The sequence below is a fragment of the Pseudomonas sp. SA195 genome (genome assembly GCF_054131565.1).
Genome location: NZ_CP096392.1, coordinates 4,191,779 through 4,305,732, shown reverse-complemented (window position 1 = coordinate 4,305,732; position 113,954 = coordinate 4,191,779). Strand labels below are relative to the sequence as shown.

Below are 113,954 nucleotides of genomic sequence, written 5' to 3'. Positions count from 1 at the left end.
AGGCGGTAGCGCATGGTCTTGCGGCAGGTAAGGGTGAACTCGACCGGCCATAGGTGATCGCCTAACGCCAGCAAGGTACGTACCACGTAGCGGGTCTGTGACTGGCCGTTTGAACTTTTGATGATCTTGCGGGCCACCAAGGGTGCCTCGCAGCGATGGCGGCGCTGCACCAGCGTGCCCAGGTGTGCCGTGAAACGAACCCAGCGTTCGCCATTGCGCTTGAATTCGCTGATATCGGTGGCATGGAGGGCAGAAGTGCTAGCGCCGGTGTCGATCTTTGCGCGCAGGCCGACCACGCCGAGTTCGGGTAGGGCGATCCATTCGCGCAAGCCGATGATGGTCTGTGGGTCGGGGCTATTCAAAGGGCGTATCCGGTAGAGTTGCGCGCATTCTAGTCGCGGTGCATGACAACCGCATCCACCTGTACCACCCTATGACAACGGGACGTCTGGCAGAGTTGAACAATGAGTGAGAGCGACGACGGCAAGGTTCGTCTGGACAAGTGGCTGTGGGCGGCGCGCTTTTACAAGACGCGCGCATTGGCCAAGGCGGCGATCGAAGGTGGCAAGGTGCATTGCCGGGGCGAGCGCTGCAAACCGAGCAAGGAGCCCAAGCTGGGTGAGGAATTGGTCATCCGCACGGGCTTCGACGAGCGCACCGTGACCGTGCGCGCCCTTTCTGCGGTACGTAAGGGGGCGCCGGAAGCGCAGCAGCTGTACCAGGAAACTGCTGAAAGCCAGGCCCGTCGGGAGCAGGCTGCCGCGCTGCGCAAGGCTGGCGCCCTGGGCGTCGAGACCGATGGCCGGCCGAGCAAGAAGCAGCGCCGCGCCTTGCAGCGATTCCGCTCGGACGCTGGCTGAGCGCCGTCGGTTGGACGGTCGCCACTTTCCACCTAGAATGCGGTCCCTCTTCTATCTGGGGTAGTGGCAAGCCGCCGAAGCCTGGCGGTGATAGCCGGCCGAGCCACACCTCTCTGTTTTGGTCATGCCCATGCTCGATTTCGATTACACCCAGCGTTTCCTCTTCGACGACTCCGACGTACGTGGCGAATGGGTCGAGCTCGAGCGTAGCTATGCCGAGGTGCTGGCCAAGCACGACTATCCGGAACCAGTCGCACAGCTGCTCGGCGAGTTGCTGGCCGCTGCGGGGTTGTTGATCGGGACGCTGAAGTTCGACGGCTTGATGGTGTTGCAGGCCCGCTCGTCGGGTGCGGTACCGCTGCTAATGGTCGAATGCTCCAGCAACCGCGAGGTGCGAGGTATCGCCCGTTTCGATGAAGCGCAGCTGACGGCCGGCGCAACCTTCACCGAGCTGATGCCCGATGGCGTACTGGCGATGACCCTCGAGCCGTCCAATGGGCAGCGCTACCAAGGCATTGTGTCGCTCGACGGGGTGAGCCTGGCTGAAAGCCTGTCCAGTTACTTCGCCTCGTCCGAACAACTGCCTACCCGGTTCTGGCTTGCCGCCGATGGCCGCCGCGCGTGCGGCATGCTGCTGCAGCAACTGCCCGCCGACCGTATCCGCGAGCCCGAGGAGCGCGAGGCCAGCTGGCAGCACGTGCGCACGCTGGCCGATACCTTGTCGGCAGAAGAGCTTCTGGGGCTCGACGCGCAAACCGTATTGCACCGCCTCTATCACGAGGACCCGGTGCGGTTGTTCGAGCCATTGCCGATCGTGTTCCGCTGCAGCTGTTCGCGCGAGCGCTCAGCCACCGCGGTGATCAGTCTGGGCCAGCAGGACGCTGAGCAGCTCGTTCAGGAGCAGGGCGGCGAGATCACCATCGATTGCCAGTTCTGCAACCAGCGCTACCGCTTCGATGCCGCCGACGTGGCTCAGCTGTTTGCCGGTGCGGGTACCGAAGGCCCCTCCGACACCCGCCACTAATGCATCGAGAGGGTTAGGAACCTTTTCGCCATCACGCCCTCATACCCAGCGCCGCGCCTTTTCTGTCATAATCGCGCGCACTTTTTTCGGTGTAGTCCACCCCCTTTGTGGGCTACAACAGCATGGAGGAATCGGCCGAGGGCCGACGGGAAACTCATGACGCAAGCTAACGCCGTGTACACCGATATCAGCACCGCTCAACTGATCGAAGAAGCCATCAAGCGCGGTGAGGGCGAATTGGCCGCCAACGGCGCACTTGTCGTGAAAACCGGCCACCGGACTGGTCGTTCGCCTGCTGATCGCTTTATTGTCGAAGAGCCCAGCACCCAGGATTCCATCGCCTGGGGTCCGATCAATCGTCCGTTTCCAGCCGACAAGTTCGATGCCCTCTGGGATCGCGTGGTGACCTTCAACCAGGCCCAGGAGCATTTCGTTTCTCATGTTCATGTAGGCTCGTCGGAAGGTCACTACCTGCCGGTCAAGATGACCACCGCCACCGCCTGGCAGAACCTGTTCGGCCGCCAACTGTTCATTAATCCTGAGCAGTACAACCCGGTCGGCAAGGACGAGTGGCAAGTCCTGAATGTTGCCAATTTCGAATGCTCTCCCGAGCGTGATGGCACCAACTCAGACGGCTGCGTGATCATCAACTTCGCGCAGAAGAAGGTCCTGATCGCCGGCATGCGCTACGCCGGTGAGATGAAAAAGGCGATGTTCTCGGTACAGAACTACCTGCTGCCCGAGGCCGACGTGCTGCCGATGCACTGCGCGGCTAACATCGGCGAGGACGGCGACGTCACCCTGTTCTTCGGCCTGTCCGGCACCGGCAAGACCACGCTGTCGGCTGACGAGTCGCGCTACCTGATCGGCGACGATGAGCACGGCTGGGGCACTGGCGTCGTGTTCAACATCGAAGGTGGCTGCTACGCCAAGTGCATCGACCTGTCCGAGAAGAACGAGCCGGTGATCTGGAAGGCCATCCAGTTCGGCACCGTACTGGAAAACGTCGTGCTCGATGATGCCCGTGTCGCCGACTACGCCGACGACAGCCTGACTCAGAACAGCCGTGCAGCCTACCCACTGGAGTTTGTCGAAAAGCGTTCCGAGAAGAACCTTGGCGGCGAGCCGAACGCAGTGATCTTCCTGACCTGCGACCTGACTGGCGTTCTGCCTCCCGTGTCGATCCTCAATGAAGAGCAGGCTGCCTATCACTTCCTCTCCGGCTACACCGCGCTGGTCGGCTCCACCGAAATGGGCTCGGGCAGCGGCATCAAGTCGACCTTCTCCACCTGCTTCGGCGCGCCGTTCTTCCCGCGCCCGGCCGGTGTCTATGCAGAGTTGCTGATCAAGCGCATTCAGGCATTCGGCTCGAAGGTCTATCTGGTCAACACCGGCTGGACCGGCGGTGGGTACGGCGTCGGCAAGCGCTTCAACATCCCGACCACCCGCGCCGTGATTGCCGCGATCCAGAGCGGGGCGTTGATCGGTGCCGAGACCGAGCACCTGCCGATCATCAACCTCGACGTGCCGAAGGCCGTTTCGGGTGTCGATGCCCAGCTGCTCAACCCGCGCAACACCTGGGCCGACGCCAACGCCTATGACGAGGCGGCCAAGGAGCTGGCGAGCAAGTTCATCGAAAACTTCAAGAAGTTCGATGTTTCCGACGCGATCAAGGCCGCCGGCCCGCAGCTCTAACCTGCGCTAGGCGTTGCCGAGCTGCCCCGTGCGGTTCGGGATCACGACAAGGCCTCGCCAATTGGCGGGGCCTTGCTGTTTCCGGCGGCTGGAATTCGACCGGTATCGTCCAGGCTTGCCAGCGATGCCGCTCTGGCGACGCATCGAGCGAACCGATCACTCTGATCAGGCTAACCGCGTGGATTCGATAGTTCGGCGGGACTAGCATAGCGCCACATTAACCAACCCTCGGAGTTCCGCCATGCAGATCGAAGAAGCCATCCAGACCCGCCGTGCCGTGAAGGGCTACGATGCTCAATTCAGCCTGAGCCGTGAAGAAAAGGATGAGCTACTCAAGCTCGCAATGTTCGCGCCGTCCGCTTTCAACCTTCAGCATGTACGGCTGGTCGAAGTTAGTGACCCGGCGCTGCGTGCCCAGATCCGCGAGGTGGGCTGGAATCAGGCGCAGATGACCGACGCGTCCATGCTGGTCGTCGTCTGTGCGCAGGTCGACAGCTGGGAAAAGAACGTACGTCGCGTCTGGGAAGGCGCACCCGCAGAGGTGCAGGACTACATGGCCGGCGCCATCGACAACTACTACCGCGGCAAACCGCACGTGCAGCGTGACGAAGCCATGCGCAGCTGCGGCCTGATGGCCCAGACCCTGATGCTTGCGGCGCGCGGCAAGGGCCTGGACTCGTGCCCGATGGATGGCTTCGATTTCGATGCAGTGGCCAAGCTGATCAATCTGCCGGACAACCACGTCATCGCGCTCATGGTGGCGATCGGCAAGCGGGCCGTGGAGCCCAAGCCGCGTGTCGGCAAGCTGCCGTTCGATGAAGTCGTGATCCGCGATCGCTTCTGATCGCGCCACGCTATGGGGCGCAGGCAGGCCGCTCCGGTCGAAGCGGCCTGCTGTGGCTGGCTCAGTTCTGGTTCTTGCAGCTGTCGGACAGCGTCCGGTACGCCAGCTTGCGTTCCTGCCCGGCCGAATCCAGATAGGTCATCACCGCGTCGGTTACTTCGCAGTTGGGTGTCGGCTTGAGTTTGATGGACAGCACCGAGGCGACATCCAGCGTCGTGTCGTAGGTGTAGACCTCGGGGCGCGCTGCGTCATCGGCGTGGGCCAGGGAAGTGAGCAGCAGGGCAGTGGCAAATAGGGTGGCACGCATGGCAGGGAATCCTGTTCTGGTCGTTCGATCCGTCCTGTTCGCGCGCCAGGTCACCTGACCCGGTCGCGCTTGTGCTTGTTTTCAGGAGCGTGCAGATCGTAAAAGTAGATAGCCTGCTAACGGTAATTGCTGATCCCAATGCTTCCGATAGACCGAAATGGGTTGCCGTTTCGCTTGTTTGGCGCCCCTCACCTGGCTGCCGTTGCGGGCGGAGGGGCGCTCCACGCTCGGTTTGGTGATGTTTGCGCTCGGTACCGCTGCCAGGCGCGGCGTGCGGGTTACTAAGCGACCAGTGACACTCCAGCCCGTGGGCGGCGTGGCCGATAGCCATGTACGTCCCGTAGGAGTGCGCCCATGTTCCGTCTCGTCAATGACCTTGGTTTTCGCTGGAAAATAACCCTGCCCATGGCGGCGCTTGCGATGTTGCTGGTGTTGATGGGCGCTTTCGGCATGCGTGGCATCGACCAGGTCGCAGGCACCAGCGAGCAACTGGCATCGCGGCACCTGCCGGCGATCAACCTGTTGCTCAACGCTGACCGCGACCTGTACCAGGCCATGCTTGCCGAGCGCAGCCTGCTCGATAGCGACGCGGGCGAGCACGCCAAGGCGCTGCGTGAAAGCCATGCGGAAAATCTCAAGCAGGCCTACGACCGCGTCCAGAAATACGCAGCCATGGAGCCGGGCACCGACGCGATGGCGTTGGTTGAGGCCTTCAACCGCGGTTTTACGCAGTGGAGCGAGCTGTCTCAGCGGGTGATCGATCAGGTCGACCTTGACCCGCAAGGCGCCAGTACCCTGAGCTTCGGCGACAGCGAGTCCCGATTCGAGGCCATGCGTGATGCCATCGACAAGCTGGGCGAGCTTGAGGACCAGACTGCGCAGGCCCAGGGCGAGGCGGCGGCGACCATTGGCGTGGCCACACTTGCTCAGCAGGGCGTGGTGCTGGTGCTTGGTCTGTTGGGCTGCGCGGTGCTGGTGTTTGGGCTCCCGCTGCTGGTCTTGCGCCCGATGCGGCGCCTGCTCGACCGGGTTCAGCAGATCGCCGAGGGTGACGGCGACCTGCGGGCCCGTGTCGAGGTGCGTTCGGCAGACGAGCTGGGCCAGCTCGGTGATGCTTTCAACCGCTTTCTAGACAAGCTGCAGCCGCTGATCGCCGAGGTCGGACGGGTGACGGGCGAAGTCGATGCTGCCGCCCGCAGCATGGCCGCAATGGCGGCAACCAACGATCAGCTGATCAGCAGCGAACACGCCGCGGTGGACCAAGTCAGCACGGCCGCGACCGAGATGAGCGCTGCGGTGCATGAGGTCGCGCTGAATGCCCAGAATGCTTCGGATGCCGCGCGCGATGCCGAACGGCAGTCGAGCCAGGGTGCGGCCGTGGTGAGCGGCACCATCGCGTCGATCCGGCAATTGGCTGACGAGGTCGAGGGTGCCTCGCAAACCATTGGCGCGCTGGCCGAGGAAACTGCCAGTATCGGCGCCGTGCTCGAGGTTATTCGCGGCATCGCCGAGCAGACTAACCTGCTGGCACTCAACGCGGCCATCGAGGCGGCGCGGGCGGGTGAACAGGGCAGGGGGTTTGCCGTGGTGGCCGACGAGGTGCGTGCCCTGGCGGCGCGCACCCAGGATTCGACCCGAGACATCCAAGCCCGTATCGAGCGCCTGCAATCGGGCGTCGGGCGTGCCGTGCAGGCCATGCACGCCGGCAGTAGCCGCGCGCAGGACAGCGTGGAGCGGGCCTCCGGCGTCGACCAGGTATTGGCTGACACCACCGCATCCGTGCAGCGGATCAATGACATGGCCGCGCAGATCGCCACCGCCTGCGAAGAGCAGAGCAGCGTTACCGAGGAGATCGCTCGCAACATTACCGACATTCGTGACCTGTCCAACGATGCGGCGGCAAACGCGGCGCAGAGCCTGCAGGCCAGCCAACGGTTGTCGACGCTGGCCGGAACGCTGTCCGGCCTGGTTGGGCGTTTCCGCGTCTGACCCGGCTAGAGCATGCTCCACAGCAGCTTGCCCACGCCGCTGTCGGCAGGCAGTAACAGCAAGCTGAGGGCAAAAACCAGCAGCAGGCCGCCGGCATAGCCGAGCAGGGCGAGCCGGCGCCGCAGAGGCGTGGGAGGGGACGCGGGCCCGTGGTGTGGGGGCCGCGGCTGTTGGCTGGGCATGGCAAGGTCTCGTGGTATGCGAGCCAGCTCGGTGCGTCCCGGGCATGCCGAGGCTCGTCAGGGTGTGCAGTAGACCTGAAGCGGAATCATATTGCCATCACCGTGTCGCACGGTTTTCATGTGAGCGGTAGCGGTAAGGCTGTGCTCAGGGGATAGACGGGCTGAAACATCAGGAAAAGCACCCGCGCGTCGGCCCGGCTGTACGGGCTGCGTCCTAGACCATACTCAGACCTCAACGTCTCGCCGCCCCTCCTCGAGCCCGGAGCCCTGCATGCCGACACGTCGCCAGCTTCTCCACCGTTCAGCCCTGCTTGCCAGCCTGGCCGCCTTGGGTCCCTTGCTTCCTTCACTCGTGCGTGCTGCCGACGGCCTGCGCACCCGCGTGATTCCGTCGTCCGGCGAAAAGTTGCCAGTGGTCGGGCTGGGGACATCGATCACACATAACGTCAGCCTCGATGATCCAGTCATGGATCGCCTTCAGGAGGTGTTGCGCGTGCTCGTGCAAGGCGGCGGCGCGCTGATCGATACCGCCCCCAGCTACGGCAATGCCGAGCGGGTCGTCGGGGAGCTGGTCGTGCGGGGCGATGCGCGCCAGCCAGTCTTTCTGGCCAGCAAGGTATCCACCACCGGGCGCGACCGCGGCATGGCGCAGATCGAGGCGACCTTCAAGGCATTGCAGACCGACACCATCGACCTGATGCAAGTGCACAACCTGCAGGACACCGGCACCCAGCTCGCTCTATTGCGCGAGTTAAAGGAGGCGGGGCGAGTGCGCTACATAGGCGTGACCCACTACCTCGAATCAGCCCACGATCGACTGCTCGATACGCTGAAGCGGGAAAAAGTCGATTTCGTGCAGTTCAACTATTCGGTCAGCGAGCGCAACGCCGAAAAGCAATTGCTACCGTATTGCGCCGACAACGGCATCGCGACGCTGATCAACCGGCCATTTACCCGTGGCAACCTGCTCGCGCGCGTAAAGGACAAGCCTCTGCCAGCCTGGGCCGCCGAACTCGACGCGAGCTCCTGGGCGCAGTTACTGCTCAAGTTCATCCTCGCCGAGCCGGCCGTTACCGCCGTGATCCCGGCAACCTCGAATCCCCGCTATATGGCCGATAACCTGCTCGCCGGCCACGGTCGCCTGCCCGATGCGCGTCAACGACAGATGATTGTCGACGCCTTCCGCTAGTGCCGATCGCCCCGAGTGGGAGGGCTAATGCCGAACATGAACGCCGGCCGCCTGGCCCGCTTGATCAATGCCCGCCCCGGTGAATTGCGCGCCGCGCTGGCGGGCTTCGGCCTGTTCTTTTGTCTGTTCGCCGGCTATTTCATGCTACGTCCGATTCGCGAATCGATGGGCATCCAGGGCGGCGTCGACAACCTGCACTGGCTGTTCACCGCAACCTTCGTCGCCATGCTGGTCGCGGTGCCTCTGTTCGCCTGGCTCAATTCGCGCGTGCCTCGCATTCACTACATCGACTGGGTCTACGGGTTCTTCGTCGTCAACCTGTTGCTGCTCGCCGGGCTTTTCTTCCTGCTACGCGATAGCGTCTGGCTGGCGCGAGTCTTCTACGTGTGGATCTCCGTCTACAACCTGTTCGTGGTGTCGGTGGCCTGGAGCCTGATGGCGGACGTGTTCGACGCCCCGCAGGCGCGGCGTCTGTTTGCCTTCATCGCCGCCGGGGCCAGCGTAGGCGGTTTGGTTGGCCCGGCGGCTAGCGCGCTGTTGATCGGCGCGCTCGGTTCGTTCGGCCTGATCTTGCTCGCTGCGCTGTTGCTGGCAGCGGCGGTGGCGATCAAGCACTACCTGATGGCCTGGCGCGAGGTGCTGGGCGCCGGCCGGCCCGGCGCTGAACGGGCGGAGAACCCCAGGCGTCCCGTCGCTGGCAATCCATTCAGTGGGCTGACCCGTGTGTTGGGGTCGGGCTACCTGATGGGCATTGCGGCATTCGTTCTGCTGTTGACGACCGCGAGCACCTTTCTCTACTTCGAACAGGCGCGGCTGGTGTCGGTGCTGTTTCCCGACAAGGCCGAGCAGGTGCGCGTGTTCGGCACGATCGATTTCGTCGTGCAGGCCGGTGCGCTGCTGTCGCAACTGTTCGTGACCGGCCGAGTGGCGCAGCGGCTGGGCGTGCGGGTACTGCTGACGGCTGTCCCGGTGCTGGTCTGCCTGGGCTTCGTTGGCCTGGCGCTGGCTCCGACCTTCGCCGTCCTAGCAGCGGTGATGATCCTGCGCAGGGTCGGCGAATACGCCTTCGTGCGGCCGGGGCGCGAGATGCTCTTCGCGCCGCTGGATGCCGAGAGCAAGTACAAGGCGAAAAACTTCATCGATACCGTCGTCTACCGTGGCGGCGACGCCCTCAGTGGATGGGCCAAAAGCCTGCTCGACAGCCTGGGCCACGGCGCGTGGCTGATCGCCCTGGTCGGCGCGGCTTGCGCTGCGGTCTGGGCCGTGATCGGCTGGCGCCTTGGCGTGCGTGCCGACGCGGCCGGTCCGCGCCAGCGATCGTCGATTTGACGAATCTGCTGAACCTCGGTGGCGTGGGCGCCTCGAAATGAGCAGGTACGCCATCAATCAGGAGTAACCGTATGCATGTTCAGGTCAATAGCAACCATGTTCCCGGCAGCGTCGAGCTGCACGAGTGGGTCGGTACGACCGTCGAGGAGCGGCTGGAACGGTTCGATGATTTCCTGACGCGGATCGAGGTCCATGTCGGCGACGAGAATGCTCAGAAGGCCGGGGCCGACGACAAACGCTGTCAGATCGAGGCACGCCCGCGCGGGCATCAGGCGGTGTCCGTCACGCACAAGGCCGAGTCCCTGCAGCTCGCCGTCGAAGGGGCCGCCGAGAAGATGCAACACGCGCTCGACCATCTGATGGGCAAGCTCGACGCGAAGGTGATGTCCAGCGGTGAGCTTAACGACCCGCTGCGTGACGAGCCTCCGCAAGCGGTAAAAGACGCGATGCTCGAGGAAGAGTTTCTGGACAAGCAACGCCAGCTGGATAGCTGATCTCCCTCCGCCCCGGTCTTTCGTCGACGGGGCACCTATCCCGTCGCTGGGCCGCCTGAAACCTGAAGGCGCCCAGCGTTTCGAACCCTAATTCTCGGTCACGGCGGCAGGCCATGCAGATCATCCTCGTGCGTCACGGAAGGCCCGATCATGGTGCGGCACGCTGGAGCACGCCGGCCGGCATGAAGCGCTGGGTCGAGCGCTACAACGCGGCGGCGGTCGTTGGCGGCGAACGCCCGGACGCACTGGTGCGTCTCGCTGACTCGGTGGGCGTGGTGGTCTGCAGCTCGTTGCAGCGCTGCGTGGAGTCCCGATCGCACCTGCGCTGCGATTGCGAGCAGACCCCCGATCCCTTGTTTGCCGAAGCGCACCTGCCGTATCCCGACTGGGGCGTGCCGCTATTGCCGTCGCGCTTCTGGCGCATCGCTTTTCGTTCAGCATGGTTTCTCGGCTATTCCAACCACACCGAGCCCGTGGACGAATCCACCCGACGCGCCAGCGCTGCGGCCGACCGGCTGATCGAGCTGGCCAGGTCGCACGGTAGCGTCCTGCTGATGGGCCACAAGATCATGAACGCCTTGATCGCCCATCAGCTTCGCCGTCGTGGCTGGGACGGGCCGGTGTTTCCGCTGTTGTCCGGGTACTGGCATCCCAACCGCTACACCTACGGAGGCTCATCCGAGAATCCCGCCCCTAAGGCTTAATGGCAGAAGGCTTACAAGCGGAAGTGGCGATCGCTACTTCTGCACCCCGGGCGCGAGGCTTAATCTATGCCCATCTCTGAAGCGCAGGACGCGCTCAGGATCAAGGAAGATCGACCATCGCCAGGACGGCACCCGGAAGGAATCGGATGGTCAGGAAAAACCCGCTCAGGCGGGTTTTTTGCTGTTTGGGCTTCGGCGAGACAGCGAAACGGGGGTGAAGTTGCTGCTATAGCGAAAGGCTTACAGAGACAGCAGACATCAGCGCTTTTCTAGTCACCACCCGGTGCTTAATCTATGCCCATCTCTGAAGCGCAGGACGCGCTCAGGATCATGGATGATCGACCATCGCCAGGACGGCACCCGGAAGGATTCGGATGGTCAGGAAAAGCCCGCTCAGGCGGGTTTTTTGCTGTCTGGGCTCCGGCGAGACAGCGAAACGGCGATGAAGTTGCCGCTATAGCAAAAGGCTTACAGAGATAGCAGACATCAGCGCTTCTCTAGTCACTGCCCGGTGCTTAATCTATGCCCATCTCTGAAGCGCAGGACGCGCTCAGGATCAAGGAAGATCGACCATCGCCAGGACGGCACCCGGAAGGAATCGGATGGTCAGGAAAAACCCGCTTCGGCGGGTTTTTTGTTGCTCGGCGAAAACCGGCGAGACTGCCATGCCGTTCCGGCAGGCTCCACGGATGGTGTCACGTCATACCCATTCGCCTTACCGCGGCAAGCTGCTATTCCCACCTACCGCGACAATCTGCTCGATCAACCATTGCAGGGCCGCATCGCGCTCGCGTTGAGCGACGCTGACGATATCCAATCGGAAGCTCCCGAGATCGAAAGGAAGGTCGAACAGTTGCAGTGGCAGCAGTTCGGCAAAGTAGCGCGCCAGCTGAGTCGGCAGCACAGCGGCCAGGTCACTGCGCGCGACGATATGAGCGGCTTGAAGGTAGTTCGGCGTGGTGTAGACGACGTCGCGACTGAGCCCTTGCTCCTCCAACCACTGATCGACCATGCCACGCGTCTGGCCGCCGTGGACCCATAGGTGACGCAAGCGCAGAAACCCATCGAGATCCATTGTGTTGTCAACCAACGGGTGCCCCTTGCGGACCGCGACATGCAGCGTCTCGCTGGCCCATCGCCGAGTGTGAAAACGCGTCGGTACATCCACGAAGCGGCCCAGCACCAAGTCCAGCTCACCGTCGTCCAGCGCCTCGGCAGGCAGGCTCGGAGTCAGGTGCTCAATGGCCAGCTGAATGCCCGGCGCCACGCCCGCGAGATGGGCCATCAAGGCGGGCATGCAGACCAGCTCGACGTAATCGGTCACGGCAATGACGAAGCGCTGGCGGCTGGTGGCGGGGTCGAAGAAATCGCCAGCGTTCAGCGTATGTTCGATCTGCTGCAACGCGTCGCGAATGGGCGCTTCCAGACTCAGCGCGCGTGGCGTCGGCTGCATGGCGCGCCCGACGCGAACCAGCAGCGGATCATCAAGCAGTTCGCGAAGACGGTTCAGTGCGTTACTGACAGCCGGTTGGCTGAGTGAAAGCCGCTCGGCGGCGCGGGAGACGTTGCGTTCACGTAGAAGCGCGTCCAGAACGCGAAGAAGATTGAGATCGAAGTTGTAGATATTCATCTGATGAATCTGAAGCATCACAAGACTAAATTTCAAAAATAGTAGCGTCTTCGTCTATGGTTGGTCTCCAGTTTTTTCCGCCTTGCGACGAGGACAGCTGCAATGAGCCAAACCCGCTTCGATATCCAGACCGCCGCCGTGATCGGCGTGGGCACCATGGGCCGCGGTATCGTCATGAGCCTGGCCAATGCCGGTGTGCAGGTGCTGTGGCTGGACAACAATCCCGAGATGCTCGAGCAAGCGTTGGGCGTGGTCGCCGACACCTACGCCCATAACGTCCGTCAGGGTCGCATCGACGAAGCCCAGGCCCAGGCGCGTCGCGCCTGCATCAACAAGGCGGCCGACTATCAGGCGCTGGCGGATGTGGATCTGGTGATCGAGGCGGTCTACGAAAACCTTGAGCTGAAGCAGTCCATATTCCGCGAGCTGGACGGCATCGTGAAGCCGACCGGCATACTGGCCAGCAACACCTCGGCGCTGGATATCGACGCCATTGCCGCTGTCACGAGCCGCCCGGAGCAGGTTGTGGGGCTGCACTTCTTCAGCCCGGCACACATCATGAAGCTGCTGGAGATCGTCCGCGGCGCGAAGACCTCCAAAGCCGTGCTTGAAGCATCCACTGAACTCGGCAAGCGCATGGGCAAGGTCAGCGTGATCGCCGGCAACTGCCAGGGCTTCATTGGCAACCGCATGCTGGCGACCTATGTGCGTGAGGCGCGGATGATGCTGCTCGAAGGCGCCTACCCGCATCAGGTGGACGCCGCGCTGCAGGGCTTCGGTTTCGCCATGGGGCCGTTCCGCATGTACGACGTGGTCGGCATCGACCTGGAATGGCGCGCCCGCGAGCTGGCCGGCAAAGGTCAGGACGAGCCCGAGGTGCAGATCGACAATCGCCTCTGCGAGCTGGGCCGCTTCGGTCAGAAGTCGCGCATGGGCTACTACCGCTATGCCGAGGGCAGCCGCCAGGCCGAACACGACCCGGAAGTGGACGCGCTGGTGCAGCGCGAATCCGAGCGTCTCGGCTATCAGCGCCGCGACATCGGCACGGAGGAGATCCTCGAGCGCTGCCTGCTGGCGCTGGTCAATGAGGGTGCAAAGATCCTCGAGGAAGGCATGGCCGAGTCCAGCTCCGATATCGACACCGTCTATCTCAATGGCTACGGCTTCCCGGCGAACGTCGGCGGACCGATGACCTGGGCCGATCGCCAGGGCCTGCCGGCAATCCGCGACCGCTTGAATGCACTGGCTGAGCGTCACGGCCAGCATTGGAAACCAGCCGAGCTGATCGACAGCCTGGCCACCCTCGGCGGTCGCTTCGTCGACTACAAGCAGGGGGCCTGAGCATGGAATACAAGGCACCGCTGCGCGACATGCGTTTCGTGTTGCATGAGCTGTTCGACGCCTCCGCTCATTGCGAGCTGCTCGGCAACGGCCTGGACCGCGAGCTGATCGATGGCGTGCTGGAAGAAGCCGCGCGCTACACCGGCGGGGAAATCGCGCCGCTCAATCGCAACAGCGATGAAGAAGGCGTGACCCTCGAAAACGGCGAAGTGCGCACGCCGCAGGGCTTCGTCGAGGCCTACAAACAGTACGTCGATAACGGCTGGGCCAGCATGACCGGGCCGACCGAATACGGTGGCCAGGGCTTCCCGCAGTTGGTCGCCTGCAACTTTCACGAGATGTTGATGGGCGCTTCGCTGTCCTTCCGCATCTACTCGGGCCTGACCGAGGGCGCGGTGCTGGCGCTGTACAAGCACGGCAGCGACGAGCTGAAGAAGGCCTATCTGGAGAAGCTGGTCAGCGGCAGCTGGAGCGGCACCATGTGCCTGACCGAGCCGCAGGCCGGCACCGACCTCGCCCTGCTGCGCACCAAGGCCGAACCGCAGGCGGACGGTAGCTACACCGTCAGCGGCAGCAAGATCTTCATCTCCGGTGGCGAGCACGACATGAGCGAGAACATCGTGCATCTGGTGCTGGCGCGGCTGCCGGATGCACCGGCGGGCGTGAAGGGCATCAGCCTGCTGCTGGTGCCCAAGTTCATCGCTAACGCCGATGGCACGCCGGGCGAGCGCAACGCGCTGTCCTGCGGCGCCATCGAGCACAAGATGGGCATCAAGGGCGCCGCCACCTGCGTGATGAATTTCGACGGCGCCACCGGCTGGATCGTCGGCGAGCCCAACCAGGGCCTGGCGTGCATGTTCACCATGATGAACGACGCGCGCTTTCAGGTCGGCTTGCAGGGGCTGGGCATCGCCGAGCAGGCCTATCAGGGCTCGTTGGCCTATGCCCGTGAGCGGCTGCAGTCGCGCGGTCTGGCTGGCGTGCAGCACCCGGACAAACCGGCCGACCCAATCATCGTCCACCCGGACGTGCGGCGCATGCTGTTGACCCAGAAGACGCTGGTCGAAGGCAGCCGCATGCTCGCCGCCTATTGCGCCCGGCAGCTGGACCTCGAACACGGCCATCCGGACGCCGCGGCGCGCAAGGCGGCGGGCAAGCGCGCGGCGCTGTTGATCCCCATCGTCAAAGCCTTCTTCACCGACATCGGTCAGGAAGTCGCAAGCCTCGGTGTGCAGGTCTACGGCGGCCACGGTTATATCCGCGAGTGGGGTATGGAGCAGTTGATGCGCGACAGCCGCATCACCCAGCTGTACGAGGGCACCAATGGCATTCAGGCGCTCGACTACATCCGCCGCAAGCTGCTCGGCGACCGCGGTGCGGAGCTATCGGCGTTGCAGGCGGAGTTCAGCGAGGTCTGTGATCGGCAGATCGACCGGCCGGCACTGCACGACATGGCCAGCAAGGTGCAGGCACGTATCGGCGAATGGCGCGAGCTGAGTGCCGAGATCATTGCGGCGACCGGACGCGATCCGCAGGAGATCGGTGCGGTGTCGGTGGATTTCCTGCAGTACTCAGCCTATGTGTTGTTGGCCGGGCTCTGGTTGCAGGCGGCCGCCCGCGCACAGGATGCGCTGGAGCAGGGCACCGGCGAGCAGGCGTTCTACCAGGCCAAGCTAGCCAGCGCGGACTTCTATCTGCGCCGTGTATTGCCTCGAGCCAGTGCACATCGGGAAGCGATTCAGGGGGGCGCTGAATGTTTGATGGCGCTGCCGGAGGCGGATTTCGCGTTTTGATTTATGCGGGTGGGGCGTAAAGAGCCTTTCCGGTATGGCGAGTTCGTCGCGCTGTTCGCCAGCAAGCTAGCTCCTACAAAAGCGAGGGCTTAGTTCGTCAGTAGGAGCGAGCTTGCTCGCGGAGAATCCGGCTACAAGCCTTAAGCACTGCGTGCTCGACCGCAGCTGAGCTATTTGAAAGAGGATCCACCATGCATCCGTTCAGCTTTGCCACAACCGCCCAATTGATTTGCGAGCCCGGCTCGTCGCGCCGGCTGGCCAGCCTCTGTAAAGAGCGCGGGGCGCGTTCCGTCTTGGTGGTGACCGACCCGGGCATTACCCGCTTCGGCCTGCTCAACGAGGTGCTACCCGGCTTCGAGACGGAAGGGGTGCAGGTCGCCGTTTACGATCAGGTCGTCGCCGATCCGCCGGAAGCCATCGTGCTGGCCGCGGTCGAGCAGGCGAAAGCAAACAACGCCGATCTGATCATCGGCTTCGGTGGTGGCAGTTCGATGGACGTCGCCAAGCTGGTCGCGCTGCTGGCCCATCCTGATTGTGCGCAATCGCTTCAGGACATCTACGGCGTCGGCAATGCCAAGGGGCAGCGCCTGCCGCTGATCCAGGTCCCGACCACTGCCGGCACCGGCTCTGAGGTCACTCAAATCGCGATCATCACTACCGGCGAAACCACCAAGATGGGTGTGGTCTCGCCCCTGCTGCTGCCGGACCTGGCGTTGCTCGACGCCGATCTCACCCTCGGCCTGCCACCGGCAGTGACCGCAGCCACCGGCATCGACGCCATGGTGCACGCCATCGAGGCCTACACCAGCGCGCTGAAGAAGAACCCCATGTCCGACCTGTTGGCCCGCGAGGCGCTGCGCCTCTTGGCGGCCAATCTGGACGAGGCGGTGCACAACGGCAGCAACCGCGAGGCACGCCAGGCCATGCTGCTGGGCGCCTGCCTGGCCGGACAGGCGTTCGCCAATGCGCCGGTCGCCGCCGTGCACGCGCTGGCCTATCCGCTGGGAGGCAATTTCCACATTCCCCACGGCCTGTCCAACGCCCTGGTGCTGCCGCAGGTGCTGCGTTTCAACGTCAGCGCGGCGACCACGCACTACGGCGAGCTGGCGCCCATCGTCCTGGGCGATCGGCTGCGCAGCGATGACCCATCGACCTATGCCGAGCAGCTGATTCAGGAATTCGAGCAGATGAGTGCACGTGTCGGCCTGCCGACCCGCTTGCGCGACGCGGGAGTACCGGAGGACATGCTGCCGCAACTGGCCAAGGAGGCGATGCTGCAGCAGCGCCTGCTGGTCAACAACCCACGGGAAGTGACCGAGGCCGATGCCTTGGCCATCTACCGCGCCGCGTACTGACTCCGTTGCTGCACCGCGCCGCCCGCGGTGCGCCGGTTTGAACAAGGACTTCTCGTATGGCCGAACAACCGCAGCACCTGCGCGCCGATTACCGTCACTTCCAGCCCATCACCACGCGCTGGCATGACAACGACATCTACGGACACGTGAACAACGTCGTCTATTACAGCTACTTCGACAGCGCAGTGAATACCTATCTGATCGCGCACGGCGGGTTGGATATTCACGAAGGCGAGGTGGTGGGGTTCGTCGTCAGTTCGTCGTGCGACTACTTTGCTTCCATCGCCTTTCCCGACGTGCTGGAAGTCGGTCTGCGGGTCGGCAAGCTCGGCAATAGCTCGGTGCAGTACGAGCTCGGAATCTTCAAGGCAGGCGAAGCGCAGGCCTGTGCGGCGGGGCGCTTCGTGCATGTGTTCGTAGACCGCGCCAGCAATCGGCCGACGCCGATTCCGGCTGGCTTGCGCCGAGCGCTGGAGGCGTTGGCCGTCTAGGCGGAGAAAACTGATGGGTGGTTACAGTCCGTGACTGCAGGACATTGACCGCAGGGCCGGCGGCATAGAGGCGGCTCCTGCGGTTCGGCTGACGCTGACTCCAGCGCCGGCTCAGTGGCGATGCTTGTGCTTGTGCTTCCAGTGCCCCTTGGCTTTGCCGGGGTGCCCGTAATAGCGGCGATCGTCACGGTAGCGCCGGTCGCCGCGGTAGTCGTCGTCATCATCGCCGTAGGCATTGCCGATCGCGCCACCGGCGCCGCCGCCCACGGCCGCGCCAATCAGGCCACCGGTGCTGCCACCGACGCGCTGGCCGATCACGTTACCGCCTGCGGCACCCAGGCCACCACCAATGGCCGCTTCGGTACGGCTGCGCTTGTCCGCGCCGACCATGCCGCCCGCCGCACCGCCGACGCCCGCGCCGATGGTGGCGCCCGTTGAGCCTCCCAGGTGTTCGCCGACCACCGACCCGAGCGCACCGCCCAGCGCGCCGCCAACCGCGGCTTCGGTGTTGCTTCCAGCAAAGGCGGCACTGCTGAGCAGGCTCGCGGACAAGAGCAGAATCGAGGAATACTTCATGGTGAACCTCTCCAGTAGATGGCGCCGCGATCCTCACGTCCCCGGGCCATGCTCCGCAAGCGTTCACCGATGAAAGGTGTGATGCGTTTCGCTTTTCATAAGTCTTTGAATTAGCGAAGGAACTTGGCGAAAGCGAAACGGTCGTAAATGGCTTGAGCAGGCGCCCGGTAAGGCGCCTTTTTTATGTCAGGAGCATCGATCCGGTCGGCTGATGACGGGGCCCTGCCGGGCTGGGTGCAGCCGTATCGCAATCGCTTTCGATGTTGGCGTATGGCTGCCGAAGCCGACGCTGGTCAGCGGCACCAGCGGATTGGTTTCGGGATAGTAGGCGGCAGCCTGCCCCGGCGGGATGTCGAAGGCGAGCAGGGTAAAACCGGTGACGCGACGCTCGATGCCATCGTGCCAGAGCGACTCCAGATCGACCGTCTGCCCCGGTTCGAATCCCAGCCTGCCTATGTCGTCAGGGTGCACGAAGAGGACCCGGCGATCGCCTTTCACGCCGCGGTAGCGGTCATCGAGCCCATAGATGGTGGTGTTGTATTGGTCATGCGAGCGCAGCGTCTGCAGGATCAGGTCCGGCTGCCTATCGAGGCCTGCCAGTGCGCCGCCGAACAGGTCGGCCGGCAGCGCATTGGCGATGAAATGCGCCCGGCCACTGGCGGTGTTCCAACGTCGCTGCGCCGCCGGGTTGTCGAGATGGAAGCCGCCGGGGTTGTGGATGCGTTCGTCGAAATCCTCGAAACCGGGAAGGGTCTCGGCGATCAGAGCGCGGATGCGGCTGTAGTCGGCGACCAAGGCCAACCAATCGACCGGACGAGCGCCGAGCGTGGCCTGGGCGATGCCTGCGACGATGGCCGGCTCGGCGCGCATCAGCGGCGAAAGCGGTTCGAGCTGCCCGTACGAGGCGTGGATCATGCTGAACGAGTCCTCGACGGTCACCGCCTGCGGCCCGCTCGCCTGGCGGTCAATGTCGGTGCGCCCGAGGCACGGTAGGATCAGGGCGTCACGGCCGACAGTCAGGTGGCTGCGGTTGAGCTTGGTGCTGATCTGTACGGTGAGCGAGCAATTTCGCAGCGCCTGGTGAGTACGGAGGCTGTCCGGCGTGGCCTGGGCGAAGTTGCCGCCGAGGCCAATGAACACTTTCGACCGGCCGGCGAGCATGGCCTCGATCGCCTCGACCACGTTGTGGCCTGGCTGGCGTGGCACCCTGAAGCCGAACCGCCGCTCCAGGGCATCCAACAGGCGTTCCGGCGGGCGCTCGTTGATGCCCATCGTGCGGTCGCCCTGCACGTTACTGTGCCCACGCACCGGGCAGAGGCCGGCGCCGGGCTTGCCGAGGTTGCCGCGTAACAGCTGCAGGTTGGTGATTTCCTGGATGGTCGCGACCGAATGCCGGTGCTGGGTGATCCCCATCGCCCAGCAGACGATTACCCGGTCGGCGTGACGGTAGAGGCGCGCGGCCGCTTCGATCTCGGTCAGGTGCAGGCCGGATTGGGTTTCGAGGGCTTCCCAGCGGGTCGCGTCCAGCAGGGCGAGGTAGCTATCCAGCCCCGTAGTGTGCTCAGCAATGAAGGCGTGGTCGAACACCGCCGGTGCGCCCGTGGCCTGCGCCTCGCGTTCCCACTGCAGGAGAAATTTGGCGATGCCGCGCAGCGCCGCCATGTCACCTCCCTGCTTGGGCCGGAAGAAGGCGGTGTTCAGCGGGGCGGACCCGTTGGCGAGCATCTCCAGGGCATGCTGTGGGTGTTGAAAGCGTTCCAGCCCGCGCTCCCTCAGTGGATTGAAGCAGACCACCTGCGCTCCACGCGCCACCGCCTCGCGCAGGGGTTCGAGCATGCGTGGGTGGTTGGTGCCGGGGTTCTGGCCAAGCACGAAGAGCGCGTCGGCCTTGGCGAAATCGTCGAACGTCACGCTGCCCTTGCCGACGCCGATACTTTCGCCAAGCGCCACGCCGCTGGCCTCGTGGCACATGTTCGAGCAGTCGGGGAAGTTGTTGGTGCCAAAGGCGCGGACGAACAGCTGATACAGGTACGCGGCCTCGTTACTGGTCCGGCCCGAGGTGTAGAACTCCGCCTCGTCAGGGCTTTGTAGCGCTTTGAGATGCCTGGCAATCAGCGCAAAGGCCTCATCCCAGCCGATGGGCCGGTAATGGTCGCTGGCGGCGTCGTAGCGCATGGGCTCGGTCAGGCGGCCCTGGTATTCAAGCCAGTAGTCGCTCTGTTCGCGCAGCTGACTGACGCTGTAGCGGGCGAAGAAGGCCGCATCGACTCGGCGCTTCGTCGCTTCCCAGTTCACCGCCTTGGCGCCGTTCTCGCAGAATTTCACCGGGCCGTTTTCCGGCGAGTCGCCCCAGGCGCAACCGGGGCAGTCGAAGCCGCCGTTCTGGTTGGTCTTTAGTAGGGCGCGGATGTTCTTCAGCGGCTGTTTGCTGTCCAGCCATGCGCTGGCCACGCTGCGCAGCGCGCCCCAGCCGGCGGCCGCGCCAGCATAGGGGCGATATCGCAGGCGTTCGGGTTGCAGGCTCATCGGCGAGGTGTCTCGGTGGCCGGCGCAGCCGGGCTGAACACGCGCGGCGGGCTGCGGTGAGGGATGTGAATCAGGTTGAGGTTGTGCCGCTGCGCCCATTGCGCCGCCAGGCCGGTCGGTGAAGAAAAGCTGACCAGCGTGGGGATGCCGGCGCGCTGGACCTTGTGGATCAGCTCCAGGCTGCAGCGGCTGGTGACTACCGCGACGCCACCGCTCAGGTCCTGTCCGGCACGACACAGCGCACCGATCAGCTTGTCCAGCGCGTTGTGCCGGCCGATATCTTCCCGGCCGAGCACGATCTGCCCCTGTGAATCGATGAACAGCGCCGCATGCACCGCGCCGCAACGCTGCGCCAGGGGCTGGAACTCGGCGATGCGCTGGCGCAGGTCATCCAGCCAGTGAGGCGGCGGCAACGGCGCGACGGGCATCGGTGGCAGTTGCGGCAGCGCCTGCTCGAGCGCCTCGACGCCGCATAATCCGCAGCTGGCATTGCCCGGCAACTGGCGGCGCTGCTCCTTGAGCTTCCAGAAGGCGCGGCTGGCAATCTCGACCTCAGCGTGGCGACCATTGCCTTCGCCACTGATGCGGATGTCATAGATGTCGGCAGGGCTGTCGACGATGCCGGCCCCGAGGCTGAAACCGACTACGAAGTCTTCCAGGTCCGCCGGGGTGACCATCATTACCGCCTGGTTGAGGCCGTTGTAGACGATCGCCAGGGCGCATTCCTCGGCCAGATCGACCGGCTCGGGGTCGGCCTCGCCGAACGCCTGAAAGCGATAGCGGCCACTGGCATCGGTGGGCGCGGCGGACGGTTCGGGGCGTGGTGCAGTCATGGCAGGCGTTGGCTCGGGCAGTCGCGATCACGGGACTGTGCGCGGCTGCGGCGAGATTTTCAACGCCCGGTACGACACGCGACCACCTGCCTATCAGCCAGGCGAGCGGCTGGCGAGCATGTCACGCACCCGTGTCGTCAGATGATCGATGGCGAAGGGCTTGCTGATCATGTCCATGCCCTCGTCGAGAAATCCGCTGCTGGCGGCCTGCTCGGCATAGCCGGTCATGAACAGTACCGGCAGGGCAGGGCGATGCTGGCGGGCGATATCGGCCAATTGCCGGCCATTCATCCCCGGAAGGCCAACGTCCGAGACGAGCAGGTCAATGTGCGCGCTGCTCTCCAGAATCTTCACCGCGGCGTTGGCTTCCGCCGCTTCGAGCGCGGCGTAGCCAAGCATGCCGAGCACGTCGACGACCAGCATGCGCACCGCTGGGTCATCCTCGACGACCAGGATCGTCTCGCCCTCGGCGGCGCGCGGGGCGTCCACTGTCGGGCTCGCGCCAGTCAGGACATCCGACACCTTATGGTGCGCCGGCAGGTAGAGGGTAACTTCGGTGCCCTTGCCCGGTTCGCTGCTGATATGAACGTGCCCGCCAGCCTGGCGCACGAAGCCATAGATCATTGACAGCCCGAGGCCAGTGCCCTGCCCGATGGGTTTGGTGGTGAAGAAGGGTTCGAAGGCTGAGGCCAATACCTTGGGCGACATGCCGCAGCCACTGTCGAGCACGCTGAGGGTGACATAGCGCCCGGCCGGCAGCTCGCCAACCTCGGCTTGCCGCGAGAGCAACGCATTGGCGGTGGCGATGTAAAGGCTGCCGCCGTTGGGCATGGCGTCGCGGGCATTGATGACCAGGTTGAGTAGCGCGCTTTCCAGTTGGTTCTCGTCGCTGCTGGCTGGCCAGAGATCGGATTGCAGTTGCGCGTCGACCAGGATGTGGCTGCCCAAGGTGCGCACCAGCAGATCGCGCATCGAGTCGACCAGCGCATTGAGGTCGACGCGCTTGAGGTTCAAGGGTTGCCGCCGAGCAAAGGCCAGCAGCCGGTGCGTCAGCGCGGCGGCGCGGTTCGCGGACGTGACCGCGGCTTCGATGAATCGCCCGGTTTCGGCGTGGCGGCCGGTCTGGTTGTAGCGCTGGATCAGGTCCAGCCCGCCGATGATGCCGGTGAGCATGTTGTTGAAATCGTGCGCGATGCCGCCGGTGAGCTGGCCGACCGCTTCCATCTTCTGCGCCTGACGCAGCGCCTCCTGGGCCTGCTCGCGGCTGGCCATCTCCTTGAGCAGCCGCTCGTAGACCTCGGCCAGCGCGTTGGTGCGCTCCTGGATGCGGCTTTCGAGCGTCTCGTTGAGCTCGCGCAGCGCCTGTTCGGCCTGCCACCGCTCGGTAACGTCTTGTGCCAGCACGTAGAAGCCCAGGACCCGGCCATTGCCATCGCGCCGTGGCAGGTAATGCATCAGCGACTGCCGACGGGTGCCGTCGCGGTGCGGCATGTAGGCCTCGAAGGTCACTGGCTGGCCGCCCAGCGCAGCCTTGATCTGCTCGCTGCGAGCGTTGTAGGCGTGCTCGCCGACCACGTCGACCAGATGCTTGCCGTACAGCCACTCGGGCGTATGGCCAAACCAGCTTTCGTAGTGGCGGTTGGTGAAACGGTAGCGCTCGTCCTGGTCGACATAGCCGATAAGCACCGGCAGGGCATCGGTGATCATCTTCAGTTCGGTTTCCCGCCGGCGCAGCGCGTCCTCCTCGCTTGGTCTTAGGCAGAGCAGGCGACCCGTCACGTCATCGCCGTCGCGCAGGGGGCTGAGTGCAAGGTCGAAACGGGTTTCGCACGGCCCGCAATCGCGCGGTGGCGGCTGGTCGCGCAGCAGGCAGCGCTGCGCCGCGTCATGTCCGTTGTATAGCTCGGTCAGCGCAGGCCAGGCGTCAGCCCAGGTCCGTTGTAGCGGTGCGCCGAGCGCCTCGGGATGACGATCGCCAATCAGCTCGGCGTGGGCGTCGTTGTAGAGTTGCAGCCCGGCATCGCCCCAAAGGATGCACATCGGCAGGGGCGCCTCGAGCAGGGTGTCGAGCAGGATGCGCAGGCTGGCCGGCCAGTGCGGCCGTGGGCCAAGCGGCGTGGCGCTCCAGTCGTGATGCGCAATGTGTCGGCCCATTTCGCCGCCCGAGCGTCCTGAATCTGCTGCCATAAATCGTCCATCGTTGCGTGGCGGAGCGCATGTCGGAGGCGCCGCCCGGGGCGTGCGCCGGCTCGTATCGCCTTAGGGTGTCCGGGTTGCAGTTAAGCACGTCAGGCCGTCTGCGTTCAGCCTCGGATGCCTTGCAGGCTGCGAATCAGATCAAGGTAATCGTCAACCGCCGCGAATTCCTCGGTGTCCTTGGGCCCACGGCGGCTGTCCGGCTCGCGGATGGCGAGCAGGTGAGCGACGCCGAACGCGCGGGCGCTGCGCAGCACGGGCAGGCTGTCGTCAATGAACAGCGCAGTGTTGGGGTCGAACCCGAGATCGGCCTTCAGGGCAAACCAGAACTGCTCGTGCTCCTTGGGATAACCGTAGTCGTGCGAGCTGATCAGCCGGTCGAACCAGGGCGCCAGCTCGACGCGCTCGAGCTTGAGCGACAAGGAGTCGCGGTGCGCATTGGTGATCAGGACTACGCGCTTGCCGGCCTGGCGCAAGGCCGCGAGAAAGTCCTCGGCTGCCGGGCGCAAGGCGATGAGGTCGGCGATCTCGCGCTTCATCTCGCGGATAGGCAGGTTCAGCTCGCGCGTCCAGAAGTCCAGGCAATACCAGTTCAGCTGGCCTTGGTGCGAATTGAACAGCGGCGCCAGTTCCAGTTCGGCCATGGCCGGACTGATGCCATGCCGCTCGGCGTAGCGCCGCGGTAGCAGGTCGAGCCAGAAGTGGTTGTCGAAATGCAGGTCCAGCAGCGTGCCGTCCATGTCCAGCAGCACGGTGTCGATTTCGGGCCAGGGCAGGGTGGCGATCATGGTCTTCTCTTGCAGACGGGCAGGCCGTGAATGGTGCGGCAGCGGTCGGTCGGTTGCAAAGCGCTGGTCGTCGGCGGCACGCCATTCACGCCCTGCAACCGTTGCGGTTCGTGGCCTACCCGAGCGGCGCAGTAGTTTCCATTCAGCCTGTTATGATTGCGGCTCGCGTTTCAAGGACCCTTCCATGCGCCAGAAACCTACCGTACTTGCCCGTGAAATCGTCGCCACCAGCCGGCTGTTCCGTGTCGAGGAGCTGCAATTGCGGTTCTCGAATGGTGTGGAGCGCACCTACGAACGGCTCGTGGGCAAGGGCAGCGGCTACGGTGCCGTGATGATCGTGGCGCTGGAGGCCGACGGGCGAGCGCTGTTGGTCGAGGAGTATTGCGGTGGCACCGATAGCTATGAGCTGTCGCTGCCCAAGGGGCTGATCGAGCCCGGCGAGGACGTACTCGACGCCGCCAACCGTGAGCTCAAGGAAGAAGCCGGCTTCGGCGCGCGGCGTCTGGAGCTGCTGACCGAGCTGTCGCTGTCGCCCGGCTACATGAGCCAGAAGATCCAGGTCGTGCTGGCGCGTGACCTCTATCCCGAGCAGCTGCCTGGCGATGAGCCCGAGCCGATGCGTGTCGACCGGGTCGACCTGCGCGAGCTGTCGAGCCTGGTGCAAAACCCACAGTTCAGCGAGGGCCGTGCCCTGGCCGCCCTGTATCTGGCGCGCGACCTGCTGACCCAACGAGGGGAATTCAACCTGTGAGCCATCCCTACCTGGCGCCGGTCATCGAGCTGGTTCGCCGTGCTGGCGAGGCGATCCTGCCGCACTGGCGCAACGAGATCACCGTGCACGAAAAGGCTGATGCCTCGCCTGTCACTGCCGCGGACATGGCGGCGCACCACCTGTTGGCCGACGGATTGCGCGCGCTCGACCAGGCGATCCCGGTACTGTCCGAGGAGGATTGCGAACTGGGGTTGGACGAGCGCGAGGCCTGGACGCGCTGGTGGCTGGTCGACCCACTGGACGGGACCAAGGAGTTCATCAACGGCAGCGAGGAGTTCACCGTCAACGTGGCGCTGATCGAGCAGGGCCGTGTGGTGTTCGGCGTGGTCGGCATTCCGGCCAATGGCCGCTGCTATTACGGTGGCGCCGGCTTCGGTGCCTGGCGGGCCGAAGCCAATGGCGCTGCACAGCCGCTCGGTGTGCGCCATGCCGCGCCGGGCCGTTTCACCGTAGTGGCCAGCCGACGCCATTCCAGCCCAGCGCAAGAGCGCCTGCTCGCCGGGCTCGGTCAACGCTTTGGTGACATTGAATTTGCCAGTGTCGGCAGCTCGCTCAAGCTCTGCCTGGTAGCTGAAGGCAGCGCCGATTGCTACCCGCGTCTGGCGCCGACCTCGCAATGGGACACCGCTGCCGCCCAGGGCGTGCTCGAGGGCGCTGGTGGCGAGGTTCTGGACATCGACGGCCAGCCGCTCAGCTACGAGGCACGCGAAAGCTATCTCAACCCCTCGTTCCTTGCATTGCCGCAGGACGTCGACTGGCGCGCCGAACTGATCGACCTCGCCCGAGGCTGAACCGCCGCTGCTACAGAGCCGGCTTGTCAGCGATCAGGTCGTGCCCGCCGATGCGGTGCTAAGCTTTGGAGCCCTGGCCCAGCAGGGCGCGTGAGTCGGTTGCCGGAGCTGCGTCGTGTCGAAAACTCCAATCGGGATACATCAATGGATCTGGCGCGCCTTCGTCCAGACAGCCTTGATCCCGCTTGTGCTGGTCGAAGGCGTGCTGATCGCCGCCTATCTCATCTCCAACAGCACGGTGCGCGACGCGCAGATCGAGCATCTGCGCGCGACGGCGCTGTCCGAGCTGCAGGCGGCAGTGGGCCTGGAGACGCGGATCATCGATCAGCAGCTGCAGCAGGTCGCCAGCGCCACCGAGCTGTTTCGCCAGTTCACCGCGCGGGCCCTGACCGAGGACGGCCCGCTGCCTGAGCCCCAACTGAGCCTGAGCCCTGCTGGCGTGCGCTATAGCCCGCGCGACGACGGAGGCGCAGCAAGTTTCTATTCCGCGGTCACCCCGCCAGAACGGCAAGACCTCGAAAAGGTCGCCCGGCTGCATCGGCTCGACCCCTTGATGAAGGCGCTGCACGCTGGCAATTCGCTGATCGCCAGCCTTTATTTCAACAGTTGGGACAGCTACAACCACATCTATCCCTGGTTCGCGACGCACGAGCAGTACCCGCCGGACATGGATATCCCCAGCTACAACTTCTACTACATGGCCAACGCCTGGCAGAACCCGTCGCGCCGGGTGGTCTGGACCGATGTCTATCTCGATCCGGCCGGGCACGGTTGGATGATGTCGGCAATCGCACCGGTCTACCGCGGCGACTTCCTGGAGGGAGTAAGCGGTATCGACGTCACCGTCGGCGGCATGCTCGGGCGGATCGGCGATCTGCATGTGCCCTGGAACGGCTACGCCGTGCTGGTCAGCCGCGACCTGAACATCATGGCGCTGCCCGAAGCCGGCGAGCAGGAGTTTGGCCTCGACGAACTCACCGAGCACTCTTACGACGAGGCCATCCGCCAGGAGCAATTCAAGCCCGATGAATTCCGCCTCGACCGCCACGAGGACACCCGCGCCCTCGCGCATGCCGTCATCACCCAGCCCAGCGGTGTGCTGCGCCTGGAGCTCGCCGGCAAGCAGCGGCTGGTGGCCTGGTCGACCGTACAGCAGACGGGCTGGCACCTCTTGGCGGTGGTGGACGAGGAGCAGGTGTTCAGCACGACCAACGCGCTGGCCAGCCGTTTCCAGCACATCGGTTACCTGCTGATTGCCGGGCTGGTGGTGTTCTACCTGATGTTCTTCGGCTACATGTGGCTGCGCGCGCGCCAGCTCAGCCGTGCGCTGCTCAAGCCGATCGCGGGCATCTCGACGATGATGGGCGATATCGGCCAGGGCAAGTGGCGCCCGACCCGCGTGGCCTCAGACATCGGCGAGCTGGATGCGCTGGCCCGGCACACCCAGGCCATCGGCGAGCAGCTGGAGACCAGTGAGGTGCAACGCTCGCAGGCTCAGGAACGCCTGGAGCTCGTGCTCGAAAGCGCCACCGAGAGCCTTTGGGAGATCGACTCGCGCAACGGCATGATGCAATTACGCGGGCGCCTGCCCGGGCGCTTCGGACTGCCCTCGGCAACACTCAGCGAGGCGCAGTTCCTGCAACGTATTCATCCACAGGATGTCGGCCAGGTGCGCGCCGAAATCGAGCGCATGCACCGCGGCCACACCTTCCGCTACGAGAGCGAATACCGCTTCGCCGATGCCCTGGGCGACTACCACTGGCTGCTCAGCCGTGGACGTGTACTGGAGCGCGATCCGCTGACTGGCCAGGCGACGTTGGTGGCCGGTACGCACGTGGACATCGATGCGATCAAGCGGGGCGAGGACGATCTGCGCCGCGCCATCCAGCAGGCGCAGGCGGCCAACGAGGCCAAGACGCACCTGATCTCCAGCATCAGCCACGAGCTGCGCACGCCGCTCAACGCCATCCTCGGCTTCGCCCAGCTGATGCGCATGGACTGCCCGCCTTCGGCGGACCCGGAAGCCGCGAATTACCTCGACGAGATTCTTCTGGCCAGCCGGCACCTGAACCAGCTGCTCGGCGACATCCTCGACTGGTCGAGCCTGCAGGCCGAGCGGCCGCGGCTGGAACTGCGGCAGGTCGAGGCGACAGCACTGATGCGCGAGTGCGCCGAACTCGTCGCGTTGGACGTGCAGCGTCACGGTTTGCGTCTGGAAGTCGAGCTGACCGATGCGTCGGTCGAGGTGATGGCCGAGCCTCGACGGCTGCGCCAGGTGCTGCTCAATCTGCTGTCCAATGCGATTAAGTACAACAACCCGAACGGGCACATCCTGTTAAGGATCGAGCACGTCGCCGAGCAGGTGCGGCTGGTCGTCGAGGATAGCGGGCCGGGCATCGACGAGGCGTTGCAGGCGCAGATGTTCGAGCCCTTCCGGCGGCTGGGCCGGGAGAGCTCCAGCATCCAGGGCGCGGGCATCGGCCTGTCGCTGTGCCTGGAATACGCCAAGCTGATGGGTGGCAGCATTGGGGTGAAAAGCGCGCCGGGCATGGGCAGCCGTTTCTGGATCGCACTGCCGCTTGCCGAGCCTGACATCGGGCCCGATGCGCAGGAGCGGCCGCCGATCGTCTACGTCGAGAGCGACCCGCTTAGCCAGGTCTTGGTGCGCCGGGCGCTGGCCGATCTCGGTGATGTTCGGGTGTTTGACGATGGCCGCACGGCGCTTGCGCATGTGCTGGCCGATCCGCCGGCCCTGCTGTTGCTCGACCTGAATCTGCCGGCGCTCGATGGGGAACACGTGCTGCAACTGCTGCGCCAGGCCCCCGCCACCCGGCGATTGCCGGTGCTGGTGCTCAGCGCGGCTGACGAGGATCGCGAGCGTCTGGATTGCCAAGGCTGGCTGAGCAAGCCGGTTGACCTGGATGAACTGCGACGCCAGGTCCGCGCCCTGATGCAGGCGGCGGACCCGGGCTCGGGCTGATCAGTCGGCGCGCTCGCCGCACAGGTCCAGGGCGAACCAGTGCTCTGTCTCCTGTTGGGACAGGCCGGCGCCGAGTAGCGCGAACAGCTTGCCGAGCGCCGCCTCGCGGGTCATCCCGCCGCCGGAAATCAGGCCGCAGGCCGCGAGCTTGCCCCCAGCGGCGTAGATGCCGAAGTCCACGTGCCCTTGCGGGCATTGGCTGATCGTCACCAGCACCACGCCGCGGGCATGCGCGTCTTGAAGGGCGACGAGCAGCGCGGCGTCGTCGGCCGGGCCCGTGCCGCTGCCGTAGCATTCGAGCACCAGCCCGCGGGCGCCACTCTCCAGCACGCCGCGCAACTGTTCCGCGCGGATGCCGGGGTACAGCGGCATGACGGCCAGCGCGACCGGCTGGCGCGGTTGGCGGTAGTCAAGATGCGCCGGGAGCGCGTCGGCGCGCGGGCTTTGACGCAGGCGCGGCAGTTCGCCGAAGGCGTCCAGGCTGGCGGTGCCGAGCTTGCCTGTGCGCGCGCCATGCATGAGCTTGCCGGCGAAATAAAGGTGCACACCTGGCGTTACTCCGGCGTGCAGCGCCTGCATGGCGCCGAACAAGTTGCCCCAGGCGTCGCTGCCCGGTGCGCCGGCGGGCAGCATCGAACCGGTCAGGACCACTGGGATCGGCAGCGCCAGCAGGAGGAAGCTAAGCGTCGCCGCACTGTACGCCAGGGTGTCGGTACCGTGCAGCACCAGCACACCGGTGCACGCCTCTTGTGCAGCCGCGTCGCGAATGGCGTCGGCCATGGCGAGCCAGTTCGCCTGATTCATGTTGGCGCTGTCGATGGGGGGTAGCAGTTCCTGGAATTGCCACTCGGGCAGCGCCAGTGTGGGCTCTTCAGCCTGGCGAGCACGCAGTCGATCAGCAAAGCCGGAGGCAGGCATCAGGCCTTCGGCACTCTGCTGCATGCCAATGGTGCCGCCGGTGTACAGCACCAGGACGTATCTGGAAGCCGGCATAGGGACTCCTTATATGAAAGAGGGGGCCCTGCGGCCCCCTGCTTCTTATTACGCAAATGGCGCGAAGCCGATCAGTGCTGCTGTGCCTGCGTGCCTACGCGCGGGTTCGCAGCGGTCTGCGCTGGCGCCTGGCTGGTCCAGACGTTCGGATCGAGGTCCAGGTCGGCGAACTCTTTCGGATCGAACACGGGCGACTCGATGCCGGCCTCGCGCTGACGATCGTAGTCGCGCATCAGACGCAGGCCGACCTTGAACAGCAGCGCCAGGGCGATCAGGTTGCAGATGGCGAGCAGCCCCATGGTCACGTCGGCGAAAGCGAAAACCGTGCCCAGGTCCTGCACCGAACCCCACATCACCAGTGCGATAACCATGACGCGGTACACCATCACTGGCGCACGCTTACCGGTGAAGAAGCCCAGCGCGTTCTCGCCCAAGTAGTAGTTGTAGATCAACGTGGTGAACACGAACAGCAGCAGCGCCAGGCTGATGAAGACGCGGCCCCACTCACCCACTACGGCGGCAACTGCGGTTTGCGTCAGCACGACGCCGGCCATGTCGCTGCCCGGCTCGAACACGCCGGAGAGAATGATGATCAGCGCAGTGCAGCTGCACAGGATGAGGGTGTCGATGAACACGCTCAACGACTGCACGATGCCCTGAGCGGCGGGGTGCTGCACCTCAGCGACCGCGGCCACGTTCGGCGCGCTGCCCAGGCCGGCTTCGTTGGAGAACAGGCCACGCTTGACGCCCATGATGATGGCCGCGCCCAGGCCCCCTGCGAACGCCGGCTCAAGGCCGAAGGCGCTGCGGAAGATGGTGGCGAACGCCTCCGGAATGTCGCCGGCGTTGCTGCCGATGACGTACAGCGCCATCGCGATGTAGGAGAACGCCATGACCGGAACCAGCACATCCGCGAACTTGGCGATGCGCTTGATGCCGCCGAAGATGATCAGGCCGATCACGACCATCAGTGCGATGCCGCTGACGTAGGTCGGCACGCCGAAGGTGTCGTTCAGTGAGCTGGCCACGGTGTAGGACTGCACCGCGTTGAAGCCGAAACCGAAGGTCACCAGCAACAGCAGCGAAACTACGATGCCGAGCCAGCGCTGGCCCAGGCCGTGCTGGATATAGAAGGCTGGGCCGCCACGGTAGCCGCCGTCGGCTTCACGACGCTTGTAGAGCTGGGCGAGGGAGCACTCGAAGTAGCTGGTGGCCATGCCGACCAGGGCAACGACCCACATCCAGAATACGGCGCCCGGGCCGCCGAGCATGATCGCGACCGATACACCCGCAATATTGCCCGCACCGACGCGGCCGGCGACGCTGAGCATCAGCGCCTGGAAGGAACTCAGCTGGCCCGGCTGGCGCTTGAAGGCTTCACCGAAGATACGAAACATGCTGCCGAAATAGCGGAACTGGACGAAGCGGGACGCGATGGTGAAGTACAGGCCCAGGCCTATCAGCATCACGATGAGCAGCTTGCTCCAGATGAGATCGTTGAGTAGATCGAGCATGGTGGAAATGTCTCTCTTGTTGTTTTGAAGAATGTTGGAACGCAGCCGCGAAATGGTTGGCGAGACGCCCCGGTCATTCAATAGCGCGGGTCGCGGCGATCTGGCGCGACTTGATGCTAGAATCGCGCCGCTCGCGCCACTGGAACCCGCTCATGCATGCCCACCTCGGCACCAATCTCAAGCTCTTGTGCAGCCACTACCGGTCGATTGCCGAGGTGTGCCGCAAGCTGGCGATCAACCGTGCCCAGTTCAATAAATACCTCAGCGGCGCGAGCCGACCGACGCCGCACAACCTCAAGCGCATCTGCGACTTCTTTGGGGTCGAGCCTTACGAACTGGAGCTGCCCAGCGATCAGTTCACCCAGCTCATTGGCTTGCGCCGTCACGACCAGGAGCGGGTCGCGGCGAGCGATCCATTGCTTGAGCTGTTCCAGCCGATGCGCGACAACGCCAGCAGCCTTTCTCGCTATTGCGGCTACTACTTCGAATACGCCAACTGTATGTCCGTGCCGGGGCAGATCCTGCTCTCGCTGGTGCACTTGCGCGAAGACCGCGGCAGTTATGTCTTCGAGCGACAGGAGCGGCAGGAGCAATCGCGTGCCGACAACCCCAAGGCCGAAGATGGCGTGGTGCGCTGCCGCTACCTGGGCGCCGCCTTCTACCTGCAAGATCGTCTGTTCCTCATCGATTACGAGTCGCTGACCGGCAATGAGATGAGCCAGACCATCCTTATCCCCAGTTTCAAGAGCCGGATCAGCCGCCTGAACGGCCTGAAAACGGGCGTTTCCAGCGGCGACCGGCGAACGCCGGCTTGCACGCGCGTGGTCTGGGAGTATCTGGGCAGCGAAATCAACCGGGTCAACGCCTACCGGCAGGTGATGCTCTACGGGCTGGACGATCCGCGCATCGACCCGGAAATTCGTGAGCGCCTGGCATCGGCGTCGATGCGTGACGGCTTGTTCGAGATCGAGTAGGGAGGTGCTCGGGCGGGAGGGGGCGGGCCGGCGGCGCCTGTCGCGCGCCGGCCCGGAGGGTCAGCAGAGCTCGGGGTGCTTGACGCAGGTGCCGTAGCCCTCGGTCTTCATCTCGTCGAGGGCCTTTTGCAGCCGGGTGACGACTTCGTCTGGGGTGTCCTTGTTCAGCGCCAGGTAGAGCGGCGCGGAGTTGAACACCAGCACGGTGTTCAGGCCGCCTACGCCTTCCTGCTTGGCGTAGTAGCGCCAGACCGGATCGGATGTGGCCCAAAGGTCAATCTTGCCGCTGATCAGCTTCTGCAGGTTTTCCTGATCACGTAGCGAGTTGACTGGCTGCAATCCCTGCGCCTCGACGCGCTGGCTTACTGCGCTGCTCTTGTAGGCACCGATGGTGTAGCCCTTGGCCTGCTCCAGGCTGGTCATCTTGAGGTTGGTGCCGGGTGCCGAGAGCAGCACGCTCTCGTACTGAGCGATCGGCCCGACCCACTTGAACAAGGGGCGGCGCGCATCGGTCATGGACGTGGAGAACAGGCCGTGGTTGGGCGTGTCGAGAGTTGCCTGGTAGATGCGATCCCAAGGGAAGCGCAGCGTCATTGAATAGGCAATCCCAGCGCGCTTGAACATTTCACGCACGGTGTCGGCGCTAATGCCATGGATGTGCTGTTCGCGGGCGAAGTTCTTGCCGTCTTCGGCCAGGTTGAAGGGCGGGAAGTTTTCGGTCTGCAGGACGACTTCATAGCCTTGCGGAAGCTCCGCCTGCGCGATGGGCGCGCCGAGGATCGAACTGAAGAGTAGGGTAATGGCGAGTAGTGAGCGCATGGGGGGACCTCCGAAGAAGCGGCGGATTCTACGCACGCCCCCGCACGCTGGCCTTGTGCCGCATCACGTTTTTAAATGTGGACTCGCGCACGTTTTTGCGCCGGGCTGACGGCCCGCACCGGCCGATTAGAATCGGCTCGGCGCGCGCCGGGGGTCAGTTGTCCGTCGAGCCAGCGGGGAGGTAGTCGCTGCGGCTGAGGCCGTGGCGCTGCATCTTCTCGTTGAGGGTGCGGCGGGGCAGCTGCAGTTGCGCCATGACCTCACTGATGTTGCCCTTGTGCTGCTGCAGCGCGCTGTGCAGGCATTGGGCTTCGAAGGCTTCCATCTGATCGGCGAGGGATGTGCCCGGGGTGGCGGCCGCGCCTTGGGCTGCCGGTGGCGGGGTCAGGCCGAGGGCATGGCGCTCGGCCGCATTGATCAATTCGCGGACATTGCCCGGCCAGTCGTGGCTGAGCAGCTGCGCCAGTTCCGACGGGCTGGCCGGGACCGGCTCGCGGCCGTGCCGTTGCGCGGCCTGGGTGGTGAAGTGGTCGAACAGCAGGGGAATGTCCTCACGGCGGTCGCGCAGCGGTGGGATATGCAGTTCCGCGACGTTCAGGCGGTACAGCAAGTCTTCGCGGAACCGCCCGGCGCGCACTTCTTCGAGCAGGTCGGGCTTGGCCGCGCTGATCACGCGCAGGTCCACCTCGATGCTGCGGTTCGACCCCAGCCGCTCGAGTGTTCTCTCCTGCAGCACGCGCAACAGCTTGACCTGCTGCGCCAGCGGCATGCTTTCGATCTCGTCGAGAAACAGGGTGCCGCCGTCGGCATGCTCGATACGGCCGATGCGCTTGGCCTGGGCGCCGGTGAAGGCGCCGCTTTCATGGCCGAAGAGTTCGCTTTCGAAGATGGTTTCCGGGATGGCCGCGCAGTTGAGCGCGACGAATGGATGGCGCGCGCGAGGGCTGAACTCGTGCAGGCAGCGGGCGACCTGTTCCTTGCCGCTGCCGGTGTCGCCGCGAATCAGCACATTGACGTTGGTGCCGGCCAGCTCGAGCACCTGGCGGCGCAGGTTGTCCATCGCGCGGGAGACGCCCAACAGCATGGATTCGATGCGCCCCTTGAGCGTGACCTGTTCACGCAGCTGACGGTTCTCGCAGACCAGCCGGCGCTTGTCCTGTGCGCGGCGCACGCTGTCGAGCAGACGCTCGGGCGTGAAGGGTTTTTCGATGAAATCATAGGCACCCTGGCGCAGTGCCTGAACCGCCATCGGCACGTCGCCGTGGCCGGTCACCATGATCACCGGCAATTCCGAGTCCAGCGCGACCAACCGTTCCAGCAGGCCGAGGCCGTCGAGGTCGGGCATGCGCACATCGCTGATCAGCACGCCGGGGAAGCTGCGGTCGACGATGCCGAGTGCCTCCTTTGCGCTGGCGCAAGTCCGCACGCGGTAGCCAGACAGCTCCAGCCACTGCTGCACTGCCTGGCGGATAGCCGCCTCGTCGTCAATGAAGATCACCTGGCCCGTCATGTCTTGGTCCTCCTGCTGGCGGCCAGTCTACTCGCCTGAGTCCGGTCCGGCCGCAGGCAGATGCAGCCTGAACACCGCGCCGTCGCCCTCGTTGCTCGCTTCGAGTGTGCCGTCCAGATCCCGCACGATGCCGTAGGACACCGCCAGGCCCAGGCCCAGCCCCTGGCCGACCGGTTTGGTGGTGAAAAAGGGCTCGAACACCTGCTCCAGGTGCTCGGCCGCGATGCCGCCGCCACTGTCGGCCACGCGCAGCGTCCAGCCGCCGCGTTCGGCCAGGCAATCGATGCGCAGCTGGCGTGGGGTCGCGCCAAGCATGGCATCGAGCGCATTGGTCAGCAGGTTGATCAGCACCTGTTCCAGGCGGATAGCGTCGCCGCTGACCTGCGCCTCGCCAGGCACAGCGCAGTGCACCTCGACGCCTTCGCTGCGGATGCGCGGCGCCAGCAAGTGCAGCGCTTGGTCCAAGACCTCGGCCAGGCTCAGGCGCTGACGCAGCCCCGCGGGGCTCTTGCGAGCGAAGGTCTTGAGATGGCTGGTCAGCGCGGCCATCCGCTCGAGCAGGCCTTCGACCTGGCCGATGCCTTCGCGCACGGCCTCGGTGCGGCCGCTGTCGAGCAGCAGGCGTTGGCTGGCGAGCTGCATACGCAGGGCGGTCAGCGGTTGGTTGATCTCGTGGGCGAGGGCCGCGGACATCTGCCCCAGGGCCGCCATGCGTGCGGCATGCACGAGTTCGTCCTGGGCGGTGTGCAGCTCGCGGGTCCGCGCTTCGACCAGTCGTTCGAGCTCGCTGCGGTTGCGCTGCTCGATGCGCCGTGTCTTGCGCCGTTGTGCAAGGAACAGCAGCAGGAACGCCAGCGTCATCCAGACGCCGGCTGCGGCCAGGCGGTAGCTGCGCACGCTGGCCGCGATCTGCTGCGGTTCCTGCAACAGGTGCAGCGTCCAGTCTTCCTCGGGAAGGGACAGCCGCTGCCAGAGGTAGAGCCGGCGCCCGTCCGGCCCGTCAACCAGGCGCCGCTCGCTGTCCTCGGCTATTTGCACCTGCCGCTCGCTCGGCAGCGGTTGCAGGTTCTGCTCGGCATAACGGCGCACCGCGACCAGGCGCTCGCGCACCTCGTCGGTCAGCGGGCGCAGATAACGAAAGCGCCATGCCGGCCGGTTAGTGAGGATGACGATGTCCAGCGAGTCGGAGATCAGCAGGATGCCGGACTGGCCGACCCATTCGCGCTGCATTTCCTCCAGCTCGAGCTTGACCACCAGCACGCCGATGACCTCGCCGCGGTCGTTCTTCACCGAGCTTGAGAGGAAATAGCCGGGAATGCCGGTGGTCACGCCGACGGCGAAATAGCGCCCCGAATCGTTCGCCAGGGCGTCGAGGAAGTAGGGGCGAAAGGCATAGTTGTTGCCGACGAAACTGCTCCAGTCGCGCCAGTTACTCGCGGCGAGCGTCTCGCCATGGCGGTCGAGCAGGTAGAGCACAGATGAACCGGCCGCGTGGTTCTGCTCTTCCAGGCGCAGGTTGAGCTGCTCGCGCAGGCGCTGGTCGCCGGGATTGGCGAGCAGCTGGCGGATGTCGCTGTCGAGCGCCAGCAGCGCCGGAACCGAGCGGAAGCGCTGGACCTGTGTATGGATAGCCTGAGCGTAAAGCTGAAGCTGGCCGCGTGCTTCCTGGCTGCGTTCGTCCCAGGCGCGCTGTTCGGCAACACGCCCTGCCAGATGCATGCACAGCAGCAGTCCGACAAGGATCAGCAGGACGGTCAGGGCGACGCGGTAGCGACTGGCAGGCACGGGGGGCGGCTCGTGAAAGGCTGGCCGCCATGGTAAGCCACGCCACCCGTCGGACGCGACGACTCACACCCCTAAAGGCTTATGTACAGCGCGTGGCAGTGGTGGCAATGTGACTCATCGGTCACCTGCGGGTAACCGGTGCGCACCGCTCGGCGAGTAAGGATGCACGGTCGGCACGCCTGTTGTCAGTTGGTCAGGTTCCTGCGAGTCCGCTCATGCTGAAAAAGATTCCCGTCGATGCCGTACGCGCCGGCATGTACATCCACTCCTTCGAGGGTGACTGGCTCTCGAATCCTTTCTGGAAAAGCAGGTTCGTCATCGACAAGCCCGATGACGTTCAGCGTCTGCGCACCAGCGGGCTGGTCGCCGTCTGGATCGACTTGAGCAAGGGCCTCGACATCGTCATGCCTGCCGTTCCGCAGACCGCCGCTGGGGCAACACCCGCTGACGTGGCGGCTCCCGATCTGCTGACCGTTGCCAAGGCGCCGCGCTGCAGCGTGCGCGACGAGCTGCAGCGCGCGGCGCGGATTCTGAACAAGTCGAAAAAGGCGGTTGGCGAGCTCTTCAACGAGGCGCGCCTGGGCAAGGCCATCGATGTCGAGTCCTGCCTGCCGCTGGTGGCGGACATCAGCGATTCGCTGGCACGCAACGGTTCGGCGCTGATCGGCCTGGCCCGGCTCAAGCACAAGGATGAGTACACCTACATGCACTCGGTGGCGGTCTGTGCGCTGATGGTCTCGCTGTCGCGCCAGCTCGGGCTCGACGAAGCCACGGCGCGCGAGGCGGGGCTTGCCGGGCTGCTGCATGACGTCGGCAAGATGGCCATGCCCAACGCTGTACTGAACAAGCCCGGCAGCCTGACCGACGACGAATTCGCCATCATGCGTAGCCACCCCGAGCGCGGCCACGCCTTGCTCGCCGCGGCTGACAACCTGCCGGCTTCGGTGCTGGACGTCTGCCTGCACCATCACGAGAAATTCGATGGCACCGGGTACCCGCATCGCCTGAAAGGTGAGGAGATCTGCCTGTTCGCGCGGATGGGCGCGGTTTGCGACGTCTACGATGCCATCACCTCGAACCGCCCCTACAAGACGGCCTGGAACCCGGCCGATTCGGTGGCGCGCATGGCGCAGTGGGGCGGGCATTTCGACACGCGGATCTTCCACGCCTTCATCCGCTCGGTCGGTATCTACCCGCTGGGTTCGCTGGTCAAGCTGGAGTCCGGGCGCCTGGGTGTGGTCATTGAACAGCACGAGGATCGCCTCACCGAGCCGGTGCTGCGCGTGTTCTTCTCGACCAAGACGCGCATGCACATTCAGCCCTTGGACCTGGACTTGTCCCGGCGCAACGTCAGTGATCGCATCGTAGGCCGTGAGGACCCGGCGCAGTGGGGCTTCACTAACCTCGACGACTTCTGGCGATAGCCGCGCCTGCGCCCTTTACGGGCACATTCATTCGCTCAACCCCACCATGCGTGCGCCCCGCAGCCGCGACCGGCGGGTCGCGCCTTGTAGGTAGGTGCGCTATCATCCGCGCCCTGTCTGGACGCTTCGAGCCTTCGAAGCCCTCACGAGTGTGTTCCCAAGCATGACCTGGCTGCCCAGTCCGCCATAGCGCAATGCCCTTCGCCTGAGCGTGGTCGCCCCGGTTGGGACGGTCGTGCTGCCCCGTGTTTCGCATTTCGCGCGTGCGATTTGCACCCTGTTCCCCATTCAGAAACTAGCCTTGTATCAATCAGCGCGTCGCTTCGATGCCGTTGGTGGTGCTTTTGCTCTGGAAAACCACAATGCTTCAAACGATCAAACAAAACTGGTTCTGCAACCTTCGCGGCGATGTGCTCGCGGGTCTGGTGGTCGCGCTGGCGCTGATCCCGGAGGCCATCGCCTTTTCCATCATCGCGGGGGTGGATCCACGGGTCGGGCTGTACGCCTCCTTCTGTATCGCCGTGGTGATCGCCTTCGTCGGTGGCCGCCCGGGCATGATTTCGGCGGCCACCGGCGCCATGGCGCTGCTGATGGTGATGCTGGTGCGCGAGCATGGCCTGCAGTACCTGCTGGCAGCCACCCTGTTGTGCGGCGTGCTGCAGATCGGTGCGGGCTACCTGCGCCTCGGCTCGCTGATGCGCTTTGTTTCGCGCTCGGTGGTTACTGGCTTCGTCAACGCGCTGGCCATCCTCATCTTCATGGCACAGCTGCCTGAGCTGACAAACGTCACCTGGCACGTCTACGCCATGACCGCGGCGGGCCTGGGCATCATCTACCTGTTCCCTTATGTGCCGACGCTCGGCAAGGTCATCCCGTCGCCGCTGGTCTGCATCCTGACCTTGACGGCGGTGGCCATGTACCTGGGGCTGGACATCCGCACGGTCGCTGACATGGGCGACCTGCCTGACACCCTGCCGGTCTTCCTCTGGCCCGAAGTGCCGCTGACCTTCGAAACCCTGGCGATCATCTTCCCGTATTCCGCCGCGCTGGCCGTGGTCGGTCTGCTGGAGTCGCTGATGACCGCGACCATCGTCGACGACCTGACGGACACCGGCAGCGACAAGAATCGCGAGTGCAAGGGCCAGGGCGTCGCCAACATTGTTTCCGGCCTGTTCGGCGGCATGGCCGGCTGCGCGATGATTGGCCAGTCCGTGATCAACGTGAAATCCGGGGGCCGCACGCGGTTGTCGACACTCATTGCCGGCGTCGTGCTGCTGCTGATGGTGGTGTTTCTCAGCGACTGGGTCGGGCAAATCCCCATGGCCGCGCTGGTGGCCGTGATGATCATGGTCTCCATCGGCACCTTCAGCTGGGACTCGCTGCGCAACCTCAAGCACTACCCGCTGTCGACCAACATCGTCATGGTCGTCACCGTGGTGGTGGTGGTCTTCACCCACAACCTGGCCTACGGCGTGCTGGCCGGCGTACTGCTGGCGGCGATGTTCTTCGCCAACAAGGTCGGGCACTACCTGCACATCGGTTCGGAACTGGATGTCGACGGCCATGCGCGGGTCTACCAGGTGGTCGGTCAGGTCTTCTTCAGCTCCTCGGACAAATTCACTCGCGCCTTCGACTTCAGGGAAGCGCTGGCGAAGGTGACGATCGACCTCACCCATGCGCATTTCTGGGACATCACCGCCGTGGCGGCGCTGGACAAGGTGGTCATCAAGTTCCGCCGCGAAGGCACCGAAGTCGAGGTGCTGGGGCTGAACGAAGCCAGCGCCACCATCGTCGATCGCTTCGGCGTACACGACAAACCCGAGGCCATCGACAGCCTCATGGGCCACTGATCAGGAGAGCCGCAATGAATCTAGTAATGGCCTGTATCGACGGCTCGCCCCAGGCTGCCGCCGTCTGTGACTGCGCCGCCTGGGCCAGCCGCAAGCTGGACGCACCGCTGACCCTGTTGCACGTGCTCGATCAGCAGCAATATCCGGCCGCCGGCAACCTCAGCGGCATCATCGGCCTGGGCAGCCGCGAGTACCTGCTCGAAGAGCTGGCCGCGCTGGACGAGAAGCGCAGCAAGCTCGCCCTCGAAGAAGGACGCATGATGCTCGATGCCGCCCGGCAACGCGCCATCACCGCGGGCGTGGCCCAGCCGGTCGTGCGGCAGCGTCATGGTGATCTGGTCGAGAGCCTGCGCGAGCTGGAATCCGACATCCGTCTGCTGGTGATCGGCAAGCAGGGCGAAGACAGCGGCGCCGACACGGCGCTCATCGGCAGCCATCTGGAAAGCGTTATCCGCACGCTGCACCGGCCGATCCTCGTCACCCCGACCGGATTCACCGCACCGGACAGCGTCATGCTCGCCTTCGACGGCAGCGCGACCACCCGCAAGGGCGTCGAAATGATCGCCTCCAGCCCCCTGTTCAAAGGCATTCCCATCCATCTGGTGATGGTCGGGGCGGACACCGGTGACAGCCGCGCGCTGCTCGAATCGGCCCGTGATGCGCTGCGTGCCGCCGGGTTCGAGGTGCAGATCGCGATCCGCGCCGGCGAGGTCGAACCCACGCTGCATGCCTACCAGGCCGAGCACCGCATCGGCCTGCTGGTCATGGGCGCCTACGGGCACTCGCGTATTCGCCAGTTTCTCGTGGGCAGCACCACCACCAACATGATCCGCACGACCACGACGCCGCTGCTGTTGTTGCGCTGACGGCTTCGGCCTGGCGCGCTGGGCGTCAGGCCAGCGGCTCAGGCGTACAAGTCCGCCCGTGACCAGGGCAGCTCATGGCTACCGTCCGGCAGCGGCTTGCTCGCCAGGATCTGGTGCAGGTTGATCCAGTTGCGGCGGAAGCCATAGGCACAGCCCGCCAGGTAGATCCGCCAGATCCGCAGGGCGCGCTCCGGAACCATCCGCTGCGCCTCGTCCAGCCGCGCTTCCAGCCGCTCGCTCCAGAACTGCAGCGTGCGTGCGTAATGCAGGCGCAGGCTCTCCACATCGACGATCTCCAGGCCCGACTCGCTGATGCAGGCGCCGATCTCCGTCACGTGTGGCAGCTCGCCGTGCGGGAACACATAGCGATCGATGAACTCGCCCGCGCCATGGCTGACCGGGCGACCGTCGAGGTAACGCGAGGTGATGCCGTGGTTCATCACCAGGCCACCGGGGCGCACCAGCGAGGCCAGCTGGCGGCAATACAGCGGCAGATTGGCATGGCCAACGTGCTCGAACATGCCGACGCTGACGATCTTGTCGAACTGCTCGTTTCGCGGCAGGTCGCGGTAGTCCATCAGCTCCAGCCTGACCTGACCCTCCAGCCCCTCGGCGGCGACGCGCTCGCGTGCCAGTTTCAACTGCTCGCGGCTGAGCGTGATGCCGAATACCTTGGCGTCATACTCGCGCGCGGCGAACCGGGCCAGGCCGCCCCAGCCGCATCCCACGTCCAGCAGCCGGTCGCCCGGCTTGAGGCGCAGCTTGCGACACAGGTGGCGGAGCTTGGCCTGCTGCGCCTGGTCGAGGTCCTCGGTGCCGGTTTCGAAATAACCGCAGGAATAGACCATGTCGCGATCCAGCCACAGCTGGTAGAACGCGTTGGAGAGGTCGTAGTGATAGGAAATGGCCTCGGCGTCCGAGGCTTTGTCATGGGCCTCGCGGGTCGGCACCGAGTCGCCTTCGTCACCCAGCGCCCGGGTGATCTCATCGCCGATGCGGATGATCTCCTCCAGCGGCCCATGCAGGTCGATCTGCCCCTCGACATAGGCACCGCCCAGCAGATCCAGGCTGGGGTGCGCGAGCTGTGCGACCAGGTTCGGGTCCTTTATCTCCAGCGTCACCGACGGCGCCGGGCCAATGTCCATCTCCTTCCCGTCCCACAGCTTCAGGCGCAACGGAAGGTCCAGTTCCCTCAGAGTCGGAAGTAATGTGGCCAACATGCTCGATCTCCTGATTCCGCGTGCAGGAAATCCTAGTCCAGCTTTTCCAGACGTGCGCTCGATCGGGAGATGGCTTTTGTCTATGGGGCCGATTGGGAAAACGAGCGGAACGGCTGCAGCTAGAGAGAACGGTTCGGGAGGCGGGGAATGTGCGGGAGAGGGGCTTATGGCGAAGATGGCGGAAGGCAGTGAGAGTCGAACTCACCCGGGAACGGCTGCCGCCCCCAACCGGGTTTGAAGCCCGGCCGCACCACCGGGTGCGATTGCCTTCCGTTAGGCGGAAGGGTGTAACTGGAAAGGAGGCACAGGCTACCTGAGCTCGGTCTCCGAGGCCAAGGCGCTGTCGCGGCGGACTTTGCGTTCGTTGCCGAAGCGTCGGGTGAAACCGATGCGGTCGAAGTGTTCGAGCAGCTGGATGCTGCGCTTGCGGCCGAGCTGGATCTGGTCGCGGAAGGCGGCGGCGCGGATGACGCCGGCCTGGCGCTCCATTTCCAGGATGCGGGCGGCGAGCTGGCGGATGGTCGTCTCGGGGTAGAACAGGTCCTTGACGACCTGCTGCAGGGCGCCGATGCGGGCCAGTTTGCGCAGCAGCAAGCGGATGCGTTCTTCTTCCACATCCAGTTCGCGCGCCAGATCGCGCACCCAGGGCGGGTCGTAGCGGGCCGAGTCGATCAGCGGCCACAACCGCGCCTTCAGGGCCTCTTCTTCATCGCTCAGGCGGACCCGATGGCCCGGCAGGTGCAGCCAGGGGCCGCTGGCTTCGACTGCGCCGCTGGCGAGCACCTGATCGAGCAGGGCGATGAACACCGGCCGTTCGAGCTGGGGCAGGGCGAAGCGGCGCAGGCGGTCGCGGTCCGGGCCGAGCTCGTCGGGTTGCTGTTCATGAAAGCGGCCCAGTGCGGCGACCAGGCTTTGTTGCAGGTAATCCCAGGTGCCGCGGTCGAACAGGCGCGGGCCGAGGCGGGTGGTGATGTCGAGGGCGTCGTCGCCGAGCTGCCAGGTGTGCCGCGGGCGATTGAACTGGCGTTCCAGCACGGCCGGCTCGATGCCGTTCAGAGCGCTGGAGAGCAGGGCCGGCAGGATGTCTTCGAGGGTCTCGCCGGACAGCGCGCGCAGCTGCGCCAGACGCGCCTGGCGGTGGCGGTTGCGCGGCGGGGCGAAGGGGTCGAGTACGCGCCCGCCGCCCAGGGTGCGTTGGGCGGACTGGTCGCGCAGCACCACTCGGTCGCCATGCACGGCATGCACCGGCGCATTGAGCAGCAGCTGTGCGTGTACATGGCCGCCCGGCGCCAGGCATTCCCCTTCGAGCAAGGCGATGCGCCCGGTAACGTCCTGGGCGCCGAGGTGAACATGCACTGGGGTCCAGTGTTTGAGCGCACGCGCCTCGCTGGGCAGGAGCACGAATTCGATGTCGATACGCCGGGTGTCGGCCTGCAGCGCCGGGTGCAGCAGCCAGTCGCCGCGGCTGATGTCCTCGACCGAAAGGCGGTCGCCGGCGATGTTCAGGGCAACGCGCTGGCCCGCACGGGCCTGCTGGGCCTCGCAGTTCTGCGCGTGCAGCCCGCGCACCCGTACCGGGCGTCCGCCAGGGCTCAGCATCAGTTCATCGCCGACCGCTACGCGCCCGGCAAAGGCGGTACCGGTGACGACAACCCCGGCGCCGCTGACGCTGAAGGCGCGGTCGATGGCGAGGCGGAAGTAGCCTTCGTCGCTGCGCTGTTCGATCTGGTCGGCTTCCTGCAACAGGGCGTCACGCAGCGCGTCGATGCCGTCTCCGGTGAGGCTGGATACAGGAAAGATCGGCGCGTCGGCGAGCGGACCTGGCGCCAGCAAGTCGCCGATTTCGCGGCGCACCTCCTCGACTCGTGCGGGTTCGACCCGATCGACCTTGCTCAGGGCCACCAGGGCGCGGCGGATGCCCAGCAGTTCGATGATCGAGAGGTGCTCGCGGGTCTGCGGCATCACGCCGTCATCGGCTGCGATGACCAGCAGCATGCAGTCGATCCCGCAGGCGCCGGCCAGCATGTTGTGCACCAGGCGCTCGTGGCCGGGCATGTCGATGAAGCCGGTGAGTTCGTTCTCGCCGAGCGCGGCGTACAGGTAGCCGAGATCGATGGTGATGCCCCGCAGGCGCTCTTCGTGGCGGCGGTCGCCTTCCTGGCCCGTAAGAGCCTTGAGCAGGGCGGTCTTGCCGTGGTCGATGTGGCCGGCGGTGCCGATGATCATGCCGACAGTTCCTGTTGCAGCAGGCCCAGCTGTTGGGCGAAGCCTGGCTCATCGTCTAGCTGACGAAGGTCGAGCCAGAGCGCGTCCTCGGCGATGCGCCCGAGGACGGGAATCGGCAGGGTGCGCAGGGCTTCCTCCAGCTGGCGCAGGCGACGGCCCCGCAGCTTGCGCGGTTGCAGCGGGCGGATGCACAGGGCGGCGCTGGGCAGGCGCGCCACCGGTTGGGCGCCGCTGCCGATCATGCCCAGGGCCGCTTCGACCTGGACCTGCCAGCCCTCGCCGAGCATGGCGGTGAGCGACGGAGCTAGGCGTTCGGCCTGTTGCTGGATGTCGGCCTGCGGGCGGCTGAGCAGGCGCAGGCTGGTCAGGCGCTCGGCCAAGCGATCCGGGTCGCGGTAAAGGTTGAGCACCGCTTCCAGCGCGGCGAGCGTCAGTTTGTCCACGCGCAGGGCGCGCTTGAGCGGGTTCTTCTTGATCTTGGCAATGAGCTCGTGGCTGCCAACGATCAGCCCGGCCTGTGGCCCACCGAGCAGCTTGTCGCCGCTGAAGGTGACGATGTCTGCACCGTCGCGCAGGGCTTCCTGCACGGTGGGTTCCTTGGGCAGACCCCAGCGGGAAAGGTCGACCAGGCTGCCGCTGCCGAGGTCTTCGAGCAATGGCAGGCCGTGCGAGTGGGCAATCTGGGCCAGCTCGGCGGTAGCGACGCTGGCGGTGAAGCCTTGCACGCTGTAGTTGCTGGTGTGCACGCGCATCAATAGGCCGCTGCGCGGATTGATCGCGGCTTCGTAGTCCTTGGCGTGGGTGCGGTTGGTGGTGCCCACTTCATGTAGCTTCACACCGGCACGGGCCATGATGTCGGGGATGCGAAAGGCGCCGCCGATCTCGATCAGCTCGCCGCGGGAGATAATCCCTTCCTTGCGCGCGCCCAGGCTGTTCAGTGCGAGCAGAACGGCGGCGGCGTTGTTGTTGACCACGGTGACGGCTTCAGCGCCGGTGAGCTCGCGAATCAACCCTTCGATCAGGTCGTCGCGGTCGCCGCGCTTGCCGGTGGCGAGATCGAATTCGAGGTTCAGTGGGTAGCGTGCCGCAAGGCTGATCGCTTCGATGGCTTCATCGGGCAGCAGGGCGCGGCCGAGGTTGGTATGCAGCACCGTGCCGGTCAGGTTGAACACGCGGCGAACACGACTGCGATGTTGATTGGCGAGCCGCTCGCCGGCGCGCCCGGCCAGCACGGCTTCGGACAATTCCAGCGCAACCAGCTGGCCGTGACGGGCGGGCTCGCGAAGCTCGTCGAGCAAATCGCGCAGCGTTTTCAGCAGGGCGTCGCGGCCATAGCGCTGGTGCAGCGGTGCGCAGGCGGGCGCACGCAGGAGTTTATCGATCGATGGGAGGCGCGCACTGGTCATGGCTGCATGACCGAATGCGGAAGGAAGGCGAACAGGGCATTGCGGCGGTTCGCATTACCTAATCCTCGGCGGATGTTGCCTGACACGCAGGACCTCGTTGTTCTTGCTGTTGTGCGAACAGCATAGACGCCGTTTTGCCGACAGGGTTCAGCCGGAGACGACGAATCACGAGTGGTCGGGCGCTAAGGCTTAATCCGCTTCGGAAAGGCGCTGAGCCACTTTTCAATCGGCCAAAAAGAACCCCGCCACGGGGGCGGGGTTGTGTGCGGGGACACCGACCGGATCAGACGTTCTGACGGATACCGGCCACCAGCCAAGGCTGGTTTTCGCCTTGCGCACGCTCCATGCGCCAGCTTTCGCTGAAGGGCTCGCCCTGGTCAAAGCGCGACGTCTTGGCGACGCCAATGAAGGTCAGGGTGGCGATGGTCTTGTCGGCCTGGTCATCGACACCGTCCAGGTTGATCTGCAGATCATCGATATAGGTGGACTGATAAGCGTCGCCAATTTCAGCGCGTTCACGCTTGAGGAAATCGAGCAGATGGGGCGTGACGAACTCGGAGATCTTGTCCATCTCGTTGGCGTCCCAGTGCTGCTGCAGCGACAGGAAATGCTCGCGCGCCGCGGCGACGAAGCTCTGCTCGTTGAACCAGGCCGGTGCGTTGATCACCGGAGCGGCTGCGGGTACGGCGCGGCTGCCCCCGAAGAGCGACGGCTGGGCAGGCATCTCGCGCTGCATCGGGGCATGCCCGGCCATGGCCGGCTGCTGCTGGCGACGACGGGCGGCGAGGAAGCGGAACAGCAAGAAAGCGATCAGGCCGAAGATCAGGATATCCATGAACTGGATGCCTTCGAAGCCGTCGCCCATGAACATCGAGGCGAGCAGGCCACCGGCGGCCAGACCGGCCAATGGGCCGAGCCAACGGGACGCGCCACTGGCTGCGGCGGGCTGCTGACGACCGGGCTGCTGCGCGACGCTGTCGTTGCGCTGTTGGGGCTGCGCCTGACGGGTTTGGTGGCTGGGCGCCGCACCGAAGCTCTTGCCACCGCCAAAGCGCTTGGCATGGACGTCAAGGCTGAACGACAGGCCGATACACAGCGCCATGAAAATGCTGAGCACACGTTGCATTAAGGATTCCCGCTTATTCAGGTGGATTAACGATTGGCATCCTGCCGAGGCAGTGAAAGGTTCGCCAGCGACAGTGTGTTACCGACTTTTGCGCCGTCGCTGCGATTTGGCTGTGGCGCTCGCCTGAGGCGGGGTCGCCCATCCGTCAGGTCGTGCCAGAAGAAAACACGACCCCGCCGGGGCGGGGTCGTGGTCTGGCTGTGTCAGCGCCAGTTGTACAGCTCTTTCTCGGAGATCTCGTGCATCGGCTTGACCTGTGCCTGGAAGGCTTTCATCGAGGCCCAGATGCGGCCGTTCAGTTCGCTCTGCGCGGCCAGTTCGCCAAGCACGACGTCAGCCTGCTCACGCATCGCTGACAGCACTTCATCGGGGAAGCGCTTGAGCTGCGTGCCCTGTTCCTTGAGTTGCTCCAGCGCCATGGCGTTGTTGTAGACGTAGTCGTCCATCATGTCGCGGCTAGCGGCTAGCGCCGCTTCGGTGAGAATTGCGCGCAGATCGTCCGGCAGGCTGTCGAGCGCCTTCTGATTGACCAGCAACTCCAGCACGGCCTGCGGCTCTTGCCAGCCGGGGTAGTAGTAATACTTCGCCGCCTTGTGCAGACCGAAGGCCAGGTCGTTGTAAGGGCTGACCCAGTCGGAGGCGTCGATGGCGCCAGTCTGCAGCGCGGTGAATACTTCCCCGCCGGGCATGTTGACAGTGGTTGCGCCGAGGCGGCTGAGCACTTCGCCGCCGAGGCCCGGCATGCGGATCTTCAGGCCGTTGAGATCCTGCAGCGAGTTGATTTCCTTGTTGTACCAGCCGCCCATCTGCATGCCGGTGTTACCGACGACCATCGGTTTCACGCCATAGGGGGCGTAGGCTTCGTCCCAAAACTTCTGGCCGTCGCCGCGGGTCAGCCAGGCGTTCATTTCGCTGGTCGACAGGCCGAACGGAACCGAGGTGAAGAATTGCGCTGTCGGTACCTTGCCCTTCCAGTAATAGGCGGCGCCGTGACCGAGTTCGGCGGTGCCGCGCGAGACGGCATCGAACACTTCGAGCGCCGGGACCAGCTCGCCGGCGGCGTAGACCTTGATGGTCAATCGACCGTCACTCATTACGCTGACCCGGTCGGCCAGGCGCTGGGCTGCGGTACCCAGGCCGGGATAGTTCTTCGGCCAGGCAGTGACCATCTTCCAGTTGAACGTCTTCGGCGCTTCGCTGGCGGTGGCCTGCGGCTCGGCGGTGGATTCGACCTTCTTCTCGTCATTGCAGCCGGCAAGACCGAAGGCAGCAAGCAAGGCAGCGGCGGCACCAAACAAGTGACGGCGTTTCATCAGAGGGTTTTCCTTTGCAGAATTATTAGTATCGATGCACAGGTTGACGTTAACGTCATAACGCTTCCAGTTTGGCATAACTGAGCATCAACCACTTGCTTCCTTCACTTTCGAAATTCACCTGCACGCGGGCCTGTGCGCCGGAGCCTTCGAAGTTGAGGATGGTGCCCTCGCCAAACAGCGAGTGGCGTACGCGCTGGCCGAGGTTGAAGGGCGTCTCCGGCACACCGGCGCCGTCGAACAGTGAGCCGCCGCCCATGCCTCGGGCGTTGAAACTGCGGCTGACGGTATTGCTCAGGCGCACTTCGCTGATCAGCGCGGGAGGTAGCTCGCGGATGAAGCGCGACACCTTGTTGTAGGTTTCGCTGCCATAGAGCCGCCGTGTTTCGGCATAGGTAACGATCAGCTGCTGCATGGCCCGGGTGATGCCGACGTAGGCCAGGCGGCGTTCTTCTTCCAGCCGGCCCGGTTCCTCCAGGCTCATCTTGTGCGGGAACAGGCCCTCTTCCATGCCCACCAGGAACACCAGCGGGAATTCGAGGCCCTTGGCGCTGTGCAGCGTCATCAACTGCACGCTGTCCTCGTGGTCGCCAGCCTGCTGCTCGCCGGCCTCCAGCGAGGCGTGGTCGAGGAAGGCAGCCAGTGGCGTTTGTTCGTCTTCTTCACCTTCGCTGTAGTTGTCGAACGCGCGGGCGGCGGAAACCAGTTCCTCGAGGTTTTCTACCCGCGCCTGGGCCTTCTCACCCTTTTCGTCCCGGTGGTAGGCCAGCAGTCCGGACTGCTCGATGACCAGTTGCGCCATGCTGTGCAGCTGCATGCCTTCAACTTTAAGGGCGAGGGTGTCGATCAATTCGACGAACCCGTTCAACGCGCTGGCGGCGCGCCCCGAGACCACCTTGGTGCCGACCGCCTGATGCAGCGCGGCCCACATCGAGGTTTCCTGCTGGCGCGCCAGTTGGCGCAGGCATTCGACGGTCTTTTCGCCGATGCCGCGAGCCGGCACGTTGATGACCCGCTCCAGCGCCGCGTCGTTATCGCGTGCCTGGATCAGGCGCAGGTACGCCATCGCGTTCTTGATCTCGGCGCGCTCGAAGAAGCGCTGGCCGCCATAGATCCGGTAGGGGATGCGTTCGCGCAACAGGGCTTCTTCCAATACCCGTGACTGGGCATTGGAGCGGTAGAGGATGGCGATTTCGCTGCGGCTCAGCCCGTCGCGAATGGCCTTCTCGATGCTCTCGACCACGTAGCGGGCTTCGTCGTGTTCGTTGAAGGCCGCGTAGAGGCTGATCGGCTCACCCTCGCAGCCTTCGGTCCACAGCTCTTTGCCGAGCCGGCCCTGGTTGTTGGCGATGAGCGCGTTGGCGGCCTTGAGGATGCAGGCGGTAGAGCGGTAGTTCTGCTCCAGGCGGATGGTTTCGGCGTCCTGGAAGTCCTCGCTGAACTGGTGCAGGTTCTCGACCCGTGCGCCGCGCCAGCCGTAGATCGACTGATCGTCGTCGCCGACTACCATCAGGCTTTCGCCGCCCTTGGCCAGCAGGCGCAGCCAGGCGTACTGCACGGCGTTGGTGTCCTGGAACTCGTCGACGAGGATGTGGCGGAAGCGTCGCTGGTAATGGTCGAGCAGGCCCGGATTGTCGCGCCACAGGTCCAGCGCGCGCAGCAGCAGCTCGGAGAAGTCGATCACCCCGGCGCGCGCGCAGGCGTCTTCGTAGGCCTGGTAGATGCTCAGCATGGTGGTCAGGAAGAGGTCGCCGCTGGCCTGGATGTGCTGCGGGCGCAGACCTTCGTCCTTCTGTCCGTTGATCCACCATTGCGCCTGGCGCGCCGGCCAGCGCTGTTCGTCCAGGCCGAGCTCACGGATCACCCGCTTGACCAGCCGTTGCTGGTCGTCGGAGTCGAGAATCTGGAAGTTTTCCGCCAGCTTGGCTTCGCGCCAGTGGGCGCGCAACAGGCGATGCGCCAGGCCGTGGAAGGTGCCGACCCACATGCCCTGCGGGTTGACCTTCATCAGTTGCTCGATGCGCTGGCGCATCTCGGCAGCGGCCTTGTTGGTAAAGGTCACTGAAAGAATCGAATGCAATGATGCCCGCTCGACCTGGTGCAGCCAGGCGATGCGGTGCACCAGTACGCGGGTCTTGCCCGAGCCGGCACCGGCGAGAACCAACTGACGACCCAGCGGCGCGGCCACGGCCTGGCGCTGGGCATCGTTGAGGGAGTTCAGGAGAAGCGAGAGATCGTCGTGCATGGCGGCCATTCTAGCCGGAAACCATACCGACTCGCTCGCGCTCCGGACGGGACGCTGGAACCTGCGGCACCGTGAGGGCTAGGCGAGCGGGCGGCCAAGGCGTAGGTTCTGGTTCAGGCGTGTGGCTGGTCCTCCCAACGAGTCACCGAGGTGTCTTTGGTCGGAGCGGGCTGTTTCCCCTCGCTAGCAACGTGCCATTATCGGGCGGCGATAGCTGCGTCGCCTGGTTCCAACGAATTACACAACAAGAACCCGCCATGATCGATTTCGTCCCATCTACTTCCTCGGCGCCGCGGATCGACGATCCGGCAACCGGCCGCTGCGCTGAAATTGATCAACAAACCGAGCGTACTCGCCTGCTTTACCAGGGCTCGCGTGTGTCCTTGCTGCTGATGCTGTTGGCCTGCGTGGTGTTCGTGACGTTGCTCTGGGATCGGGTGGGCCGCACCGAGCTGCTGCTCTGGGCAGGGGTGACCGGCGCAATACTGCTGCTTCGCCTGCAGCAGACGCTGGCCTTCCAGCACGCCACCCCGGCGGGCCAGGAGCACCCGCGGTGGCTGCGCTCCTTCCTCGTGTGCAGCGTGCTGAATGCCTTGACGCTGGCCTATGCCATCGTCGAGCTCGCGCCGGTCGAGGGGTTCGTCGTGCAAGCGGCACTGTTTGGCTCGCTCGGCTCGGTCATCTTCGCCGGCAGCGTGGCCTGCGGCGTGTCTTTGCGCGCTTTCGGCGCCTTCGCCGTTCCCAGCCTGCTGCCGGCCGCGGCGATACTGCTCGGCAGTGGTGAAACCCAGCTGCAAGGCTGGGGCATGATCGCCGCCATCGTCCTGCTGACGCTTTGCATGATCGCCTGGCAGATCAACCGGCTGCTAACGAGCAGCTTCGAGCAACGCCTGCATAACCAACAGCTGATCAAGCGGCTCGAGCGCATGCGCGAGGAATCCAGCCAGCTCAACGATGAGCTGGCACACGAAATCGAACAGCGCCGGCATGCCGAGATCATGCTGCGAGAGGCATTCGACGGGCTGGAACAACGTGTCATCGAGCGTACCGCCGAGCTTCACGAAAGCGAGGCGCGTCTTACGCTCGCGATGGAAGCCAGCGAATTGGGTATGTGGGACTGGGACCTGGTGCGCAACGAGGTGCACCTGTCGCGCATGGATGCAATCTTCGGGGACGGCCAGCATGATCGCCTGCGCCTGGTCGAGGATAAGCGCCCCGAGCTGCATCCGGATGACGACGAGCGGGTGCGGCGCGACATGATCGCGCACCTCAAGGGCGAGACCGAGACCTATGTCGTGCAGTACCGGGCGATGCAGACCGACGGCACGCCGATCTGGGTCGAGGATCGTGGCCGCGTGATCGAGCGCGACGCCAATGGACGGGCGCTGCGCATGATCGGCACCCGGCGCGACATCAATGAAAGCCGCCGTCAGGCCGAACAGCTGAGCCTGGCCGCCACCGTGTTCGAGGCGGCGGGCGAGGGCATGGCGATCATGGACCCGGAATTCCGCTTGCTAGCCGTCAACCACGCGTGCTGCAGCCTTTCCGGCTTCAGCCGCGAGGAGCTGCTTGGGCGAAGCGTCGCGATTCTTGCCAGCTCAGAGGACAGCCGCCAGCAATACGCGGCGATCCGCGACAGCCTCACCCAACATGGAAGCTGGCAGGGTGAGCTGATCGAGACGCGCAAAAATGGTGAGGTGTACCCGCAGTGGGCGCAGTTGCGGGCCGTTCAGGACAGCCAGGGCAAGGTGACCAACGTGGTGGCCTTCGTCTCGGATCTCAGTGTGCGGCGGCAGGTCGAGGAGCGCCTGCGCTTTCTCACCCACTATGACGAGCTCACGGGGCTGGCCAACCGCAGCCTGCTCAAGGAGCGCCTGAACGAGGCATGCGAACGCAATCGCACCAGCAACCGTGGCCTGGCGGTGCTCTATATCGATCTCGACCGGTTCAAGGTGCTCAACGAGAGTTTGGGGCATGAGGTGGCGGACCAGATGCTGCGCGAGGTGTCGCGTCGGCTGACCCATACCTTATCGGACGCGGACACCATTGCTCGGCTGTCCGCGGACGAGTTCGTCGTGGTGCTCGAGGGCTACGGCAGCCTTGGTGCCCTTGCTCACACCGGCAGCCGTTTGCTGTCGCGCATCAGCAAACCCATCGAGCTGGGCGAGCAGGAGCTGGTGGTTGCCGCATCCATTGGCGTCAGCTTGATGCCGGACAACGCGCGGGACGCGACCGCCCTGCTGCTACAGGCCAACATGGCGATGAAGCATGCCAAGCATCTGGGCGGTAACACGCTGCAGTTCTTCACCGAGCGGCTGCAGGGCTCCAGCCTGGAGAACCTGCAGACCGAGAATCAGCTACGCCGCGCGCTCGATGAAGGCCAGCTGGAACTCTTCTACCAGCCGCGGCTGAACGTTGAAGGGGATTGCCTTGATGCAGCCGAGGCGCTGGTGCGCTGGCGGCATCCGAAGAAGGGATTGGTTGCGCCGGGTTATTTCATTCCGCTGGCCGAAGAGACCGGCCTGATCATCCCGCTGGGCGAGTTCGTTCTCCGGCAGGCCTGCCGGCAGGCACGGCAGTGGCAGCTCGACGGGCTCGCAGAAATTCGCGTCTCGGTGAATCTGTCGGCTAAACAGCTGCGCCAGGGCAACTTCATCTCCCTGGTGCGCCAGGTGCTCGAGGAAACCGGACTGCCGGCCGACCGCCTCGAACTGGAGCTGACCGAAAGCCAGCTGCTCGACGACGTGGATAACGCCATCAGCATCAGCGAGCAGTTGCGGGCGTTGGGTGTGAAGTTGGCGATCGACGATTTCGGCACGGGCTACTCCTCGCTCAGTTACCTCAAGCGCTTCCCGGTGGACTACGTGAAGATCGACCGCTCCTTCGTTTCCGAGCTGACGCAGGACGGCGAGGACTCGGCCATCGTGCGCGCCATCATCGCGATGGTGCACAGTCTGGACCTCAAGGTCGTCGCCGAGGGCGTCGAGACGCAGGCGCAGATGGACTTCCTCAAGGCACACGGCTGCGATGAAATGCAGGGCTACCTGATCAGCCGGCCTGTGCCAGCGGCGGAATTCGTAGGATTGCTGAGCTGATCGCGCGAAGAAAATTCTATGCCCCGCTTTCGCGCCCGGTCGCACGCAGAGCGTGCTCCTACAGCTGGGAGGGGGCTTTTGCCCAGCGGTTTCGCGGCCCCTCGGTAGTGGTCGTGGCGCTGATGATTGGGCTGAGGTCGCTCTCGACCTGTAGGAGCAAGCTCTGCGTGCGACCGCAGCCACGCACAAGCCCCTGTCGCACGCAGAGCGTGCTCCTACGGCTGGGAGGGGGCTTTTGCCAAGCGGTTTCGCGGCACCTCGGTAGTGATCGTGGCGCTGATGATTGGGCTGAGGTCGCCCTTCGACCTGTAGGTGCAAGCTCTGCTTGCGACCGCAACCACGCACAATTCCCGGTCGCACGCAGAGCGTGCTCCTACGGCTGGAAGGGGCTTTTGCCCAGCGGCTTCGTGGCACCTCGGTAGTGGTCTGGCGCTGATGATTGGGCTGAGGTCGCCCTCGACCTGTAGGAGCAAGCTCCGCTTGCGACCGCAGTCACGCACAATCCCCTGTCGCACGCAGAGCGTGCTCCTACAGATGTGCCGAGAGCCGGGCTGAAGGCAACCAACCCTACGGAACCGGTCAACCGCGGGTGGTGCTGCCGTCCAGCTCGCGCATGACCAGGGCGTGTTGCAGGTCGACGTCATCAGGCACCGGCAGATAGAGCACGTGGCCGTCTCCGGGGGCGACATCGGTGCGCTCGCCGCTCTTTTTCTGAAGATGCTCAAGGCTAAAGTTCAGGTTGCCCCGAGGCGTCATCAGCTCGAGCCGGTCGCCGACGGCGAAGCGGTTCTTGACGATGACCTCCGCCAGGCCGTTGCGCCGCTCGCCGGTCATTTCGCCCACGAACTGCTGGCGTTCGGAGAGCGAAAAGCCGCGCTCGTAGTTCTGGTATTCGTCATGCACGTGGCGGCGCAGGAAGCCTTCGGTGTAGCCGCGGTGGGCGAGCGATTCGAGTGTGCCCATCAGCGACTTGTCGAACGGCCGGCCGGCCAGCGTATCATCGATGGCTTTGCGGTAAACCTGCGCGGTGCGTGCCACGTAGTAGTGGGATTTGGTGCGGCCCTCGATCTTCAGCGAATGCACGCCCATGTGCACCAGCCGCTCGACATGCTGCACGGCGCGCAGGTCCTTGGAGTTCATGATGTAGGTGCCGTGCTCGTCCTCAAAGGCGGACATGTACTCACCTGGGCGGCTGCTGTCTTCGAGCAGGAAGACTTCGTCCGTCGGCGCACCTACGCCAAGGGTGGGCTCAACGATCTCCGGGGCTGCCTGTTGTACGGCGATGGGCTCGTACTTGTGAACGATATCGCCGATTTCGTTTTCCTTCGCTTCGTGCGTCTTGTATTCCCAGCGGCAGGCATTGGTGCAGGTGCCCTGGTTCGGGTCGCGCTTGTTGATGTAGCCGGAGAGCAGGCAACGGCCGGAATAGGCCATGCATAGCGCGCCATGGACGAACACTTCCAGCTCCATGCCTGGCACTTTTTCGCGGATCTCGCCGATCTCCTCCAGCGACAGTTCGCGCGAAAGGATGGCGCGGCTCAGGCCCTGCTGGCGCCAGAACTCGACGCTCGCCCAGTTCACGGCGTTGGCCTGCACCGACAGGTGAATCGTCATCTCCGGGAAGTGTTGGCGCACCAGCATGATCAGCCCCGGATCGGACATGATCAGCGCGTCGGGGCCCATGGCGACGACGGGCTCGAGATCCTTGATGAACGTCCTGAGCTTGGCATTGTGCGGCGCGATGTTGACCACCACGTAGAACTGCTTGCCCTGCGCGTGCGCCTCCTCGATGCCCAGATGCAGGTTGGCGTGGTCGAACTCGTTGTTGCGCACCCGCAGGCTATAGCGCGGCTGCCCGGCGTAGACCGCATCGGCACCGTAGGCGAAGGCATAACGCATGGATTTAAGGGTGCCAGCGGGCGACAAGAGTTCGGTGCGGTTCATGATGCGGGTGGCTCTATACCAACATTAAAGGTGCGGGATTCTACCGGGTTTGCTCGGCGCTGTTCGGCCGTTCGGTCAAGTCCGCGCGAACTCCGGTGGCTGGCGCAAGTCATCACTAGATAGGCAGGGCTTGGTCGACCTCTCCCGGTGCCGACGCAAGCCACCCGTAAAACGCCGGAGGCCAGCGTGAACGCCACGACCGTCGATGCCAGAGGCAGCCTGATCGCCACGATCTTCCTGGGGGTCGGTCTGATGGCCGCGGTCGACGAGATCGTCTTCCACCAGGTGCTGGCCTGGCATCATTTCTTTGACCGCTCGACGCTGGCCGTCTCGCTACTCTCCGACGGGCTTTTGCACGCTGCCGAGCTGCTCATGCTGGCGGCTGGTTTCCGTCTGTTCGTGCTGCTCGGCCGGCGCGGCGCCCTGTCCCGGCTGCATGCATGGACGGGGTTCTTCATCGGCTCAGGCGCCTTTCAACTATTCGACGGGCTGGTCAACCACAAGCTGCTGCGCCTGCATCAGGTGCGGTATGTGGAACAGCTGTGGCTGTACGACCTGGCGTGGAACGCCTTCGGTGCGCTGCTGTTGGCCGTGGCCTTCCTGACCTGGCGGCATGCCCGGCAGGAGGTGCCCGGCTGATGCTGCATCAGACGCATCTGGTCGCGCTAGGTGGCACGTTCGTTTTAGTGCTGCTGACGCTTGGGCTGTGGTTCGCCTATGTGCTCGGCGTGCGCGCCCAACGGCGCGCGCGCAAGGGCTGGAGCTGCTGGCGACTGGCAAGCTTCAGCCTGGGCTGCGGCTTGCTGGTGATTGCGCTGTCGCCTCCGATGGTCGAGTGGGGCCATTCTGATTTGCGCGGGCACATGGCCCAGCACCTGCTGCTGGGCATGTTCGCACCCATCGCGCTGATGCTCGGCACCCCCGGCACCTTGCTACTGCGCACCGTGTCGGCGATGCGCGCACGGCGCATCGTCGAGGTTGCCGGCACCCCGCCGGCGCGCGTGTTGAGCCACCCGGTGACGGCGCTGATGCTGGATATCGGCGGGCTCTATCTGCTCTACATGACGCCGCTGTACGAGCTGAGCTTCAGCGAGCCGCTGGTGCACATCTGGCTGCACCTGCATTTCGTACTGGCGGGCTACCTGTTCTGCTGGTCGATCGCAGGGCCCGACCCGGCGCCGCATCGGCCCGGCATGTTCGTCCGGCTGGGCGTGCTCTTCGTGGCCATTGCCGCGCACTCGACGCTGGGTAAATTGATGTATGCCCATGGCTTTCCGCAGCATGCCGGGCATTCGCTGGAAGAGATCGAGGCGGCCGCCCAGCTGATGTACTACGGCGGCGATCTGGCCGAGCTGCTGCTGGCCGTCGTGTTCTTTGCCACGTGGTATCGCCGCCGCCGAGCAACGGACGGTGACTGGCAGACAGCAAACCGCCGGGCCTAGCAGCAGCCGGGCCCGGCGGTTAGGGAGCAGCGTGTGCTGGGCGATCAAGCCGCCGCGATCACATCGCCGTGGTTCTCCGGCTCGATGAGCGCACGGTGCAAGGCAGCGACAGCGTCGTCGTAGTCTTCCTCGTTGACCACGCACTGCATCTCGACCTGGCGAATCGACTGGTGCACCGCCTGGATACTGATGCCGGCACCGGCCAACGCCGCAACGGTCTTGGCGAGGATGCCCTTGACCTTGAGGTCCGAGCCGATCGCCGAGACGATGGCGACGTTGTGCACGGTGACTTCCGCCGCCGGGTACTTCTCCTCGATCAGCCGCGCGGCGCGGTTGATCAGCTTGCGCGAACCCGACGCGTAGTAGGTGATGCTGTTGGCGTCGGAGTCCTTGTTGACCACGTAGAGGCGCAGTTGCTTGAGCAGCTTGCTGATCTCGATGTCGTAGCCGACGTCACCGAGCATGTCCTGATCGAACACTTCAATGCCGAAGACGTCCTTGCGCCCGGCGATGATCTCGACGCAGGGCCGCTCGCTCTTGTAGTCCTGGCTGATGAGCGTACCGGCGTGGTCGGGCTCGAAGGCATTCTTGATGCGCAGCTCGATGCCGGCGCGGCGCAGCGTTTTGGCCGCACGCGGGTGGATCGCCTCCATGCCGAGGTTCGACAGCTGGTCGGCCACGTCGTAGTTGGTACGGCCGATGGTGACCACCTTGTCGGCGCCGACCAGGTTCGGATCCGCGCTGGAAAGGTGGAATTCCTTGTGGATGATCGCTTCGCGCGCGCCGGTTGCGGCGGCGATCTGGGCGAAGGTGATCTCGCTGTAGCCGCGGTCGAAGGTGTTCATCAGGCCTTCGCTGCAGTGGGTATAGCCGGTGGCGACCACCAGCTCGCGGGCAAGGTCGACCTCGGCGAAGCTCTCGCGAACCATCTCCTCGAATGGCAGCGGCGCGTCGCGGTGCCAGCCGGTGAGGTCGACCATCTTCGCGTTGACGCCGCGATGCTTGAGTGCCAGAACCGAGTTGAAGGCGCTGTGCGCTTCGCCGAGGGAGGCGAGCATTTCGCGAACCTTCATCAGGTGCTCGTCGAGCTGGAAGTGGCCATAGGCGCACAGGCGCTGCAGGCTGCTCATGCACTCGCGGGCATCGTCGATGCGCGCGTTGATGAACTGGTTGGCCGCGCGCAGCTCGAAGTCGCTCTGGAACAGTTCGGCGTTCTTCTCGACCATCTTCTGCCGCACGCCTTCGAGCGCGTCCAGCCAGGCGCCTTCGTTGCGGGCGTCGGCGAAACGCTGGTAGACGCCGGGCTCGCCAGTTTTCTTGTGCTCGAGCAGCAAGTTGGTCATGCCGCTGTAGGCCGAGACGACGAAGACACGCTGGTAGAGCGCATCGCCTTCGCGGCCACCAATGAAGATGTTGTTGAGCAGTTCGTCGAAGCGGCTCATGGATGTGCCGCCGATCTTTTCTACGGTATGCATCGATTCAACTTCCCGTCGTGGGGGTGAATTTCATCCCTGGGCCGCCTTCTTTCCGGCCGCCGACAACGATCAGGCCCACATGGGGCCCGATATGAACGCATCAGAGATAGTGCTGTTTCTGGATGTCCAGAGGCTCGAACGTCTCGCGCTCGGCGACAAAGGCCGGACGGGGCGAGAGGCCACAGTACGGGGCCTGCGCGGCATTATCCACATGGTTGTAGACGTAGAACAGATTGCTCCGCGCACTCGGTGTGATGTTGCTGTTCGAACCGTGCATGGTGTTGCAATCGAAGAACACCACGCTGCCCGCCGGGCCGGTGGCCGTGTCGATGCCATAGCGATCCGCGAGGCGGGTCAGGCTGTCGTGGTCCGGTACGCCGAACTCCTGCTTGCGCAGCGATTTCTCGTAGTGGTTCTCCGGCGTTGCGCCAACACAGCGGATGTAGTGCTTGTGAGAGCCGGGCACCAGCATCAGCGGACCGTTGTGCGGCTCGTTGTCGGTCAGCAGGATCGAGCAGCTCAGGGTGCGCATGCGCGGCAGGCCGTCCTCGACATGCCAGGTCTCGAAGTCCGAATGCCAGTAGAACTCCTTGCCGGTAAAGCCGGGCTTGAAGTTCATCCGTGATTGATGGACGTAGATGTCGCCACCCAGGATGAAGCGGGCAATGCCGGCCGTGCGCTCATCGGCGGCGATCCGCGCGAACAGCGCGTTGTCCTTGTGGATGGCGAACACTGAGCGGATCGCACCGCTGTCGGGTTCCTTGATGGTCTTGCCGGACTCGGCGACGGCCGGGTCCTGGCGCATGCGCTCCAGTTCTTCGCGAAAGACCGCGACCTCCTCGGCACTGAACAGATTGGGGACGACCAGGTAGCCATCTCGCTCGAAGCGTTCGATCATCTCTGGCGAGACGGGCGCGTTTTCCAGGTCGTTGCGGTAGACAACCGGGTCCAGACGCTCCTGCCAGCTGGGTGTGTCCTCCTGGCGTGAAGGGTACAGGTCGGTTTGCACGGGGTTCACGTTAGCTCTCCTTTCGATGCCCTCGGAAGGCAGCGGGGCGGGCTGGGCCCGCCACCGGCCGCCGGCTCAAACGGTTTCGGCTTCGAGCGGGTAGACGCCGCTCTCGTCGTGTACTTCCTTGCCATTGAGCGGCGGGTTGAAGACGCAGGCCATCTTCATGTCCTCGCTACCGCCGCGCAGCAGGTGCTCGTCGTGCTTGTCGAGGATGTAAAGGGTGCCGGGCTCGATCTTGTAGATCTTGCCGTCTGCGATGGTTTCCACCTCACCGTTGCCGCTGATGCAGTACACCGACTCCAGATGGTTCTGGTAGTGGATATGCGTCTCGGTGTTGGCATAGATGGTAGTGATGTGGAACGAGAAGCCCATCTTGTCGTCCTTGAGCAGCATCCGGGTGCTGTCCCAGGTCTCGGTCTTGATCTTGCGGTTGGACTGCTCGCACTCAGCCAGGGTACGTACGATCATGTTGTAATCCTCAAGAAGCTTGGTTGGCGGCTTGATCGGACATTACGGCGGCGAACGCCTTGTCCAGGATGCTCATGGCCTTGTCGATCTGCTCTTCGCTGATAATCAGCGGGCAGAGACACTTGACCACTTCGCTATGCGCGCCGCTGGTTTCGACGACCAGACCGTTCTCGAAGGCGTGGCGGCAGATGGCGGCAGCGGTGTCGCCGTCCGGGCAGCTGATGCCGATCATCATTCCGCGACCTTTGACGAACAGCGAGTCCGGGCCATAGCGGCGGACGATCTTGTTCATGCCGTCGGCGATGCGTTTGCCCTTTGCCTTGACGTTGTTGGCGAACTCGTCGTCCTTCCAGAAATGCTCGATGGCTGCAGCTGCGGTGACGAACGCATGGTTGTTACCGCGGAAAGTACCGTTGTGCTCGCCCGGCTTCCACTGGTCCAGCTCCTTGCGCAGCAGCACCATGGCGAACGGCAGGCCGTAGCCCGACAGCGACTTGGACAGGGTGATCATGTCCGGCTTGATGCCCATCTCTTCGAAGCTGAAGAAGCTGCCGGTACGACCGCAACCAGCCTGGATGTCGTCGATGATCAGCAGCATCTCGTGCTTGCGGCAGAGCTTTTCGAGCTTGCGAACCCACTCGGCCGAGGCCGCGTTCAGACCGCCTTCGCCCTGGACCACTTCCACGATCACGGCAGCGGGCTTGTCGACACCGCTGGATGGGTCGGTCAGCAGCTTGTCCATCATCGCGATGGTGTTGACCTTGTCGCCGAAGTAGTTGGCGTAAGGCATGCGGCTGACGTCGGTCAGCGGAACGCCGGCGGCGCCACGGTGGTGCTTGTTACCGGTCGCGGCGAGCGCGCCGATGCTGCAGCCGTGGAAGCCGTTGGTGAAGCTGATGATGTTGTTGCGGCCAGTCACCTTGCGCGCCAGCTTCAGCGCGGCTTCCACCGCGTTGGTGCCGGTCGGGCCGGTGAACTGCATGATGTAGTCCATGTTGCGCGGCTTGAGGATCAGCCGATCGAAGGTGGAGAGAAAGTTCTCCTTCGCTTCGGAATACATGTCCAGGCCATGGGTGAGGCCGTCGGCTTCGATGTAGTCGAGCAACGCCTGCTTGAGTACCGGATGGTTGTGGCCGTAGTTGAGCGTGCCGGCACCGGCGAGAAAGTCGATGTAGGACTTGCCTTCGCGGGTGATGAGTTCGGCACCACGGGCTTGCTTGAAGACCACGGGAAAGGATCGGCAGTAGCTGCGAACGCCAGATTCGTGCAGTTCGAAAGTTTTCATGCGGTTTCCTCTAGTTCTTCTTCTGAATGGGGTGCGGCGAACGGGCCGGCGCGGTAGAGCACTTCGTCCTCGTGCTTGCCGGCAAAATGTTCAGCGCGGGCGAACAGGGTGCGGGTGCTGTAGTCGACGCCGAGCTTGGCGAAGGCCTTCTTGAACAGCGCCTGGGACGCACCGTTGTCCGGTGAGATGGTGGTTTCCAGGTTACGGATGCCCTGCTCCTTAGCGACCCGTGCGACTAGGGCCATGAGCATGCGCAGCGCCAGGCCCTGACCGCGCATCGACGAGTCGACGGCAACCTGCCAGACGAACAGCGTGTCCGGGCGGGCTGGGGGGCAATAACCGGAAATGAAGCCGACCAAGTGGCCATCCGCGTTGACCGCGGCGATGGAGGTGTCGGCGAAGTCGGAGCATTGCAGCAGGTTGCAGTACACCGAATTGACGTCCAGCGGCTGGCAGCGTGCGACCAGTTCGTGGAGGGGGTAACCGTCGCCGTCGTTAGGGCGACGGAGCGTTACGGTAGGAACACTCAAAACAAAACCTTTTGGGTTGCTGATTGAATCCTTTTCAAGAATAAACACATCGAAAAAAGAATCTCAACCCCGAGCGGGTCAGCAGGCGAAGTATGCACGTACAATACGCGGCGAAGTTCACCGTTTATCGCGGAAGTTGAACTATCTGGAGATCAGGCGAAACGGCGGAGCAATCGCGTTCGATATTCGCCGAGGGGGGCCGGGCGGGCTGTTGAAGTTTGGCGACCTGCAAAAGTGCTCAGGTTCGGCCCGGTTTACAGCTGGGTCCAATAGAACGTGGCTTGGCTGGAGGCCGCTATTTACGCGGTTTCAGGCGTAGCCGAGCGGCTCATTCATCGTACGTTTCCACGGCCGGTGACCAACTAGTCGATTGGGTGGAAGTTGGTCTGAATAGCGCGGGTGAATCAGGGAGTGATCCGCGAAGTTGGGCTGGCAATATTCAGTCGAAATATCCTTCCCACTCAGGCGTGAAATCGGCGACGAGGCGGTCGTAGTGAATTTTTTATGGCGAGTTAGTTGTGGGGAAGTTTCAGGCAGTCGCGGGGAAAGTTATCTTCGAAGTGCTGAATTAGTTGCGCGATTCCCCTGAGCCGCTCTGGTACAGGCGTTACGGGGAATCGCGCAAGGAGGGGTTAACTGGCTCAGCGCCACCACTGGCGGCCCTGATGCTCGATCAGGCGACGGGCCTGTTCGGGGCCGTCGGTTCCGGCCGGATAGGGCCGCGGTTTACGGTAGTGGCTCTGCCAGCCGCGCAGGATCGGATCGACCCAATTCCAGGCTGCCTCGACCTCGTCGCGCCGCATGAACAGCGTCGAGTCGCCTTCGATCACGTCGAGCAAGAGGCGCTCGTAGGCTTCCCAGCGCCGCGTGCTGCTGAAGGCATGTGCAAGGTTCAGGTCGAGCTCGACCGGCTCGAGCTGCATGCCTTTGCCCGGAGCCTTGGCCATCAACTGCAGGCTGATGCTTTCCTCGGGCTGCAGGCTGATCACCAAACGGTTCACCTCGCCTTTGCTGAACAGCTGATGCGGCACCTGCTTGAAGGTGATGATGATCTCCGACCGTTTGCGCGCCATGCGCTTGCCGGTGCGCAGGTAGAAGGGCACGCCGGCCCAGCGCCAATTGTCGATCTCGGCCTTTACTGCGACGAAGGTCTCGGTGTCGCTGTCGTTGTCGATGTTCGGCTCGAAGTAATACGCCGGCACGTCGTGGCCGCCGATGCGTCCGGCGCTGTACTGGCCGCGCACGGTTTTGTCCTGGACGTCGCCGCCGGTGATCGGCTTGAGCGCTTCGAGCACCTTGACCTTCTCGCCACGGATGGATTTGGCATCGAAGCGCACCGGCGCCTCCATGGCTACCAGGCAGAGCAGCTGCAAGAGGTGGTTCTGCAACATGTCGCGCATGGCGCCGGCGTGGTCGTAATAGCCGCCCCGGTTCTCCACGCCCAGCGTTTCGGCCACGGTGATCTGCACATGGTCGATCTGCCCGGCGCGCCAGATCGGCTCGAACAGCGCGTTGGCGAAGCGCAGCGCCATGAGGTTCTGCACCGTTTCCTTGCCCAGATAATGGTCGATCCGGTAGATGCGCGATTCAGGAAAGACCGCGCCAATCGCCTCATTGATCTCCAGTGCCGAATCGAGCGAATGGCCGATAGGCTTCTCCAGCACGATGCGTGCGTCGTCTCCAGCGAGCCCGGCGCTCTCGAGGTTGGAGGCGATGGGGGCGAACAGTGAAGGTGCGGTCGCCAGGTAATTCACACGGATGCGCCCCTCGGCCTGGCCGAGGTAATGGGCCAGGCGGACAAATTCGCCGCGTTGTGAGGCGTCCATGGCGAAATAATCCAGACGCTGGCTGAACCTGTCCCAAACGCTAGGCTCGAAGTCGGTGCGCGAAATTTCGGCGCGGGCATGCCGCTCGGTCAGGGCCAAATAGGCATCGCGGTCGATGTCCTGCCGGGCGAGCGCGATGATCCGCACATCATCGTGCAGGCGGCCTTCGCGGTGCAGGTGGTAGAGGGCCGGGATGAGTTTGTGTAGTGCCAGGTCGCCGGTACCGCCAAACACCAGCATGTCGCAAGAAATGGACACGGCATCGCTCCTCGGAAGTGGAAGGGCTGGTTGGGGCAGGCCTGGCAAGGCGAGTCTGGCGGAACGGCTCGAGGCCTCTCCGCAGCATGTTCGCCCGCGCTTTCGGCTGCTTCGACCTCCGAATGTCTGCCCCGCTCGCGTTTTCAACCGCCAGCAGTTGGGCGATACTGCGCGGCTTGTAGTATAACTACAAGCCCACTACACCCAGCCGGCACGTCTGGACCGAGCATGCAGCCACGCTCGATCAGGCTGTCAGGTACTGATCATAGCGAGTCCGGACCGTGAACCTGCTGCAACACATCGCCCAATCGAGAAGCTCGCTGCGCAAGTCGGAACTCAAGGTCGCCGACCATGTGTTGCTCGATCCAGCGGCCGTGATGCACAGCTCCATGGCCGACCTGGCCCACACGGTGGGGGTCAGCGAGCCGACCATCGTGCGGTTCTGTCGTGCCATCGGTTGCCTGGGCTTCCAGGATCTGAAGCTCAAGCTCGCGCAGAGCCTCGCCGCCGGCGCCAGCTTCGGTCAGTTCGCCATCAGTGAGAACGATTCGGTCACCGATTTCGCGCTGAAGATCTTCGACACCACGCTGCATACGCTGATGGAGGTGCGCGAGCGACTCGACCCGGACGCGCTGGAGCGAGCGGTGAAGGCCATGGCGGCGGCCGAGCGTGTCGAGTTCTATGGCTTCGGCGCGTCCGGCGCAGTTGCCACCGATGCGCAGCACAAGTTCTTCCGCCTGTTGCTCAGCGCGGCGGCGTATTCCGATCCGCACATGCAGGCGATGTCCGCGGTCACGCTGAAACCGACCGACGTGGCGATCTGCATCTCGCAGTCCGGGCGCTCGAAGGACCTGCTGATCACCGCCAATGTGGTTCGCGAGACCGGGGCCACGCTGATCACCCTCTGCCCGAGCCAGACGCCACTGGCGGAGCTGGCGACCATCAACCTGGCGATCGACGTTCAGGAAGACACCGAAATCTACACCCCGCTGACCTCGCGCATCGCGCACCTGGTGGTCATCGACGTACTGGCGATGGGCGTCGCCATGGCCCGCGGGCCGAGCCTGGTCAACCATCTCAAGAGCGTCAAACGCAGCTTGCGCAGCCTGCGCCTGTCGCCCAAATCGGTGAAGGCGCATGAAGACTAGCCGCCGGGCGACGGTCATCACCCTGTCATCTCGCTGACCTCATGCCGTCACGCGGTGCTCTGATGCTGGAACTCCCACCTTCTGTTTCGGGAGAAAGCGCATGGCCCCGCACCGCGAAGCTCACGTCAACCTCGATGCCCGTACCCGTCGCAAGTTGCAGGACGAACGCCGCATGTATTTCCGGCGTGCGATCGAAAGCTATGACGAACAGCGGCAACTGCAGGCCCAGCTGACCGAATTTCCCGACCTGATGATGATCAGCCCGATGCTCGATGGGCTGTCGGAGCGGCGTCAAAGCGTGTAGCCAGGGCGCTGATCCGCGCCCGCTCGGCGCGGATGAACGCGAAAAACGCCTGCGCCACCGGGCTGAGACGCTTGCCGCGCGGATGAACCACGCACCAGCTGCGGTACAGCGGCAGTTCCTGCACCGGCAGCTCGCACAACAGGCCGTGCGCCACCTCCAGGTGCACGGCATGGCGCGGCATCAGCGCCACGCCCAGTCCGGCCACCACGGCTTCGCGCAGCGCATCGAGCGAGGCGACCTGGGTCGTCTGGGCGAAGTGGGCACGCTTCTGCCTGAGGTAGTCCTCGCTGGCCTTGCGTGTGCCTGAGCCAGGCTCGCGGACCAGCAATGGATAGGCGGTCAGGTCCTGCAATGTGAGGTCGCCTATCTGGCACAGCGGATGGCCCGCCGGGGCGACTGCAACGATCGGATTGTCCAGGAATGGCATAAACTCGAGGTCCATGTCGGTCGGCACTTGCGACATGATCAGCAGGTCGTCGCGGCTCACCGACAGCCGTTTGACCGCTTGCGCATGGTTGACCACCACCAGTTCGAGATTGACCTCGGGATGTTGCCGCTTGAAGGCGGCGAATAGGTGCGGGGTGATGTACTTGGCGCTCGATTCGACGGCCAGGTTGAGCTGGCCTTGCAGCGAGCCCTGCAGATCGGAGAGTTGCATGTCGAGGCTGTCCAGCCGGCCGAAGATGTCGGTGCTGGCACGCTGCAGTGCCTCGGCGGCCGGGGTGAGGTAGAGCTTCCGACCGAGGTATTCGAACAGTGGCTGGCCGATCAGCTCTTCGAGCTGGCGAATCTGCAGGCTCACCGCCGGTTGGGTCAGCGCCATCTCGTCTGCAGCACGGCTGTAGGAGCGGCTTTCGCATACCGCCCGGAAGACCTGTAGCTGACGCAATGTCAGCCTCATCATGGTTTTTCGCATCGTGTTCGCTGCCTTTTTTCGTGCCGTCATCCGGCTCGGCTGGTCAACTGCCACAGGCGCGCGCCAGCCTTGTAGCGCCATCTATAAGTAATTACTTATTCTGCATCAAACTATTATTCATTTCAATTAATCGTACCGGCGGGCGTAGGGTTTAAAGGCTTGCACGGCGTGCAGGCACGAATGTCCACCTGTGGACACCGCTCATCGACCGAAGGGAATGACAGCGTGATCAAGAAGCTGCTGATCGCCAATCGCGGTGAAATCGCCGTCCGCATCGTGCGGGCCTGTGCCGAAATGGGCGTGCGCTCAGTGGCGGTTTTCGCTGAGCCAGACCGTCACGCGCTGCACGTCAAGCGTGCCGACGAAGCCTATTTCATCGGTGACGACCCCCTTGCCGGCTACCTCAACCCCCGCAAGCTGGTGAATCTGGCCGTGGAGACCGGTTGCGATGCCTTGCACCCGGGGTACGGCTTCCTGTCTGAGAACGCCGAGCTTGCCGAGATCTGCGCCGAACGTGGGATCAAGTTCGTTGGCCCCAGGGCTGACGTGATCCGCCGCATGGGCGACAAGACCGAGGCGCGGCGCAGCATGATCAAGGCCGGTGTGCCGGTTACGCCCGGCACCGAAGGCAACGTCGCCAGCGCCGAGCAGGCCCTGGCCGAAGCCGAGCGCATCGGTTACCCGGTCATGCTCAAGGCGACCTCCGGCGGCGGCGGCCGAGGCATCCGCCGCTGCAATACGCCCGAGGAGCTGGCCCAGGCCTACCCGCGTGTGATCTCAGAAGCGACCAAGGCGTTCGGCAGCGCCGACGTGTTCCTAGAGAAGTGCATCGTCGAGCCCAAGCACATCGAGGCTCAGGTCTTGGCCGACTCCTTCGGCAACACGGTGCATCTGTTCGAGCGTGACTGCTCGATCCAGCGGCGCAACCAGAAGCTCATCGAAATCGCCCCCAGCCCGCAATTGACGCCCGAGCAGCGTGCCTATATCGGCGACCTGGCCGTGCGCGCGGCCAAGGCGGTGGGTTACGAGAACGCCGGTACCGTCGAGTTCCTGCTCGCTGAAGGCGAGGTGTACTTCATGGAGATGAACACCCGGGTACAGGTGGAACACACCATCACCGAGGAAATCACCGGCATCGATATCGTCCGCGAGCAGATCCGCATCGCCTCCGGCCTGCCGCTCTCGGTCAAGCAGGAAGACATCCAGTATCGCGGCTTCGCCCTGCAGTTCCGCATCAACGCCGAAGAGCCGCGCAACAACTTCCTGCCCTGCTTCGGCAAGATCACCCGCTACTACGCCCCCGGCGGCCCGGGCGTGCGCACCGACACGGCGATCTACACCGGCTACACCATTCCGCCGTACTACGACTCCATGTGCCTGAAGCTGATCGTCTGGGCGTTGACCTGGGAAGAAGCGCTGGCCCGCGGCTCGCGTGCACTGGACGACATGCGCGTACAAGGCGTGAAGACCACCGCGACCTACTATCAGCAGATCCTCGCCAACCCGGATTTTCGCAGCGGGCAGTTCAACACCAGCTTCGTCGACAACCATCCGGAGCTGCTGAACTACTCGATCAAACGCAAGCCGGGCGAGCTGGCCCTGGCCATCGCTGCCGCCATCGCCGCCCACGCAGGACTGTGAGGAACGAACCATGACTGCTCAAAAGAAAATTACCGTTACCGACACCATCCTGCGCGACGCCCATCAATCGCTTATCGCCACCCGCATGCGCACCGAGGACATGCTGCCGATTTGCGAGAAGCTCGACCGCGTCGGCTACTGGTCGCTGGAAGTCTGGGGCGGCGCCACGTTCGACGCCTGCGTGCGCTTTCTCAAGGAAGACCCCTGGGAGCGCCTGCGCCAGCTCAAGGCCGCGCTGCCCAACACCCGCCTGCAGATGCTCCTGCGCGGGCAGAACCTGCTCGGTTACCGGCATTACGCCGATGACGTGGTCGAGGCGTTCTGCGCCAAGGCGGCGGAAAACGGCATCGACGTGTTCCGCATCTTCGATGCGATGAACGACGTGCGTAACCTGGAAACTGCCATCAAGGCCGTCAAGAAGACCGGCAAGCATGCCCAGGGCACCATCGCCTACACCACCAGCCCGGTGCACACCGTCGAGCTGTTCGTCGAGCAGGCGCGGGCGATGCGTGACATGGGCGTCGACTCGATCGCGATCAAGGACATGGCCGGGTTGCTGACGCCGTTTGCTACTGGTGATCTGGTCCGTGCGCTGAAGGCCGAGATCGATCTACCGGTGTTCATCCATTCCCACGACACGGCAGGCGTGGCCAGCATGTGTCAGCTCAAAGCCATCGAGAATGGCGCCGACCACATCGACACCGCGATCTCGTCCATGGCCTGGGGCACCAGCCACCCCGGCACCGAGTCCATGGTCGCCGCGCTGCGTGGCACGCCCTACGACACGGGCCTCGATCTGGAACTGATCCAGGAGATCGGCCTGTACTTCTACGCGGTGCGCAAAAAGTACCACCAGTTCGAGAGCGAATTCACCGGCGTCGACACGCGCGTGCAGGTCAATCAGGTGCCCGGCGGAATGATCTCCAACCTGGCCAACCAGCTCAAAGAGCAGGGCGCGCTGAACCGCATGGACGAGGTGCTCGCCGAGATCCCGCGCGTACGCAAGGACCTCGGCTACCCACCGCTGGTGACGCCCACCTCGCAAATCGTCGGTACCCAGGCGTTCTTCAACGTGCTCGCCGGCGAGCGTTACAAGACCATCACCAATGAAGTGAAGCTCTACCTGCAGGGCCGCTACGGCAAGGCACCGGGCACCATCGATGCCAAGCTGCAGCGCCAGGCCATTGGCGGAGAAGAGATCATCGACGTGCGTCCGGCCGACCTGATCAAGCCGGAGCTGGACAAGCTGCGCCAGGAGATCGGCGCGTTGGCCCACAGCGAAGAGGACGTGCTGACCTACGCGATGTTCCCGGACATCGGCCGCAAGTTCCTCGAAGAACGCGAAGCTGGCACGCTGAAGCCGGAAGTGCTGTTGCCGATCCCCGACGGCAGCGCAGCCAGCGCCGTGGGCGGAGGGGGCGTGCCCACCGAGTTCGTCATCGACGTGCATGGCGAGACCTACCGCGTCGACATCACTGGCGTCGGCGTCAAGGGCGAGGGCAAGCGACACTTCTTCCTTTCCATCGACGGGATGCCGGAAGAGGTGGTGTTCGAGCCCTTGAACAACTTTGTCGGCGGCGGCAGCGGCGGCCAGCGCAAGCAGGCCAGCGCGCCGGGAGACGTCAGCACCAGCATGCCGGGCAACATTGTCGAGGTACTGGTCAAGGAGGGCGACACCGTGAAGGCTGGCCAGGCGGTGCTGATCACCGAGGCGATGAAGATGGAAACTGAGATCCAGGCGCCGGTCGCCGGCACGGTCAAGGCGGTACACGTGGGCAAGGGCGACCGGGTAACGCCGGGTGACCTGCTGATCGAGATCGAGGCCTGAGAGATGTCCCTTAGGGAGCCGCAAGGCTCCTTTTTTTTGCCCTTCCGTTTTGATGTCAGGAGGTTGTCATGGGGCTCGATCCCGTCGTGCTGTTCTTCCTCTTCGGCCTGTTCGCCGGACTGGTGAAGAGCGAATTAAAACTGCCGCCGGCGCTGTACGACACTCTGTCGATCCTGTTGCTATTGGCGATCGGCTTGCACGGTGGCGTCGAGCTGGCCGAGCAAGCGAGTGCTGCATTGCTTGGGCAGTCGGCGCTGGTGTTACTGCTTGGTTGCACATTGCCGCTATTGGCCTTTCCGGCGTTGCGGCTGCTGGGCTTTTCCCGGGTCGATTCGGCGAGCGTCGCGGCGCACTACGGTTCGGTGAGCGCCGGTACCTTTGCCGTGGTGGTGGCCTTTCTGCTGGCCAACAAGGTTGCCTTCGAAAGCTATATGCCGCTGTTCGTGGCCATACTGGAAATACCGGCAATCCTGGTCGGCATCGTGCTGGCCAAAGGCGTCTCGCGTGATACCAATTGGCGGGAGCTTGGGCGAGAGATATTTCTGGGCAAGAGCATCATGCTTTTGCTGGGCGGCCTGATCATCGGCGCCATTGCAGGCAAGGAGGGCATCAAACCACTTGAGCCCTTCTACACCAGCATGTTCAAACCCGTGCTGGCGCTCTTTCTGCTGGAGATGGGATTGATCGCCTCGGGCCAGATGGGTTCGCTAAGGCGCTATGGCCTGCGTCTGGCCGTGTTCGGCCTGGGCATGCCACTGATCGGTGCGGTGATCGGCGCATTGCTGGCGCGGCTGATGGGGTTGTCGCTCGGCGGCACCGCGATGCTCGCGACCCTGGCGGCCAGTGCGTCCTACATCGCCGTGCCTGCAGCCATGCGCTTGGCGTTGCCCGAGGCCAATCCCTCGTTGTCGCTGACGGCCTCGCTGGGGATTACCTTTCCGTTCAACATCCTGATTGGTATTCCGCTGTATCTCGCGCTGGCCGAAACCTTGATCGCCTGGGGGCTCTGACATGACGACTGCTACCCGAACGCTGCTTACCGTGATTTGCGAAGCCGCACTGGAAAAGAAGCTGCTTGCCGATCTCGACCATCTCGGCGCACCCGGCTGGACCCTATCCGAAGCGCGCGGGCGAGGCAGCCGCGGCGTGCGCAGCGCCGAATGGGACACCGAGAGCAATATCCGGCTGGAGATCATCTGCAACCGCGAACTCGCCGAGCGCATCGCCGAACATCTGCAGGTTCGCTACTACGACAACTTCGCTATGGTCTGTTATCTCGTAGACGTCGAAGTGCTGCGGCCGGAAAAGTTCTAACCAGTTGCACGTGGCAATAGCGGGTAAGGCGGGGCGTGGCTCGGTCGGACATCGCCCCGGCGCATGCCGAGACGATGTGTCGATTGGGCTAGCGGTCGAGACGGCGCTGACTGCGGAGGGCTTTCAGGTCGCCCTGGGTGCAGGTGAGCGGTTCGGCACCGGTCAGGTCATAACAGCGCTGACCGAACCCCATCGGCCAATAGATGATGCCGCCTGGCGGCCAGAAAATGGACGCGACGCGAAAGCGCGCGCGCAACTTACCCTGCTGCAGCAGTTCGCCGTTGTCGCTGCTCAGCTTGTAGGGAATACCGCCAGCTGCCGTCCAGAAGAATGGACGCGTCTTGACCAGTCCTTGAGGGTATTGCTGCGGCCGCTCATAGACCGACACTTTGCTGTTTTCGGGCAGCTTGAAATAGGTCGCGGTAGAGCACCCGCTGACCGCTATCGCGAGCGCCAGCAGGCCCGCCGCACGTTTGAGTTTCATCTGTTTTCGTTCCTTGTCGTGACGCCCGAGGCACAGGCCGTGCCCCGTGAAGCGGGCGGCAATATACCGGAGCCCTTCGCAATGACGTTAGTGAGTGTTGCGTTGGCGGTCGCACATGGTTCGCTCGTCAGCCCGCTTATGCGCGCAGCGCAACGGCCGGCGCTGTGTGAGTGTAGGCCTGGTGGCCGCTGTGATGGGGTCGAAGCGACCGGCGTCTATTGGCTAACGCATCCGCCGCCGTGGCTCCAATGATGGACTGGTCCGACCGGCATCCCGTGTTTTTTCACGACGAGACCTGCATGCAGAACCTGTTGAACGAAATACTCGAAGACGTCCGGCCGCTGCTCGGTCAGGGCAAGGTGGCTAGCTACATTCCTGCATTGGCGGACGTGCCGGCGAACCAGCTCGGGATCGCCGTCTACAGTGCTGATGGCGAATTGTTCCACGCGGGTGACGCGAAGACGCCGTTTTCCATTCAGAGCATTTCCAAGGTGTTCAGCCTGGTCCAGGCGATCAAGCATTGCGGCGAATCGCTGTGGGATCGGCTGGGGCACGAGCCGTCCGGGCAGCCGTTCAACTCCCTGGTGCAGCTGGAGTTCGAGCGCGGTAAGCCGCGCAATCCCTTCATCAATGCGGGGGCACTGGTGATTTGCGATATCAACCAGTCGCGCTTCGCCGTGCCGGCGCTGTCGATGCGCGATTTCGTCAGGCACCTGGCGGACAACCCATTGATCGTCTCCGATTCAGTCGTCGCCGAGTCGGAGTATCAGCACCGCGCGCGCAACGCGGCGATGGCTTATCTGATGCAGTCCTTCGGCAACTTTCACAATGACGTCGAGGCCGTGCTGCGCAGCTATTTCCATCATTGCGCGCTACGCATGAGCTGCGTTGACCTGGCGCGGGCGTTCGGTTTTCTGGCGCGGGACGGCGCCTGCCTCGCCGGGGGGGAGCCGGTGCTGAGCCCGCGCCAGGCCAAGCAGGTGAACGCCATCATGGCGACCAGCGGTCTCTATGATGAGGCCGGCAACTTTGCCTACCGCGTCGGGCTACCCGGAAAAAGTGGCGTCGGTGGCGGCATCGTCGCCGTGGTGCCGGGGCGCTTTTCCGTATGCGTCTGGTCGCCTGAGCTGAACCAGGCCGGCAATTCGCTGATCGGCATGGCGGCGCTCGAGATGCTTTCGCAGCGGATTGGCTGGTCTATCTTCTGACAGAGATGTGGCCTCGGGCCGTTACGCGCTGTCACAGCTTCGCAGTGCCGTACGCGAGCGGTACAGCGTCGAAACCCCAATTAAAACGAGAAGAGAACGCGTTATGAGCCTTGAAGAAAAGAAGAGCGAGACGGCGCAGGAGGCGCTCGACAACCTGATCGCGGGCGTCATGCAGTTTCGCGAAGAGATTTATCCCCAGCAACGAGAGCTGTTCAGCAAGCTGGCCAACGAACAGACCCCGCGGGCCATGTTCATCACCTGTGCGGACTCGCGCATCCTGCCGGAGCTGATCACGCAGAGCTCGCCAGGCGACCTGTTCGTGACCCGCAACGTGGGCAATATCGTGCCGCCCTACGGCATCATGAATGGCGGCGTATCGACCGCCATCGAGTTCGCCGTGATGGCACTCGGCGTCCAGCACATCATTGTGTGCGGCCACTCCGACTGCGGCGCGATGAAGGCGGTGCTGAACCCTTCGAGTCTGGACGGCATGCCGACCGTACGCAGTTGGCTGCGCCACGCCGAGGTTGCGCGCACGGTGGTCGAAGAGAACTGCGGCTGCGCCGATCACAATACGTTGGGCGTGCTGACCGAGGAAAACGTCCTGGCTCAGCTCGATCACCTGCGTACCCATCCGTCGGTGGCGGCGCGCCTGGCCAGCGGTCAGCTGTTCATCCACGGCTGGGTGTACAACATCGGCACCAGTGAGATACGCGCGTACGACGCCTCGAAGGGCGAATTTCGGTTGATTGGCGATGGCCCGCTGCCGATGGCTACGCCGAAGTCGCGTTACGTTTGATGTCGTGACGCAAGGTGCCGGCCCGGTGCCTTGCGTCTTGTAGCGGGTAGGGCCGCCTGGGCGCCTGACGCACTGGTTTGCGGCAGGCCGCCATGGCGCGACTTATTTGTGCAGCACGAATTGGCCAGTGAAGCGCACGGCGTCCCGGCCATCGGCGGCAAGAATGCGGCTCTGCAGCGTGAGGCGCGAGCGGCCACGACGGCGATAGATGGTTTCGAATCGCTCCCATGCGCCTTCATCCGGGGCGGGGCAGATGGCCGTAGCGTCATCCACGACTGGCAGGGGATATTCGATCTGCCCCTCGTGGATAACGATGTGCCCGTCCTCGATGCCCGCCTCGCGCAACCGCAGGTGCAGCCAGCCCCAACCCGCCAGCACTGAGGCGCAGTAGAGGCTACCGCCGAACATGCTGCTCTTGTGATTGATGTTCGCTTGCAGCGGTACCTTCAGGCGCAGCTCGTGGTTCTCCCAGCTCTCTACACGCAGGCCCATGGCCCGGGTCAGGGGAATGTCGTGATGCAGGATGGCTTCCAGATAGCGGCTATCGCGGCTCATGCCGGGTAGATTCCTAACGTTTGCGGATACAGGCAGACGCCAAGCATGACTGCTGAGTCACGAGATTGCCAGTTTCAGGCATCGCTTTTTTGCGACCGTCGAGCGTGGTCGCGACCGCGCCAGCCGGGTCCTTCAGCGTGACGTCGCTTTCTGCTGGTAGGCGCAATAACCCGGTCGCGGACCGATCTGGGGATGGTTGCGGCAGGTGTCCGGCCGCTTGGCATAGACCGTGCACAAACGAGACGTACGATCCAGGTAGAGGCAGTCGTTGTTGGCCAGGCGGGTCAGTGTGAAGACCTCGCGCTTCTGGTTGAAGTGCTCGACGACGCCGGCCTTTTGCAGGCGCCGTGCAACCTGCTTGGGGGGTTCGTCCCGCTCGAATGCATCGACCACGCCGAGGCGTATGAGGTCGTCGATCCGCACTTCGACCGGCAGCGTACAGCAGGTTGCACGGCAGTCCCGGCACAAGCCATTGCTGTAGCGGGCCCAGGTTTCAAGGCGGTCGGGGTCGGCAGAGGCGATCAGGCGAGTCTTCACATTGGCGGCATCGGGACGGGCGGGCGCGCGATCATAACGAGCCGCCGTGGAATTTCCAGCGAATCCGACGAGTCGAACGACGGACAGACGGTCACGCAAAGTCGGTCGAAACCTGCAAACCTGTCTGTATTGCCGTTTGCCGGTGAGTCCGGCGCTGCCATGAACCCCTCATCTATCCTCCTGTTCCACGAGGTCTGTCCATGACGCAAGAACCAACCAACGTTGCTGCTGACGAGGTATCGGCTTTCCGTGAAAGCGTGATCAGCAAGCTGACCTATTCGATCGGCAAAGACCCGGAGCATGCGTCCGACCACGACTGGTTCGAGGCGGTGGCACTGGCGACGCGCGATCGCATGATCGATCAATGGATGGACCGCACGCGTGAGGGCTACCGCGAAGGTAAGAAGCGCGTCTATTACCTCTCGCTCGAATTCCTGATTGGCCGCCTGTTGACCGACAGCCTGAGCAACCTCGGCTTGCTCGATGTGGCACGCGAGGCGTTGGCAGGTGTGGACGTCGATTTCGAGCGCATTCGCCTGCTCGAGCCCGACGCCGCGCTCGGCAATGGCGGCCTCGGTCGGTTGGCGGCCTGCTTCATGGAAAGCATGGCAACCCTGGGCATCGCCTCGCACGGCTATGGCATCCGCTACGACCACGGCCTGTTCCGCCAGGCCATCGTTGATGGCTGGCAGCACGAGCAGACCGAAACCTGGCTCAACTTCGGCAACCCCTGGGAATTCGAGCGCCCGGAAGTGAGCTACCTGATCGGCTTTGGCGGGCATGTCGTAGCGATGCCTCAGGACGGGTCGAGCCAGGAACAGCCCAAGCATTTTTGGCATTGGGCGGAAGGCGTACGCGCCATCGCGTACGACACCCCGGTGGTGGGCTGGCGCGGTGCGAGCGTCAACACCTTGCGGCTGTGGCGGGCCCGCGCAGAGGCGGACTTCCACCTGGAACGCTTCAACGCCGGTGACCACATCGGCGCTGTAGCCGAAGAAGCGCGTGCCGAGAGCATCTCGCGTGTGCTCTATCCGGCTGATAGCACCGAGGCCGGCCAGGAGCTTCGCCTGCGGCAAGAGTACTTCTTCGTGGCCGCATCGCTGCAGGACCTGCTACGCCGTCATCTGGACCAGCGCGGTACGCTGCTGAATCTGCCGGAGTTCGCGGCCATTCAGCTCAACGACACCCACCCGGCTATTGCGGTCGCCGAGCTGATGCGCCTGTTGGTGGATGTCAATGACATCCCCTGGCGCAAGGCCTGGGAGTTGACCGTCGGCACCCTGTCCTATACCAACCACACCCTGCTGCCCGAGGCGCTGGAAACCTGGCCGGTTGGGTTGATGGAGCGCCTGCTGCCGCGTCACATGCAGATCATCTATCTGATCAACGCCCAGCATCTCGATGCGCTGCGCGAGCGCGGCATCCATGACCTTAATCTGCTGCGCTCGGTGTCGCTGATCCAGGAAGACCACGGTCGTCGCGTGCGCATGGGTAATCTGGCCTTCCTGGGCTCGCACTGCGTCAACGGCGTCTCGGCGCTGCATACCGGGCTGATGCGTGAAACGGTCTTTACCGACCTGCATTCGCTGTACCCCAAGCGCATCAGTAACAAGACCAACGGCATCACCTTCCGCCGCTGGCTCTATCAGTCCAATCCACAGCTGACGCAGCTGTTGGTCGAGCATGTTGGCGAGGAATTGCTCGACACGCCGGAAACCCTGCTGCGCCAGCTCGAGCCATTCGCCGACCAGGCCGACTTCCGCGCCCGCTTCGCGGCGCAGCGGCGGCACAACAAGCAATTGCTGGCGCGCATGATCCAGGAACGGTTGGGCATCAGCATCGACCCCAACGCCTTGTTCGACGTGCATGTCAAACGCATCCACGAGTACAAGCGGCAGTTGCTCAACCTGCTGCATACCGTTGCGCTGTACCAGGCGATCCGCTCCGACCCGGGGGGCCACTGGGTGCCGCGGGTGAAGATCTTCGCCGGCAAGGCAGCCGCCAGCTATCACACCGCCAAGCTGATCATCAAACTCACCAACGACATCGCGCGAACCATCAATGACGACCCAACGGTGCGTGGGCTGCTGAAGGTGGTGTTCCTGCCGAACTACAACGTCAGCCTGGCCGAGCGCATCATCCCGGCGGCGGACCTGTCCGAGCAGATCTCCACGGCCGGCCTCGAGGCCTCCGGGACCAGCAACATGAAGTTCGCCCTCAACGGCGCGCTGACCATCGGCACCCTCGATGGCGCCAATGTGGAGATGGCTGAGCAGATCGGTACCGAACACATGTTCATCTTCGGCATGACGGCTCAGGAGGTGGAGGCGCGCAAGCAGGCCAACGAGTACAACGCTGAGGCCACCATCATCGAGTCCCCACGGCTCAACGAAGTGTTGATGGCGATACGCAACGGCGCCTTCTCGGCCGACGATCCGGCGCGTTACACCGCGCTGATCGACGGGCTCAAGTGGCACGACACCTTCATGGTCTGTGCCGATTTCGAGGCCTATTGGAAGGCGCAGCTGGACGTCGAGGCGCGCTGGCGCGATGCCGACAGCTGGTGGCGTTCGGCCGTGCTGAACACCGCGCGCACCGGCTGGTTCTCCTCGGACCGGACCATTCGCGAGTACGCCGAGGATATCTGGAAGGTGCTCTGACGCGCCGCATGGAGGTAGCGAAAAAGGCGCCGGAAAACAGCGGCTGGTGGAGCGTGCAGGCACTTTGCCGCTTCGCTGAACCAGCGGCGGATTGGCGGGTCTGAGGGAAGGTTAGTTTCCCCCTGGCCTGCTAAACTGCGCGGGTTTTTTCATCCTCCGGAGCCATCCCCATGTCACGCGTAACCCTGAGTCGCTACCTGATCGAGCAGACCCGCAGCAACAACACCCCTGCGGATCTGCGCTTCCTTATCGAGGTAGTGGCTCGAGCGTGCAAGGAGATCAGCCACGCCGTGTCCAAGGGCGCCCTTGGCGGCGTGCTGGGCGCGACCGAGACCGAGAACATCCAGGGCGAGGTGCAGAAGAAGCTCGACGTCCTGTCCAACGAAATCCTTCTTGAGGCCAACGAATGGGGCGGCCACCTGGCCGGCATGGCCTCCGAGGAAATGGACAACGCCTACCAGATCCCCGGCAAGTACCCGAAGGGCGCCTACCTGCTCGTGTTCGACCCGCTGGATGGCTCCAGCAACATCGATGTCAACGTTTCTGTCGGCACCATCTTCTCGGTGCTGCGCTGCCCCGGTGAGTGCTTTACCCAGAACGATGCGCTCGGCGAGGAAGCGTTCCTGCAGCCGGGCACCAAGCAAGTAGCGGCCGGATACGCAATCTACGGCCCGCAGACCATGTTGATGCTGACCCTTGGCAACGGCGTCATGGGCTTCACCCTCGACCGTGAGCTGGGCAGCTTCGTCCTCACCCACGAGAACCTGCGGGTGCCGGAATCCACCGCCGAATTCGCTATCAACATGTCCAACCAGCGTCACTGGGAAGAGCCGGTCAAGCGCTACGTCAGCGAGCTGCTCGCCGGTGCTGAGGGCCCGCTGGGAAAAAATTACAACATGCGCTGGATCGCCTCGATGGTGGCCGACGTGCATCGCATCCTGACCCGTGGCGGCATTTTCATGTACCCGAAGGATGCGCGCGAGCCCGGCAAACCCGGCAAACTGCGCCTGATGTACGAAGCCAACCCGATGTCCTTCATCATTGAACAGGCAGGCGGGGCCGCCACCAACGGCACCCAGCGCATTCTCGACATCCAGCCCGAATCGTTGCACCAGCGCGTACCGGTCTTCCTTGGTTCCAAGGAAGAAGTCGAGCGCGCCACCGGTTACCACCAGGGCTGACCGATGCAAGCGCCCTGGCACGACCTGTTGCATTGGTGGTTTGGCGAGGGCGCAACGGCGCGGGATGTCGCCGATGCCAAGCAGCGGCTCTGGTTTGGCTACAAGGCTGAGCAAGACGCCGAAGCGCGTGACCGTTTCGGCGATTGGGTCGCGCAGGCGATGGCCGGCGAGCTCGCCGATTGGGCCGAGACCCCGGAAGGTTGGCTTGCGCTCATCCTCTTGCTAGACCAGTTGCCACGCATGATCCACCGCGGCACGCCGCAAGCCTTCGCCGGTGATGAACGAGCCCAGCAACTGGTGCGCGATGGCATGGCTCACGGGGGTGACGTCCTGCTGGCGCCGCTGCAGCGTGTGTTCATCTATCTCGTGCTCGAACATGCCGAGCAGCTCGGGCTGCAAGACCAGGCGGTCCAGCAGTTCCAGACGCTGGTAGCCATTGCCGCGCCCAACGAGCAGGCACTGTTTGCCGGTTTTCTCGACTATGCCGAACGCCACCGCCAGGTCATTGCCCGCTTCGGCCGCTTCCCGCATCGCAACGAGATCCTCGGCCGCGCTTCGAGCGAGGCGGAGCTGGCCTTTCTCGCCGAGCCGGGCTCGCGCTTCTAGTTGGCTTGCATGGCGCGGCTGTGCATGGCCCTGCGGTAAGCTCGGGTGGCACGGAACCTCCCCATGCTTGCAGCCCCTAACGTGCATAACCCGATGGACGGCCATGCGCGGCCGACCATGACCAGAAGGAACCCGTCATGTCGTTTCGTCACCTGTTGCTGATCCCCACCGTCGCGCTGCTGGCCGCCTGCAGCCCGGTCACCCAGGAAAATTTCGCCCAGTTGAAAGCCGGCATGTCGCGGGCGGAGGTCGAGGAATTGCTCGGCAAGCCGGGTGAGTGTGCGGGCGCCCTGGGTATGTCCAGCTGTACCTGGGGACAGAAGAATCGATTCATCAGCATTCAATTCGCAGGCGACAAGGTGATGATGTTTTCCGGCCAAGGCCTCAAGTGAGGAAATTTCGATGCGAGCACTGATCCTGTTGTTCTCCGCCGTCTTGCTGGCCGGTTGCGCCAGTTCTGAACCCGAGAATGCGCCGGAAACGGTCGGGCAGGTCGACCTGCAGCGCTATGAAGGTACCTGGTACGAACAGGCGCGGCTGCCGATGTTCTTCCAGCGCAACTGTGTGCGCTCGGAGGCGCACTACGACCTGAAGCAGGATGGCAGCGTGGCCGTGACCAACCGCTGCGAAACGAAGGACGGCGGGTGGGAGCAGGCGACTGGTGAAGCGGTACCCCAGGAGCCGGGGCGCACCGATCGGCTCTGGGTGCGTTTCGATAACTGGTTCAGCAACCTTTTCCCGAGCCTGACCAAGGGGCACTACTGGATTCTCTATCTCGACGAGGACTACAGCGTGGCGCTAGTCGGCAGCCCTGATCGGGATTACCTCTGGTTGCTGTCGCGCGATGAGCAGCTCGAGGCGGATAAGCGGGACAAGTTGCTCGACATCGCCCGCGAGCGCGGCTTCGACACCGGTGAGCTGATCTGGCGCGGTGAATCGACGTAAGGGGTGCCTTTGGCTAAATCGGGGCAATTGCTGGCAATCGCTCCGCCAGCGTGGCGGACGGTAGGCGGTCCATAACGACGCCACGGCTCCGGCGGGCCCCGGCTAGCTATAGACGGCGTCGTGTTCGCCAGCGAAGCGTTTTCAGCCAAGCCCAGCGGTACGGACGTTGAGCGGGGCTACTTCCAGCTCAGGCGAGCGAGCTGCCATTCGCCGTCTTCCTTCCACCACTCCAGTTCGACTTCGTAATGGCCGAGGCGCTCCGGCAACAGGCCTTCGGCGCCCGTCATGGTGACCTGTGCCTCGGTGTAGCCCTTGTCGGCATAGCTGGGGTCGATCCAGCTGCGGTTGCCCAGCGCGATGACCTCCACGTTGCGGTTACGAAGGAACATCAGCGTAGCGGTGCGCTTGACCCAGTCCCGGTCGAGCTGCTGGTTGGCCTTGAAGTCGGTATGGATTCGCTCCATCAGCGCGCCGGTGTCCTTTTTCTCGATGCTGTCCTGCAGCGATTGCGCTGCTGCTTCGAGCGCCCCTTGAGGGTCGTCACGACCGCAACCCCAGAGCGCCAGCGCGGCCAGGGTAGTCAATACTGCTAATTTCCATATGGGCATGCCGAACCTCACGAATCCTCGTTATGATGCCGGGACTGTCAGGCGACCAGCGCCCCTCGTACCGACCATGGAGTGTGCCATGCAGACCTTGTACCCGGAGATCAAACCCTACGCCCGGCATGAACTGGCGGTCGAGGTACCGCATGTTCTCTACGTCGACGAAAGTGGATCTCCGGACGGTCTTCCCGTTGTGTTCGTACACGGTGGCCCGGGTGGTGGCTGCGATGCGCTGAGCCGGCGCTTCTTCGATCCTACGCTGTATCGCATCGTCACCTTCGACCAGCGCGGCTGTGGTCGCTCGACACCTCACGCGAGTCTGGAAAATAACACCACGGCCCACCTGATTGCCGACATGGAGCGCATCCGCGAGCACCTGGGCATCGACAAATGGGTGCTGTTCGGTGGCTCCTGGGGTTCGACGCTCTCGCTGGCTTACGCTCAGGCCTATCCCGAGCGCGTCCATGCGCTGATCCTGCGCGGCGTATTCCTTTGCCGGCCGCAGGAGCTGAGCTGGTTTTATCAAGAAGGTGCCAGCCGGATCTTTCCCGACTACTGGCAGGATTACCTCGCACCGATCCCGCCCGAAGAGCGCGGCGACTTGATGAAGGCGTATTACAAACGCCTCACCGGCACCGACCAGATCGCACAGATGCACGCCGCCAAGGCCTGGTCTTGCTGGGAAGGTCGCACGGCGACGCTGCGGCCGAATACCCAGGTTGTCGATCGCTTCTCCGATACCCATCGTGCCTTGGCGATGGCGCGGATCGAATGCCATTACTTCGTCAACGACGCCTTCCTCGAGCCAAACCAGCTATTGCGAGACATACACAAGATCGCGCACCTGCCGGCCATCATCGTGCACGGCCGCTACGACGTGATCTGCCCGCTGGAAAATGCCTGGGAGCTGCACGAGGCCTGGCCCAATAGCGAACTGCAAATCATACGAGAAGCCGGACACTCGGCCTCGGAGCCGGGCATCTGCGACGCGCTGGTTCGCGCGGCGGCGGACATTGCCCAGCGGCTCCTCGACCTGCCGCCCGAGGAAGCCTGATGAAGGCGCTGATCCAACGCGTACGTCAGGCACGGGTCGAGGTCGCCGGTGAGGTGGTTGGCGCCATCGACCAAGGCTTGCTGGTGCTGGTGGGTGTCGAGCGTGAGGATGATCAGGCGCGTGCGGACAAGCTGCTGCACAAGCTGCTGCGTTATCGAGTCTTCAGCGACGAGCAGGGCAAGATGAACCGCTCATTGACCGATGCCGGCGGCGGGCTGTTGCTGGTATCTCAGTTCACCTTGGCCGCCGATACAGGCAGCGGCCTGCGCCCGAGCTTTTCCAGCGCGGCGCCGCCCGCCGTGGGCGAGGCGCTGTACGACTATCTGTTGGCACAGGCTCGGTTGCTGCATCCGCAGGTGGCCTGTGGTCGCTTCGGCGCGGACATGCAGGTGTTTTTGCAAAATGACGGTCCGGTGACCTTTCTGCTGGAGAGCTGAGGGGCCGGCTTCAGCGTTTCGACGGTTCCAGCCCGTTGTCATGCAGCCAGGTGATGGCGTATTCGCGTAGCTGCACCGCCTGGTAGTCCTGCCAGGCCTGGCGCGCGTCGGGAAAGTCTTCCAATTTGAAGTCGAAGGTACGCAACGGCTTGCGCCCCTGCAGCGCATGGCTCAGCACCGCGTGGGCGTTGGGGTCGTGAATCGTGAACAGGAAGGCCTCACGCATGGCGATCGATTGGGCCAGCGCAAGCGGCTCGATATGCAGGTAACGGTCGTCCTGCACGTCATATTTCTCATTGGCACCGGGCGGTGAGTCGCCGGGAAACACCGCGCGGATTTGGCCGGATTCCAGGTCGAGGTAGTGCTCGCTGGCGTCGCGGTTGTCCAGCGCATATTCCAGTCGGTGGAGGTCGATGGTCAGAGGTCGCATGGCGGCTACTGCTCGTTAAGGATTCAGGACTTCTGACAGGCCTGGTCCGGAGGCGTGCATCACGTTCATCGGCAGGTGACGACCTGCGCTTAGAACAATCGGGCCAATAGCGCGCTGACTGCCGTCTCGACGCGCAGGATGCGCTCGCCGAGCTGCACCGGTTGCAGCCCGGCGGCGGCGAGTTTATCTACTTCGTAGGGAATCCAGCCACCTTCCGGACCGATTGCCAATGTGACGGGTTCATCGAGCGCGCGGGGGCAAAGGGGATGATCACCTGGATGCCCGACCAAGCCGCGAGTCCCGGCGGCCAACGCGGGGAGGCGGTCCTCGACGAAGGGCTTGAACCGTTTCTCGAGCGTCACTTCCGGTAGCAGCGTATCGCGTGCCTGCTCGAGGCCGAGCAGCAACTGCTCGCGAATCGCAAGAGGCTCGAGAAAGGGCGTCTGCCAGAAGCTCTTTTCCACGCGATAGCTATTGAGCAGCACGAGCCTGGGCACGCCCATGGCGGCAACGGTCTGCAACACCCGGCGCAGCATTTTCGGCCGCGGCAGGGCCAGCAACAGGGTGATCGGTAGTTTCGCCGGCGGCGCTCGGTCCAGCTCGATCGCCAGCTCGGCTTCGTCAGGCGTCAAGCGCAGCAGCCGGCCGGTGCCTATGGCTCCGCCCAGAAGACCGATACGCAGGGTTTCGCCCGCTTCGGCGCGGTGGACTTCTTGGATATGCGTGAGGCGGCGGTCGCGCACCACGGCACGATCGGCGGCGACCAGGTCGGCCGCCTCCAATAGCAGTAGATTCACGGGCGCGGCGCGGGTGGCTGGTCGCCGGGCTGTGGTTGATCGCCCTCGGCATCGCCGCGGAACTCGGCCTCGCGTTTATCGACCATGCTACCGGCGATGACCCCAGCTTCGAACAGCAGCCACATCGGGATTGCCAGCAGTGCCTGCGAGAAGACGTCCGGAGGTGTCAGCACCATGCCGACGACAAAGCAGCCAACCACCACGTAGGGGCGGCTCTTGCGCAGCGTGGTGACGTCCGCAATGCCGACCCAGATCAGCAGGAAGGTCGCCACGGGAATCTCGAATGCCACGCCGAAGGCGAAGAACAGCGTCAACACGAAATCCAGGTACTGCCCGATGTCCGTCATCATTGCCACGCCTTCGGGCGTCACGCTGGCGAAGAAGCCGAACATGATCGGGAACACCACGAAGTAGGCGAAAGCCATGCCGCCGTAGAACAGGAAAATGCTGGAAATCAGCAGGGGCACGGCGATGCGCTTCTCGTGCTTGTACAGGCCGGGCGCGATGAACCCCCAGATCTGGTAAAGGATCACCGGCATCGACAGGAACAGCGCGACCATCATGGTCAGCTTGAACGGCGTGAGGAACGGCGAGGCCACGCCGGTCGCGATCATCGTCGCGCCTTCGGGCAGGTAGGCGCGCAAGGGCGCAGCGACCAGTGCGTAGATTTGCTGTGAGAAGTAGAACAGTCCGGCGAAGAGGACCAGGATGGCACCCACGCAGCGCAACAGACGCTTGCGCAGCTCCGTCAGGTGGGCAACCAGCGGCATTTCCTGATCATCGATGGATGTATTGCTCATGGCTCAGGCGATTTGTCCGGGCGGGGTACGGGGGCCGTGTCGGCGGGCTTGGTTTCGACGGAAGGCGTAGCAGGCTCGCTCTGCTCGGGCGGGGGTGTGGCCGACTGCGGCGACTGGCTGCTGCCGGCGGTGGGCGCGCTGGGCATGATGCTCTGCTTCATTTCCCGCTCGAGGTCCAGGATGCGCTCGTTGTGCAGCTGACGGCGTATCTCGTCGGCGCCGATTTCCCGTTCGACCTCGGCCTTGATGTTGGCGAAGCTGCGTTTGGCTCGGCCAATCCACAGGCCGGCCGTGCGCGCGGCCCCGGGCAGGCGCTCCGGGCCCAGCACGAACAGCGCGATCAGGCCGACCAGCAGCAGTTCGGTAAAGCCGATATCGAACATGGCGCGTCAGTTCTTCTTGGCGGGATCGTCGACCTTGCGGGCCTCGGCATCGATCGTATGGCTTTGCTTTTCCTCGACGCTGGGCTTTTCCTCGTCGGTACCCATCGATTTGCGGAATCCCTTGATCGCGTCACCCAGGTCCGAACCCAGGCCCTTGAGGCGCTTGGTGCCGAACAACATGACCACGATGAGCAGGATGATCAGGAGTTGCCAGACGCTGATTCCACCAAAACCCATGCTGCGTTACTCCAATGTTGATTATCAGGATTGCGGGCGGGCGGCTTTTTCCGCCAGCCCGGAGAGTCCAAACCGCCGGTCCAGTTCGTCCAGCACCGCTTGCGGGTGCTGATCCAGCGCAGCGAGCATCACCAGGCTGTGGAACCACAGGTCCGCGGTCTCGTTTATCAGGTCGCGGGCATCGCCGGTGGCGGCTGCGTCCTTGGCGGCGAGGATGGTCTCGATCGATTCCTCGCCGACCTTTTCCAGAATCTTGTTGAGCCCCTTGTGGTACAGGCTGGCGACATAGGAACTGTCGGCGGCTGCGCCCTTGCGGGCTTCCAGCACCTCGGCCAGGCGGGTGAGGGTGTCACTCATGCTTATGCTCCGCATAGATTGCGTGCGGGTCCTTGAGTACGGCGTCCACGGTTTTCCAGCCACCGTTCTCGAACACCCGGTAGAAGCAGCTTTCGCGGCCGGTGTGGCAGGCGATGCCGCCGATCTGCTCGACCCTCATCACGATGACGTCGGCGTCGCAATCCAGGCGCAGCTCATGAAGCTTTTGCACATGCCCGGACTCCTCGCCCTTGCGCCACAGCTTGCCACGCGAACGTGACCAATAGATGGCGCGGTTTTCTGCCGCGGTCAGTGCCAGCGCCTCGCGATTCATCCAGGCCATCATCAGGATGCGCCCGGTCTGGTAATCCTGGGCGATCGTCGGCACCAGGCCGTCTTCGTTCCAGTTGATCTCGTCCAGCCAGTTCATCGAATTCTCCACTCAGTGCGCGCAGTGTGCCAGCCCGACCGACCGCTGGCTATCGGCGCACCACCACATAGATGCCCGCCGCCAACATCAGCCAGGCAGGCCAGGCCGCCACCGCGGAGAGGCTTTCTGCGGAGGCCGCGAGGGTAGCCCCGCCGCCCAGCAGCGCGGCGCCAACCAGGCGCAGCGGCCAATGGTCGCGGTGTTCGCGCCAGGGTGGCGGAAGGTTGTTGGCATGCGGGCCGGACATGCGCTCGAGCAGTTCGCGGGTCATGCCGGCCAGGTGCGGCAACTGCTCGATCTGCGCCTGCGCATTCTTCAGGATCTGTTTGGGGCTCATGCGCTCGCGCATCCACCGCTCGAGGTACGGCTGGCCGGTGGCCCAGAGGTCAAGCTCGGGGTAGAGCTCGCGGCCAAGGCCCTCGATGTTCAGCAGCGTCTTCTGTAGCAGCACCAGTTGCGGCTGCACTTCCATGTTGAAACGCCGCGCGACCTGGAACAGGCGCACCAACAGTTGGCCGAAGGAGATGTCCTTGAGCGGCTTTTCGAAGATCGGTTCGCAGACGGTACGGATCGCTGCCTCGAACTCATTGACCTTGGTTTCCGCTGGTACCCAACCCGAGTCGATGTGCAGCTGGGCAACCTTGCGGTAGTCGCGCTTGAAGAAGGCCATCAGGTTGCGCGCCAGGTAGTCCTGATCTTCGGGCGTGAGGCTGCCGACGATGCCGAAGTCCACGGCGATGTACTGCGGGTTCCACGGTTGGTGCGTGCTGACGAAGATGTTGCCCGGGTGCATGTCGGCGTGGAAGAAACTGTCGCGGAAGACCTGGGTGAAAAAAATCTCCACGCCGCGCTCGGCCAGCTGTTTCATGTCGGTGCGCTGCTCGGCCAGGCGGGCCATGTCGGTCACCGGCACGCCATAGATGCGCTCCATGACCAGCACTTGCGGGCGGCACAGGTCCCAGTACACCTGCGGCACGTAAAGCAGGGGCGAACCCTGGAAGTTGCGCTTGAGCTGGCTGGCGTTGGCGGCCTCGCGCAACAGGTCCAACTCGTCATAGATGGTCTTCGCGTAGTCGTCGACCACCTCGACCAAGTGCAGGCGACGGGCTTCGGTGGAGGCACGTTCGGCGATCTTCGCCAGCAGGAACAGCCAGGCCAGGTCCTGACTGATCACCGGCCGCAGGTTGGGGCGCACGACTTTGACGACCACTTCCTCGCCGCTGCGCAGCTTGGCGGCATGCACCTGCGCGACAGAGGCCGAGGCCAATGGCTTGCTGTCGAAACGGGCGAACAGCTCGCTCACCGGGGCGCCAAGCTGGCGCTCGATTAGGGCGGTGGCAACGGCCGAGTCGAACGGCGGCACGCGGTCCTGCAGCATCGCCAGTTCTTCGGCGATGTCGAGCGGCAAGAGGTCCCGGCGGGTGGATAGGATCTGGCCGAACTTGATGAAAATCGGCCCTAGCCCTTCCAGTGCCAGGCGCAGGCGCGCGCCGCGGGAGAGCAGGGTGCGCCGCCGCGGTAACCAGCGCCAGGGCAGCAGATAGCTGGTTGCGCGCAGCCACCAAGGCATTGGCAGGTCGAGAATGATGTCGTCGAGGCGGTAGCGAATCACCACCAGCAGGATGCGAAACAGGCGGCGTGCCGCGGCGAACAGCTTCATTCGGATCGATCTGGATTCAAGGAGTGGGCGAGCCGTTCGATTCGTGCCTCGAGGCGGTCGAGATCGAGCTTGAGGTGGTCGAGTTCAGCAAAGCGGGTCTCCGCCTCGGCTGTGCCAACCAGGGTTCGCGATTCTTCGTTGAGGTAGTCGGCCAGGTCCTGACGCAAGCTGTCGGCGCTGTCGCGCAGCCATTGGGCCTGCCCACGTACACCGGCACCGAGCAGCTGGGTCGCGACCGGCCCGAGCAGGCGAGACACTTCATATTCCCAGTCCAGCTCCAGGTCCTGCAGGATTTCGGCAAGGGCCATGAGGAGGCCGCTGTCGCCGTCGATTTCGACGTTCGGTCCGTGCAAGATCGCCGTCTTGTTGCGGCTGGTGGCCAGGCGCATCAGGCTCGTCGCCGGTGCGCGGAGTCGGCAGTCGGCCTCGCTGCCCCAGTCCGCTGCCAGCCGCAGGCCTTCGCCGTCTGGCAGGATGAACAGCTTCCACGCCGGTGCGCTGCAATCGATCTCGATGATTCGACCGGACAGCCGCGCAAGCCGCGGCATTGCACTTGGATCCAAGCGCAGGGCGCGATTGATGCCGCGCTCGGCGGCGGCGAGCAGGGCCGTGCGCAGCATCAGGGTTTGATGCCGCGGTGCAGGGCGACGATGCCGCCGGTCATGTTGTGATAGGTGACGCGCTCGAACCCGGCGTCGGCCATCATGCCCTTGAGCGTTTCCTGGTCCGGGTGCATGCGGATCGACTCGGCCAAGTAGCGGTAGCTCTCCGAGTCGTTGGTGATCAGCTTGCCCATCATCGGCAGCAGGCTGAACGAGTAGGCGTCATAGGCCTTGGAGAACAGCGGGTTGGTCGGCTTGGAGAATTCCAGCACCAGCAGCCGGCCGCCCGGCTTGAGCACGCGCAGCATGGAGGCGATGGCCTCTTCCTTGTGCGTCACGTTGCGCAGGCCGAATGCGATGGTGACCACGTCGAAGTGGTTGTCCGGAAAGGGCAGCTTTTCCGCATCGGCCTGGACGAACTTGACGTTGCCGGCCACGCCTTTGTCGAGTAGCCGATCACGGCCGACCTTGAGCATCGAGGCGTTGATGTCCGCTAGGACCACCTCGCCGGTCGGCCCGACGATGCGCGAGAACTGGCGCGTCAGGTCGCCCGTGCCGCCGGCGATATCGAGGATGCGGTTGCCATGGCGTGCGCCGGACAGCTCGATCGTGAAACGCTTCCAGAGCCGATGCACACCACCGGACATCAGGTCATTCATCAAATCGTACTTGGCGGCCACCGAATGGAAGACTTCGGCCACCTTCTGGGCTTTTTCGCTCTCCGGCACGTTCTTGTAGCCGAAGTGCGTGATGGGCTCTGCGTCGTGCGCTTTGCGGGGATCGGTCATGTCACTGTCACCGGAAGAATGTGCCCGGCATTCTAAACCTAAAAAGCGGTGGAACCGATAAAAGCGCGGGAGGCGGGAAGGCTGGAGGTCCGGGGCGTTGCTATGGGGCGTGTCGTTTTGTCGCGAAGGCCATGGCATACAGCCGGGGAGCGCCGAAGGCCAACGCGACAGGCAATTCGCATGTCAGCCTCCTGTTTTGCTCCTAGAGCATCAACTTCACTGGCGAGATGTCCGGGTCACGGGATTTGCCCGCCTTGGCCAGTTCGTCGAGATAACTGTCCCACATCGTCTGCTGGTGCGTAGCGAGGTGGTGCAGGTAGTCCCAGGTGTACAGGCCGCTGTCGTGGCCGTCGCTGAATGTTAGCTTCAGCGCATACTGCCCGGCCGGCTCGATGGCCTCGAGCGCGACGTTAACCTTGCCGGTCTGCAGCACCGGATTCCCGTGACCCTGGACTTCAGCGGACGGCGAATGCACCCGCAGGAACTCAGCCGTGAGGCTGTAGCGCTCGTCGGGGCCATATTCCAGTTCAAGGGTTTTCGACGCCTTGCGGAGTTTGATCTGCGTAGGGATGCGCATGAGAAAGAACCGAAGAAGAGGCAGGGCCTGAGGCAGAGCGAGGACGCGTTTTGCTTCCAGCGTTCAGCCTCAGGCCATCAGCCTGTTTATAGAATGTAGCGCGACAAATCTTCGTCCTCGGCCAGCTCGCCGAGGTGGCTGTTGACGTAGGCAGTGTCGATGCGGATCGGCTCGCCGTTCTGCTGCCCGGCCAGGTCGCCGGCGCTAAAGGACACTTCCTCGAGCAGGCGCTCGAGCAGCGTGTGCAGGCGGCGCGCGCCGATGTTCTCGGTCTTCTCGTTGACCTGCCAGGCGATCTGCGCCAGGCGCTTGATGCCATCGTCGGTAAATTCGATGCCCAAGCCTTCGGTCTTCAAGAGCTCGCGGTACTGCTCGGTGAGCGAGGCATGGGGCTCGGTGAGGATGCGCTCGAAGTCTTCAGGCGACAGGGCTTTGAGCTCGACGCGAATCGGCAGGCGACCCTGCAGCTCCGGCACAAGGTCGCTCGGCTTGGACAGGTGAAAAGCGCCCGAGGCGATGAAGAGGATGTGGTCGGTCTTGACCATGCCGAGCTTGGTGTTGACCGTGCTGCCTTCGATCAATGGCAGCAGGTCACGTTGCACGCCTTCGCGTGAGACGTCCGCACCGCTGGTATTGCCGCGCTTGGCGACCTTGTCGATTTCGTCGATGAAGACGATGCCGTGCTGCTCGACCGCTTCCAGCGCGCGGGCCTTGAGCTCTTCCTCGTTGACCAGCCGCGCCGCTTCCTCGTCGCGGACCAGCTTGAGCGCGTCCTTGATCTTCAGCTTGCGGCTCTTCTTCTTGCCCTTGCCCATGTTGGCAAAGAGGCTCTGCAGCTGATTAGTCATCTCCTCCATGCCAGGCGGCGCCATGATCTCGACCCCGCCGGGGTTCTCGGCGACTTCGATGTCGATCTCCTTGTCGTCCAGCTGGCCTTCGCGCAGGCGCTTGCGGAACAGCTGTCGAGTGTTGGAATCGGTGCTCTGTATCGGCTCCTCGCTGAACCCGACCGGGCGCGCCTGCGGCAGCAGGGCATCGAGGATGCGCTCTTCGGCGGCGTCCTCGGCGCGGTGGCGCATCTTCACCACTTCCTGCTCGCGCAGCATCTTCAGCGCGGCGTCAGCGAGGTCGCGGATGATCGACTCGACGTCGCGGCCGACATAACCGACCTCGGTGAACTTGGTGGCCTCGACCTTGATGAAGGGCGCATTGGCCAGCTTGGCCAGGCGGCGGGCGATCTCGGTCTTGCCGACGCCGGTCGGGCCGATCATCAGGATGTTCTTCGGCGTGACCTCAGGGCGCAGTTCAGGCGCGAGTTGCATGCGCCGCCAGCGGTTGCGCAGAGCGATGGCAACGGCACGCTTGGCGTCGTCCTGGCCGATGATGTGGCGGTTGAGTTCGTGGACGATCTCGCGGGGCGTCATGGACATGGTTCAGGTACTCCGGGACTCGGGCGCTCAGTTGGCGCTGTCGAGTTCCTCGATGGTCAGATTCTGGTTGGTGAAGACACAAATGCTGCCGGCGATGTTCAATGCCGTTTCGGCGATTTCCTGCGCGGACATCTGGTCGCCACCCTTTTGCAGCAGGGCGAGGGCGGCAGCCTGGGCGAAACCGCCACCGGAGCCCATGGCGATGAGGTCATGTTCCGGCTGAACGACGTCGCCATTGCCGGTGATGATCAGCGAGGCGTCTTTGTTGGCCACGGCGAGCATGGCTTCCAGGCGGCTCAGCGAACGGTCGGTGCGCCAGTCCTTCGCCAGCTCGACAGCGGCGCGGACCAGATGGCCCTGATGTTTTTCGAGCTGGCCTTCGAAGCGCTCGAAGAGGGTGAATGCGTCGGCCGTGGCGCCGGCAAAACCCGCCAGCACCTGGCCGTGATAGAGGCGGCGCACCTTCTTGGCATTGCCTTTCATGACGGTATTGCCGAGGGAAACCTGGCCGTCGCCGCCCATGACGACTTTGCCGTTGCGGCGCACTGAAACGATGGTGGTCAAGGGGAAATCTCCACGCAGCGGGGCGATGAATGCCCGAATGCGCTTGATATGGGGCCCCCGTCACGCATTTCAACCAATCGGCAGGCAAAGGCGTCACCGGCCGCCTGTGACTAGGCGGCGCCAACGCCCGCCGGCGGATCGGGCTCGACCGGCACCTTCGGATCGTCACTGAAGGCGATCACCTTACGCAGCCGCACGGGAATCGACTTGGCCGCCGGCACCTTGCTGCGCTCGGCGTGGTGCCAGACCGGCAACAGCGCGTTGCATTCCGGGTAGTAGCCGGCGCAGCAGCCTTCGGGTATGTCGTAGGGCGTGACACGCAGCGGCCCGACCGAACGATGCACACCGTCATGCACCACGGTGACGGCTTCGAGCTTGTCGCCTTCGGCAAAGCCTAGCCGGGCCATGTCGTTGCTGTTCATGAGGATCACCGCGCGGGTGCCATGAATGCCGCGGAATCGATCGTTGTAGCCATACACCGTGGTGTTGAACTGGTCGTTGCTGCGCAGCGTCATCAGCTGCAACACGTCACGGGCTTCGTGGCCGCCGATTTCGGTATCCGGGTCCTCGGCAAGCGAGGGCGGGTTGATGAAGTTGGCTTTGCCGGTGTCGGTTGCCCATTCCCGCTTGCTGGCACCGAGCGGACGATGAAAGCCGCCGGGCTCCATCATCCGCACGTTGAAGTCGTGAAAAATCTCGGGATAGCTCTCGGCGATGGCGTCGCGGACCAACCCGTAATTGCCGACCCAGGCGTCCCAGTCGAGGTTTGGGTTGTCCACCAGGGTCGCCTTCGCCAGACGTGCAACGATGGCGGGTTCCGACAGCAGCCCTTCGGCCGCCGGCTCCGCCACGCCGCGCCAGGCGCGAATGCAGCCGGTGCTGTCTTCGGTGGTGTTGTATTGCTCGCCGCTGGCCTGGCGGTCGATCTCGGTACGGCCCAGGCACGGCAGGATGTAGGAGACCTTACCCGTCACCAAGTGATTGCGGTTGAGCTTTGTCGATACCTGTACCGAAAGCTGCAACCTGCGCCAGGCTGGCTCCATCTGAAGCGTATCCGGGATTGCCCGCACGAAATTGCCGCCCATGGCGACGAAGCCCTTGATCCGGCCGTCCAGGATGCCCTCGCAGGCTTCGATGGTGTTGACACCGTCCTCGCTCGGCGGCTCGAAGCCGAACTGACGACGCAGATTATCCGCGGGCACCTTCTTGGCTTTTTCGGTAATCCCGACAGTGCGCTGGCCTTGCACGTTGGAATGCCCCCGCACCGGCAGGATGCCTGCGCCTTCCTTGCCGATATTGCCGCGCATGAGCAGCAGGTTGACCAGCATCTGGATCGTCTGCACGCCGTAGCGGTGTTGAGTCAGCCCCATGCCGTAGGCCGCGACTACCTGATTGCAGCGTGCATACTCGACGGCTGCGGCCTCCATTGCGCTGCGGCTGAGCCCGGAACGGCGCTCCAGCAGTTGCCAGCTGTAGCCTCGCATGCGCGCCTCGAAGGCCTCGAACCCGTGTGTGTGTTCTTCGATGAAGGCCACGTCCAGCACCCTGGCGTGCCCCGCTTCGACAGCCTGATCGTCCAGATCGAACAATGCCTTGCACATGCCGGCAATCGCGGCGATGTCGCCGCCGATTTTCAACTGATGGTACTGAGTGCTGATCTTGGTCTCATCGGGCGTCATCATCTCCCGCGGCGACTGCGGGTTGACGAAGCGCTCCAGGCCGCGCTCCCTGATCGGGTTGAACGTGATGATCGGGGCGCCACGTTCGCGTGCTTCCTGCAACTGATGAAGCATGCGCGGGCTCGACGTGCCGGTGTTCTGTCCGAAGAACAGCATCCCGTCCATCTTGTGCAGGTCGTTCAAGGTGACGGTTGCGACCGGCACGCCGATGCTCTCGGGCAGCGCGACGGAGGTGCTCTCATGGCACATGTTCGAACTGTCGGGTAGGTTGTTGGTGCCATACATTCGCGCCGCCAGCGCGAACATGTAGGCGGTCTCCAGCGCGGCGCGGCCGGACATGTAGAACACCACCTCGTTCGGGTCGGCCATCGCCTTGAGTTCGCGTCCGATGTCTGCGAAGGCATCGTCCCAGGAGACTGGACGGTATTTGTCGCTGGCCGCGTCGTAGCGCATGGGATGGGTAAGGCGGCCCTGCTGTTCGAGGTCGAAGTCCGTCCAGTTGAGCAGTTCGGTCACGGTGTGGCGCTCGAAGAACTCTGGGCCGCAGCGGCGGCTGGTGTTCTCCCAGGCCGTTGCCTTGGCGCCGTTTTCGCAAAATGCCAGCGGGCGCGACGGGTGCGGTTTGGCCCAGGCGCAGCTGACGCAGGCGAAGCCCTCGATGGGCTTGTTTTGCTTAAGCAGCAGCGCAGCGCCGGTCAGCGGGATCTTTTCTCGGATCAGGATGTTGGCGACTGAAAAGGCGGAGCCCCACCCGCCGGAAGGTGCATGGTAGGGCTTGAATGATGGCTGGCTCACGTCGTCCTCCAGTGCTGTGCGGCGGCGCCGCTGCGGCAAGTACTAGTTACGACGTGGGGGGGGTATGAACGTTCAACCTCACTGACGATAGGGGATTTGACCCTCAAGCCGGCCTATTCCAGAGCGAAACCGAGCTGCCGCCAGGCCTCGTAGACCGCTACCGCGACGGTGTTCGACAGGTTCAGGCTGCGGCTATCCGGGCGCATCGGCAGGCGCAAACGCCGTTCATTGGGCAGGGCGTCACGGATCTCGGGTGGCAGGCCGCGGCTCTCCGGGCCGAACAGGAACGCATCGCCGCGCTGGAAGCTGACCTCATGGAAGGGTTGCGAGCCCTTGGTGGTGAAGGCGAACAACCGGGGCCTGCCGATGCTGTCCAGACAGCTGCCCAGGCCGGCGTGACGCTTGAGGGGCGCGTATTCGTGATAATCGAGGCCTGCGCGGCGCAGGCGCTTGTCGTCGAGTTCGAACCCCAGCGGTTCGATCAGGTGCAGGCTGCATCCGGCATTGGCGCAGAGCCTGATAATGTTGCCGGTATTCGGCGGAATCTCCGGCTGGAAAAGGATCACATGGAACATGCGCGGCACCGACTCTGAAAACGACCCGCATTCTACTGCGCAGGACGATCCGCTACCTCGTCTGCGTCGTCGCTATTTCGCCTCGCTGGTGCTGCTCGGGCTACTGTTCGGCTCGTTCCTTGGTCATGTGTTTCGTCCCGGGCCGGTGCAGCTGTTACGCGTTGAACCGACGCCGGTGGGGTTGCAGCTGTGGTTTGATCGCGAACCGGAACTCTACAGCCAGGACGTCGACGGCGCGGTAGGCATGTTGTTCCAGGCCGAGGGTGAGGCGCACGCCGGTCAGGTCGTCCTGGCAGGGGTGCGCAGCGGCTGGCGGGTTCAGACCACCGAGCGCGGGTTGCTTTTGCACCTGGTCTCGACACGGCCGCTGGCCGCTGAATGGACGGGCGTCAAGGTCGACGGCAACTGGCGGCTGGATTTGCGCGTGCGGCCGCGGGATTGAGCCCGGCGGCCGCTCGCTGATCAGGCATCGTCGCCCTCATCGTCATCCCCGTTGTCGCCACCCATTCCGAGCTCCTTGATCTTGCGCGTCAGGGTATTGCGACCCCAGCCGAGCAGGAGTGCAGCGTCGCGGCGGCGACCAGCGGTGTGCTTGAGCGCCGTCTCGATCATGATCCGCTCGAACGCCGGGACTGCCTCATCGAGCAGGTTCGATTGACCGCGCGCCAGGGCCAGGTCCGCCCAATGGCGCAGTGCTTGCTCCCAGTTATTCGACGGCATGGCGTCCGCCGGCTGGTTGAGCAGCTCGGGTGGCAGGTCATCGATGTGCACCTCGCGGCCGGACGCCATGACCGTGATCCAGCGGCACGTGTTCTCCAGCTGACGCACGTTGCCGGGCCAAGGCAGATTCTGCAGGTATTCTTCGGTCTCGCTCTTGAGCAGCTTGGTTTCGACCGAAAGCTCGGTCGCCGCGCTGGCGAGGAAATGCGCCGCCAAGGCGGGGATGTCTTCGCGCCGGTCGGACAGCCGTGGAATATGGATGCGGATGACGTTCAACCGGTGAAACAGGTCTTCACGGAACTTGCCGGCCTGCACCAGGCTTTCCAGGTCTTGGTGCGTGGCAGCAATGATGCGCACGTCGACCTTGACCGGGGTGTGGCCGCCGACGCGGTAGAACTCGCCGTCAGCCAGTACGCGTAAAAGTCGGGTTTGGGTGTCGGCGGGCATGTCGCCGATTTCGTCGAGAAACAGCGTGCCGCCGTCTGCCTGCTCGAAGCGGCCACGGCGCTGATTGGCCGCGCCGGTGAACGCACCTTTTTCATGGCCGAACAGCTCGGATTCCATCAGGTCCTTTGGAATCGCCGCCATGTTCAGCGCGATAAACGGCGACGCCGCGCGCGGGCTGTGGCGATGCAGGGCATGTGCGACCAGCTCCTTGCCAGTGCCGGATTCACCATTGATCAGTACAGTGATGTTGGAGTGTGACAGTCGGCCGATTGCGCGGAAGACCTCCTGCATCGCCGGCGCCTCGCCGATGATTTCCGGTGAGCGCGTCTGGCCTACAGGTTGCTGCGTCGCCTGCTGTTCCCGGGCGTGCAGGCCGGCGCGCTTGACCAGCGAGACGGCTTCGTCGACGTCGAATGGCTTGGGCAAATACTCGAAGGCTCCGCCCTGGTAGGAGGCTACAGCGCTATCGAGGTCCGAATGCGCCGTCATGATGATGACCGGCAGCCTCGGATGCAGCTCGCGGATCTGGGCGAGCAGATCCAGACCGCTGACGCCAGGCATGCGGATGTCGGAGATGATCACATCGGGCTGCTGGCGGGCGAGCTTCGAGAGCACGCCCTCTGCGCTGTCGAAGCTCTGCGTGGTCAGGCCTTCCTGCTGCAGGGCTTTTTCCAGCACCCAGCGGATGGAGCGGTCGTCATCGATAATCCAGACAGTTTCGCTGCGGCTCATGCGGTTGGTGCTCCTTGTTCCAGCGGCAGGAAGATCGAGAACGCGGTGTGCCCGGGATGGCTTTCGCATTCGATCAGCCCCTGATGCTGACTGATGATGTTCTGGGTGATCGCGAGGCCCAGGCCGGTGCCGTCGGGACGGCCGCTGACCATCGGATAGAAGAGGGTGTTCTGCAATTCGGCTGGGATGCCGGGGCCGTTGTCGATGATTTCGATGCGCGCAACGAGGCGATGACGGATGTGGCCGATCGTGAACTGTCGCAGCGTGCGCGTGCGTAGGGTCAGGCGGCCCAGGCCCAGCTCGTTCTGTCCGGCAAGGGCCTGCATGGCGTTGCGCATGATATTGAGCACCGCCTGGATCATCTGCTCGTGATCCATCAACACTTCAGGAATGCTCGGATCGTAATCACGCACCAAAATGATGCTGCCCTGTGATTCGGCTTCGATCAGGCTGGCAACGTGTTCAAGCACCTCGTGAATATTGACGATCGACAGCGTTGGTAGCTTGTTCGAGCCGAGCATGCGGTCGACCAAGTTACGCAGGCGGTCGGCCTCCTCGATGATGACCTCGGTGTAATCCTTCAGATGCTCTTCTGGCAACTCGCGAGCCAGCAATTGTGCCGCACCACGAATGCCGCCAAGCGGGTTCTTGATCTCGTGCGCCAGGCCGCGCACCAGCATCTTGGTGGTTTCCTGCTTGGACAGCTGCGCCTCTTCTTTAGTGATGCGCAGGAGGCGATCACGCGGCAGGACTTCGAGCAGCAGCATCGTTTCGTGCTTAGTCAGCACAGGCGTGACGGCGTAGTCGACCGTCAGCGTCTGGCCGCTCGCGGACGTCAGCGTCGCCTCGCGCTTGGTGAAGGGATGGGCTTCCTCGACAGCCATGCGCAAGGCAGCGAGCGCTTCGGGCGACTCGGTGAAGAGTTCGCTGATGAACTGGCCATGGCTGCGTTGCCCGCTTACCGCCAGCAGCATTTCGGCGGCCGGGTTCATGTGTTGCAGGCGAAGGCGTGAATCGAGCAGAAGCGTGGCAGTGGTGAGATTCTCGATCAGCAGGCGCTGTAGGGCTTCGGAGATCATGGCTATCTGCATCCGGGGGGTACGGCTGGAAATGCAAGAAGCAAACCAAGGCGCTCCTTTTCGGCGCGACGCTGCGGGCATGGGCGCTCCAGAGCGGGGCACGCCGTATTGGTCACACGCGAAGAGCAGCTAGGTTTAACTACGCACCATATCGGTGCGTAGGATGATCACAGAAAGGGCACGAAGGGAATGTCTTTCTTCTCGACCGGCTTGTCCGCCAGCGGACATTCCGGGCGGACGCCGTAATCCGTCGTTACGCATGGCCTGATACGGCGGCGCTGCGCAAGCGACGTGCGGTGCAGGTGAAAGGTGCGCGGCGCGCTGGCGATGAGTATCGTGCCATCGACATCGAGGATTTCCACCACCAGTTGATGCGTCCCACGATCAACGTTGTGCAGTGCGAACGCCGGCTGGGGCGACGGCTCGCCGACTGCCTGCCCATCGAGCAAGAGTCGGAACAAATGTCCGGGGCGCAAGGCTGGGTCGCTGCTCGCAACAACCTGCACGTTGCCAGCATTTTCGCGAAGCGTGGCATCGGCGAACGGCTGCTCTATGTCGAGCCGCTCGTAGCGAGGCCTGGCCGCCTTGGGGGCAGGCGCTGGCGTGGCAGGCCGCTGCGTTTCAACGGCTGGCATGCTGTTGGTGGGGCGCGATTTGACTGCCTCGACTGCGCGACCACCGGGGCGATCAGTGAAAACCCGGTTGCCCTGCTCATCGGTGTAGCTGTAGATATCGGCGGTCGATGGCAATGCGAAGACTGCAAGCCAAGCAGCAAGGCAAACGCTAAGGCGTTTCATCATCGCCCCGGGCTGGAGGTGTGGACGCGTTGCACCGTGAACGTCTGGCTGGTGCGCTGGATAACTTGACCATTAGCGAGCACTTCGACCTCCAGTCGATGGGTGCCTCGATCGACGTTATTCAGCTGCATTGATGTTGAAGCGCTGGGCGCGGCCAGCGGCGTGCCGTCGAGCAAGAAGCGCAAGAGGTGCCCGCTGCGTAGCGGTGGATTCATTTCAGCCGTGGCCATGAAACTGCCGTTGTTCGCCCGCAGCGCCTCTTCATCGGGGATGCCGCCGATCGCGAGGCTGGCATAGGGCTGCTCCTGCTTTTCCTGCGTATCGACCGATAGTGGTGGTGGCGGTTCGGGGGTGCGGATGTCGACGGTGTTGGCGGGGGGCAGCTTGACCTGATCGGCTGCGACGCCTTCAGGCGGCTGGTTGGTGAAGACCGTGTTGCCACGTTCGTCCGTGTATTTGTAGATCTGTGCCATGGCAGGGGCCGATAGCAACACGAGCAGGCTGAGCAATGCGATGCGCATGGGTAACTCCGCGGCTGGGAATGCCTGAAGCCTTGCACCCCACCGGCGAGCAAGCAAGCGCTAGACGTAGAATTTGCGAGCGGGGCGTACAAACGAAAGAGGCCTCCCGAAGGAGGCCTCTGGTGTCACGCGGACCGAATCAGACGCTGTAGTACAGGTCGTATTCCAGCGGGTGAACGAAGGTGCGGACCTTGATTTCTTCCTCGCTCTTGAGCTCGAGGTAGGCATCGATGAAGTCGTCGGAGAACACGCCGCCCTTGGTCAGGAACGCGCGGCCCTTGTCCAGCTCTTCCAGGGCTTCCTTCAGGCTGCCGCAGACCTGCGGGATCAGCTTGCCTTCTTCCGGCGGCAGATCGTACAGGTTCTTGTCGGCGGCATCGCCAGGGTGGATCTTGTTCTGGATACCGTCCAAGCCAGCCATCAGCAGTGCGGCGAAGCACAGGTAAGGGTTGGCAGCCGGATCCGGGAAGCGCGCTTCGATACGGCGGGCTTTCGGGCTGGATACGTACGGAATACGGATCGAGGCGGAACGGTTGCGTGCCGAGTAGGCCAGCATGACCGGTGCTTCGAAGCCCGGGACCAGACGCTTGTACGAGTTGGTCGACGGGTTGGTGAAGCCGTTCAGCGCCTTACCGTGCTTGATGATGCCGCCGATGAAGTACAGGGCGGTCTCAGACAGGCCGGCATAGCCTTCGCCAGCGAAGGTGTTCTTGCCGTCCTTGGAGATCGACATGTGTACGTGCATGCCCGAACCGTTGTCGCCGTACAGCGGCTTCGGCATGAAGGTCGCGGTCTTGCCATAGGCGTCGGCGACGTTGTGTACGCAGTACTTCAGGGTCTGAACTTCGTCAGCCTTCGCAACCAGCGTGTTGAACTTCACACCGATTTCGTTCTGGCCGGCAGTCGCCACTTCGTGGTGATGCACTTCGACGACCAGGCCCATTTCTTCCATGGCGTTGCACATGGCGGTACGGATTTCATGGTCGTGGTCGCACGGCGGAACCGGGAAGTAACCGCCCTTGACGGCTGGGCGATGGCCCTTGTTGCCGCCTTCGACGTCCTGGTCGGTCATCCAGGAACCCTGTTCGGAGTAGATCTTGAACATGGAACCGGAGATGTCGGACTTGAACTTCACTTCGTCGAAGATGAAGAACTCGGGCTCCGGACCGACGAAGACGGTATCGCCGATGCCGGTGGACTTGAGGAATTCCTCGGCGCGCTTGGCGATGGAGCGTGGGTCGCGGTCGTAGCCCTGCATGGTGCTCGGCTCAACGATGTCGCAGACCAGGATCAGGGTCGGCTCTTCGGTGAACGGATCCAGCACGGCGGTTTCGTCGACCGGCATGAGGATCATGTCGGAGGCTTCGATGCCTTTCCAGCCATGGATGGAGGAACCGTCGAACATCTTGCCGTGCTCGAAGAAGTCTTCATCCTGGGCATCACGAGCCGGAACGGTGACGTGGTGCTGCTTGCCTTTGGTATCGGTGAAGCGCAGATCAATCCACTTCACATCGTAATCTTTGATCAGTTGAAGCGACTTCGACATGGTGCTCTCCAAGTGGTGGAAGCGTGACAGGTTGCTTCCGAATCTAGGGTGAAGCCGGGCGAGGATAGTCCGCCAAGGCGACCTGCCTCACAAGGGAGCAATTTGCATGCCAGTGCTCCGAGATGGGTCCAGGCGCCCTATAAAGGCAGTATTCGTCTGATTCGACGGCTTAGGCGCGAAAATGATCTTCAGAAATGCACCTTATTGGTGCTCTTTAAGTGGGTAATGCTCCATTAAGGTGCGGCAGCGTCGGTTCCCGATAAAATTGTCTAAAGCTTGACCAATTCCGATATACTCCGCCCCCCTCTTTTCAGGCCATTCCAGCGCCGCGTTGTCCTCATGAAGCTCATCGTCAAGGTTTTCCCCGAAATCACCATCAAGAGCCCGCCGGTGCGCAAGGGGTTCATTCGCCAGTTGGCGAAGAACATCCGTGCCGTGCTGCGCGACCTCGACCCCGAGCTGCGGGTGGAAGGGGTGTGGGACAACGTCGAGGTGGAAACTGCGCAGACGGATACGAAGCTGCTGCGCGATATGATCGAGCGCCTGCGCTGCACGCCGGGCATTGCGCATTGCCTAGAAGTTCATGAGTACCCGCTGGGGGACCTGGACGACATGGTCGAGAAGTGCAAGTCGCACTTCGCCGATCGCCTGGCCGGCAAGATATTCGCCGTGCGCTGCAAGCGCGCCGGCAAGCACCCATTCAGCTCCATGGACGTCGAGCGCCATGTTGGCAGCCAGCTACGTCAGCAATGCGGAGCCGCAGGCATCTCGCTGAAGGCGCCGGAAATCGAAGTCCGGATGGAGATTCGCGACCAGCGCCTGTTCATCGTGCATGCGCAGCACGACGGCATCGGCGGCTATCCGCTGGGCGCGCTGGAGCAGACCCTGGTGCTGATGTCCGGTGGTTTCGATTCCACCGTCGCCGCCTACCAGATGATGCGCCGCGGGCTGATGACCCACTTCTGTTTCTTCAACCTTGGTGGCCGTGCGCATGAGCTGGGCGTGATGGAAGTAGCCCACTATCTTTGGAAGAAATACGGCAGCTCGCACCGTGTGCTGTTCATTAGCGTGCCGTTCGAAGAAGTGGTCGGCGAGATTCTCGAGAAGGTCGATAACAGCCAAATGGGTGTCGTGCTCAAGCGCATGATGCTGCGCGTCTCGACACAAATTGCCGAGCGCCTGCACATCGATGCGCTGGTGACCGGCGAGGCGATTTCCCAGGTATCCAGCCAGACCCTACCGAATCTCTCGGTCATTGATTCGGCAACCGACATGCTCGTGCTGCGACCGCTGATCGCCAGCCACAAGCAGGACATCATCGACAACGCCTTCGAGATCGGCACGGCCGAGTTCGCCAAGAACATGCCCGAATACTGTGGCGTGATCTCTGTGAACCCGACGACCAAGGCCAAGCGCTATCGGGTCGAGCACGAGGAAAAACAGTTCGACATGGCCATTCTCGAGCGCGCCCTGGCCAATGCCAGACAGGTCGCGATCGACCGTGTCATCGACGAGCTGGGTCAGGATGTGCAGGTCGAGGAAGTCTCCGCCGCCAGTGCCGGCCAGGTCGTGCTCGACATCCGTCACCCCGACGCCGCCGAGGACGAACCTCTGCAGCTGCCGGGCATCGAAGTGCAAACGCTGCCGTTCTACGCGCTGAACAACCGCTTCAAGGAACTGGACGACAACCGTCAGTACCTTCTGTACTGCGATAAAGGTGTCATGAGCCGCCTGCATGCTCATCATCTATTGAGCGAGGGGCACGTCAATGTGCGCGTTTATCGTCCGAGCTAAGCAGCCCGGCCTGCTGGGAGGCAGTATCCGTCATCGCCCTCCCGATCGGTAATGCCGCTCCGGGCTTCGTCCCGCGTCCCTTGCGTTCGGGTTCGCCTTGCGAACCGACTTTTTTCAGCGGCCGGCCTACAGCCAGACGCTTTAACAGAGAAACAGACCTGTGATCGAGAATCTCCGCAACATCGCCATCATCGCCCACGTCGACCATGGCAAGACCACCCTCGTCGACAAACTCCTGCGCCTGTCCGGCACCCTGGACCGCAAGGAAGCCGAAAACGAGCGCGTGATGGACAGCAATGACCAGGAAAAGGAACGCGGCATCACCATCCTGGCCAAGAACACCGCGCTGAAGTGGAAGGACTACAACATCAACATCGTCGACACCCCCGGCCACGCCGACTTTGGCGGCGAAGTCGAGCGCGTCATGTCGATGGTGGACTCCGTACTGCTGGTCGTCGATGCCCAGGATGGCCCGATGCCGCAGACCCGCTTCGTGACCCAGAAAGCGTTCAAGGCCGGCCTGCGTCCGATCGTCGTGGTGAACAAGATCGACCGTCCCGGTGCCCGCCCTGATTGGGTTATCGACCAGATCTTCGACCTGTTCGACAACCTTGGTGCGACCGACGAGCAGCTGGACTTCCCGATCGTCTACGCCAGTGCCCTGAACGGCATCGCCGGCATGGACTACGAGAACATGGACGACAATATGGACGCCCTGTTCCAAGCCATCGTCGACCACGTGCCCGCGCCGGTCGTCGACGCCAGCGGCCCGTTCCAGATGCAAATCTCCCAGCTGGACTACAACAGCTTCCTCGGCGTGATCGGCATTGGCCGCATCGCCCGCGGCACCATCAAGGCCAACAGCCCCGTCACCGCCATCGGCGCCGACGGCAAGAGACGCAACGGCCGCATCCTGAAAATCATGGGCCACTCCGGCCTGCAGCGCGTCGAAGTCCAGGAAGCTGAAGCGGGTGACATCGTCTGCGTGTCCGGCATGGACGAGCTGTACATCTCCGACACCCTGTGCGACCAGAATGCCGTCGAGGCCCTGCCGCCGCTGACCGTAGACCAGCCGACCGTGAGCATGACCTTCCAGGTCAACGACTCGCCGTTCGCCGGCAAGGAAGGCAAGTTCGTCACCAGCCGCAACATCAAGGACCGTCTGGACAAGGAGCTGCTGCACAACGTGGCGCTGCGCGTCGAGCAGGGCGACTCCCCCGAGAAGTTCAAGGTCTCCGGCCGTGGCGAGCTGCACCTCTCAGTCCTGATCGAGAACATGCGCCGCGAAGGCTTCGAGCTGGCCGTAGGGCGCCCGGAAGTGGTGATCATCGAGAACGAGGCCGGCGAAAAGCAGGAACCGTACGAGAACGTCACCATCGACATCGAAGAACAGCACCAGGGTCCGGTCATGGAGCAGATGGGCCTGCGCAAGGGCGATCTGACCAACATGATCCCCGACGGCAAGGGCCGTATCCGCCTGGAATACACCATCCCGGCGCGCGGCCTGATCGGCTTCCGTAACAACTTCCTGACCCTGACTTCGGGCTCGGGCATCCTGACCTCGACCTTCAGCCACTACGGCGCGATCAAGGCCGGCGAAGTCACCAACCGCCAGAACGGCGTGCTGGTGTCGATGGCCACCGGTACGGCGCTGACCTACTCGCTGGAAACCCTGCAGGCGCGCGGCAAGCTGTTCCTGGCGCCGGGCGACGAGATCTACGAAGGCCAGCTGTGCGGTATCAACAGCCGTGACAATGACCTGGTGCTCAACCCCACCAAGGGCAAGAAGCTCGACAACATGCGCGCCTCGGGCAAGGATGAAGTCATCGCCCTGGTTCCGCCGATCAAGTTCACCCTCGAGCAGGCGCTGGAATTCATCGCCGATGACGAGCTGGTGGAAGTGACGCCGAAGTCGATCCGCCTGCGCAAGAAGCTGCTCAACGAGAACGACCGCAAGCGCTACGAGCGCGCCAAGGTCTGATGATCGCGTAGCGATGAAGAAAGGCGCCTTTGGGCGCCTTTTTTTATATCTCTAACCAGCTGGCTTAAGACCGCGAAGCCGCTCGCCTTCTTGTCGCATGCAAGTCTCTATAATCCGGCCCCCCTCAGGAGCCAAAAGGATTTGCCCGTGAAAGACATCAACACCATTAACGCACGCATCCCGTCGCTGTCGGGACTGATCGTGGTCGTTGCCATCGGCGTGCTGGTTATCGTCAGCGTGATGAGCAGCTGGTACACCATTGACGAGAAGGAGCGCGGCGTGGTGCTGCGCAACGGTGCGTTTGTTTCGGTCGCCGAGCCGGGTCTCGGCTTCAAGGTTCCATGGATCGATAGCGTCAAAATCATTTCCGTGCAGAACCAGACGACCACTTACAAGAACGTCCAGGCCTATAGCCGCGACCAACAGACGGCGTCCATGTCGATTTCGGTGTCCTGGCACGTGTCGCCGGAAGATGTCGAGCATGTTTACAAGCAATTCGGCAGCGAAGAGGCGCTGGTCGAGCGACTCATCAGCCGGCAGATCGGTACGCAGGCTGAGCGTGTCTTCGGTGGCTATACCGCCGTTCGCGCTGTTCAGGAGCGTGGCCAGCTCGGCCTCGACTATGCCAAGGCGTTTACCGATGCCATTTCCGGGCCGGTGGTGATCGACAGCGTTCAGCTGGAGAACATCGACTTCTCCGACGCATACGAACGCTCCATCGAGGAGCGTATGAAAGCCGAGGTCGCGGTGAAAACGCGCGAGCAGGACCTTGCCCGGGAGCGGGTCAACGCTGAGATCGCCGTCACGCAGGCGCAGGCCGCTGCCGATTCGTCGCTTGCCCGGGCGCGCGCTGAAGCCGAGGCCACCCGTCTGCGTGGTGAGGCGGAAGCTGATGCCATCAAGGCGCGTGCAGACGCCCTCAAGGCAAACCAGGCGCTGGTTGAGCTGACCAAGGCAGAGCGCTGGGACGGTAAGCTTCCTAGTACCGTCCTCCCTAACAGCGCGGTGCCCTTCATCGATGCGCACGCGAGCGGGCGCGACTAGGTCTCACAGTGGCGGGCCGTGTTAAGCGGTCGCGTTTACCAGCGTAGTGTTTGTAGGCAGTGGAGATGTAAACAAAAACGCCCGGCCAATAGCCGGGCGCTTTTCATCACTCGCGGTTTACAACAGCCACTTGTAGTTAACTGCTAGCCAGTAGTCAGCGTCTCCGCCTTCGCTGGTGCCGTTGAGCATGACCGAGCCGACGCCGCCACCAAGCGCGGCCTCCGCGCCGACCGCCGCGCGCACCCAGTTTTGCCGATAGGCCTGACCCGGAAGCTCGAACGTTGACAGACCAAGCAGCTCGCCGCTGGCGCCGTCGCTTTTATTGTCAAACCGATGCACACCTTCGAGCCTTGCCAGCAAGCTGACGGTTGGGCTCAGGGTGTGTACGGCGTCCATGCCAACTCGGCCAGTGGTTGTGCGCTCGGTGCGATCGTCCCAGCGAACCGGGAAGCCACCACCCGTTTCGGTGTAGCCATCGAACTTGGCTTCGACATGGCCCACGCTTGTATAGGGCGTAAACGCAGTGGACGCCACGGTGAAGGCATTGAGCCAATCAAGGCGAAGCTTGCCGCCGACGATGGTCACATCCGTTTCGCCGGCCGACCGAACCACATTTCCGGCGTTACGGTAGCCGCGGTCGATATCGGCGTTACCGTGCGAGTAAAAACCGCTGACGGTTACGTAAAGCGGAAGATCGTCTAGCTTGATCACCGCTTCAGGCATCAAATAGGTGCCACGCAGCTTCGTCGTACCGGTCAGGCCTGTGTCGCTTTCCGAGTAACTGCGGCCAAGGGCAACGTTTACCTGTACACCGTTACCGATGTTGGTCGCTACGCCTACTTCGAGCGAGCCTTGATCGGCGTTGTCGTCGCTCTCTTGGCCATAGTCTCCGCCTGCCCAGACGCTATAGCGGCCCTCCGGGACAAGGTTGCGCATCGGGCTGCCGTGGGCGCCGTTGAGGATCATATCGGTATTGGCCAGGGCTGCAGCCGGTGCGGCTGCAGTGGCGTCCAGGCTTGCACTGAACTCTTGCAGATCAATCATCCCACCCGTTCCGCCATCGGATCCTGACTGACCAGCGCGGGCAATGAACGTGTGGTCGTTCAGAAGGATGCCAGCCACCACGCTGCCGTCTTCGCTGACCGCCTCGGCATAGGCGACCTGGGAGGAAGCGGGGTCGATATTTGCGCCATGGGCATCCAACCATTGCTCGATGGTCTGCATGCCGGTTTCCTGCGTCCAGCGAAAGCCTCGGTTCCGCTCACCCAGATCGAATTCACCGACTACTACGCTTCCGTCCGCGTTAACGGCGAGCGCCAAGGAACCGCCATCGCCCAGCGCCCCCAGGTCACTCATGCCGGCGTCTGTCCAGCGGTACGCATGAGTGGCGGTCCCCGTATTACTCGCACCGACAATGGTGGATCCGTCCGAACTGAGGTCAGAGAAAAACGTGTGGGTTCCGCCGAGGGTGCCGATATCCCGCATTGCGGTCGCTGGCGTCCAAACGAACGTGCGTCGGTGGCCGAGGCTGTTGTTTGAATCGCCAGCGACTGTCTGACCGGAGGCGCTCACGGCGCGAGCGAGCGAATAGGTCCCACCCAGCGTACCCAGATCGCTCATTTGTCCGTCAACCCAGCGAAACGCACGGGTGCCGCTTCCTAAAAAGCTACCACCTACGACAACGGCGCCGTCCGCGTTGGTCGCGAGCGCATACGACTGACTGCTGCCGACAAGCGTACCCAGGTCGGTAACCCCTTGGCTTGTCCAGCGAACCGCGTGCTGCTCGCCGTTGGCCAGATCACTCGCACCTACGATTACGTTGCCGTCCGCACTGACCGCATTTGCCTGGGTACTCGTGCCACCCAAGCTCGTCAGCTGTTCGATGCCGGACGCGGCGGTCCAGCGAAAAGCGCGCGAGCCAGCGCCGCTCGTAGTGGCTGTACCGACTGCGACATCGCCATTTGCACTCAGCCCGCTGAGGATCGTTTCATTTCCCAGCGTTCCGATATCTTGAACACCGCTGTGCGCGGTCCAGATGTCGCTGTGGTAGCGGCCATTGGCACCGAGCCGATAGATGCTCCCCAGCGTCGTACCGTCTGCGCTGAGGAACGTCTCGTCACCTAACAATCCCAGGTCGGTGATTTCACCGTTTGCCCACGCTGGGCCGGCTGTGATGAGGAAAACTGCGCTCGCCAAGCGAAGGCGCTTGAAGCCCGCCGCGCGGGGTGAAAAGGCGTTGCTTGCGATTTCCATGTATTGCTCCCTGGCCGACTCGGCCTGATCAGTTACTGCTTGATACTGCGAAGGACCCTTGCCACTCCGAGCGCCGGCATCCTGAGGTAACGGGTTACGTGGCTCAACGTGCGATGGCATTTGGCTTACAGAGCATCGTGATGTAAATCACGAAAAGGCTTAGGTAATCCGACCGACGCCGCCAAAGTTTTGTATGCGCGGCTTGAAGCGCATTGACCACCATGGCCACAAGCGCTGACGACTGACTGCTACGTCGACATGCAGGCTCAAAATGCGACGCCGTTCGCGTTCGGCGCGGTGTCTGAGACCGGTGGTTCTTGTTCGGTACTGGCATAGCGCCCATGATGCCGCCCGGTCGCGACTGTTGTTACGCGGAGGCGCGGGCTAGAGCGGGGGGTACGTGCTGTGCGGCACTGTCTGTTACGCAGGCCCAGCCTCGAGCGAAAGGCGGACATGGACCTTGGGGCGATGCCAGCGGGCAGGCTTCGAGGTGGTTGAGCAGCAGATGCCTGACCTCCGTAGGATGAGCATTCGCCGCCCTTTCCATAACGGCTCGTAAAAACGATCCGCTACCTACCTATAAGAACATCCCAGATTTGCCCGTGCGTCGAGACCCGGTTTGGGTCTGACGACGGCTGCGCCTTGCCTGCCTTGATCTGTTTGTATCGATAACGCGCTTACCGCGCCGCTGAGTGTTGCATCTGTGGCTGCCAAGCCGGTGCAACTACAAGGAGTTCGCTTTGAAGTTTCTAGCCCCTCTGTTTTTGGTTCTGGTTCCTGGACTGGCGTGGTCGCAGGAGGTTCTCAGGGTTTACAACTGGACCGAGTACATCGACCCGGCCGTCGTCAAATCCTTTGAGTCCGAGCACGGCGTGGTGGTGGATTATCAGGAGTTCGAGACGGCCGCTGAGCTCAATGCTGGGCTCGACGATGGCAAGCCCTACGACGTCGTAGTGCCTTCTCACTACATGCTTGCGCAGATGATCGAGAACAAGAAGCTTCAGCCAATCGACACGCAGCGTTTGGAGAACTACTCGAAGCTCGGCATGTGGTCGACGCAGGTCCTGGCTACCCAAGCCGGACAGCACTACGCGGTGCCGTACCTCTGGGGCACCATCGGCCTGGCCATCAATCAGCGCTTGGCACAACCGGTATATGGCGGGGCCGTTCCTAACAGCTGGCATGTCATCTTCGACGACGCTTCTCGGGCCCGCTTGGCGGGTTGTGGTGTTGGGCTGCAGGACTCGCCTGAGGAGATTCTCTCGATCTGGTTCAACTACCAGGGCCGCCGCCTGCAGGGCGCAAGCGCCGCGATTATCGAGCGGAACATCGAGAAGCTCCGGCCACTGGTGGCAGATGCGCGGGCCATCAAGAACGAAGGGCTCGATAGCGAGCTGGCCGAAGGCAAGCTGTGTGCCGCGCTGGTGTGGAGTGGCGAGGCGCTTCTGGCGATGCAGGAAAACCCGGATGTCATCTATGACGTACCGGAAGAGGGCTCCATCGGCTTCATCGACACCCTTGCCATTCCGGCCAATGCGCGCAACCCAGAGCTGGCGCACCGTTTCATCGATCACCTGCTGAAGCCTGAGAACATGCTGCGCAATTCAGCCGAGGCGATGTATTACAACTTCCTGGTTGACGATGCGCCCGAACTGAAAGCTTTTGCGCAGGAGCATCCAAGCCTGGTCGTCACGGCGGACCAGCGGCGTCGCACCTATTTCAAGGATGGCTTGTCGGGGTTGCAACAGCCGGTTCTGGATGCTGCATGGGCGTCGATGCGCACCGCCCAGCAATAACGCCTGGCCTGCCGTGAGGTCCGTATCGGCAGACTGATCGATTGCCCTGTCACTCAAGCCTGGGTGCTCGGGTAGGCATTGCTACTGCTCAAAGATGTCCGCTGTGCTCCCCGCCAAACTCCGCCTCGGGTGGTGAGCGCGGCAGCATCGTCAGCGCCGCGTAACGGCCCTGCGCGCACTCACCAAGCCACTCGATATTTTTCACAACCTTTCACGCTCCCCAGCGAAGCGGTCGGCGTAACGTCTTGGTAGACGTACGACAAGCATGCATGTCGCCATTGCGGGTCGCAGCGGCCGGCGCGGGGTCTCGCGCGGATGTCGGATCGCAGCCGCCATTTCTTGCGAGGACACGACCGTGAACGTGAAATACCTGACCAGCCTGCTGCCGGAACCAGGCGGCGACCACGCCATCAATTTCGACGCCATCCTGCGCAAATCCGCGAACGCGGGTGGCGACAAGAAAGCCAAACCGGACCGTACCGCGACGGACAACGAAACCTGGCCACCGATCGACAAGACCACCGTCGACGCGCCGCGCGACGGCAAGATTCGCTACGAACTCGACGGGCAGGGTGTGGTGGTCGAGCGCGCCGTGAATCCGGAACTGTACAGGTTCCTGGTCAGCCTGCACGAGCTGAGCCAGTCGCCGGGGCAGAAAGCGCAGGTCGTCTCGGCCATGGATGCGGGCAACGCCATCGCAGACCGCAATACCGAGGTGCTGCCCTGGGGCGACTACCGCAACTTCGAATGGCAGGGCAACCTGGAAGACGCCGAGGTCATTACTTACACCACGGCTGACGGAGACAAAGTCACCGTCTCAAAGGCCATCACCCCGGAGCTTTTCGCGGCGGTGCAGGAAGTCGGCCTGTCGCGCTACACACTCGAACAACGGGTCGACGATGGCCGCGAGGTGGCCGGCGCCGATACCTATGTGGCCGAGCACGATATCGCCTTCTTCGGCTGGCCGGAGGAATACGGCAACGGCGTTATCCAGTTCGAGACCAAGGACGGTACGAAGTACGTCGTGTCCCGGTTCGAGAACAAGGAAATGTACGACCGCGTCGCGCAGATGTGGAGCGACCACCTAAAGAGTGGCGATCGCATCCAGACCCTGCGCGACAACTATGACCTGCCTGACCTCGACACCCTCGATCTACTCGGCCAAAGCAGCGGCGAAAAGGCCGACAAGGACGACGAGCAGGAATTGAGCGTGGTCGAGCTGGCGACAAAGAACCTGCTCGACAAATACAAGAAGCTCATCGACGACGGCACCGTCGGCAAGGACAGCGATATCTACAAGCTGGTCAAAGCCATCGAGGCCAAGGCGGCGATGGAGAGCGGGCACCGCATAACCCCGTATATCGAGGACCCGCGTGGCGGCTCGACCTGGCGCCAGTTCGATACCAATGGCGAGACGCTGAGCAGCGAGGACATGCAGGACATCCTCGACGGCAACGAGGTGGAAAAGCTGCTCAACGAGATGTTCACCACCGGCCAGGGCGAGCACGACAAGATCGGCAAGGAGTTTCAAGCCGAGATCGACAAAGCGATCGAGAAAATCAGCGGCGAGGACAAGGACGCGCTGGCCGACACGCTTTACGACACGCTCACCAGCGTCGACTTCGTCAAATACCTCGAGGACATGAAGAAGCAGGGCATGGGCGCCGAGGCCCAAGCCGAGGTCGCACGCCTGGCGTCGAGCCTAGAGATGCTCGACCCCGAGCGTGCGCGCAAGGCCGAGTCGGCGCTCAAGCAGAACAGCATCATGGTCGAGATCGACACGCTCGTCGGCGACCCCGATGCGATCCCGGACGAGTACAAGGAAATGGCCTACCGGGACATGGGCGCGCTGATCAAGACCGTGCTCAAGTCCGCCGACATTCCGCGCCGTGTTCAGGAAACCATCGAGAAGTTCTACAACGAGCTGATCAACGACAAAACCAAGATGGCGGACTTCGTCGAGCTCAGCGAAAAGCTCAACAACGGCACCCTGACCCAGGCCGAGTTCGATGAGAAGCTCAAGACCCAGTACATCCCCGCCGAGGTCAGCAAGGATGACTTCACCCGTGCGATCGGCACGCTGAACCAGTACGGCGTGCTCGGCACGATTTCCGCCTTCGGCTCGTTGGGCGGCGCGATCTACATGCTTTCGGCCAAGAATGGCCAGCTGGCCGACGAGCCGCTGGAGCGCATGGTCATTGCCAAAGACTTCGTCACCTTCCTCAGCGGCGGTGCGCAGTTCACCAAGACGGGCATCTTCGATCTCTTCACCAAAACCAATACCGCGGAGCTGCTGGGCCTGAGCAAGACGCTGCCTGAGATCTGGGGCAAGGAAAGCGAGCTCGGCAAGAAAGTGGAGGGCTTCCTGCGCGAGCGTGGGATTTCAGGCCTGCCCGATGTTGTGCAGAGCCGCGCCAATAGCGCTTTGGAGCTGGCCTCGCTGAACAGCGGCGGGGGTGGCGACGCGGTCGACCAGGTCAGGTTGTCCGCCGAGGCCTCGGGTATCGCCACGCTGGACGACGCGGCCAGCGAGCGCCTGCTCGACGACATCATCAGCCGTTCCGGCGGCACGCCGCCCGACGACTATTCCCGCTACAACAGCCTGCAGCAGATCGCCGACGAGCAGAACCTGACCATCACGCAGGAGACCATCGATCAAAGCATCAACGAGCAGCGTGCTGCTAGCGGGCTCGGCGATGTGCCGGACAACGCCGTCGATGACTTCAGCGACTACCTGAACGACGCGGCCAACCGCAGCCTGCCGCCTTCGATCACCTCATCCGGCTATTCGACCTACACCGACGCGCTGTCGACCATTTACGAAGACGCGGTGGAGTACCTCGAGGAGCGCAACATCACCCCGCCCAGCCGCGAGGCGTTCGATGCCGTGGTCGAGGAGCGGATGCGCGGCACGGGCTCGGGCGGCTCCACGCCGGCCGGCAGCGATCTGTTCGACGGCTTTTCGGAAAACTTCGAGCTTGATCGCGACGCGCTGGACGACATGTATGCGCACGACAACCGCACTCCACCCGCCGACGACATCGCCGACGATGCCATCCGCCAGGTCAACGACTCGATCCGCAACGCAACGCCGGCACCGAGCCTCGTCGATACCACCACGGTGCAGGACGCGCTGTCCGGCAACACGCCGGATACGCCGTCTGTTAAACCCGGAACCGTGGCGCGGGTGGCCGGCACCGTAACCAAGGTGCTGGGCGTGGCGCCGGATATTCTCGGCGTAGCCGATATCGTGCTCGGCGGTTTCACCATCAAAGATGCCATCGCCAATGGCAGCGACCTGGGCAAGGCCAACGGTGCGCTGCAGATCATCAGTGGCGTGGCCGGTACCACCGCAGGCGTGATCGGCACTGTCGGGCTGTTCGCCAGCATCGGCGCGCTGGCGGGCGCGACTGGCCCGCTGTTCCTGATCACAGCGGGTCTGGGATTGATCACCGGGATCATCGGCATCTTTGTCGATCACGAGAAAAAACAGAAAGCCACCGACAAGGAAGGCCAGTGGTTCAAGGATCTGGCCGAGCTGGGGCTGGCCCAAGAGGATTGGGGCGACAAGCTCGAGTACGCCCGCTACAGCTTCTACGAATACGAAGGCCGCGACGCGCCGGCCGGGCAGAGCATCTACGACTACCAGAAGGATGAGTGGGAGAACTTCAGAAACACGCCGCAGGAAGGCGGCTCCTCCGTCAACCGCCTGGATGACGACCTGCACATGGCCAAGTACGACAAGGCGTTCTACGAGGAGCACCGCGACGTCATCCACACCATCCGCGAGCGTTGGGACGATTGGAACGGCAAGGACGCGATCGTCAGCAAGAAAGACCTCGACAAGATCGCCAACGGCGATGGCAGCGAAGAGGAGAAGCGCGCTGCTCGCTTCCTGCTCGACAACAGCGAGTTTTTCGACCAGCTCGATACTCAGTGGGGCAAGGGCGGCCATGACGGTAAGGTCAGCACCAACGACCTCAACACCTGGCTGAAGATGGTCGGCGCCCACGAGGAAGCGTTCGACCGCGCCTACTACGACGAGCACCGCGACGTGATCGAAACCATCCGCGAGCGCTGGGATGACTGGAATGGCAAGGACGCGATCGTCAGCAAGAAGGATTTGGAAAAGATCGCCAATGGTGACGGCAGCGAGGACGAAAAGCGTGCCGCGCGCTTCCTGCTCGACAACGGCGCCTTTTTCGACCAGCTCGACAACTTGGCCAAGAACGACAGGCGCGACGGCAAGATCAGCACCGGCGATCTCGACACCTGGCTCACGGCGATTGGCGTGGAGAAGCTCGACAAGAGCGAGCTGACTTATAACCCCAACGACAACACCCCAGCCTGGCGGGTGATGCGAGGTTGAACTGTGATGGCGGGCCGGGCGGGAAGCTCATCCCAGGACCGGCTCGCCAGCCGAGCCTCATTGCATGAAAAAGCCGAACATCGCGAGCGCCCACCAGACGAGGCCGAGAAGCATCCAGGCCAGATTGGCGAGCGTAAAGCGCGCATTGCTCTGCCCGTGCTCATCGCCGCAGGCGAGGTTGGCTTTACGCTGCATGGCGATCAGCGGGAAGACGTTGAGCAGGCCGATGGCTATGGTCAACAGGTCCAGGGCAACCGAGCCGTTGGTGAGCCGACCCAGAACATGCGCGGCGACCGCAGCGACCACATAGATGGTCGCGACCGCGCTGTAATCCCAGCGCTCGTGTCCGTCCCGGGTCAGCCGGTCGGCGATCGCGCGGCCGAGTGAGTGGGTGAAGAAAATCTGGAAGAACGCGCGAGCCCAGGGCCACAGGTTTTCGCCCGTCGCATCGCGCTGCGCCTTCCAGTGGCAGTAGAACCAGAACAGGGTATAGAGCCCGAAGGTCGACAGGTGCAGGACGAGCATCTTGCGCGTCGAGGTGACGAAGAAGGCCTCGGATACGGGTGCGTCGACGAGTTCGGCGCTGGGCGCCTGGTAGATGTTTTCCATGGCATCAATCCTTTGATGGAGCAGTTGGCGTGGGCCACGACTATGAAGCAGCGGCCGACTCGGTAGAAGCGCGCCTGCCCCTCTGCAGCGGTGATTGTGACGGGGTTAACGGCGCTTCGTCGCTTCGTTCGCGAAGGGGCCGACTCTGTGAATCCTTGTGAAATCTGAGCTGCTTTGCGAATTGCTGTGGCGGCGCGCCATGCTGGCCAACGGCCGCGTGCTAGGGTCCGTTTCGTGTAGTACTTCAAACCACGGTGTGCCTAAACCTTCAGAGGAAGCAGAGCCGATGTCTACGACCGTCACCCCCACGAACGGCAACATGCCGCCACAAGACACCTCCAGCTCAGCGTTCGACACCAAGCTGAACATCGCCCAGTCGAGCAAGGTCATCGCCGACTATCTGCGCCAGGAAGGCAAGTCGGCCATCACTGGCGACGAGCTGGCGAAGCTGGCTGCGAACGAGTCGGGCCAGGTTCCGGCAGAAGTGTCCGCCGCGGCGCAGTACCTGCAGCGCCACCCCGATGTGTTCACCGCCATCGAGACTCATGATGTCCCCGGTGCTGACAGCCTCTCTGGCGTCTGGAACTTCGACTGGGCCGCCAAGGGTGGCCTGAACGGGACCTCGACCGAAGCCATCGCCAAGATGCAGGACGTGTTCGACTTCGCCATCGAGAAGTCCGCGAAGAT

At 63.6% G+C, this 113,954-nt stretch carries 98 protein-coding genes, 1 tRNA gene and 1 pseudogene (2 of these 100 running past the window's edge); 46 read left to right on the top strand and 54 right to left on the bottom strand.

What is annotated here, in order from left to right:
• Positions 1-362 carry the 5' portion of a retropepsin-like aspartic endopeptidase RimB gene (rimB, locus tag M1D78_RS20150; protein WP_437421722.1) on the bottom strand. It extends 106 nt beyond the left edge of the window, so the window shows 362 of its 468 coding nt (coding positions 1-362); it begins with the start codon at positions 360-362; the stop codon falls past the left edge of the window.
• A 102-nt stretch (positions 363-464) separates the two neighbouring features.
• On the opposite strand from rimB, the gene M1D78_RS20145 reads away from it, so the two are divergent.
• The 4 genes from M1D78_RS20145 (at position 465) to M1D78_RS20130 (ending at position 4,423) form a co-directional block, all read left to right on the top strand.
• On the top strand, positions 465-860 hold the full coding sequence (locus M1D78_RS20145; RefSeq protein ID WP_437421721.1) for an RNA-binding S4 domain-containing protein: 396 nt from the start codon (positions 465-467) through the stop codon (positions 858-860).
• Positions 861-990: 130 nt separating this feature from the next.
• Positions 991-1,884: an Hsp33 family molecular chaperone HslO gene (gene hslO, locus M1D78_RS20140; protein ID WP_437421720.1), complete on the top strand. Its 894-nt coding sequence runs from the start codon at positions 991-993 to the stop codon at positions 1,882-1,884.
• A 156-nt stretch (positions 1,885-2,040) separates the two neighbouring features.
• Positions 2,041-3,579: a phosphoenolpyruvate carboxykinase gene (locus tag M1D78_RS20135; RefSeq protein ID WP_437421719.1), complete on the top strand. Its 1,539-nt coding sequence runs from the start codon at positions 2,041-2,043 to the stop codon at positions 3,577-3,579.
• A 241-nt stretch (positions 3,580-3,820) separates the two neighbouring features.
• On the top strand, positions 3,821-4,423 hold the full coding sequence (locus M1D78_RS20130) for a nitroreductase family protein (protein WP_437421718.1): 603 nt from the start codon (positions 3,821-3,823) through the stop codon (positions 4,421-4,423).
• 61 nt (positions 4,424-4,484) lie between these two features.
• On the opposite strand, the gene M1D78_RS20125 is transcribed toward M1D78_RS20130, so the two are convergent.
• Positions 4,485-4,730 carry a DUF2790 domain-containing protein gene (locus M1D78_RS20125; RefSeq protein ID WP_437421717.1) on the bottom strand — a complete coding sequence of 82 codons (246 nt, stop codon included), beginning with the start codon at positions 4,728-4,730 and terminating at the stop codon, positions 4,485-4,487.
• A gap of 354 nt (positions 4,731-5,084) precedes the next feature.
• Here M1D78_RS20125 and M1D78_RS20120 point away from each other — a divergent pair.
• The 6 genes and pseudogenes from M1D78_RS20120 to M1D78_RS20095 form a co-directional block, all read left to right on the top strand.
• Positions 5,085-5,813: pseudogene (locus M1D78_RS20120) on the top strand (MCP four helix bundle domain-containing protein); the annotation flags it as partial.
• Positions 5,814-5,930: 117 nt separating this feature from the next.
• Entirely contained in the window at positions 5,931-6,719 is a 789-nt protein-coding gene (locus M1D78_RS20115; RefSeq protein WP_457933604.1) for a methyl-accepting chemotaxis protein, read from the top strand.
• 453 nt (positions 6,720-7,172) lie between these two features.
• Positions 7,173-8,090, top strand: coding sequence for an aldo/keto reductase (locus tag M1D78_RS20110; RefSeq protein ID WP_437421715.1), 918 nt, complete (start codon positions 7,173-7,175; stop codon positions 8,088-8,090).
• Positions 8,091-8,117: 27 nt separating this feature from the next.
• Complete coding sequence (locus M1D78_RS20105; RefSeq protein WP_437421714.1) at positions 8,118-9,419, top strand: NTP/NDP exchange transporter; 1,302 nt, start codon at positions 8,118-8,120, stop codon at positions 9,417-9,419.
• Positions 9,420-9,490: 71 nt separating this feature from the next.
• Complete coding sequence (locus M1D78_RS20100; RefSeq protein WP_437421713.1) at positions 9,491-9,913, top strand: HPF/RaiA family ribosome-associated protein; 423 nt, start codon at positions 9,491-9,493, stop codon at positions 9,911-9,913.
• Between the two features lie 113 nt (positions 9,914-10,026).
• The gene (locus tag M1D78_RS20095) at positions 10,027-10,617 is read left to right on the top strand and encodes a histidine phosphatase family protein (protein WP_437421712.1); all 591 of its coding nucleotides are present in this window, start codon (positions 10,027-10,029) and stop codon (positions 10,615-10,617) included.
• A 715-nt stretch (positions 10,618-11,332) separates the two neighbouring features.
• Here the strand turns inward: M1D78_RS20095 and M1D78_RS20090 are convergent.
• A complete protein-coding gene (locus tag M1D78_RS20090; RefSeq protein ID WP_437421711.1) occupies positions 11,333-12,247 on the bottom strand; it encodes a LysR family transcriptional regulator in 915 nt (304 codons plus the stop codon).
• A gap of 102 nt (positions 12,248-12,349) precedes the next feature.
• Here M1D78_RS20090 and M1D78_RS20085 point away from each other — a divergent pair, with 102 nt between their 5' ends.
• From M1D78_RS20085 to M1D78_RS20070, 4 genes are all read left to right on the top strand, one after another.
• Positions 12,350-13,588: a 3-hydroxyacyl-CoA dehydrogenase gene (locus M1D78_RS20085; protein WP_437421710.1), complete on the top strand. Its 1,239-nt coding sequence runs from the start codon at positions 12,350-12,352 to the stop codon at positions 13,586-13,588.
• A 2-nt stretch (positions 13,589-13,590) separates the two neighbouring features.
• The gene (locus M1D78_RS20080) at positions 13,591-15,381 is read left to right on the top strand and encodes an acyl-CoA dehydrogenase C-terminal domain-containing protein (protein ID WP_437421709.1); all 1,791 of its coding nucleotides are present in this window, start codon (positions 13,591-13,593) and stop codon (positions 15,379-15,381) included.
• A 191-nt stretch (positions 15,382-15,572) separates the two neighbouring features.
• Complete coding sequence (locus M1D78_RS20075; RefSeq protein ID WP_437421708.1) at positions 15,573-16,736, top strand: iron-containing alcohol dehydrogenase; 1,164 nt, start codon at positions 15,573-15,575, stop codon at positions 16,734-16,736.
• 56 nt (positions 16,737-16,792) lie between these two features.
• Entirely contained in the window at positions 16,793-17,227 is a 435-nt protein-coding gene (locus M1D78_RS20070; protein ID WP_437421707.1) for an acyl-CoA thioesterase, read from the top strand.
• A gap of 111 nt (positions 17,228-17,338) precedes the next feature.
• Here the strand turns inward: M1D78_RS20070 and M1D78_RS20065 are convergent, their stop codons facing one another.
• The 5 genes from M1D78_RS20065 to yrfG form a co-directional block, all read right to left on the bottom strand.
• On the bottom strand, positions 17,339-17,803 hold the full coding sequence (locus tag M1D78_RS20065; protein ID WP_437421706.1) for a YMGG-like glycine zipper-containing protein: 465 nt from the start codon (positions 17,801-17,803) through the stop codon (positions 17,339-17,341).
• 186 nt (positions 17,804-17,989) lie between these two features.
• The gene (locus tag M1D78_RS20060) at positions 17,990-20,329 is read right to left on the bottom strand and encodes an FdhF/YdeP family oxidoreductase (RefSeq protein WP_437421705.1); all 2,340 of its coding nucleotides are present in this window, start codon (positions 20,327-20,329) and stop codon (positions 17,990-17,992) included.
• Positions 20,326-21,162: a formate dehydrogenase accessory sulfurtransferase FdhD gene (gene fdhD, locus M1D78_RS20055; protein ID WP_437421704.1), complete on the bottom strand. Its 837-nt coding sequence runs from the start codon at positions 21,160-21,162 to the stop codon at positions 20,326-20,328. The genes M1D78_RS20060 and fdhD overlap by 4 nt, the downstream gene beginning before the upstream one ends.
• Before the next feature lie 93 nt (positions 21,163-21,255).
• Positions 21,256-23,349 (bottom strand): hybrid sensor histidine kinase/response regulator, encoded by a 2,094-nt coding sequence (locus M1D78_RS20050; protein ID WP_437421703.1) that lies wholly within the window; start codon positions 23,347-23,349, stop codon positions 21,256-21,258.
• A 116-nt stretch (positions 23,350-23,465) separates the two neighbouring features.
• Complete coding sequence (gene yrfG, locus M1D78_RS20045) at positions 23,466-24,146, bottom strand: GMP/IMP nucleotidase (protein ID WP_437421702.1); 681 nt, start codon at positions 24,144-24,146, stop codon at positions 23,466-23,468.
• A 184-nt stretch (positions 24,147-24,330) separates the two neighbouring features.
• Here yrfG and nudE point away from each other — a divergent pair, with 184 nt between their 5' ends.
• The 3 genes from nudE to M1D78_RS20030 all read left to right on the top strand — a co-directional run bounded on the left by nudE (position 24,331) and on the right by M1D78_RS20030 (position 28,689).
• Entirely contained in the window at positions 24,331-24,897 is a 567-nt protein-coding gene (nudE, locus tag M1D78_RS20040) for an ADP compounds hydrolase NudE (RefSeq protein WP_437421701.1), read from the top strand.
• A complete protein-coding gene (cysQ, locus tag M1D78_RS20035) occupies positions 24,894-25,709 on the top strand; it encodes a 3'(2'),5'-bisphosphate nucleotidase CysQ (protein ID WP_437421700.1) in 816 nt (271 codons plus the stop codon). The genes nudE and cysQ overlap by 4 nt, the downstream gene beginning before the upstream one ends.
• A gap of 115 nt (positions 25,710-25,824) precedes the next feature.
• Positions 25,825-28,689: an ATP-binding protein gene (locus M1D78_RS20030; RefSeq protein WP_437421699.1), complete on the top strand. Its 2,865-nt coding sequence runs from the start codon at positions 25,825-25,827 to the stop codon at positions 28,687-28,689.
• Here M1D78_RS20030 and M1D78_RS20025 read toward each other — a convergent pair whose 3' ends face one another.
• Positions 28,690-29,682 carry an asparaginase gene (locus M1D78_RS20025; RefSeq protein ID WP_437421698.1) on the bottom strand — a complete coding sequence of 331 codons (993 nt, stop codon included), beginning with the start codon at positions 29,680-29,682 and terminating at the stop codon, positions 28,690-28,692.
• Between the two features lie 71 nt (positions 29,683-29,753).
• Positions 29,754-31,196, bottom strand: coding sequence for an alanine/glycine:cation symporter family protein (locus M1D78_RS20020; RefSeq protein ID WP_437421697.1), 1,443 nt, complete (start codon positions 31,194-31,196; stop codon positions 29,754-29,756).
• 152 nt (positions 31,197-31,348) lie between these two features.
• On the opposite strand from M1D78_RS20020, the gene M1D78_RS20015 reads away from it, so the two are divergent.
• Positions 31,349-32,170 (top strand): helix-turn-helix domain-containing protein, encoded by an 822-nt coding sequence (locus M1D78_RS20015; protein WP_437421696.1) that lies wholly within the window; start codon positions 31,349-31,351, stop codon positions 32,168-32,170.
• Positions 32,171-32,230: 60 nt separating this feature from the next.
• Here M1D78_RS20015 and M1D78_RS20010 read toward each other — a convergent pair whose 3' ends face one another.
• From M1D78_RS20010 to M1D78_RS20000, 3 genes are all read right to left on the bottom strand, one after another.
• A complete protein-coding gene (locus M1D78_RS20010) occupies positions 32,231-32,989 on the bottom strand; it encodes a substrate-binding periplasmic protein (protein WP_437421695.1) in 759 nt (252 codons plus the stop codon).
• A gap of 154 nt (positions 32,990-33,143) precedes the next feature.
• Positions 33,144-34,499, bottom strand: a complete 1,356-nt coding sequence (locus tag M1D78_RS20005) for a sigma-54-dependent transcriptional regulator (protein ID WP_437421694.1) — start codon at positions 34,497-34,499, stop codon at positions 33,144-33,146.
• A gap of 27 nt (positions 34,500-34,526) precedes the next feature.
• On the bottom strand, positions 34,527-36,284 hold the full coding sequence (locus M1D78_RS20000; protein WP_437421693.1) for a sensor histidine kinase: 1,758 nt from the start codon (positions 36,282-36,284) through the stop codon (positions 34,527-34,529).
• Between the two features lie 215 nt (positions 36,285-36,499).
• Between M1D78_RS20000 and M1D78_RS19995 the strand changes: the two genes are divergently transcribed.
• The 3 genes from M1D78_RS19995 (at position 36,500) to M1D78_RS19985 (ending at position 40,424) form a co-directional block, all read left to right on the top strand.
• Positions 36,500-37,708 (top strand): HD-GYP domain-containing protein, encoded by a 1,209-nt coding sequence (locus tag M1D78_RS19995; protein ID WP_437421692.1) that lies wholly within the window; start codon positions 36,500-36,502, stop codon positions 37,706-37,708.
• Positions 37,709-38,070: 362 nt separating this feature from the next.
• Positions 38,071-39,558, top strand: a complete 1,488-nt coding sequence (locus tag M1D78_RS19990) for a SulP family inorganic anion transporter (RefSeq protein WP_437421691.1) — start codon at positions 38,071-38,073, stop codon at positions 39,556-39,558.
• Positions 39,559-39,572: 14 nt separating this feature from the next.
• The gene (locus M1D78_RS19985) at positions 39,573-40,424 is read left to right on the top strand and encodes a universal stress protein (protein WP_437421690.1); all 852 of its coding nucleotides are present in this window, start codon (positions 39,573-39,575) and stop codon (positions 40,422-40,424) included.
• Positions 40,425-40,462: 38 nt separating this feature from the next.
• Here the strand turns inward: M1D78_RS19985 and cfaB are convergent, their stop codons facing one another.
• From cfaB to uvrD, 7 genes are all read right to left on the bottom strand, one after another.
• Positions 40,463-41,644, bottom strand: a complete 1,182-nt coding sequence (cfaB, locus tag M1D78_RS19980; protein WP_437421689.1) for a C17 cyclopropane fatty acid synthase CfaB — start codon at positions 41,642-41,644, stop codon at positions 40,463-40,465.
• Between the two features lie 176 nt (positions 41,645-41,820).
• Positions 41,821-41,916, bottom strand: a tRNA-Sec gene (locus M1D78_RS19975).
• Between the two features lie 37 nt (positions 41,917-41,953).
• Entirely contained in the window at positions 41,954-43,870 is a 1,917-nt protein-coding gene (gene selB / locus M1D78_RS19970; RefSeq protein WP_437421688.1) for a selenocysteine-specific translation elongation factor, read from the bottom strand.
• Entirely contained in the window at positions 43,867-45,276 is a 1,410-nt protein-coding gene (selA, locus tag M1D78_RS19965; protein WP_437421687.1) for an L-seryl-tRNA(Sec) selenium transferase, read from the bottom strand. Before selA ends, selB begins: the two co-directional genes overlap by 4 nt.
• Before the next feature lie 283 nt (positions 45,277-45,559).
• Positions 45,560-46,402 carry a Tim44 domain-containing protein gene (locus M1D78_RS19960; protein WP_437421686.1) on the bottom strand — a complete coding sequence of 281 codons (843 nt, stop codon included), beginning with the start codon at positions 46,400-46,402 and terminating at the stop codon, positions 45,560-45,562.
• Positions 46,403-46,605: 203 nt separating this feature from the next.
• Positions 46,606-47,715 (bottom strand): TRAP transporter substrate-binding protein, encoded by a 1,110-nt coding sequence (locus M1D78_RS19955; protein WP_437421685.1) that lies wholly within the window; start codon positions 47,713-47,715, stop codon positions 46,606-46,608.
• 55 nt (positions 47,716-47,770) lie between these two features.
• On the bottom strand, positions 47,771-49,960 hold the full coding sequence (gene uvrD / locus M1D78_RS19950) for a DNA helicase II (protein ID WP_437421684.1): 2,190 nt from the start codon (positions 49,958-49,960) through the stop codon (positions 47,771-47,773).
• A 257-nt stretch (positions 49,961-50,217) separates the two neighbouring features.
• Here uvrD and M1D78_RS19945 point away from each other — a divergent pair, with 257 nt between their 5' ends.
• Positions 50,218-53,055: a putative bifunctional diguanylate cyclase/phosphodiesterase gene (locus M1D78_RS19945; RefSeq protein WP_437421683.1), complete on the top strand. Its 2,838-nt coding sequence runs from the start codon at positions 50,218-50,220 to the stop codon at positions 53,053-53,055.
• 579 nt (positions 53,056-53,634) lie between these two features.
• Here M1D78_RS19945 and trhP read toward each other — a convergent pair.
• A complete protein-coding gene (gene trhP, locus M1D78_RS19940) occupies positions 53,635-54,999 on the bottom strand; it encodes a prephenate-dependent tRNA uridine(34) hydroxylase TrhP (protein ID WP_437421682.1) in 1,365 nt (454 codons plus the stop codon).
• Positions 55,000-55,146: 147 nt separating this feature from the next.
• Here trhP and M1D78_RS19935 point away from each other — a divergent pair, with 147 nt between their 5' ends.
• Both M1D78_RS19935 and M1D78_RS19930 read left to right on the top strand, forming a co-directional pair.
• Entirely contained in the window at positions 55,147-55,638 is a 492-nt protein-coding gene (locus M1D78_RS19935) for a DUF2243 domain-containing protein (RefSeq protein ID WP_437421681.1), read from the top strand.
• Positions 55,638-56,441 carry a cytochrome c oxidase assembly protein gene (locus M1D78_RS19930; RefSeq protein ID WP_437421680.1) on the top strand — a complete coding sequence of 268 codons (804 nt, stop codon included), beginning with the start codon at positions 55,638-55,640 and terminating at the stop codon, positions 56,439-56,441. The genes M1D78_RS19935 and M1D78_RS19930 overlap by 1 nt, the downstream gene beginning before the upstream one ends.
• Positions 56,442-56,485: 44 nt before the next feature.
• Here M1D78_RS19930 and M1D78_RS19925 read toward each other — a convergent pair whose 3' ends face one another.
• The 6 genes from M1D78_RS19925 to zwf all read right to left on the bottom strand — a co-directional run bounded on the left by M1D78_RS19925 (position 56,486) and on the right by zwf (position 63,277).
• Entirely contained in the window at positions 56,486-57,916 is a 1,431-nt protein-coding gene (locus tag M1D78_RS19925; protein WP_437421679.1) for an aspartate kinase, read from the bottom strand.
• Between the two features lie 100 nt (positions 57,917-58,016).
• Positions 58,017-58,925 carry an ectoine hydroxylase gene (gene thpD / locus M1D78_RS19920; RefSeq protein WP_437421982.1) on the bottom strand — a complete coding sequence of 303 codons (909 nt, stop codon included), beginning with the start codon at positions 58,923-58,925 and terminating at the stop codon, positions 58,017-58,019.
• Between the two features lie 75 nt (positions 58,926-59,000).
• Entirely contained in the window at positions 59,001-59,396 is a 396-nt protein-coding gene (locus M1D78_RS19915; protein ID WP_243607341.1) for an ectoine synthase, read from the bottom strand.
• A gap of 10 nt (positions 59,397-59,406) precedes the next feature.
• Positions 59,407-60,681 carry a diaminobutyrate--2-oxoglutarate transaminase gene (ectB, locus tag M1D78_RS19910; protein WP_437421678.1) on the bottom strand — a complete coding sequence of 425 codons (1,275 nt, stop codon included), beginning with the start codon at positions 60,679-60,681 and terminating at the stop codon, positions 59,407-59,409.
• The gene (gene ectA, locus M1D78_RS19905; RefSeq protein ID WP_437421677.1) at positions 60,678-61,211 is read right to left on the bottom strand and encodes a diaminobutyrate acetyltransferase; all 534 of its coding nucleotides are present in this window, start codon (positions 61,209-61,211) and stop codon (positions 60,678-60,680) included. The genes ectB and ectA overlap by 4 nt, the downstream gene beginning before the upstream one ends.
• Positions 61,212-61,852: 641 nt before the next feature.
• A complete protein-coding gene (gene zwf / locus M1D78_RS19900) occupies positions 61,853-63,277 on the bottom strand; it encodes a glucose-6-phosphate dehydrogenase (protein ID WP_457933603.1) in 1,425 nt (474 codons plus the stop codon).
• A gap of 299 nt (positions 63,278-63,576) precedes the next feature.
• On the opposite strand from zwf, the gene hexR reads away from it, so the two are divergent.
• Together hexR and M1D78_RS19890 are read left to right on the top strand one after the other, a co-directional pair.
• Positions 63,577-64,443, top strand: a complete 867-nt coding sequence (gene hexR, locus M1D78_RS19895) for a transcriptional regulator HexR (protein ID WP_243607344.1) — start codon at positions 63,577-63,579, stop codon at positions 64,441-64,443.
• A 100-nt stretch (positions 64,444-64,543) separates the two neighbouring features.
• Positions 64,544-64,747, top strand: a complete 204-nt coding sequence (locus tag M1D78_RS19890) for a PA3496 family putative envelope integrity protein (protein WP_423707165.1) — start codon at positions 64,544-64,546, stop codon at positions 64,745-64,747.
• Here the strand turns inward: M1D78_RS19890 and M1D78_RS19885 are convergent.
• Entirely contained in the window at positions 64,701-65,663 is a 963-nt protein-coding gene (locus M1D78_RS19885) for a LysR family transcriptional regulator (RefSeq protein ID WP_275973299.1), read from the bottom strand. The two genes, M1D78_RS19890 and M1D78_RS19885, sit on opposite strands and share 47 nt — an antisense overlap.
• A gap of 225 nt (positions 65,664-65,888) precedes the next feature.
• Between M1D78_RS19885 and M1D78_RS19880 the strand changes: the two genes are divergently transcribed.
• The 4 genes from M1D78_RS19880 to M1D78_RS19865 all read left to right on the top strand — a co-directional run bounded on the left by M1D78_RS19880 (position 65,889) and on the right by M1D78_RS19865 (position 70,446).
• The gene (locus M1D78_RS19880) at positions 65,889-67,304 is read left to right on the top strand and encodes an acetyl-CoA carboxylase biotin carboxylase subunit (protein ID WP_437421675.1); all 1,416 of its coding nucleotides are present in this window, start codon (positions 65,889-65,891) and stop codon (positions 67,302-67,304) included.
• 10 nt (positions 67,305-67,314) lie between these two features.
• The gene (gene oadA / locus M1D78_RS19875; protein ID WP_437421674.1) at positions 67,315-69,132 is read left to right on the top strand and encodes a sodium-extruding oxaloacetate decarboxylase subunit alpha; all 1,818 of its coding nucleotides are present in this window, start codon (positions 67,315-67,317) and stop codon (positions 69,130-69,132) included.
• Positions 69,133-69,200: 68 nt separating this feature from the next.
• Positions 69,201-70,142 (top strand): sodium-dependent bicarbonate transport family permease, encoded by a 942-nt coding sequence (locus M1D78_RS19870; protein ID WP_437421673.1) that lies wholly within the window; start codon positions 69,201-69,203, stop codon positions 70,140-70,142.
• A 1-nt stretch (position 70,143) separates the two neighbouring features.
• Entirely contained in the window at positions 70,144-70,446 is a 303-nt protein-coding gene (locus M1D78_RS19865; RefSeq protein ID WP_437421672.1) for a P-II family nitrogen regulator, read from the top strand.
• An 88-nt stretch (positions 70,447-70,534) separates the two neighbouring features.
• On the opposite strand, the gene M1D78_RS19860 is transcribed toward M1D78_RS19865, so the two are convergent.
• Positions 70,535-70,930 carry a hypothetical protein gene (locus M1D78_RS19860; protein ID WP_437421671.1) on the bottom strand — a complete coding sequence of 132 codons (396 nt, stop codon included), beginning with the start codon at positions 70,928-70,930 and terminating at the stop codon, positions 70,535-70,537.
• 299 nt (positions 70,931-71,229) lie between these two features.
• Here M1D78_RS19860 and glsB point away from each other — a divergent pair, with 299 nt between their 5' ends.
• On the top strand, positions 71,230-72,138 hold the full coding sequence (glsB, locus tag M1D78_RS19855) for a glutaminase B (protein ID WP_437421670.1): 909 nt from the start codon (positions 71,230-71,232) through the stop codon (positions 72,136-72,138).
• 103 nt (positions 72,139-72,241) lie between these two features.
• Positions 72,242-72,937 (top strand): carbonic anhydrase, encoded by a 696-nt coding sequence (locus tag M1D78_RS19850; RefSeq protein ID WP_437421669.1) that lies wholly within the window; start codon positions 72,242-72,244, stop codon positions 72,935-72,937.
• A 102-nt stretch (positions 72,938-73,039) separates the two neighbouring features.
• Here M1D78_RS19850 and M1D78_RS19845 read toward each other — a convergent pair whose 3' ends face one another.
• Together M1D78_RS19845 and M1D78_RS19840 are read right to left on the bottom strand one after the other, a co-directional pair.
• Positions 73,040-73,492 (bottom strand): thioesterase domain-containing protein, encoded by a 453-nt coding sequence (locus M1D78_RS19845; RefSeq protein ID WP_437421668.1) that lies wholly within the window; start codon positions 73,490-73,492, stop codon positions 73,040-73,042.
• Between the two features lie 132 nt (positions 73,493-73,624).
• Positions 73,625-74,029 carry a YkgJ family cysteine cluster protein gene (locus M1D78_RS19840; RefSeq protein WP_437421667.1) on the bottom strand — a complete coding sequence of 135 codons (405 nt, stop codon included), beginning with the start codon at positions 74,027-74,029 and terminating at the stop codon, positions 73,625-73,627.
• Positions 74,030-74,229: 200 nt separating this feature from the next.
• On the opposite strand from M1D78_RS19840, the gene M1D78_RS19835 reads away from it, so the two are divergent.
• The 5 genes from M1D78_RS19835 (at position 74,230) to M1D78_RS19815 (ending at position 79,421) form a co-directional block, all read left to right on the top strand.
• A complete protein-coding gene (locus M1D78_RS19835) occupies positions 74,230-76,689 on the top strand; it encodes a glycogen/starch/alpha-glucan phosphorylase (protein WP_437421666.1) in 2,460 nt (819 codons plus the stop codon).
• 170 nt (positions 76,690-76,859) lie between these two features.
• Positions 76,860-77,870, top strand: coding sequence for a class 1 fructose-bisphosphatase (locus M1D78_RS19830; RefSeq protein ID WP_437421665.1), 1,011 nt, complete (start codon positions 76,860-76,862; stop codon positions 77,868-77,870).
• 3 nt (positions 77,871-77,873) lie between these two features.
• The gene (locus M1D78_RS19825; RefSeq protein WP_437421664.1) at positions 77,874-78,476 is read left to right on the top strand and encodes a DUF924 family protein; all 603 of its coding nucleotides are present in this window, start codon (positions 77,874-77,876) and stop codon (positions 78,474-78,476) included.
• A 137-nt stretch (positions 78,477-78,613) separates the two neighbouring features.
• Complete coding sequence (gene bamE, locus M1D78_RS19820) at positions 78,614-78,868, top strand: outer membrane protein assembly factor BamE domain-containing protein (protein ID WP_437421663.1); 255 nt, start codon at positions 78,614-78,616, stop codon at positions 78,866-78,868.
• Between the two features lie 10 nt (positions 78,869-78,878).
• Complete coding sequence (locus M1D78_RS19815; protein WP_437421662.1) at positions 78,879-79,421, top strand: lipocalin family protein; 543 nt, start codon at positions 78,879-78,881, stop codon at positions 79,419-79,421.
• Between the two features lie 176 nt (positions 79,422-79,597).
• Here M1D78_RS19815 and M1D78_RS19810 read toward each other — a convergent pair whose 3' ends face one another.
• Positions 79,598-80,029, bottom strand: coding sequence for a hypothetical protein (locus tag M1D78_RS19810; protein WP_437421661.1), 432 nt, complete (start codon positions 80,027-80,029; stop codon positions 79,598-79,600).
• A gap of 79 nt (positions 80,030-80,108) precedes the next feature.
• Between M1D78_RS19810 and pip the strand changes: the two genes are divergently transcribed.
• Together pip and dtd are read left to right on the top strand one after the other, a co-directional pair.
• Positions 80,109-81,080 (top strand): prolyl aminopeptidase, encoded by a 972-nt coding sequence (pip, locus tag M1D78_RS19805; protein WP_437421660.1) that lies wholly within the window; start codon positions 80,109-80,111, stop codon positions 81,078-81,080.
• The gene (gene dtd, locus M1D78_RS19800) at positions 81,080-81,517 is read left to right on the top strand and encodes a D-aminoacyl-tRNA deacylase (RefSeq protein ID WP_437421659.1); all 438 of its coding nucleotides are present in this window, start codon (positions 81,080-81,082) and stop codon (positions 81,515-81,517) included. Before pip ends, dtd begins: the two co-directional genes overlap by 1 nt.
• Before the next feature lie 10 nt (positions 81,518-81,527).
• Here dtd and M1D78_RS19795 read toward each other — a convergent pair whose 3' ends face one another.
• The 15 genes from M1D78_RS19795 to trmL all read right to left on the bottom strand — a co-directional run bounded on the left by M1D78_RS19795 (position 81,528) and on the right by trmL (position 93,579).
• Positions 81,528-81,947, bottom strand: a complete 420-nt coding sequence (locus tag M1D78_RS19795; protein WP_437421658.1) for a UPF0158 family protein — start codon at positions 81,945-81,947, stop codon at positions 81,528-81,530.
• 89 nt (positions 81,948-82,036) lie between these two features.
• Positions 82,037-82,744 carry a 16S rRNA (uracil(1498)-N(3))-methyltransferase gene (locus tag M1D78_RS19790; RefSeq protein ID WP_437421657.1) on the bottom strand — a complete coding sequence of 236 codons (708 nt, stop codon included), beginning with the start codon at positions 82,742-82,744 and terminating at the stop codon, positions 82,037-82,039.
• Positions 82,741-83,544, bottom strand: a complete 804-nt coding sequence (gene tatC / locus M1D78_RS19785) for a twin-arginine translocase subunit TatC (RefSeq protein ID WP_437421656.1) — start codon at positions 83,542-83,544, stop codon at positions 82,741-82,743. The genes M1D78_RS19790 and tatC overlap by 4 nt, the downstream gene beginning before the upstream one ends.
• A complete protein-coding gene (gene tatB / locus M1D78_RS19780) occupies positions 83,541-83,927 on the bottom strand; it encodes a Sec-independent protein translocase protein TatB (protein WP_437421655.1) in 387 nt (128 codons plus the stop codon). Before tatB ends, tatC begins: the two co-directional genes overlap by 4 nt.
• Positions 83,928-83,933: 6 nt before the next feature.
• Positions 83,934-84,164, bottom strand: a complete 231-nt coding sequence (tatA, locus tag M1D78_RS19775) for a twin-arginine translocase TatA/TatE family subunit (RefSeq protein WP_437421654.1) — start codon at positions 84,162-84,164, stop codon at positions 83,934-83,936.
• Between the two features lie 24 nt (positions 84,165-84,188).
• Entirely contained in the window at positions 84,189-84,521 is a 333-nt protein-coding gene (locus M1D78_RS19770) for a phosphoribosyl-ATP diphosphatase (protein ID WP_437421653.1), read from the bottom strand.
• Positions 84,514-84,909 carry a phosphoribosyl-AMP cyclohydrolase gene (gene hisI, locus M1D78_RS19765; protein WP_437421652.1) on the bottom strand — a complete coding sequence of 132 codons (396 nt, stop codon included), beginning with the start codon at positions 84,907-84,909 and terminating at the stop codon, positions 84,514-84,516. The genes M1D78_RS19770 and hisI overlap by 8 nt, the downstream gene beginning before the upstream one ends.
• A 49-nt stretch (positions 84,910-84,958) precedes the next feature.
• Positions 84,959-86,569 (bottom strand): ubiquinone biosynthesis regulatory protein kinase UbiB, encoded by a 1,611-nt coding sequence (ubiB, locus tag M1D78_RS19760; protein WP_437421651.1) that lies wholly within the window; start codon positions 86,567-86,569, stop codon positions 84,959-84,961.
• Complete coding sequence (locus M1D78_RS19755; RefSeq protein ID WP_437421650.1) at positions 86,566-87,189, bottom strand: ubiquinone biosynthesis accessory factor UbiJ; 624 nt, start codon at positions 87,187-87,189, stop codon at positions 86,566-86,568. The genes ubiB and M1D78_RS19755 overlap by 4 nt, the downstream gene beginning before the upstream one ends.
• The gene (gene ubiE, locus M1D78_RS19750) at positions 87,189-87,959 is read right to left on the bottom strand and encodes a bifunctional demethylmenaquinone methyltransferase/2-methoxy-6-polyprenyl-1,4-benzoquinol methylase UbiE (RefSeq protein WP_437421649.1); all 771 of its coding nucleotides are present in this window, start codon (positions 87,957-87,959) and stop codon (positions 87,189-87,191) included. Before ubiE ends, M1D78_RS19755 begins: the two co-directional genes overlap by 1 nt.
• Before the next feature lie 202 nt (positions 87,960-88,161).
• A complete protein-coding gene (locus M1D78_RS19745) occupies positions 88,162-88,536 on the bottom strand; it encodes a gamma-butyrobetaine hydroxylase family protein (protein ID WP_437421648.1) in 375 nt (124 codons plus the stop codon).
• Between the two features lie 86 nt (positions 88,537-88,622).
• Positions 88,623-89,966: an ATP-dependent protease ATPase subunit HslU gene (hslU, locus tag M1D78_RS19740; protein ID WP_437421647.1), complete on the bottom strand. Its 1,344-nt coding sequence runs from the start codon at positions 89,964-89,966 to the stop codon at positions 88,623-88,625.
• A 27-nt stretch (positions 89,967-89,993) separates the two neighbouring features.
• Positions 89,994-90,530, bottom strand: coding sequence for an ATP-dependent protease subunit HslV (gene hslV, locus M1D78_RS19735; protein ID WP_437421646.1), 537 nt, complete (start codon positions 90,528-90,530; stop codon positions 89,994-89,996).
• A 110-nt stretch (positions 90,531-90,640) separates the two neighbouring features.
• Positions 90,641-93,004 (bottom strand): FdhF/YdeP family oxidoreductase, encoded by a 2,364-nt coding sequence (locus M1D78_RS19730; protein ID WP_437421645.1) that lies wholly within the window; start codon positions 93,002-93,004, stop codon positions 90,641-90,643.
• Positions 93,005-93,117: 113 nt separating this feature from the next.
• Positions 93,118-93,579 carry a tRNA (uridine(34)/cytosine(34)/5-carboxymethylaminomethyluridine(34)-2'-O)-methyltransferase TrmL gene (gene trmL / locus M1D78_RS19725; RefSeq protein ID WP_437421644.1) on the bottom strand — a complete coding sequence of 154 codons (462 nt, stop codon included), beginning with the start codon at positions 93,577-93,579 and terminating at the stop codon, positions 93,118-93,120.
• Here trmL and M1D78_RS19720 point away from each other — a divergent pair.
• Positions 93,578-94,021, top strand: coding sequence for a hypothetical protein (locus M1D78_RS19720; protein ID WP_437421643.1), 444 nt, complete (start codon positions 93,578-93,580; stop codon positions 94,019-94,021). The two genes, trmL and M1D78_RS19720, sit on opposite strands and share 2 nt — an antisense overlap.
• Before the next feature lie 20 nt (positions 94,022-94,041).
• On the opposite strand, the gene ntrC is transcribed toward M1D78_RS19720, so the two are convergent.
• The 5 genes from ntrC to glnA form a co-directional block, all read right to left on the bottom strand.
• Complete coding sequence (gene ntrC, locus M1D78_RS19715) at positions 94,042-95,478, bottom strand: nitrogen regulation protein NR(I) (protein WP_437421642.1); 1,437 nt, start codon at positions 95,476-95,478, stop codon at positions 94,042-94,044.
• Positions 95,475-96,557, bottom strand: coding sequence for a nitrogen regulation protein NR(II) (gene glnL, locus M1D78_RS19710; protein WP_437421641.1), 1,083 nt, complete (start codon positions 96,555-96,557; stop codon positions 95,475-95,477). The genes ntrC and glnL overlap by 4 nt, the downstream gene beginning before the upstream one ends.
• Before the next feature lie 167 nt (positions 96,558-96,724).
• Positions 96,725-97,354 carry a DUF4124 domain-containing protein gene (locus tag M1D78_RS19705; protein ID WP_437421640.1) on the bottom strand — a complete coding sequence of 210 codons (630 nt, stop codon included), beginning with the start codon at positions 97,352-97,354 and terminating at the stop codon, positions 96,725-96,727.
• Positions 97,354-97,875, bottom strand: coding sequence for a DUF4124 domain-containing protein (locus tag M1D78_RS19700; RefSeq protein ID WP_437421639.1), 522 nt, complete (start codon positions 97,873-97,875; stop codon positions 97,354-97,356). The genes M1D78_RS19705 and M1D78_RS19700 overlap by 1 nt, the downstream gene beginning before the upstream one ends.
• 139 nt (positions 97,876-98,014) lie before the next feature.
• The gene (glnA, locus tag M1D78_RS19695) at positions 98,015-99,421 is read right to left on the bottom strand and encodes a glutamate--ammonia ligase (protein WP_437421638.1); all 1,407 of its coding nucleotides are present in this window, start codon (positions 99,419-99,421) and stop codon (positions 98,015-98,017) included.
• Between the two features lie 339 nt (positions 99,422-99,760).
• Here glnA and thiI point away from each other — a divergent pair, with 339 nt between their 5' ends.
• From thiI to M1D78_RS19680, 3 genes are all read left to right on the top strand, one after another.
• On the top strand, positions 99,761-101,215 hold the full coding sequence (gene thiI, locus M1D78_RS19690) for a tRNA uracil 4-sulfurtransferase ThiI (RefSeq protein WP_437421637.1): 1,455 nt from the start codon (positions 99,761-99,763) through the stop codon (positions 101,213-101,215).
• A gap of 160 nt (positions 101,216-101,375) precedes the next feature.
• Positions 101,376-103,196 carry a translational GTPase TypA gene (typA, locus tag M1D78_RS19685; RefSeq protein WP_437421636.1) on the top strand — a complete coding sequence of 607 codons (1,821 nt, stop codon included), beginning with the start codon at positions 101,376-101,378 and terminating at the stop codon, positions 103,194-103,196.
• 156 nt (positions 103,197-103,352) lie between these two features.
• Positions 103,353-104,240: a prohibitin family protein gene (locus tag M1D78_RS19680; RefSeq protein ID WP_437421981.1), complete on the top strand. Its 888-nt coding sequence runs from the start codon at positions 103,353-103,355 to the stop codon at positions 104,238-104,240.
• Positions 104,241-104,357: 117 nt separating this feature from the next.
• Here the strand turns inward: M1D78_RS19680 and M1D78_RS19675 are convergent, their stop codons facing one another.
• On the bottom strand, positions 104,358-106,493 hold the full coding sequence (locus tag M1D78_RS19675) for an autotransporter domain-containing protein (RefSeq protein ID WP_437421635.1): 2,136 nt from the start codon (positions 106,491-106,493) through the stop codon (positions 104,358-104,360).
• 740 nt (positions 106,494-107,233) lie between these two features.
• Here M1D78_RS19675 and M1D78_RS19670 point away from each other — a divergent pair.
• Both M1D78_RS19670 and M1D78_RS19665 read left to right on the top strand, forming a co-directional pair.
• Complete coding sequence (locus tag M1D78_RS19670) at positions 107,234-108,289, top strand: extracellular solute-binding protein (RefSeq protein ID WP_437421634.1); 1,056 nt, start codon at positions 107,234-107,236, stop codon at positions 108,287-108,289.
• A 355-nt stretch (positions 108,290-108,644) separates the two neighbouring features.
• Positions 108,645-112,658, top strand: coding sequence for a DUF998 domain-containing protein (locus M1D78_RS19665; protein ID WP_437421633.1), 4,014 nt, complete (start codon positions 108,645-108,647; stop codon positions 112,656-112,658).
• A 57-nt stretch (positions 112,659-112,715) separates the two neighbouring features.
• Here M1D78_RS19665 and M1D78_RS19660 read toward each other — a convergent pair whose 3' ends face one another.
• Positions 112,716-113,267, bottom strand: coding sequence for an MFS transporter permease (locus tag M1D78_RS19660; protein ID WP_437421632.1), 552 nt, complete (start codon positions 113,265-113,267; stop codon positions 112,716-112,718).
• A 286-nt stretch (positions 113,268-113,553) separates the two neighbouring features.
• On the opposite strand from M1D78_RS19660, the gene M1D78_RS19655 reads away from it, so the two are divergent.
• Positions 113,554-113,954 carry the 5' portion of a hypothetical protein gene (locus M1D78_RS19655; RefSeq protein ID WP_437421631.1) on the top strand. It continues 64 nt past the right edge of the window, so only the first 401 of its 465 coding nucleotides appear in the window; its start codon is at positions 113,554-113,556; the stop codon falls past the right edge of the window.

What these genes read in the sequence shown, in the direction of transcription:
- M1D78_RS20145 (WP_437421721.1), top strand. Translation starts at nt 465, where the DNA reads ATGAGTGAGAGCGACGACGGCAAGGTTCGTCTGGACAAGTGGCTGTGG.
- hslO (WP_437421720.1), top strand. Translation starts at nt 991, where the DNA reads ATGCTCGATTTCGATTACACCCAGCGTTTCCTCTTCGACGACTCCGAC.
- M1D78_RS20135 (WP_437421719.1), top strand. Translation starts at nt 2,041, where the DNA reads ATGACGCAAGCTAACGCCGTGTACACCGATATCAGCACCGCTCAACTG.
- M1D78_RS20130 (WP_437421718.1), top strand. Translation starts at nt 3,821, where the DNA reads ATGCAGATCGAAGAAGCCATCCAGACCCGCCGTGCCGTGAAGGGCTAC.
- M1D78_RS20125 (WP_437421717.1), bottom strand. Translation starts at nt 4,730, where the DNA reads ATGCGTGCCACCCTATTTGCCACTGCCCTGCTGCTCACTTCCCTGGCC.
- M1D78_RS20115 (WP_457933604.1), top strand. Translation starts at nt 5,931, where the DNA reads ATGGCCGCAATGGCGGCAACCAACGATCAGCTGATCAGCAGCGAACAC.
- M1D78_RS20110 (WP_437421715.1), top strand. Translation starts at nt 7,173, where the DNA reads ATGCCGACACGTCGCCAGCTTCTCCACCGTTCAGCCCTGCTTGCCAGC.
- M1D78_RS20105 (WP_437421714.1), top strand. Translation starts at nt 8,118, where the DNA reads ATGCCGAACATGAACGCCGGCCGCCTGGCCCGCTTGATCAATGCCCGC.
- M1D78_RS20100 (WP_437421713.1), top strand. Translation starts at nt 9,491, where the DNA reads ATGCATGTTCAGGTCAATAGCAACCATGTTCCCGGCAGCGTCGAGCTG.
- M1D78_RS20095 (WP_437421712.1), top strand. Translation starts at nt 10,027, where the DNA reads ATGCAGATCATCCTCGTGCGTCACGGAAGGCCCGATCATGGTGCGGCA.
- M1D78_RS20090 (WP_437421711.1), bottom strand. Translation starts at nt 12,247, where the DNA reads ATGAATATCTACAACTTCGATCTCAATCTTCTTCGCGTTCTGGACGCG.
- M1D78_RS20085 (WP_437421710.1), top strand. Translation starts at nt 12,350, where the DNA reads ATGAGCCAAACCCGCTTCGATATCCAGACCGCCGCCGTGATCGGCGTG.
- M1D78_RS20080 (WP_437421709.1), top strand. Translation starts at nt 13,591, where the DNA reads ATGGAATACAAGGCACCGCTGCGCGACATGCGTTTCGTGTTGCATGAG.
- M1D78_RS20075 (WP_437421708.1), top strand. Translation starts at nt 15,573, where the DNA reads ATGCATCCGTTCAGCTTTGCCACAACCGCCCAATTGATTTGCGAGCCC.
- M1D78_RS20070 (WP_437421707.1), top strand. Translation starts at nt 16,793, where the DNA reads ATGGCCGAACAACCGCAGCACCTGCGCGCCGATTACCGTCACTTCCAG.
- M1D78_RS20065 (WP_437421706.1), bottom strand. Translation starts at nt 17,803, where the DNA reads ATGAAGTATTCCTCGATTCTGCTCTTGTCCGCGAGCCTGCTCAGCAGT.
- M1D78_RS20060 (WP_437421705.1), bottom strand. Translation starts at nt 20,329, where the DNA reads ATGAGCCTGCAACCCGAACGCCTGCGATATCGCCCCTATGCTGGCGCG.
- fdhD (WP_437421704.1), bottom strand. Translation starts at nt 21,162, where the DNA reads ATGACTGCACCACGCCCCGAACCGTCCGCCGCGCCCACCGATGCCAGT.
- M1D78_RS20050 (WP_437421703.1), bottom strand. Translation starts at nt 23,349, where the DNA reads ATGGCAGCAGATTCAGGACGCTCGGGCGGCGAAATGGGCCGACACATT.
- yrfG (WP_437421702.1), bottom strand. Translation starts at nt 24,146, where the DNA reads ATGATCGCCACCCTGCCCTGGCCCGAAATCGACACCGTGCTGCTGGAC.
- nudE (WP_437421701.1), top strand. Translation starts at nt 24,331, where the DNA reads ATGCGCCAGAAACCTACCGTACTTGCCCGTGAAATCGTCGCCACCAGC.
- M1D78_RS20025 (WP_437421698.1), bottom strand. Translation starts at nt 29,682, where the DNA reads ATGCCGGCTTCCAGATACGTCCTGGTGCTGTACACCGGCGGCACCATT.
- M1D78_RS20020 (WP_437421697.1), bottom strand. Translation starts at nt 31,196, where the DNA reads ATGCTCGATCTACTCAACGATCTCATCTGGAGCAAGCTGCTCATCGTG.
- M1D78_RS20015 (WP_437421696.1), top strand. Translation starts at nt 31,349, where the DNA reads ATGCATGCCCACCTCGGCACCAATCTCAAGCTCTTGTGCAGCCACTAC.
- M1D78_RS20010 (WP_437421695.1), bottom strand. Translation starts at nt 32,989, where the DNA reads ATGCGCTCACTACTCGCCATTACCCTACTCTTCAGTTCGATCCTCGGC.
- M1D78_RS20005 (WP_437421694.1), bottom strand. Translation starts at nt 34,499, where the DNA reads ATGACGGGCCAGGTGATCTTCATTGACGACGAGGCGGCTATCCGCCAG.
- M1D78_RS19995 (WP_437421692.1), top strand. Translation starts at nt 36,500, where the DNA reads ATGCTGAAAAAGATTCCCGTCGATGCCGTACGCGCCGGCATGTACATC.
- M1D78_RS19990 (WP_437421691.1), top strand. Translation starts at nt 38,071, where the DNA reads ATGCTTCAAACGATCAAACAAAACTGGTTCTGCAACCTTCGCGGCGAT.
- M1D78_RS19985 (WP_437421690.1), top strand. Translation starts at nt 39,573, where the DNA reads ATGAATCTAGTAATGGCCTGTATCGACGGCTCGCCCCAGGCTGCCGCC.
- cfaB (WP_437421689.1), bottom strand. Translation starts at nt 41,644, where the DNA reads ATGTTGGCCACATTACTTCCGACTCTGAGGGAACTGGACCTTCCGTTG.
- selB (WP_437421688.1), bottom strand. Translation starts at nt 43,870, where the DNA reads ATGATCATCGGCACCGCCGGCCACATCGACCACGGCAAGACCGCCCTG.
- selA (WP_437421687.1), bottom strand. Translation starts at nt 45,276, where the DNA reads ATGACCAGTGCGCGCCTCCCATCGATCGATAAACTCCTGCGTGCGCCC.
- M1D78_RS19960 (WP_437421686.1), bottom strand. Translation starts at nt 46,402, where the DNA reads ATGCAACGTGTGCTCAGCATTTTCATGGCGCTGTGTATCGGCCTGTCG.
- M1D78_RS19955 (WP_437421685.1), bottom strand. Translation starts at nt 47,715, where the DNA reads ATGAAACGCCGTCACTTGTTTGGTGCCGCCGCTGCCTTGCTTGCTGCC.
- uvrD (WP_437421684.1), bottom strand. Translation starts at nt 49,960, where the DNA reads ATGCACGACGATCTCTCGCTTCTCCTGAACTCCCTCAACGATGCCCAG.
- M1D78_RS19945 (WP_437421683.1), top strand. Translation starts at nt 50,218, where the DNA reads ATGATCGATTTCGTCCCATCTACTTCCTCGGCGCCGCGGATCGACGAT.
- trhP (WP_437421682.1), bottom strand. Translation starts at nt 54,999, where the DNA reads ATGAACCGCACCGAACTCTTGTCGCCCGCTGGCACCCTTAAATCCATG.
- M1D78_RS19930 (WP_437421680.1), top strand. Translation starts at nt 55,638, where the DNA reads ATGCTGCATCAGACGCATCTGGTCGCGCTAGGTGGCACGTTCGTTTTA.
- M1D78_RS19925 (WP_437421679.1), bottom strand. Translation starts at nt 57,916, where the DNA reads ATGCATACCGTAGAAAAGATCGGCGGCACATCCATGAGCCGCTTCGAC.
- M1D78_RS19915 (WP_243607341.1), bottom strand. Translation starts at nt 59,396, where the DNA reads ATGATCGTACGTACCCTGGCTGAGTGCGAGCAGTCCAACCGCAAGATC.
- ectB (WP_437421678.1), bottom strand. Translation starts at nt 60,681, where the DNA reads ATGAAAACTTTCGAACTGCACGAATCTGGCGTTCGCAGCTACTGCCGA.
- zwf (WP_457933603.1), bottom strand. Translation starts at nt 63,277, where the DNA reads ATGCTGGTGTTTGGCGGTACCGGCGACCTGGCACTACACAAACTCATC.
- M1D78_RS19890 (WP_423707165.1), top strand. Translation starts at nt 64,544, where the DNA reads ATGGCCCCGCACCGCGAAGCTCACGTCAACCTCGATGCCCGTACCCGT.
- M1D78_RS19885 (WP_275973299.1), bottom strand. Translation starts at nt 65,663, where the DNA reads ATGCGAAAAACCATGATGAGGCTGACATTGCGTCAGCTACAGGTCTTC.
- oadA (WP_437421674.1), top strand. Translation starts at nt 67,315, where the DNA reads ATGACTGCTCAAAAGAAAATTACCGTTACCGACACCATCCTGCGCGAC.
- M1D78_RS19870 (WP_437421673.1), top strand. Translation starts at nt 69,201, where the DNA reads ATGGGGCTCGATCCCGTCGTGCTGTTCTTCCTCTTCGGCCTGTTCGCC.
- M1D78_RS19865 (WP_437421672.1), top strand. Translation starts at nt 70,144, where the DNA reads ATGACGACTGCTACCCGAACGCTGCTTACCGTGATTTGCGAAGCCGCA.
- M1D78_RS19860 (WP_437421671.1), bottom strand. Translation starts at nt 70,930, where the DNA reads ATGAAACTCAAACGTGCGGCGGGCCTGCTGGCGCTCGCGATAGCGGTC.
- glsB (WP_437421670.1), top strand. Translation starts at nt 71,230, where the DNA reads ATGCAGAACCTGTTGAACGAAATACTCGAAGACGTCCGGCCGCTGCTC.
- M1D78_RS19850 (WP_437421669.1), top strand. Translation starts at nt 72,242, where the DNA reads ATGAGCCTTGAAGAAAAGAAGAGCGAGACGGCGCAGGAGGCGCTCGAC.
- M1D78_RS19845 (WP_437421668.1), bottom strand. Translation starts at nt 73,492, where the DNA reads ATGAGCCGCGATAGCCGCTATCTGGAAGCCATCCTGCATCACGACATT.
- M1D78_RS19835 (WP_437421666.1), top strand. Translation starts at nt 74,230, where the DNA reads ATGACGCAAGAACCAACCAACGTTGCTGCTGACGAGGTATCGGCTTTC.
- M1D78_RS19830 (WP_437421665.1), top strand. Translation starts at nt 76,860, where the DNA reads ATGTCACGCGTAACCCTGAGTCGCTACCTGATCGAGCAGACCCGCAGC.
- M1D78_RS19825 (WP_437421664.1), top strand. Translation starts at nt 77,874, where the DNA reads ATGCAAGCGCCCTGGCACGACCTGTTGCATTGGTGGTTTGGCGAGGGC.
- bamE (WP_437421663.1), top strand. Translation starts at nt 78,614, where the DNA reads ATGTCGTTTCGTCACCTGTTGCTGATCCCCACCGTCGCGCTGCTGGCC.
- M1D78_RS19815 (WP_437421662.1), top strand. Translation starts at nt 78,879, where the DNA reads ATGCGAGCACTGATCCTGTTGTTCTCCGCCGTCTTGCTGGCCGGTTGC.
- M1D78_RS19810 (WP_437421661.1), bottom strand. Translation starts at nt 80,029, where the DNA reads ATGCCCATATGGAAATTAGCAGTATTGACTACCCTGGCCGCGCTGGCG.
- pip (WP_437421660.1), top strand. Translation starts at nt 80,109, where the DNA reads ATGCAGACCTTGTACCCGGAGATCAAACCCTACGCCCGGCATGAACTG.
- dtd (WP_437421659.1), top strand. Translation starts at nt 81,080, where the DNA reads ATGAAGGCGCTGATCCAACGCGTACGTCAGGCACGGGTCGAGGTCGCC.
- M1D78_RS19795 (WP_437421658.1), bottom strand. Translation starts at nt 81,947, where the DNA reads ATGCGACCTCTGACCATCGACCTCCACCGACTGGAATATGCGCTGGAC.
- tatC (WP_437421656.1), bottom strand. Translation starts at nt 83,544, where the DNA reads ATGAGCAATACATCCATCGATGATCAGGAAATGCCGCTGGTTGCCCAC.
- tatB (WP_437421655.1), bottom strand. Translation starts at nt 83,927, where the DNA reads ATGTTCGATATCGGCTTTACCGAACTGCTGCTGGTCGGCCTGATCGCG.
- tatA (WP_437421654.1), bottom strand. Translation starts at nt 84,164, where the DNA reads ATGGGTTTTGGTGGAATCAGCGTCTGGCAACTCCTGATCATCCTGCTC.
- M1D78_RS19770 (WP_437421653.1), bottom strand. Translation starts at nt 84,521, where the DNA reads ATGAGTGACACCCTCACCCGCCTGGCCGAGGTGCTGGAAGCCCGCAAG.
- hisI (WP_437421652.1), bottom strand. Translation starts at nt 84,909, where the DNA reads ATGAACTGGCTGGACGAGATCAACTGGAACGAAGACGGCCTGGTGCCG.
- ubiB (WP_437421651.1), bottom strand. Translation starts at nt 86,569, where the DNA reads ATGAAGCTGTTCGCCGCGGCACGCCGCCTGTTTCGCATCCTGCTGGTG.
- M1D78_RS19755 (WP_437421650.1), bottom strand. Translation starts at nt 87,189, where the DNA reads ATGCTGCGCACGGCCCTGCTCGCCGCCGCCGAGCGCGGCATCAATCGC.
- ubiE (WP_437421649.1), bottom strand. Translation starts at nt 87,959, where the DNA reads ATGACCGATCCCCGCAAAGCGCACGACGCAGAGCCCATCACGCACTTC.
- M1D78_RS19745 (WP_437421648.1), bottom strand. Translation starts at nt 88,536, where the DNA reads ATGCGCATCCCTACGCAGATCAAACTCCGCAAGGCGTCGAAAACCCTT.
- hslU (WP_437421647.1), bottom strand. Translation starts at nt 89,966, where the DNA reads ATGTCCATGACGCCCCGCGAGATCGTCCACGAACTCAACCGCCACATC.
- M1D78_RS19720 (WP_437421643.1), top strand. Translation starts at nt 93,578, where the DNA reads ATGCGCGGCACCGACTCTGAAAACGACCCGCATTCTACTGCGCAGGAC.
- trmL (WP_437421644.1), bottom strand. Translation starts at nt 93,579, where the DNA reads ATGTTCCATGTGATCCTTTTCCAGCCGGAGATTCCGCCGAATACCGGC.
- ntrC (WP_437421642.1), bottom strand. Translation starts at nt 95,478, where the DNA reads ATGAGCCGCAGCGAAACTGTCTGGATTATCGATGACGACCGCTCCATC.
- glnL (WP_437421641.1), bottom strand. Translation starts at nt 96,557, where the DNA reads ATGATCTCCGAAGCCCTACAGCGCCTGCTGATCGAGAATCTCACCACT.
- M1D78_RS19705 (WP_437421640.1), bottom strand. Translation starts at nt 97,354, where the DNA reads ATGAAACGCCTTAGCGTTTGCCTTGCTGCTTGGCTTGCAGTCTTCGCA.
- M1D78_RS19700 (WP_437421639.1), bottom strand. Translation starts at nt 97,875, where the DNA reads ATGCGCATCGCATTGCTCAGCCTGCTCGTGTTGCTATCGGCCCCTGCC.
- glnA (WP_437421638.1), bottom strand. Translation starts at nt 99,421, where the DNA reads ATGTCGAAGTCGCTTCAACTGATCAAAGATTACGATGTGAAGTGGATT.
- thiI (WP_437421637.1), top strand. Translation starts at nt 99,761, where the DNA reads ATGAAGCTCATCGTCAAGGTTTTCCCCGAAATCACCATCAAGAGCCCG.
- M1D78_RS19675 (WP_437421635.1), bottom strand. Translation starts at nt 106,493, where the DNA reads ATGGAAATCGCAAGCAACGCCTTTTCACCCCGCGCGGCGGGCTTCAAG.
- M1D78_RS19660 (WP_437421632.1), bottom strand. Translation starts at nt 113,267, where the DNA reads ATGGAAAACATCTACCAGGCGCCCAGCGCCGAACTCGTCGACGCACCC.